Annotated in this window: 95 protein-coding genes, 2 tRNA genes and 1 pseudogene (1 of these 98 running past the window's edge); 56 read left to right on the top strand and 42 right to left on the bottom strand. The window is 72.0% G+C overall.

Annotated features, from left to right (window positions below):
• Nucleotides 1-762 carry the 3' portion of a succinyldiaminopimelate transaminase gene (gene dapC, locus DWB68_RS06725; protein WP_199700399.1) on the top strand. Its footprint begins 342 nt before the window's first position, so the window shows 762 of its 1104 coding nt (coding positions 343-1104); the start codon falls outside the window, past its left edge; it ends in the stop codon at nt 760-762.
• 266 nt (nt 763-1028) lie between these two features.
• Entirely contained in the window at nt 1029-2306 is a 1278-nt protein-coding gene (locus tag DWB68_RS06720) for a citrate synthase (RefSeq protein WP_119424371.1), read from the top strand.
• 137 nt (nt 2307-2443) lie between these two features.
• Here the strand turns inward: DWB68_RS06720 and DWB68_RS06715 are convergent, their stop codons facing one another.
• Both DWB68_RS06715 and dapD read right to left on the bottom strand, forming a co-directional pair.
• Nucleotides 2444-3304: a hypothetical protein gene (locus DWB68_RS06715; protein WP_147391608.1), complete on the bottom strand. Its 861-nt coding sequence runs from the start codon at nt 3302-3304 to the stop codon at nt 2444-2446.
• Between the two features lie 25 nt (nt 3305-3329).
• Nucleotides 3330-4292, bottom strand: a complete 963-nt coding sequence (gene dapD, locus DWB68_RS06710; RefSeq protein WP_119424369.1) for a 2,3,4,5-tetrahydropyridine-2,6-dicarboxylate N-succinyltransferase — start codon at nt 4290-4292, stop codon at nt 3330-3332.
• A 46-nt stretch (nt 4293-4338) separates the two neighbouring features.
• Between dapD and dapE the strand changes: the two genes are divergently transcribed.
• Nucleotides 4339-5439, top strand: coding sequence for a succinyl-diaminopimelate desuccinylase (dapE, locus tag DWB68_RS06705; RefSeq protein WP_119424368.1), 1101 nt, complete (start codon nt 4339-4341; stop codon nt 5437-5439).
• A 129-nt stretch (nt 5440-5568) separates the two neighbouring features.
• On the opposite strand, the gene DWB68_RS06700 is transcribed toward dapE, so the two are convergent.
• From DWB68_RS06700 to DWB68_RS06685, 4 genes are all read right to left on the bottom strand, one after another.
• On the bottom strand, nt 5569-6465 hold the full coding sequence (locus DWB68_RS06700; protein WP_119424367.1) for an amino acid ABC transporter permease: 897 nt from the start codon (nt 6463-6465) through the stop codon (nt 5569-5571).
• A complete protein-coding gene (locus tag DWB68_RS06695; RefSeq protein WP_394162374.1) occupies nt 6462-7142 on the bottom strand; it encodes an amino acid ABC transporter permease in 681 nt (226 codons plus the stop codon). Before DWB68_RS06695 ends, DWB68_RS06700 begins: the two co-directional genes overlap by 4 nt.
• A gap of 76 nt (nt 7143-7218) precedes the next feature.
• Nucleotides 7219-8058, bottom strand: a complete 840-nt coding sequence (locus DWB68_RS06690) for a glutamate ABC transporter substrate-binding protein (protein ID WP_119424366.1) — start codon at nt 8056-8058, stop codon at nt 7219-7221.
• 70 nt (nt 8059-8128) lie between these two features.
• Nucleotides 8129-8899 (bottom strand): amino acid ABC transporter ATP-binding protein, encoded by a 771-nt coding sequence (locus tag DWB68_RS06685; protein WP_119424365.1) that lies wholly within the window; start codon nt 8897-8899, stop codon nt 8129-8131.
• A 145-nt stretch (nt 8900-9044) separates the two neighbouring features.
• On the opposite strand from DWB68_RS06685, the gene DWB68_RS06680 reads away from it, so the two are divergent.
• The 3 genes from DWB68_RS06680 (at nt 9045) to DWB68_RS06670 (ending at nt 10667) form a co-directional block, all read left to right on the top strand.
• Complete coding sequence (locus DWB68_RS06680) at nt 9045-9758, top strand: LOG family protein (RefSeq protein ID WP_119424364.1); 714 nt, start codon at nt 9045-9047, stop codon at nt 9756-9758.
• Complete coding sequence (locus DWB68_RS06675) at nt 9759-10379, top strand: DivIVA domain-containing protein (protein ID WP_119424363.1); 621 nt, start codon at nt 9759-9761, stop codon at nt 10377-10379.
• Nucleotides 10380-10496: 117 nt separating this feature from the next.
• Nucleotides 10497-10667 (top strand): DUF3117 domain-containing protein, encoded by a 171-nt coding sequence (locus tag DWB68_RS06670; RefSeq protein WP_119424362.1) that lies wholly within the window; start codon nt 10497-10499, stop codon nt 10665-10667.
• A gap of 85 nt (nt 10668-10752) precedes the next feature.
• Here the strand turns inward: DWB68_RS06670 and DWB68_RS06665 are convergent, their stop codons facing one another.
• Nucleotides 10753-11388 (bottom strand): O-methyltransferase, encoded by a 636-nt coding sequence (locus DWB68_RS06665; protein ID WP_119424361.1) that lies wholly within the window; start codon nt 11386-11388, stop codon nt 10753-10755.
• 116 nt (nt 11389-11504) lie between these two features.
• Between DWB68_RS06665 and DWB68_RS06660 the strand changes: the two genes are divergently transcribed.
• From DWB68_RS06660 to DWB68_RS06650, 3 genes are all read left to right on the top strand, one after another.
• Nucleotides 11505-12086, top strand: a complete 582-nt coding sequence (locus DWB68_RS06660; RefSeq protein WP_119424360.1) for a sigma-70 family RNA polymerase sigma factor — start codon at nt 11505-11507, stop codon at nt 12084-12086.
• A gap of 3 nt (nt 12087-12089) precedes the next feature.
• Nucleotides 12090-12887, top strand: a complete 798-nt coding sequence (locus DWB68_RS06655) for a zf-HC2 domain-containing protein (RefSeq protein WP_119424359.1) — start codon at nt 12090-12092, stop codon at nt 12885-12887.
• Nucleotides 12888-12966: 79 nt separating this feature from the next.
• The gene (locus tag DWB68_RS06650; protein ID WP_119424358.1) at nt 12967-13386 is read left to right on the top strand and encodes a twin-arginine translocase TatA/TatE family subunit; all 420 of its coding nucleotides are present in this window, start codon (nt 12967-12969) and stop codon (nt 13384-13386) included.
• Between the two features lie 46 nt (nt 13387-13432).
• On the opposite strand, the gene DWB68_RS06645 is transcribed toward DWB68_RS06650, so the two are convergent.
• Genes DWB68_RS06645 through DWB68_RS06635 form a run of 3 tightly spaced genes read right to left on the bottom strand, consistent with a single transcriptional unit; the run spans nt 13433 to nt 16465 of the window.
• Nucleotides 13433-14560, bottom strand: coding sequence for a P-loop NTPase (locus DWB68_RS06645; RefSeq protein ID WP_119424357.1), 1128 nt, complete (start codon nt 14558-14560; stop codon nt 13433-13435).
• On the bottom strand, nt 14557-15171 hold the full coding sequence (locus DWB68_RS06640; RefSeq protein ID WP_119424356.1) for a DUF1003 domain-containing protein: 615 nt from the start codon (nt 15169-15171) through the stop codon (nt 14557-14559). The genes DWB68_RS06645 and DWB68_RS06640 overlap by 4 nt, the downstream gene beginning before the upstream one ends.
• A complete protein-coding gene (locus DWB68_RS06635; protein ID WP_119424355.1) occupies nt 15164-16465 on the bottom strand; it encodes a magnesium transporter MgtE N-terminal domain-containing protein in 1302 nt (433 codons plus the stop codon). The genes DWB68_RS06640 and DWB68_RS06635 overlap by 8 nt, the downstream gene beginning before the upstream one ends.
• Before the next feature lie 99 nt (nt 16466-16564).
• Between DWB68_RS06635 and DWB68_RS06630 the strand changes: the two genes are divergently transcribed.
• Nucleotides 16565-17311, top strand: a complete 747-nt coding sequence (locus DWB68_RS06630; RefSeq protein ID WP_199700398.1) for a general stress protein — start codon at nt 16565-16567, stop codon at nt 17309-17311.
• A complete protein-coding gene (locus DWB68_RS06625; RefSeq protein WP_119424354.1) occupies nt 17308-17736 on the top strand; it encodes a hypothetical protein in 429 nt (142 codons plus the stop codon). The genes DWB68_RS06630 and DWB68_RS06625 overlap by 4 nt, the downstream gene beginning before the upstream one ends.
• A gap of 75 nt (nt 17737-17811) precedes the next feature.
• Here DWB68_RS06625 and DWB68_RS06620 read toward each other — a convergent pair whose 3' ends face one another.
• On the bottom strand, nt 17812-19368 hold the full coding sequence (locus DWB68_RS06620; RefSeq protein ID WP_119424384.1) for an aminopeptidase P family protein: 1557 nt from the start codon (nt 19366-19368) through the stop codon (nt 17812-17814).
• 196 nt (nt 19369-19564) lie between these two features.
• Between DWB68_RS06620 and DWB68_RS06615 the strand changes: the two are divergent.
• A pseudogene (locus DWB68_RS06615) lies at nt 19565-21089 on the top strand (GMC family oxidoreductase).
• Between the two features lie 87 nt (nt 21090-21176).
• Nucleotides 21177-22046, top strand: a complete 870-nt coding sequence (locus DWB68_RS06610) for a PHP domain-containing protein (protein ID WP_119424353.1) — start codon at nt 21177-21179, stop codon at nt 22044-22046.
• Here the strand turns inward: DWB68_RS06610 and DWB68_RS06605 are convergent.
• The 7 genes from DWB68_RS06605 to DWB68_RS06575 all read right to left on the bottom strand — a co-directional run bounded on the left by DWB68_RS06605 (nt 22032) and on the right by DWB68_RS06575 (nt 30235).
• Nucleotides 22032-23270, bottom strand: coding sequence for an MFS transporter (locus DWB68_RS06605; RefSeq protein ID WP_119424352.1), 1239 nt, complete (start codon nt 23268-23270; stop codon nt 22032-22034). The two genes, DWB68_RS06610 and DWB68_RS06605, sit on opposite strands and share 15 nt — an antisense overlap.
• 9 nt (nt 23271-23279) lie before the next feature.
• The gene (locus tag DWB68_RS06600; RefSeq protein WP_119424383.1) at nt 23280-24308 is read right to left on the bottom strand and encodes a site-specific DNA-methyltransferase; all 1029 of its coding nucleotides are present in this window, start codon (nt 24306-24308) and stop codon (nt 23280-23282) included.
• Between the two features lie 5 nt (nt 24309-24313).
• Complete coding sequence (locus DWB68_RS06595) at nt 24314-26137, bottom strand: DEAD/DEAH box helicase (RefSeq protein ID WP_407645661.1); 1824 nt, start codon at nt 26135-26137, stop codon at nt 24314-24316.
• A 44-nt stretch (nt 26138-26181) separates the two neighbouring features.
• Nucleotides 26182-27669 (bottom strand): RNB domain-containing ribonuclease, encoded by a 1488-nt coding sequence (locus DWB68_RS06590; RefSeq protein ID WP_119424350.1) that lies wholly within the window; start codon nt 27667-27669, stop codon nt 26182-26184.
• A gap of 20 nt (nt 27670-27689) precedes the next feature.
• Entirely contained in the window at nt 27690-27914 is a 225-nt protein-coding gene (locus DWB68_RS06585; RefSeq protein ID WP_119424349.1) for a DUF3107 domain-containing protein, read from the bottom strand.
• Between the two features lie 84 nt (nt 27915-27998).
• Entirely contained in the window at nt 27999-28613 is a 615-nt protein-coding gene (locus tag DWB68_RS06580; protein WP_233548648.1) for a TetR/AcrR family transcriptional regulator, read from the bottom strand.
• Between the two features lie 197 nt (nt 28614-28810).
• Complete coding sequence (locus DWB68_RS06575; protein WP_119424381.1) at nt 28811-30235, bottom strand: glutamyl-tRNA reductase; 1425 nt, start codon at nt 30233-30235, stop codon at nt 28811-28813.
• A 227-nt stretch (nt 30236-30462) separates the two neighbouring features.
• On the opposite strand from DWB68_RS06575, the gene hemE reads away from it, so the two are divergent.
• The 8 genes from hemE to hemL all read left to right on the top strand — a co-directional run bounded on the left by hemE (nt 30463) and on the right by hemL (nt 39203).
• Complete coding sequence (gene hemE / locus DWB68_RS06570; protein ID WP_119424348.1) at nt 30463-31563, top strand: uroporphyrinogen decarboxylase; 1101 nt, start codon at nt 30463-30465, stop codon at nt 31561-31563.
• A gap of 2 nt (nt 31564-31565) precedes the next feature.
• Nucleotides 31566-33014: a protoporphyrinogen/coproporphyrinogen oxidase gene (locus DWB68_RS06565; protein WP_233548647.1), complete on the top strand. Its 1449-nt coding sequence runs from the start codon at nt 31566-31568 to the stop codon at nt 33012-33014.
• Nucleotides 33015-33097: 83 nt separating this feature from the next.
• Nucleotides 33098-33820, top strand: coding sequence for a hydrogen peroxide-dependent heme synthase (gene hemQ / locus DWB68_RS06560; RefSeq protein WP_119424347.1), 723 nt, complete (start codon nt 33098-33100; stop codon nt 33818-33820).
• Nucleotides 33817-35025: a ferrochelatase gene (locus tag DWB68_RS06555; protein WP_119424346.1), complete on the top strand. Its 1209-nt coding sequence runs from the start codon at nt 33817-33819 to the stop codon at nt 35023-35025. Before hemQ ends, DWB68_RS06555 begins: the two co-directional genes overlap by 4 nt.
• Nucleotides 35022-36023 carry a hydroxymethylbilane synthase gene (gene hemC, locus DWB68_RS06550; protein ID WP_119424345.1) on the top strand — a complete coding sequence of 334 codons (1002 nt, stop codon included), beginning with the start codon at nt 35022-35024 and terminating at the stop codon, nt 36021-36023. The genes DWB68_RS06555 and hemC overlap by 4 nt, the downstream gene beginning before the upstream one ends.
• Nucleotides 36020-36907, top strand: a complete 888-nt coding sequence (locus tag DWB68_RS06545) for a uroporphyrinogen-III synthase (RefSeq protein ID WP_119424344.1) — start codon at nt 36020-36022, stop codon at nt 36905-36907. The genes hemC and DWB68_RS06545 overlap by 4 nt, the downstream gene beginning before the upstream one ends.
• Nucleotides 36904-37884 carry a porphobilinogen synthase gene (gene hemB / locus DWB68_RS06540; RefSeq protein WP_119424343.1) on the top strand — a complete coding sequence of 327 codons (981 nt, stop codon included), beginning with the start codon at nt 36904-36906 and terminating at the stop codon, nt 37882-37884. Before DWB68_RS06545 ends, hemB begins: the two co-directional genes overlap by 4 nt.
• Before the next feature lie 2 nt (nt 37885-37886).
• Nucleotides 37887-39203, top strand: coding sequence for a glutamate-1-semialdehyde 2,1-aminomutase (gene hemL, locus DWB68_RS06535; protein WP_119424342.1), 1317 nt, complete (start codon nt 37887-37889; stop codon nt 39201-39203).
• Nucleotides 39204-39537: 334 nt separating this feature from the next.
• On the opposite strand, the gene DWB68_RS06530 is transcribed toward hemL, so the two are convergent.
• From DWB68_RS06530 to DWB68_RS06515, 4 genes are all read right to left on the bottom strand, one after another.
• Entirely contained in the window at nt 39538-40392 is an 855-nt protein-coding gene (locus tag DWB68_RS06530; protein WP_119424341.1) for a MetQ/NlpA family ABC transporter substrate-binding protein, read from the bottom strand.
• Nucleotides 40393-40517: 125 nt separating this feature from the next.
• Nucleotides 40518-41240 (bottom strand): methionine ABC transporter permease, encoded by a 723-nt coding sequence (locus DWB68_RS06525; RefSeq protein WP_407645660.1) that lies wholly within the window; start codon nt 41238-41240, stop codon nt 40518-40520.
• The gene (locus DWB68_RS06520) at nt 41237-42241 is read right to left on the bottom strand and encodes a methionine ABC transporter ATP-binding protein (RefSeq protein ID WP_119424340.1); all 1005 of its coding nucleotides are present in this window, start codon (nt 42239-42241) and stop codon (nt 41237-41239) included. Before DWB68_RS06520 ends, DWB68_RS06525 begins: the two co-directional genes overlap by 4 nt.
• Nucleotides 42242-42524: 283 nt before the next feature.
• Complete coding sequence (locus DWB68_RS06515; protein WP_119424339.1) at nt 42525-43280, bottom strand: 3'-5' exonuclease; 756 nt, start codon at nt 43278-43280, stop codon at nt 42525-42527.
• A 63-nt stretch (nt 43281-43343) separates the two neighbouring features.
• Here DWB68_RS06515 and DWB68_RS06510 point away from each other — a divergent pair, with 63 nt between their 5' ends.
• The 6 genes from DWB68_RS06510 (at nt 43344) to DWB68_RS06485 (ending at nt 52441) form a co-directional block, all read left to right on the top strand.
• A complete protein-coding gene (locus DWB68_RS06510; RefSeq protein ID WP_119424338.1) occupies nt 43344-43703 on the top strand; it encodes an MGMT family protein in 360 nt (119 codons plus the stop codon).
• Between the two features lie 66 nt (nt 43704-43769).
• Nucleotides 43770-47033 (top strand): ATP-dependent helicase, encoded by a 3264-nt coding sequence (locus DWB68_RS06505; RefSeq protein WP_119424337.1) that lies wholly within the window; start codon nt 43770-43772, stop codon nt 47031-47033.
• A 53-nt stretch (nt 47034-47086) separates the two neighbouring features.
• Nucleotides 47087-50659, top strand: coding sequence for an ATP-dependent helicase (locus DWB68_RS06500; RefSeq protein WP_119424336.1), 3573 nt, complete (start codon nt 47087-47089; stop codon nt 50657-50659).
• Nucleotides 50660-50664: 5 nt separating this feature from the next.
• Nucleotides 50665-51219 carry a PH domain-containing protein gene (locus DWB68_RS06495; RefSeq protein ID WP_119424335.1) on the top strand — a complete coding sequence of 185 codons (555 nt, stop codon included), beginning with the start codon at nt 50665-50667 and terminating at the stop codon, nt 51217-51219.
• Between the two features lie 125 nt (nt 51220-51344).
• Nucleotides 51345-51902, top strand: coding sequence for a hypothetical protein (locus DWB68_RS06490; protein WP_119424334.1), 558 nt, complete (start codon nt 51345-51347; stop codon nt 51900-51902).
• Nucleotides 51902-52441: a hypothetical protein gene (locus tag DWB68_RS06485; RefSeq protein WP_119424333.1), complete on the top strand. Its 540-nt coding sequence runs from the start codon at nt 51902-51904 to the stop codon at nt 52439-52441. The genes DWB68_RS06490 and DWB68_RS06485 overlap by 1 nt, the downstream gene beginning before the upstream one ends.
• 11 nt (nt 52442-52452) lie before the next feature.
• Here the strand turns inward: DWB68_RS06485 and DWB68_RS06480 are convergent, their stop codons facing one another.
• Nucleotides 52453-53886: a phosphotransferase gene (locus tag DWB68_RS06480; RefSeq protein ID WP_119424332.1), complete on the bottom strand. Its 1434-nt coding sequence runs from the start codon at nt 53884-53886 to the stop codon at nt 52453-52455.
• 179 nt (nt 53887-54065) lie between these two features.
• Between DWB68_RS06480 and nudC the strand changes: the two genes are divergently transcribed.
• Nucleotides 54066-55058: an NAD(+) diphosphatase gene (nudC, locus tag DWB68_RS06475; RefSeq protein WP_119424378.1), complete on the top strand. Its 993-nt coding sequence runs from the start codon at nt 54066-54068 to the stop codon at nt 55056-55058.
• Nucleotides 55055-57157 carry an ATP-dependent DNA helicase UvrD2 gene (locus DWB68_RS06470; protein WP_119424331.1) on the top strand — a complete coding sequence of 701 codons (2103 nt, stop codon included), beginning with the start codon at nt 55055-55057 and terminating at the stop codon, nt 57155-57157. The genes nudC and DWB68_RS06470 overlap by 4 nt, the downstream gene beginning before the upstream one ends.
• A gap of 81 nt (nt 57158-57238) precedes the next feature.
• On the opposite strand, the gene DWB68_RS06465 is transcribed toward DWB68_RS06470, so the two are convergent.
• Nucleotides 57239-58252 (bottom strand): ThiF family adenylyltransferase, encoded by a 1014-nt coding sequence (locus DWB68_RS06465; RefSeq protein WP_119424330.1) that lies wholly within the window; start codon nt 58250-58252, stop codon nt 57239-57241.
• 290 nt (nt 58253-58542) lie between these two features.
• Here DWB68_RS06465 and DWB68_RS06460 point away from each other — a divergent pair, with 290 nt between their 5' ends.
• Nucleotides 58543-59178 carry a M48 metallopeptidase family protein gene (locus tag DWB68_RS06460; protein ID WP_119424329.1) on the top strand — a complete coding sequence of 212 codons (636 nt, stop codon included), beginning with the start codon at nt 58543-58545 and terminating at the stop codon, nt 59176-59178.
• Between the two features lie 144 nt (nt 59179-59322).
• On the opposite strand, the gene DWB68_RS06455 is transcribed toward DWB68_RS06460, so the two are convergent.
• Nucleotides 59323-60696, bottom strand: a complete 1374-nt coding sequence (locus tag DWB68_RS06455) for a zinc-dependent metalloprotease (protein WP_119424328.1) — start codon at nt 60694-60696, stop codon at nt 59323-59325.
• A gap of 197 nt (nt 60697-60893) precedes the next feature.
• Between DWB68_RS06455 and DWB68_RS06450 the strand changes: the two genes are divergently transcribed.
• The 4 genes from DWB68_RS06450 (at nt 60894) to DWB68_RS06435 (ending at nt 65684) form a co-directional block, all read left to right on the top strand.
• Nucleotides 60894-61958 carry a YlbL family protein gene (locus DWB68_RS06450; RefSeq protein ID WP_119424327.1) on the top strand — a complete coding sequence of 355 codons (1065 nt, stop codon included), beginning with the start codon at nt 60894-60896 and terminating at the stop codon, nt 61956-61958.
• A 347-nt stretch (nt 61959-62305) separates the two neighbouring features.
• Nucleotides 62306-65275: a UPF0182 family membrane protein gene (locus tag DWB68_RS06445; protein WP_119424326.1), complete on the top strand. Its 2970-nt coding sequence runs from the start codon at nt 62306-62308 to the stop codon at nt 65273-65275.
• Between the two features lie 105 nt (nt 65276-65380).
• Nucleotides 65381-65454 (top strand) — tRNA-Met (locus DWB68_RS06440).
• A 156-nt stretch (nt 65455-65610) separates the two neighbouring features.
• Nucleotides 65611-65684: transfer RNA gene (locus tag DWB68_RS06435), tRNA-Met, on the top strand.
• A gap of 319 nt (nt 65685-66003) precedes the next feature.
• Here DWB68_RS06435 and DWB68_RS06430 read toward each other — a convergent pair.
• Both DWB68_RS06430 and DWB68_RS06425 read right to left on the bottom strand, forming a co-directional pair.
• On the bottom strand, nt 66004-66738 hold the full coding sequence (locus DWB68_RS06430) for a PspA/IM30 family protein (RefSeq protein ID WP_119424325.1): 735 nt from the start codon (nt 66736-66738) through the stop codon (nt 66004-66006).
• Between the two features lie 50 nt (nt 66739-66788).
• Nucleotides 66789-68834 (bottom strand): TPM domain-containing protein, encoded by a 2046-nt coding sequence (locus DWB68_RS06425; protein ID WP_158588226.1) that lies wholly within the window; start codon nt 68832-68834, stop codon nt 66789-66791.
• Between the two features lie 251 nt (nt 68835-69085).
• Here DWB68_RS06425 and DWB68_RS06420 point away from each other — a divergent pair, with 251 nt between their 5' ends.
• The 4 genes from DWB68_RS06420 to DWB68_RS06405 all read left to right on the top strand — a co-directional run bounded on the left by DWB68_RS06420 (nt 69086) and on the right by DWB68_RS06405 (nt 73432).
• Nucleotides 69086-70759, top strand: a complete 1674-nt coding sequence (locus DWB68_RS06420; RefSeq protein ID WP_119424323.1) for a S1C family serine protease — start codon at nt 69086-69088, stop codon at nt 70757-70759.
• Nucleotides 70760-70853: 94 nt separating this feature from the next.
• A complete protein-coding gene (locus DWB68_RS06415) occupies nt 70854-71669 on the top strand; it encodes an electron transfer flavoprotein subunit beta/FixA family protein (RefSeq protein WP_199700396.1) in 816 nt (271 codons plus the stop codon).
• A 12-nt stretch (nt 71670-71681) separates the two neighbouring features.
• Nucleotides 71682-72620 (top strand): electron transfer flavoprotein subunit alpha/FixB family protein, encoded by a 939-nt coding sequence (locus DWB68_RS06410; protein WP_119424322.1) that lies wholly within the window; start codon nt 71682-71684, stop codon nt 72618-72620.
• Nucleotides 72617-73432 carry a PIG-L deacetylase family protein gene (locus DWB68_RS06405; RefSeq protein WP_119424321.1) on the top strand — a complete coding sequence of 272 codons (816 nt, stop codon included), beginning with the start codon at nt 72617-72619 and terminating at the stop codon, nt 73430-73432. Before DWB68_RS06410 ends, DWB68_RS06405 begins: the two co-directional genes overlap by 4 nt.
• 85 nt (nt 73433-73517) lie before the next feature.
• Here DWB68_RS06405 and DWB68_RS06400 read toward each other — a convergent pair whose 3' ends face one another.
• The 5 genes from DWB68_RS06400 to folP form a co-directional block, all read right to left on the bottom strand.
• Nucleotides 73518-74150 (bottom strand): anti-sigma factor, encoded by a 633-nt coding sequence (locus tag DWB68_RS06400; RefSeq protein ID WP_119424320.1) that lies wholly within the window; start codon nt 74148-74150, stop codon nt 73518-73520.
• A 15-nt stretch (nt 74151-74165) separates the two neighbouring features.
• Nucleotides 74166-74645, bottom strand: a complete 480-nt coding sequence (locus DWB68_RS06395; protein WP_119424319.1) for a tRNA (cytidine(34)-2'-O)-methyltransferase — start codon at nt 74643-74645, stop codon at nt 74166-74168.
• A 40-nt stretch (nt 74646-74685) separates the two neighbouring features.
• Nucleotides 74686-75594, bottom strand: coding sequence for a J domain-containing protein (locus DWB68_RS06390; protein ID WP_147391607.1), 909 nt, complete (start codon nt 75592-75594; stop codon nt 74686-74688).
• Nucleotides 75591-76346, bottom strand: coding sequence for a dihydrofolate reductase family protein (locus DWB68_RS06385; protein WP_158588225.1), 756 nt, complete (start codon nt 76344-76346; stop codon nt 75591-75593). The genes DWB68_RS06390 and DWB68_RS06385 overlap by 4 nt, the downstream gene beginning before the upstream one ends.
• A 66-nt stretch (nt 76347-76412) precedes the next feature.
• On the bottom strand, nt 76413-77321 hold the full coding sequence (gene folP, locus DWB68_RS06380) for a dihydropteroate synthase (protein ID WP_233548651.1): 909 nt from the start codon (nt 77319-77321) through the stop codon (nt 76413-76415).
• Between the two features lie 107 nt (nt 77322-77428).
• Between folP and DWB68_RS06375 the strand changes: the two genes are divergently transcribed.
• The 10 genes from DWB68_RS06375 (at nt 77429) to secA (ending at nt 90615) form a co-directional block, all read left to right on the top strand.
• Nucleotides 77429-78622, top strand: a complete 1194-nt coding sequence (locus DWB68_RS06375; protein WP_119424316.1) for a cysteine desulfurase family protein — start codon at nt 77429-77431, stop codon at nt 78620-78622.
• A 191-nt stretch (nt 78623-78813) separates the two neighbouring features.
• The gene (gene mnmA / locus DWB68_RS06370) at nt 78814-79956 is read left to right on the top strand and encodes a tRNA 2-thiouridine(34) synthase MnmA (RefSeq protein WP_119424315.1); all 1143 of its coding nucleotides are present in this window, start codon (nt 78814-78816) and stop codon (nt 79954-79956) included.
• Nucleotides 79957-80026: 70 nt separating this feature from the next.
• Nucleotides 80027-80404, top strand: a complete 378-nt coding sequence (locus DWB68_RS06365; protein WP_119424314.1) for a chorismate mutase — start codon at nt 80027-80029, stop codon at nt 80402-80404.
• Nucleotides 80401-81411, top strand: coding sequence for a hypothetical protein (locus tag DWB68_RS06360; RefSeq protein ID WP_119424313.1), 1011 nt, complete (start codon nt 80401-80403; stop codon nt 81409-81411). Before DWB68_RS06365 ends, DWB68_RS06360 begins: the two co-directional genes overlap by 4 nt.
• A 130-nt stretch (nt 81412-81541) precedes the next feature.
• Nucleotides 81542-82219 carry an MtrAB system response regulator MtrA gene (gene mtrA, locus DWB68_RS06355; RefSeq protein ID WP_119424312.1) on the top strand — a complete coding sequence of 226 codons (678 nt, stop codon included), beginning with the start codon at nt 81542-81544 and terminating at the stop codon, nt 82217-82219.
• A 5-nt stretch (nt 82220-82224) separates the two neighbouring features.
• The gene (gene mtrB, locus DWB68_RS06350; protein WP_119424311.1) at nt 82225-84234 is read left to right on the top strand and encodes an MtrAB system histidine kinase MtrB; all 2010 of its coding nucleotides are present in this window, start codon (nt 82225-82227) and stop codon (nt 84232-84234) included.
• A complete protein-coding gene (locus DWB68_RS06345) occupies nt 84231-85931 on the top strand; it encodes an LpqB family beta-propeller domain-containing protein (RefSeq protein WP_119424310.1) in 1701 nt (566 codons plus the stop codon). Before mtrB ends, DWB68_RS06345 begins: the two co-directional genes overlap by 4 nt.
• A 117-nt stretch (nt 85932-86048) precedes the next feature.
• Nucleotides 86049-86885 carry a ComF family protein gene (locus DWB68_RS16960; RefSeq protein ID WP_119424309.1) on the top strand — a complete coding sequence of 279 codons (837 nt, stop codon included), beginning with the start codon at nt 86049-86051 and terminating at the stop codon, nt 86883-86885.
• A 102-nt stretch (nt 86886-86987) separates the two neighbouring features.
• Nucleotides 86988-87719, top strand: coding sequence for a ribosome hibernation-promoting factor, HPF/YfiA family (gene hpf / locus DWB68_RS06335; protein ID WP_325048545.1), 732 nt, complete (start codon nt 86988-86990; stop codon nt 87717-87719).
• 217 nt (nt 87720-87936) lie between these two features.
• Nucleotides 87937-90615 carry a preprotein translocase subunit SecA gene (secA, locus tag DWB68_RS06330; RefSeq protein WP_119424308.1) on the top strand — a complete coding sequence of 893 codons (2679 nt, stop codon included), beginning with the start codon at nt 87937-87939 and terminating at the stop codon, nt 90613-90615.
• Between the two features lie 82 nt (nt 90616-90697).
• On the opposite strand, the gene DWB68_RS06325 is transcribed toward secA, so the two are convergent.
• Both DWB68_RS06325 and DWB68_RS06320 read right to left on the bottom strand, forming a co-directional pair.
• Entirely contained in the window at nt 90698-91300 is a 603-nt protein-coding gene (locus DWB68_RS06325; RefSeq protein ID WP_119424307.1) for an Rv3235 family protein, read from the bottom strand.
• A gap of 96 nt (nt 91301-91396) precedes the next feature.
• The gene (locus DWB68_RS06320) at nt 91397-92506 is read right to left on the bottom strand and encodes a LysM domain-containing protein (RefSeq protein ID WP_147391606.1); all 1110 of its coding nucleotides are present in this window, start codon (nt 92504-92506) and stop codon (nt 91397-91399) included.
• A gap of 97 nt (nt 92507-92603) precedes the next feature.
• Between DWB68_RS06320 and DWB68_RS06315 the strand changes: the two genes are divergently transcribed.
• The 5 genes from DWB68_RS06315 to DWB68_RS06295 all read left to right on the top strand — a co-directional run bounded on the left by DWB68_RS06315 (nt 92604) and on the right by DWB68_RS06295 (nt 101589).
• Entirely contained in the window at nt 92604-93170 is a 567-nt protein-coding gene (locus DWB68_RS06315; RefSeq protein WP_119424305.1) for a hypothetical protein, read from the top strand.
• Between the two features lie 101 nt (nt 93171-93271).
• Nucleotides 93272-93928: a CpaB family protein gene (locus tag DWB68_RS06310; protein WP_119424304.1), complete on the top strand. Its 657-nt coding sequence runs from the start codon at nt 93272-93274 to the stop codon at nt 93926-93928.
• Nucleotides 93925-95130: an AAA family ATPase gene (locus DWB68_RS06305; protein WP_119424303.1), complete on the top strand. Its 1206-nt coding sequence runs from the start codon at nt 93925-93927 to the stop codon at nt 95128-95130. The genes DWB68_RS06310 and DWB68_RS06305 overlap by 4 nt, the downstream gene beginning before the upstream one ends.
• Before the next feature lie 126 nt (nt 95131-95256).
• Nucleotides 95257-100077 carry an NAD-glutamate dehydrogenase gene (locus tag DWB68_RS06300; protein WP_119424302.1) on the top strand — a complete coding sequence of 1607 codons (4821 nt, stop codon included), beginning with the start codon at nt 95257-95259 and terminating at the stop codon, nt 100075-100077.
• 48 nt (nt 100078-100125) lie between these two features.
• Nucleotides 100126-101589 carry a sensor histidine kinase gene (locus DWB68_RS06295; protein ID WP_119424301.1) on the top strand — a complete coding sequence of 488 codons (1464 nt, stop codon included), beginning with the start codon at nt 100126-100128 and terminating at the stop codon, nt 101587-101589.
• Nucleotides 101590-101687: 98 nt separating this feature from the next.
• Here DWB68_RS06295 and DWB68_RS06290 read toward each other — a convergent pair whose 3' ends face one another.
• Complete coding sequence (locus tag DWB68_RS06290; protein ID WP_119424300.1) at nt 101688-103025, bottom strand: LysM peptidoglycan-binding domain-containing protein; 1338 nt, start codon at nt 103023-103025, stop codon at nt 101688-101690.
• 181 nt (nt 103026-103206) lie between these two features.
• Between DWB68_RS06290 and DWB68_RS06285 the strand changes: the two genes are divergently transcribed.
• Nucleotides 103207-103569, top strand: coding sequence for an Rv2175c family DNA-binding protein (locus DWB68_RS06285; protein WP_119424299.1), 363 nt, complete (start codon nt 103207-103209; stop codon nt 103567-103569).
• Between the two features lie 106 nt (nt 103570-103675).
• On the opposite strand, the gene DWB68_RS06280 is transcribed toward DWB68_RS06285, so the two are convergent.
• A complete protein-coding gene (locus DWB68_RS06280; protein ID WP_119424298.1) occupies nt 103676-104749 on the bottom strand; it encodes a polyprenyl synthetase family protein in 1074 nt (357 codons plus the stop codon).
• Between the two features lie 231 nt (nt 104750-104980).
• Complete coding sequence (locus DWB68_RS06275) at nt 104981-106450, bottom strand: site-specific integrase (RefSeq protein WP_147391605.1); 1470 nt, start codon at nt 106448-106450, stop codon at nt 104981-104983.
• A 103-nt stretch (nt 106451-106553) separates the two neighbouring features.
• Between DWB68_RS06275 and DWB68_RS06270 the strand changes: the two genes are divergently transcribed.
• Nucleotides 106554-106784, top strand: coding sequence for a helix-turn-helix transcriptional regulator (locus DWB68_RS06270; RefSeq protein WP_158588224.1), 231 nt, complete (start codon nt 106554-106556; stop codon nt 106782-106784).
• Nucleotides 106785-106927: 143 nt separating this feature from the next.
• Here the strand turns inward: DWB68_RS06270 and DWB68_RS06265 are convergent, their stop codons facing one another.
• The 5 genes from DWB68_RS06265 to DWB68_RS06245 all read right to left on the bottom strand — a co-directional run bounded on the left by DWB68_RS06265 (nt 106928) and on the right by DWB68_RS06245 (nt 112176).
• Complete coding sequence (locus DWB68_RS06265) at nt 106928-107161, bottom strand: hypothetical protein (protein ID WP_119424295.1); 234 nt, start codon at nt 107159-107161, stop codon at nt 106928-106930.
• 10 nt (nt 107162-107171) lie between these two features.
• A complete protein-coding gene (locus tag DWB68_RS06260; protein ID WP_119424294.1) occupies nt 107172-107426 on the bottom strand; it encodes a hypothetical protein in 255 nt (84 codons plus the stop codon).
• A gap of 332 nt (nt 107427-107758) precedes the next feature.
• Nucleotides 107759-109978: a hypothetical protein gene (locus DWB68_RS06255; protein ID WP_147391604.1), complete on the bottom strand. Its 2220-nt coding sequence runs from the start codon at nt 109976-109978 to the stop codon at nt 107759-107761.
• A gap of 135 nt (nt 109979-110113) precedes the next feature.
• Complete coding sequence (locus DWB68_RS06250) at nt 110114-111499, bottom strand: hypothetical protein (protein ID WP_119424292.1); 1386 nt, start codon at nt 111497-111499, stop codon at nt 110114-110116.
• A 134-nt stretch (nt 111500-111633) separates the two neighbouring features.
• Entirely contained in the window at nt 111634-112176 is a 543-nt protein-coding gene (locus DWB68_RS06245; RefSeq protein WP_119424291.1) for a hypothetical protein, read from the bottom strand.
• Between the two features lie 312 nt (nt 112177-112488).
• On the opposite strand from DWB68_RS06245, the gene DWB68_RS06240 reads away from it, so the two are divergent.
• Nucleotides 112489-112668, top strand: a complete 180-nt coding sequence (locus tag DWB68_RS06240; RefSeq protein WP_119424290.1) for a hypothetical protein — start codon at nt 112489-112491, stop codon at nt 112666-112668.
• Nucleotides 112669-115343: the final 2675 nt, after the last annotated feature.

Here is a 115343-nt window from a genome sequence, read left to right as displayed (position 1 = left end):
CGCGTGGCCTACCCCACCTACGACATCGGGGCGCAGCTGGCCGGCGCCACGGCCGTAGCGGCCGAGGAGCTCTCCGAGCTGGACCCCGAGACCCGCTCGCGCGTCAAGCTCGTCTGGCTCAATTCCCCCGGCAACCCCACGGGCGCCGTGCTCTCCACCGAACAGCTCAGGGCCCGCGTTGATGCGGCCCGCGAGCTCGGAGCCGTTGTGGCCTCGGACGAGTGCTACGCCGAGCTGGGCTGGGGCGAGTGGGAGGCTGGCGTCCCCTCGGTGCTCGCGCCCGAGGTGAGCGGCGGCGAGCTGAGCAATCTGCTCAGCGTCTACTCGCTCTCCAAGCAGTCGAACCTCGCCGGTTACCGCGCCGCGTTCATCGCCGGCGCGCCCAACCTCATGGGCGAGCTCGTGAACTCCCGCAAGCACGCGGGCATGATCGTGCCCGCCCCCGTCCAGGCGGCCATGATCGCCGCCCTGGGCGATCACGCGCACGTCGCGGCGCAGAAGGACCTGTACCGCGCGCGCCGCGAGGCCCTGCTCCCGGCCCTGCGCGCCGCCGGCTTCACGATCACCCACTCCGAGGCCGGCCTGTACCTGTGGTGCAGCCGGGGCGAGGGCACGTGGGACTCCATCGCCTGGCTCGCCGAGCGCGGCATCGTGGCCGGTCCCGGCGTCTTCTACGGCACCGAGGGCGAGGGGCACGTGCGCGTGGCCCTCACCGCGAGCGACGAGCGCATCGCCGAGGCGGTCCGCCGCCTGGCCGCCTGAGGCGCCCACCCACTCAGCAACACAGCGACGCCGCGTGACCCGAGCACCGTTCGGGAAACGCGGCGTCGTGCTGTGGACGGACCACGCGCCTGCCGCGTCAGCACGCCGAATCCCGGCCCTCCCGATACTGTCGCCGCGCCCGCGGCGGGGCGCGCCGGGCGCGCCCGGGGGAGGGCCCGTTTTCGCCAGGGACCCTGACAAGCGTTAGATTGGCCGGTGAGAACCGGTGTCACCACACCATTCAAACTCCGTGAGGAGAACCATCCATGACTGAAGCGAAGGCCCGCCTCGATTTCGCGGGTTCCAGCCTCGACCTCCCGATCGTGAACTCCGTCGAAGGCAATGACGGCTTTGCGATCGCGCCCCTGCTCAAGACGACCGGGAACGTCACCTACGATCCCGGCTTCATGAACACCGCGGCCACCAAGTCCGCCATCACCTACATCGACGGCGACGCGGGCATCCTGCGCTACCGCGGTTACCCGATCGAGCAGCTGGCGGCGAACTCCACCTTCCTCGAAACCTCCTACCTGCTCATCTACGGCGAGCTCCCGAGCGCCACCGAGCTGGAGGACTTCGATCAGAAAATCCGCCGCCACACCCTGCTGCACGAGGAGCTCAAGGGCTTCTTCGACGGCTTCCCGCGCGACGCGCACCCGATGCCGGTGCTGTCCTCGGCCGTCTCGGCGCTCTCGACCTGGTACCAGGATTCCCTGGACCCGTTTGACCCGGAGCAGGTGGAGCTTTCCACCATTCGCCTCCTGGCCAAGATGCCGGTCATCGCCGCCTACGCGCACAAGAAGTCCCTGGGTCAGGCCCTCCTGTACCCGGACAACTCCATGAACCTCGTGGAGAACTTCCTGCGCCTGGCCTTCGGCATGCCGACCGAGCCCTACGAGCTCGATCCCGACATGGTCAAGGCCCTCGATCTGCTGCTGATCCTGCACGCCGATCACGAGCAGAACGCCTCCACCTCCACGGTGCGCCTGGTCGGCTCCACGGACGCGAACCTCTTCGCCTCCGTCTCGGCCGGCATCAACGCCCTCTTCGGGCCCGCCCACGGCGGCGCCAACGAGGCCGTGCTGAAGATGCTGCGCTCCATCCAGGCCGACGGCGTGTCGCCGGACGCCTTCATGGAGAAGGTGAAGAACAAGGAGGACGGCGTCCGCCTGATGGGCTTCGGCCACCGCGTGTACAAGAACTACGACCCGCGCGCCAAGATCATCAAGCAGACGGCCCACGACATCCTCGCGAAGCAGGGCGCCAACGAGCTGCTCGACATCGCGATGAGCCTGGAGGAGAAGGCGCTCAGCGATGAGTACTTCATCCAGCGCAAGCTCTACCCGAACGTGGACTTCTACACCGGCCTGATCTACAAGGCCATGGGCTTCCCCGAGAAGATGTTCACGGTCCTCTTCGCGATCGGCCGCCTCCCCGGCTGGATCGCCCAGTGGCGCGAAATGATGCTGGATCCCGAGCGCAAGATCGGTCGCCCGCGTCAGCTCTACACGGGCCACGCCTCCCGCGATTACCCGCAGGCCTGATTGGCTGGTGGGCGGGCCTTGCCGGCCCGCCCACCGGCGCCCCAGGCACAGCACGACGCCGCCGTTCCCACCTCAGGGTGGGAACGGCGGCGTTTGCTGTTGCTGGGGTGGGGACGGCGCGCCCGGCGCCGTGCCGCCTAGCCCTGACCCGCCGCTGAGGCGAGCTGGATGGCCACCGTGCCCGCGCCGTCGTGCCCCTCGCCGCGCTCCCAGGCGCCCTTCTCGCGCGTCCACGTGAGGCCGCCGTAGGAGACGGAGACCGTTGAATCCTCCTGGGCGTGGGCCACGGCCCATTGCGCCAAGGCCCAGCCTTGCTCGGTGGAGGACACCCGCGTGCTGACGATGTCGCCCTGCACCTTGGGGGAGAAGGTCGAGGAGCCGTACTCGGACTCCATGCGCTTGGCTACGGCCGCGGCGGAACCGGCCCCCGTGGTGCGGCGCAGCGAGCAGGTGAGCGCCGACGCTGACTGCCCCGTGAGGGCGGAGGCGAAGGCGCGGCCCAGGTCCTCATGGTCGGCGTAGGCCTCGGGGAACGCGCTGCGCTGGACCTTCTGGGCCGCCTGCGTCACGCTCATGCTGCGGTAGTCGAAGGTGACGAGCTCGTCGAAGAAGGCGCCGGCCGCGTAGACGGGGTCCATGACCTGGGCCTGCGTGCCCCAGCCTTGGGAGGGGCGCTGCTGGAACAGGCCGCGGGAATCCGGCCCGGCCGTGTCGCCGTAGTCGAGGTTGCGCAGCTTGGACTCTTGGAAGGCGGTCGCCAGCGCGATGCTCGTGGCCCGCGAGGGAAGCCCGCGTCCCACAGCGACGGCGGAGATGGTGGCGGCGTTGCCCGCCTGCTCGGGATCGAGCGTGTGCTTCACCGAGCCCACGGTGGTGGCGCACTGCACCACCACCAGGGCCTGGCTGTCATGGATGTACCGCTGCACACCCCAGATACCGCCACCGATCACGAGGGCGGACACCGCGAGGGCAAGGGCCGATCGGGCTCCGCGTCGCATACCTGCCAGCGTAGCCTGGCGGGCCTCAGTTGGCGTGGAGGGCGTCGTTCAGCTCCACCGTGCCGGTCGCACGGGGGAGGGCCTCCACGGCGCCCGTGAGCGAGTTACGGCGGAAGAGCAGGTTGGCGACGCCGGAGAGTTCAAGCGCCTTCACGACCTTGTCCCCGAGCTGCACACGCGTACCGGCCGTGACGTACAGGCCGGCCTCCACGACGCAATCGTCGCCGAGCGAGATACCCACGCCGGCGTTGGCGCCCAACAGGACGCGCTCGCCCAGCGTGATGCGCTGCATGCCGCCGCCGGAGAGCGTGCCCATGATGGAGGCGCCGCCGCCCACGTCGGAGCCGTCGCCGACCACCACGGAGGCGGAGATGCGGCCCTCGACCATGGAGGTGCCGAGGGTGCCAGCGTTGAAGTTCACGAAGCCCTCGTGCATCACGGTGGTGCCGGGGGCCAGGTGCGCGCCGAGGCGCACGCGGTCGGCGTCGCCGATGCGCACGCCGGAGGGCACCACGTAATCCACCATGCGCGGGAACTTGTCCACGCCGTAGACGGTCACGGGGCCGCGGGCCTGCAGGAGGGCGCGCGTGAGCTCGAAGTCCTCGACGGCACACGGGCCGGCGGAGGTCCAGACCACGTTGGTCAGCAGGCCGAAGACGCCATCGAGGTTGATGGTGTTCGGCGCGACGAGGCGGTGGGAGAGCAGGTGCAGGCGCAGCCAGGCGTCCTCGGCGGAGGCCGGGGCCTCGTCGAGGTTCGCCTCGACGGAGACGACGCGGCGCGTGGTGCCGCGGGCCTCGTCGGTGGACTCGAGGGCGGTCAGGGAGGCGCGGATCGCCTCGGCTGCCTCGTCCTGGCCCAGGGGCGCGAGCTCGGGGCGCGGGAACCAGGCGTCGAGCAGTGCGCCCGAGGCATGGAAGGTCGCGACGCCGTGCGCGGAGGCCAGGCGGGACGGGGCGGGGGAGTTCGTGGCTGTGGAAGCAGTCATGTCATGCATCCTAGGGCGCGGCGCGCTCCCGGTAGGCTCGCATGACATGAGCACCACGAGCAGCGAAACACTCTCCCTCGACCTGCGGGGCGACGTCGCCCACCTCACGGCGGCACTCATGGACATCGAGTCGGTCTCCGGCATCGAGACCGCGATCGCCGACGCCGTGGAGGCGGCCCTGCGCGCCCTCCCGCACCTGAGCGTGCTGCGCGACGGCGACGCGATCGTGGCCCGCACCTCCCTGGGGCGCGCCCAGCGTGTGGTGCTCGCCGGTCACCTCGACACGGTCCCGCTGCCCACGACCCCCGGCTCGCGCGGCACGGTCCCCTCCAGCTGGGACGGCGAGACGCTCTACGGCCGCGGCGCCACGGACATGAAGGGCGGCGTGGCGGTGCAGCTGGCCCTCGCGGCTGCGCTGACCGAGCCGAACGCCGACGTCACCTATGTCTTTTATGACCACGAGGAGGTGGAGGCCTCGCTCTCGGGCCTGGGCCGCCTCGTGGACCACCACCCCGAGCTGCTGACGGACGCGTCGTTCGCGATCCTCCTCGAGCCCACCAACGGCGCGGTCGAGGGCGGCTGCAACGGCACCATGCGCTTCAAGGTGACGACCACGGGCAGGGCGGCGCACTCGGCGCGCGCCTGGATGGGCGAGAACGCCATCCACAAGGCCGCCCCCATCCTGACCCGGCTCGCCGCCCACGAGCCAGCCACGATCCACGTGGACGGCCTGGACTACCGCGAGTCGCTCAACGCCGTGCGCATTCACGGCGGGGTGGCCGGCAACGTCATCCCCGACCACTGCGAGGTCGAGGTCAACTACCGCTTTGCCCCCTCGCGCAGTATCGAGGAGGCCGACGCCTACGTGCGCGAGCTCCTCGAGGGCTTCGACGTGGAGCGCACCGACGCCGCCGCCGGCGCCCGTCCCGGCCTGGACGTGCCCGCCGCCGCGAGCTTCGTTGCAGCCGTGGGCGCGCGGGCGCTGCCGAAGTACGGCTGGACGGACGTGGCGCGCTTCTCCGCCCTGGGCATCCCCGCCGTCAACTTCGGCCCGGGCGACGCGCTCCTGGCTCACTCCGACAACGAGCACGTCGAGGCCGCCGCGATCCGTGAGTGCCTCGCGGCGCTCACCCGCTGGCTCGCCTGAGCCGGCAGGCGGCCTGACAGCATCCTGTCAGCGGCTCGCTGAGCGAACGACGACGCGGCCCGGCCTTCCGTACGGAAGGCCGGGCCGCGTCGTCGTGCAGGTGAAGATTCCTCACCCTCCGCCACGAGGCTAGAGGGTTTGCGGCGCGCCCATGACCTGCGCGGGAGGCGCCTCGGCGCCGCCGTCGTTGTGGCCGGCGGCCCCCGCCTCGCCACGGCTGGCGAGGTAGCGCGAGAGCCACTTGGCCAGCGCGGAGAGCGCGTAGTTGATGACGATGAAGATGGCTGCGGCGACCACGAGGGCCTGGAACACGTTGCCGTTGCCCGTGCCCACGAGGTTCGCGCTGTAGAGCAGCTCGTTGTAGGTCACGATGGAGCCGAGCGCCGAGTCCTTCAGGATGATGACGAACTGGCCGATGAGCGCCGGAAGCATGGCGGTGAGCGCTTGCGGGACCTCGATCGAACGCAGCGACTGCCCGCGGGTGAGGCCGATCGCGATGCCCGCCTCGCGCTGGCCCTTGGGCAGGCCCTCCACGCCCGAACGCACGAGCTCGGCGATGACCGAGCCGTTGTAGAACGTCAGGCCGAGCACCACGGCAACAAACGGGCTCTGGTCCGGCGGCACGAGCTGGGCGCCGCCGAGGAAGAGCCAGAAGAAGATCATCATGATCAGCACGGGCACCGCGCGGAAGAACTCCACCACGATGGAACTGATGACGCGCACCCACGTCATGTGGGAGAGCCGGCCCAGGCCAAAGACGAAGCCGAAGACGAGCGCCAGGACGATCGAGATGGCCGCCGCCTTGAGCGTGTTCATGAGGCCCGGGAGCAGGTAATCGGACCAGATGCTGCCCTGGGCGAAGACGTTCCATTTCTCCGGCTTGAGCTCCCCGGCATCTCCCAGGCCCTTGAAGAGCAGGTAGAGCACGAAGAGCAGCACGGCCGCGCCGATGACGTTGATGATGAGGATGGTGCGCTTGGTCTTGGGACCGGGCGCATCGAAGAGGACTGATTGCTGAGCGCTCATCGGGCCACCGCCAGCTTCTTGGAGAGGTAGGTGGTCAACAGGCCCACCGGGACCACCACGATCACGAAGAACATGGCGATCGTGAGGAAGATGAGGATGCCCTGGTCGGGGCGGAACTCGATCATGGTCTTCATGAGGCCCGAGACCTCGGCCACCGAACCGGCGGCCACGACCGTCGTGTTCTTGATGAGCGAGATGAGGGTGTTGCCGATCGGGGTGATGGCGCCGCGCAGGGCCTGCGGAAGGATGATGTTCTGCGCCGCGGGGAAGAAGCCGAGGCCGATGGCCCGGGCCGCCTCCGCCTGCCCCTGCGGGACGGTGTTGACGCCGGCGCGGATCGCCTCGCAGAAGAAGGCCGCGTGGTAGATCGCGAGGCCGAAGATGGCGATTTGGAAGAAGTTCAGGTTGAAGTCGCTGCTGAGCTGCCACGTGAACACGCCGTAGAGCACCGCGACGCCGAACGTGATGATGATCGTCAGCGGGGTGTTGCGGATGATGTTGACGTAGGCGGTGCCCACCCAGCGGAAGCTTGGCACGGGCGAGATGCGCATGAGGGCCAGGATGAGGCCCAGGATGAGGGACGCCACGGCGGCGTAGAAGGCCAGCTGGATGTTGCCCCAGAAGGCTGCAAGCATCTGCCCGCCGTACTGCTCCCACAGGGATAGGTAGCCACTCACGGCTCAGTCTCCTTCAGGTCGGGTGTGAGGATGCCGTGGTGGGCGCCCCTGAGGGGCGCCCACCATGTGCCTGACGTCAGGAGCAGGCGTCGGGCTTGGGCGGGTTCGTCTCGGCGTTCGGCGTGTAGCCGGTGCCCTGGGTGTTGGCCTCGAGGGCCTTCTTCCACTCGCCCGAATCGATCATCTTGGTGATGGCCTTGTTGATCGACTCGCACTTGTCGGAGCCCTTGGGCAGGCCAACGCCGTACTTCTCCGTGGAGAACGGCGCGCCGACCACCTTGAACTTGCCGTGGTTCGCCTTCGCCGCGGCGAGGCCGGCCAGGATGATGTCGTCGGTCGTGACGGCGTCGATGCCGCCCTTCTCCAGCAGGCCGAGGCAATTGGCGTAGCCGGACTGTTCCACGAGCTGCACGCCCGGGACGTCCTTCTTGACCTTCTCGGCGGAGGTGGAGCCGGTGACCGAACACAGCTTCTTGCCGGAGAGGGAGTCCTTGCCGGTGATGCTCGAGTCGTCCTTGCGGACCAGGAGGTCCTGGCCGGCCACGAAGTACGGGCCGGCGAAGGAGACGCGCTCCTTGCGGGCGTCGGTGATCGAGTAGGTCGCGAAGATCATGTCGACCTGCTTGTTCGCGAGCATGTTCTCGCGGTTGGCCGAGGGTGAGGAGACGAACTCCACCTTGTCGGCCGGGTATCCGAGCTCGTTGGCGACGTACTTGGCGACGTCGACGTCGAAGCCCGTGTAGTTGGAGCCGTCCTGGAAGCCGAGGCCAGGCTGATCGAACTTGATGCCGATGCGGATCTTGCCCTCACCGGAGCCCGAACCGCCGCCACCGCCGCCGCAGGCGGTGAGGCTGAGGGCCACGGCCGCCGCGGCACCCGCGAGGGCCATCGTCTTGCGCTTGCTGAACAGAGCCATGAGGCTCTCCTTTCGAAGGTGGCTGGTGTCCCGAGGGACGGTCGCCGGAGTGATGTGTCTCGTGGGGGCTTTAGTGGGTGATGAGTTTGGACAGGAAGTCCTTGGCACGATCCGTCTGGGGGTTCGTGAAGAACTCCTCGGGCGTGGACTCCTCCACGATCTGACCGTCGGCCATGAAGATGATGCGATCTGCCGCCTTGCGGGCGAAGCCCATCTCGTGGGTCACGACGATCATCGTCATGCCCTCCCTAGCCAGCGAGATCATGGTGTCGAGCACCTCGTTGATCATCTCGGGGTCGAGGGCGGAGGTCGGCTCGTCGAAGAGCATAACCTTGGGGCGCATGGCCAGGGCCCTGGCGATGGCGACGCGCTGCTGCTGGCCGCCCGAAAGCTGGGCCGGCATCTTGTCCTTCTGGTTGGCCACGCCAACCTTGGCCAGGAGCTCGAGGGCGAGCTTTTCTGCCTCCGGCTTCTTCATGCCGCGGACCTTGAGTGGGCCCAGCGTCACGTTTTCGAGAATCGACTTGTTGGCGAAGAGGTTGAAGGACTGGAACACCATGCCCACCTCGGCGCGCAGCTTGGCGAGCGCCTTGCCCTCCTGGGGCAGGAGCTCGCCATCCACCCTGATCTCGCCCTCGTCGATGGTCTCGAGGCGATTGATGGTGCGGCACATCGTGGACTTGCCCGAGCCGGAGGGCCCGAGCACCACGACCACCTCGCCCTTGCCGACGGCGAGATTGATGTCCTTCAGGACGTGCAAGGGGCCGTAGTGCTTATTGACGCCCTTCACCGATACAACAGTTGCTGAGCCGTCTGCGCGGCCCCCGGGTGCGGTGCTCATGTCTAGGGAGGGTAGTCGGTGTGATTCGCTCCACAAAGAACCTCCGGCTTGTCCCACATAAAGGATGTGTAACGGTAGTGTATTTTTCCGCCAGGCGAAAAACGACTTTCGGCGGCCCCGGCGCGCGTGCCCGTAGGCTGGTCCCATGAGCGAGACGCCGCAGCCCGTGCTGCCCTTCACCACGCCGCAGGCGGTGCGCTTCGACCGCGCGCTGCTTGATTCGCACCGCTCCGACCCGGGCGAGGAGGCGTGGCGGGCCATGCGCATCCAGGGCGAGTTCGTGAACGCCTTCGACGTGCTGGGCAACCTGGGTCCGGCCATCGCCGTCTTCGGCTCCGCCCGCTTGGGGGAGGGGCGTGCCGAGTACGACGCCGGGCGGCAGGTGGGCGAGCAGCTCGCCCGGCGCGGCTTTGCCGTGGTCACGGGCGGCGGCCCCGGCATCATGGAGGCCGCGAACCGCGGCGCGCAGGACGCCGGGGGCGTTTCGGTGGGCCTGGGCATCCAGCTGCCCTTCGAGGACGGCTTCAATCACCACATCGACCTGACGGTTCCCTTCCACTACTTCTTTGCCCGCAAGGTGAACTTCGTGAAGTACACCCAGGGCGCCGTGGTGCTGGCCGGCGGCATCGGCACGCTGGACGAGCTCTTCGAGGTCCTCACGCTGATCCAGACCGGGAAGGTCTCCGATTACCCCGTGGCTCTCGTCGGAGTGGCCTTCTGGACGCCGCTCATCGACTGGCTGCGCGGGACCCTGCTCGCCGCGGGAACTCTCTCCGAGGCGGACGTGATCCGCCCGCTCGTGACGGACGACCCGGCCGAGGCCGTGGCCCACGCGACCGGCGCGGACGGGAGCGAGTAGATGCAGTACCTGATCCTCTTCTTGGCCATCGCCCTGCTGGGTGTGGCGCTCGTGGTGGGCTTCCGGCCCCGTCCAGCGCCCGCGCGCCGCGCCGAGAACGGCGCGTCGATGCTGGGGCTCTACGAGCCCGACCCGGTGCTCCCGCCCGTGTTGCTGCCCGAGCGCCCGCGCGGGGCAGACATCGACGGCCTGCGCCTGAGCCCGGCCCTGCGCGGCTACCGCTGCGAGCAAGTGGACGGTGTGCTCGATGCGCTCGCCGGGGAGATCGAGCGCCTGCACGGTGAGCTCGACGCGCTCACGGCGCCGCGCGAGCCCAGCGCGGCCGTGTCGGCCGAGCTCCTGCACGCCTGGGGCCCGCAGGATGCGGAGGGCGCGGTGGGCGCCGCCGAGCCCGAGGCCGTGGCCGAGGAGCTCGCCGCCGAGGAGCCCTCCGGGTCCGTGGAGCGGGCCGACAGCCTGGAGGTGGAAGCGCCGGTGGAGCCCGTGACGGAGTCGGTCGAGGGGCCGGCATCGGCGGCCGCGGGGGCATCGGAGCCGCCCCCGGGCGACCCCGCAAACGCGCCGAAACGTGACGAAGAAGGCCCTTTCGAGGAACAGTCACAAACTTTTCGCTCCCTGTGATTGGCCCCACGCGCCGGAATCCGGGATAATAACTGATGTAGTTACCCGGTGAGGCCGCACCCGAGCCGGGAGTGACGTGGGCGGAACCGCCGCCCGCATGAGTTGAGGAGCACCGAGATGGCTGCCATGAAACCGCGCACCGGCGACGGCCCCCTGGAGGTCACCAAAGAGGGTCGTAGCCTCATCATGCGCGTGCCGATCGATGGGGGAGGCCGCCTGGTGCTTGAGCTGAACAACGATGAGGCCGCCGCCCTGCGCGATGTGCTTCTCGAGGCCACCGAGGCCTGAGCCTAAGCATCGCGGCACAACGAAGGGCCCGGAACCGCTTGAACGAGCGGTTCCGGGCCCTTGTTGTTGCGTCAGGGGCGCGGGCTCAGGCCCGGCGAACGGCCACGAGCACGCCGGTGCCCGTCGGAAGCATGGCGGTGGCGAAGCGTTCGTCGTCGCGCAGGAGGCGCTGCGCCTGGCGTGCGGAGAGGGTGCTGGGGCGGCGTACGGCCGGCTGCGGCACGGCGTCGTCATCCAGCGCGTCGTTGATGACGATGATCCCTCCCGGGCGCAGGAGGCGCGCTGACTCGGCGACGTCGGCGGCCACGCGCTGGCGCGAGCCGTCCACGAGGACGAGATCGTAGGACTCGTCGGCCAGGCGCGGCAGGACGTCCTGGCTGCGGCCGTTGATGGTGCGCGTGCGGTGCGAGACGAAGCCGGCCTCGGCGAAGGCGATGCGCGCCGCGTCGAGGTGTTCGATGTCGGGTTCCACCGTGGTGAGGATGCCACGGGCATCCATGCCGCGCAGGAGGCAGACGCCGGAGACGCCCACGCCGGAACCGATCTCCACGGCGGTGCGCACGCCGGCGCTCGCCGCGAGCACGGTCAGGAGCGCACCCGTGCCGGCCGAGACGGGCTCGACGCCCAGCTCGTGGCCGCGCTCCCTGGCCCGGGCCAGCACCGCATCCTCGATGGGCAGGGCCTCCGCGTAGGACCAGCTGCTGTGCTTGTGCGCGCTCATGGGGCGTGAAATCGCTTCCGTTGCATCTTAAAGGTGGGGACGCCTCAGTCTAGTGCCCGCCCGTGGTGCGCCTCGCCGAGCCGAGGTTCAGCAACTTCACAGCCTGCCCCAGCACAATGACACGTGTGAAAACAACGTCGCCAGTCCCCGCGTCCGGGGTGCCGTCCCCGGAGGCGCTGGCAGCGGAGCACGGAGCCTCGCTGGCCCGGCTCGCGTATCGCTTGACCGGCAACCGCGCGGACGCGGAGGACCTCGTCCAAGAGACCTACGTGCGGGCCCTGCGCGCGCTCGAACGCTTCACCCCCGGCTCGGTGGACGCGTGGCTGCGGCGCATCGCCACGAACCTCTTCCTCGACTCAGCCAGGCGCCGCGCCAAGCTGCGCTTCGACCCGCTGGCCGAGGACGCCGAGGAGCGTCTCGCCGCGACGGGCGACGGCCCCGAGCGCAGCTTCGAGTTCGCCCACCTCAACGCCGACGTCGCTGCAGCGCTGCTCGAGCTGGCCCCGGACTTCCGGGTCGCCGTGGTGCTGTGCGACCTCGAGGGTTTCTCCTACGAGGAGATCGCCGAGACGCTGGGGCTCAAGCTCGGCACGGTGCGCTCGCGCATCCACCGCGGCCGCACGCAGCTGCGCGCGAGCCTGGCCCACCGCGACCCGCGGCCCCCGGCCCGGGCCCGAACCCTCTTGGCGGGGCGCTGACGCGTGGTCTTTACCTCTCACTTCACCGATCAGCTCGAGGTCGCCGAGTTTGTGGCGGGCGAGCTGCCCGAACGCCGCTCCAAGGCCCTCGAGGCCCATCTTGAACGCTGCCCCGCCTGCCGCGACGCCGCGGCGGATGAGCGCCGCCGCGTGCGCCGCCGCGCCACCATGGCCGCGGCCGGGGGGGAGGTGCTCACCGACACCGGGAGCGTGGCGCTCGTGGGGACGCGGCGGCGGCGCATGGTCTCCAACGCGGTGCCGACGATCGGTGCGCTGCTGACGGTCGTGGCCTTCGTGGCCGTGCTCGTTGCTGCGTGGAACGCCGGCGGCAGCCACGCCCGGGCGGACCTGACGGCCTCGGTGGCCGCCTTCTCGGCGAGCGGCACCCCGCTCTCCGACTACGACATCGCCGAGCTGCGCCGCGCGGGCTGGACGTGCCCCGATCTGCGCCCCAACAGGCTGACCATGACCTCCTCGAGCGGCGCCAAGAGCGGCGACCTCGCCTGGGTGAGCATCACCTACACGGGGGAGCAGGGCGCCGTGGTGCTCACCGAGACCCGCTCGCTCGCGGCCGGGGCGGGGACCCCCGCAGCCAAGCCGGAGCTGGACGCACAGCAGTTCGCCGGGGGCTCGGCCCGCTTCGCGCTGCACTCGGGCCTGGACGCGAAGGCCGCCGCCGCCCTGCAATCGAGCATCTCGGCGCTCGCGGCGGAGTCAGCGAAGGACGCTCAGGCCGAGCCGGCCAGTGGCTGGGACCGGCTCTCGCGCGGCTTCGTCCGGCTCGTGGATCCCACCCGATGAACCGTACCGCTGCGGCGCGTCTCGTCATGCTCGGCACTCGCGCGTCGAGGACGTCCCACAAACGGTAGGCTCTTCTCTCGTGGAACTCTTTGGCATTAACGGCAGCGAGCTGCTCATTCTCGGCCTCATCGCCGTGGTGGTCCTCGGCCCCGAAAAGCTGCCTGAGTATGCCCAAAAACTGGCCCAGCTGATCAAGAGCATCCGCGGCTACGCCGCCGGCGCCAAGGAGCGCCTCCGCGAGGAGGTCGGCGACGAGGTCGCCGACATGGATTGGCGCAAGCTCGATCCGCGCCAGTACGACCCCCGCAAGATCATCCGCGACGCGCTGCTCGACGACGAGGCGCCGGCTTCCGGCCCCGCCTCACCGTCCGCCAGCGGCGGCAGCGCCGCGCTCGCGGCCGCCGCCCCCGCCGCGGCGCTGTCGGCGCTGCCCACCGTGGCGACCCAGACGCAGCTCGCCGAGGGCGAGCTCGCGCCGTTCGACTCCGAGGCCACCTAAACCACACCCCGCCGCTCGGGGCGCGCCCACGAGGCGTCCGCCGTTTCTAGCGCGGGGTGATGCCGAGCGAACGCCCGGCCAGGCCACGCGGACGCACAGCAATGCGGTCCGCCAGCGCGCCGAGCGCCGCCGCAGCCGCCGTGCCGGGGCCCCCCACGACCACCGGCACGCCGTCGTCCCCTCCCTCGCGCAAGGCGGGGTCAAGCGGAAGCTGCGCGAGCAGCGGGACGTCGTGACCGGCCACGGCGCTCAGCCGCGCGGCCACCTCGGCCCCGCCCCCCTCACCGAACGGCGTGAGGCGCGTGCCGTCCGGCAGCTCCATCCAGCTCATGTTTTCCACCACGCCGAGGACGCTCTGACCCGTGGAGAGGGCCATGGAACCGGCGCGTTCTGCCACCTCGGCCGCCGCGTGCTGCGGCGTGGTGACGACGATCTGTTCCGTGCCCGGCAGCAGCTGCGACACGGAGATCGCGACGTCGCCGGTGCCGGGCGGGAGATCGAGCAGGAGCACGTCGAGGTCTCCGAAGTGCACCTCCGTGACGAACTGCTCGAGGGCCCGGTGCAGCATGGGCCCGCGCCACATGACGGGCGCGTTGTCGGCGAGGAACATGCCGATGCTCATGACCTTCACGCCGTGGGCCACGGGCGGGACGATGAGCTCGTCCACGCGCGTGGGGGAGGCGTCCGAGAGGCTCATGAGGCCGGGCACGGAGAAGCCGAGCACATCGGCGTCGATGATGCCCACGCTCAGCCCGCGCGCAGCCAGGGCGGCCGCCAGATTGACGGTCACGGAGCTCTTGCCCACGCCGCCCTTGCCGGAGGCGATCGCGATGACGCGGGTGAGCGAATCGGGCTGCGTGAAGGGCACCACGTGGCGCTTGAGCGAGTCGACGAGGGCGCGGCGCGCCTCCGGACTCATGACCCCCAGCTTCACGTCCACGTCAGTGAGGCCGGGCAGGGCGGCCAGCTCGCGGCGGACGTCGGCCTCGATCGTGTCCTTGAGCGGGCAACCGGCCACCGTGAGGAGCACCCCGATCTCGGCGCGGGAGCCCGTCACCTCGACGCTCTCCAGCATCCCGAGCTCGGTGATGGGGCGGCGCAGCTCCGGGTCCATGACGCGGGCCAGCGCCGCCCGCACCTGATCGGCCTGGGGCGCGGCGGAATCCTGGCTCACCTGCGGTCCTTCTCTTCCCTGTCTCGCTCGTCGCGGCCGGCGCGCTCGAAGCGTTCGCGCTCGCGTTCGCGGCGGCGCTTGGCCTCGGGGTCCTCCACGCCCTCGCGCTCCTCGAGGAGTTCCTCAAGCACGTTGCGCAGCTCGGAGCGCACAAAGTCGCGGGTCGCGACGTCGCGCATGGCCAGGCGCAGGCTCGCGATCTCGCGCGTGAGGTACTCGGTGTCCGTGAGGTTGCGCTCGGCGCGCGAGCGGTCCTCCGTGAGCGAGACGCGGTCGCGGTCGTCCTGCCGGTTCTGCGCGAGCAGCAGCAGGGGCGCGGCGTAGGAGGCCTGCAGCGAGAGCATGAGGGTCAGGGCCGTGAAGCCCATGGCGGCCGAATCGAAGCGCCAGGCCTGCGGGGCTAGGGTGTTCCAGAGCAGCCAGAGCACACAGAAGATGGTCATCCACAGCAGGAACTGCGGGGTGCCCATGAAGCGCGCGAACTTTTCGGTCGCGGAGCCGAAGGCGTCGGGGTTGGGGCTCAGGCGCGGCCAGAAGCGGCCACGGGCGGACAGCGGGGTGTCGAGGCCAGAGGCCTTGGTCTTCACACGGCGGGGATTCTTCTCAGCCACGCTTGACCCCCTTGGAGCGCAGATTGGTGCGGCCCGTCGGGCGCACGACGGCGTCGTCCTCGTGGGAGCGCCAATCGTCCGGGAGCAGGTGGTCGAGGACGTCGTCCACGGTCACGGCGCCCACGAGGCGCCCCTCGTCGTTGACGACGGGCGCCGAGGTGAGGTCGTAGGTCGCGAGCATGCGCGAGACCTCCTGGACGTCGGCGAGATCGGAGAGCGGTTCGAGGTCCTTGTCCACGAGCTTGCCCACGGGCTCGGGCGGGGCCGAGCGCAGCAGCTCCTGTATGTGGACGAGCCCGAGGTAGCGGCCGGTGGGCGTCTCCAAGGGGGGACGGCACACGTAGACGGTCGCGGCGAGGGCCGGGCTGATCTCCTCGCGGCGCACGGAGGCGAGGGCCTCGGCCACGGTGGCCTCGGGCGGGAGGATGACCGGGACCGGCGTCATCATGGAGCCGGCGGTGTTCTCCTCGTACTCCAGCAGGCGGCGCACGTCCTCGGCGTCCTCCGGCTCCATGAGCTGCAGGAGGGATTCCTTCTGCGTCTCCGGGAGCTCGGAGAGCAGGTCGGCCGCGTCGTCCGGGTCCATCTCCTCGAGGACGTCGGCGGCGCGCTCGGTGTCGAGCGACGAGAGGATCGCGACCTGCTCGTCGTCGGGGAGCTCCTGGAGCACCTCGGCGAGGCGGTCGTCCTGCAGCTCGGTGGCGACCTCGAGGCGGCGCTTCTCGTCCATCTCGTGCAGGGCGTCGGCGAAGTCGGCCGGCTTGAGCTCGTCGTGGGACTCGATGAACTGCGCGGCGCCCTGGGGCTCGCTCACGTCGCCGAAGACGATCTCGTTCCACGACACCACCACGGTGTTGCCTCCGCGGCGGCGGAAGGGCCCGCGCCCGGGCGTGCCGCGGCGCACGAAGTACTCGTCAACGGCCCAGTCGCCGTTGGCCTGGCGGATGAGGCCAATGTCCTCGACCACGCCCTGGCCGCTGCCGTCGAGGAAGGTGACCCGGCGGTCGAAGACCTGCGCGGCCACGAGCGTCTCGGCGCCGCGCTGCTGGAAGCGGCGCAGATTCACGAGGCCGGAGGCGATGACCTGCTCGGAACTCATGGACTGCACGCGCGTCATGGGCACGAAGACGCGTTTCTTGCCGAGGACCTCGACCACGATGCCGACGCACATGGCTCGGCGGCCGGGGCCCCTTTCGAGGACCACGGCGTCCCGCAAGCGGCCCAGGCGATCACCGAGGGGATCGAAGACATCCAGGCCGAGCAGTCTGGCGACGAAGATCTTGGAGCTGCTCACGCCCTCCAGCCTACCGGCCCGGGCCTCCGGATTCCGCCGAGGGCGCACGGGCCGCGCCGTGGGCAGACACGGCGTGTCGCGCGCGGCACAATGGGGGCCATGACGTCACCTGCCAGCCAGGCTTCGGCCGCATTTCCCACCATCCCCCGCGGGGAGGTCATCGGGCGCTACGAGAACTACCTCGACGCGCAGAAGGTCGTCGACTACCTCGCCGACCACGACTTCCCGGTGGCAAACGTGTCCATCATCGGCAACGACCTGAAGCTTGTGGAGCGCGTGCGCGGCAAGCTCAGCTACCCCCGCGTTGCCGGCCAGGGAGCCGCCCAGGGCGCCATGCTCGGCGTGTTCTTCGGGCTCCTGCTCATGCTCTTCTCGGAGCCGGGTCAGGGTTCCGTGGTGCCGCTCTTCGCGGCGGTGCTGCTCGGCGCGTTCCTCTTCATGATCATGGGCGTGGTCAGCTACGCCCTGCAGCGCGGCAAGCGCGACTTCTCCTCGACCCGCCAGGTGCTGCCCAGCACGTGGGACGTGGTCGTGGAGCACGCCGTGGCGGCGCAGGCGCGCCAGCTCGCCTCCCAGCTGCCCATGAACCCGTCGCAGGCCGGCGCGCGCTCGGCGTGGGGCCAGGCCCCGATCGCCCCGCAGGCTCCCGCCCAGGCGGAGCCCCCGGCCGCGCCGGGCCAGCCCGGGCAGCCGACCTCCGCGGTCACCGGCTACGGCGATCTGGACGACGGGCGCCCGCGCTACGGCGTGCGCATCGAGCAGCCGGGCCAGGCCCAGCCGGCGGCGGCGCCCGAGGCGCAGGACCCGCAGTCGGCCCCGGAGCACGGCGAGGGGGAGGCCAAGTGAGCGCCGACCGCCTCGAGGACGTCGCGCGCCTCGCCGCCGCTGCCTCGCGCCAGCTCGCCGCGGGCGGCGAGGTGCCGGACGCCGTTGCTGCGCTGCACCACGCCCGTTCCTTCGTCGAACTCGCGGACGAGGACGGCCTCGTCGATTCCGTCGAGTCCCTCGCCGAGCAGGAGGACGGCGACGCGGCCGTCGCGGACGTCGTCGACGCCTTCCGCGCGCTCGGCCTGGGGGCCGCGGCGGACCAGCTCTCGGCCGCCTACAACTGGTCGGAGGACGGCTACCCCGTCGATGCGGACGCCGGGATCAAGGCCACTGACGTGCGTGCCGCCCTCGACACGCGCTTCGAGGAGACGGTGGACGCCGAGCGGCTCGAGGAGCTGCTCGCCGAGCGCCTCGACGAGGCCCCGGAGGCCTACGGCCTCTGAGGCCCACCCACAGCACGACGGCGGCCGGTCACCATGGAGACAAGGTGACCGGCCGCCGTCGTGCTGTGTGGGCGTTCAGCCGTTGATGCGGGCCATCCAGGCCTCGACCTCGGCGACCGTGCGCGGGACGTCCGCGCTGAGGCGCTCGGCGCCGGTCTCGGTGACGAGGATGTCGTCCTCGATGCGCACGCCGATGCCGCGGTACTCGGCCGGGACGGCCAGGTCCTCGGCCTTGAAGTAGAGGCCGGGCTCGATCGTGAAGACCATGCCGGGCTCCAGGACGCCGTCCTGGTAGAGGGCCTGGCGGGCCTGGGCGCAATCGTGGACGTCGAGGCCAAGGTGGTGGCTCGTGCCGTGCGGCATCCAGCGGCGGTGCTGCTGGCCGGCGGGGGAGATGGCCTCCTCGACCGAGACGGGCAGCAGGCCCCACGCGTGCAGGCGCTCGGCCAGCACCTTGAGAGCCGTCTCGTGGACGGTGCGGAAGGTGATGCCGGGCTTGACGATGTCGAAGGCGGCGTCGGCGGCGTCGAGGACGGCCTGGTAGACGCGGGCCTGGACCTCGGAGAAGGCGCCGTTGACCGGCACGGTACGCGTGATGTCGGCCGTGTAGAGCGAGTCCGCCTCCACGCCGGCGTCGACGAGCAGCAGCTCGCCGTCGTTGACCTGGCCGTCGTTGCGGATCCAGTGCAGCACCGTGGCGTGGTTGCCCGAGGCGGCGATGGTCTCGTAGCCGAGGTCGTTGCCCTCCTCGCGGGCGCGGGCGAAGAAGGCGCCCTCGATGACGCGCTCGCCGCGCTTGTGCTGCACGGCGCGCGGGAGGGCGCGGACGACGTCGTCGAAGCCGTTGGCGGTGGCCGCCACGGCGGCGCGCATCTGCTCGATCTCCCAGGCGTCCTTGACGAGGCGCAGCTCGGAGAGGGCCTCGGTCAGCTCGCCGTCGGCGGCGTCCGTGGCCTCGAGGTCGGTGATGCCCGTGTTGATGCGGGAGGTGTCGACGACGGCGTCGACGGTCTGATCGACCTCGCGCACGAGGCGGATGGAGATGCCGTTGAACGCGGCGTGGCCGGCGTTCTCCGTGATGGCGTCCTCGAGGGCGAGGTCCATGTGCGCCGTGGGCAGGCCCGTCAGCGCCGCGAGGGACTCGAGGGTGTGGCGCTCGCCGATCCAGAACTCGCCGGTGCGGGCGTTGGAGTAGAACTCCTCCGAGTCGCGCCCGGCCATGGGACGGAAGTAGAGCGTGGGCAGGTGCCCGGAGCCGAGCTCGCCCTGGCCGGCCTCGACGGGCTCCATGACCAGCACGGCCTCGGGCTCGAGGTCCAGGCCGAGGCCCGTCATGTGGGCGAAGCCGGAGTGCGGGCGGAAGCGGTAGTCGGTGTCGTTGGAGCGCACCTTGAGCGGGCCGGCGGGGATGACGAGGCGCTCGCCCGGGAAACGGGCGGAGAGCTTGGCACGGCGGGCGGCGGCGAAGTCGGCCGAGGCCATGCGGGTGGTGCCCTCGTCCTGGCTCGGGGCCCAGTTGGCGGCCATGAAGGCCTTGAAGGCGGCCGAATCGGGGCGCATCGAGCGGTTGTTGACGCGGTCCTCGAGGGGCTGGTCGCCCTCGGGGGTGGACATGTCGGGGTTCTGGGTCATCACGTCCTCCATGCTCCCACCGCTCCTCGCCCGCGTCCAAGCGCGGGCTGTGCACTCTGCCCGGCCGCGGCGGCGCGCGTGGCGCAAATGGTCGGTTCGGATGGCGGAAAGTGGACGGCGCGCCGTTGCCCCGGTGGGGCAGGGTGGGAGTGTGAGGCGCGACACCCGCGCGCCACCAACGCGTGAAGGAGTACCCGTGAAGGACAACGACGTCGACGTCATCGTGATCGGCGCAGGCTCGGCCGGCAACGTCATCGCCCGCCGCCTGCTGGACGCCGGGAAGATCGTGGCCGTGCTCGAGGCCGGCGGCCTGCCCGAGAACCCGATCATCGCCGACGTCGCCGCGGCCGGTGGCCTGTGGCGCGGCCCCGAGGACTGGGACTACGTCACGGAGCCGCAGGAGGGCCTGCGCGGCCGTGCCCTGCGCCTGCCTCGCGGCAAGGTCGTGGGCGGCTCGCACGCGCTCAACGCCACCATCTGGGTGCGCGGCCACCGCGCCGACTACGACGCGTGGGCCTACCGCGGCTGCCCTGGCTGGGGCTGGGACGAGGTGCTTCCCCGTCTTCAAGGCGATCGAGGACTTCGATGGCGGCGCCTCCGAGCTGCGCGGGGCGGGCGGCCTGCTCGACGTCCGCGAGAACTTCGGCCGCGACGAGGTCCAGGACTCCATCCTCGAGGCGTGCCGCCAGTGGGGCCTGCCGGAGGACGCCGACTACAACTCGGGTGAGCCGGACGGCGTCTCCAAGATGCAGCTCAACGTCCGCGATGCCAAGCGCTTCAACACCTGGAACGCCTACCTCGAGCCCGTCGCCGGCTCCGCCGCGCTGCGCCTCATCACGGGCGCCCGGGTCTCCCGCCTGATCCTCGAGGGCACCACGGTGCGCGGCGTCGAGTACCTCGACGCCGAGGGCGCCACGCAGCGCCTGCTCGCCGAGGAGACCGTGCTGTGCGCGGGCGCCCTCGGCTCGCCCGAGGTGCTGCTGCGCTCCGGCGTGGGACCGGCCGAGGAACTGCGCGCCGTGGGCGTGGAGCCCGTCCTCGATGCACCGGGCGTGGGCAAGAACCTGCACGATCACTTCCTCGTGCCGGTCATCTACTCCACCGAGCGCGCCGTTCCCGCGCCGGGCGTCGGCGCCGCCGAGACGCACCACTTCTGGCGCTCGCGCCCCGATCTGGCGGTCCCGGACACCCAGCCGCTGCACTTCTCCCTGCCCATGTACTTCCTGGATGACATGGAGGGCCCGGACAACGGCTTCAGCCTCGTGGCCGGCATCGTGCGCCCCGCGGGCCGCGGCTCGCTCACGCTGGCCGGCCCCGAGCTGGCCGACGGCGTGAAGGTGGACGTGGCAGCGCTCGCCGACGAGGCCGACGTCGACTCCATGATCGCCTCGGTGCGCCAGTGCCGCGAGATCGGCCGCCAGGCCGCCCTCGCCGAGGGCTGGGGCGCCCGCGAGGTCTACCCGGGCGAGCAGCTCGGCGACAGCGACGAGGAGCTCGAGGGCTACGTCCGCGACCGCACCGTCACGTACCACCACCAGGTGGGCACCTGCCGCATGGGCCTGGACGACACCGCGGTGGTGGATCCGCGCACCCTGCGCGTGCGCGGCCTCGAGGGCGTGCGCGTCGCCGACGCGTCGATCATGCCCGACATCACCACGGGCAACACCAACGCGCCCACGGTCATGATCGCCGAGCGCGCAGCCGCCATGATGCTGGCCTGATCCTGCCGCCCGGAGCGGCGACTCGCTGACGGGGCGGCCCGGCGTGGAATCACGCCGGGCCGCCCCGAGCCATTAGCCTTAGCGTTCATGCGCATCGACCTGCACACGCACTCCTGGGTCTCCGACGGGACGCAGGCCCCGGCCGAGCTCGTGGCCGACGCCGCCGCGGCCGGCCTCGACGTCGTGGCGCTGACGGACCACGATCAGAGCGCCGGCTGGGACGAGGCCCGCGAGGCGGCCGCCCTGCACGGCGTGGGATGGCTCGGCGGCATCGAGGTCACGTGCCGCGTGCCGACCTCGGGGATCAGCGTCCACATGCTCGCCTACGGCGTGAGCCGCGCGGACGTGGAGCTCGCCGCGGCGCTCGCCGGGCTGCGCGATTCACGCGATCACCGCGCCCAGGCCATGGTCGACCGGCTCGCGGAGGACTTTCCCATCGACTGGGAGTCGGTCCAGGCGCAGACCCAGGACGGCTCCACGATCGGCCGCCCGCACATCGCCGATGCGCTCGTGGCGGCCGGCGTGGTGAAGGACCGCACCGAGGCCTTTGCCCACATCCTGTCGCCGCGCGGCCCCTACTACGTGGGCCAGCCCGCGTTGGATCCCGTGGACGCCGTGCGGCTGATCCACGGCGCAGGGGGAGCCGCCGTCATGGCCCACCCCGTCGCCGGCGCGCGCGGGCGCGTCATCGGCAAGGCGGACATGCTCGCCGTCGTCGAGGCCGGCCTGGACGGCGTGGAGGTCTATCACCGCGACAACTCGGAGGAGGGGCGCGGCCAGCTGCTCTCCCTCGCCGCCGAACGCGGCCTCATCGTCACCGGGTCCTCCGACTACCACGGTGCAGGCAAGCCGAACCGCCTCGGGGAGAATACGACCGAGCCGCTCGCCCTGCTGCGCCTCCTCGAGCGGACCGACGCCCCCGAGTACGTGGGCTTCGAGGCCTCAGACCTCTCCTGAACCGGCCTTCGCCGCCGGGCCGTTCAGGCGCAGGGTGAAGGAGAGCGCGCAGCCGATGAGGCACAGCGCCACGGGCAGCAGCAGCGCGTCGTTGAGGCCGACGAGCCCGGCCAACCCGCCCACGATGGCGGGCCCCGCGAGCATGCCGACGTAGCCGGCGCCCACGATCCGGGCCAGGACCACGGCCCCGCGCGGCCCGGGAACCAGCGAGCCGGCCGCCGTGAAGAGCTGCGGAACGATGCCGGAGAGGCCGATGCCGTACAGGCCCCAGCCCACCACGGCCCAGCCGAAGCTCGGGAGGAACACCACGCCGAGCAGGCCCACCGCGGCGATGAGGGAGCCGTAGCGCACCACGGCGCCGGCGCCGAAGCGCCCGGCCACGCGGTCGGCGCAGAGTCGGCCGATCGTCATGGCCGTGGAGAAGGTGCCGTAGGCGGCTGCGGCGAGGGACTCGCTCGTGCCGAAGTGCTCCACGGCGTGGCGCGAGCTCCAGTCGTTCACGGTGCCCTCGGCGAGGAAGAACGCGAAGGCGAGCAGACCAAGGATGAGGCCGAGGCGCAGCACGTGCGAGCGGGCCGGAGCCGGGGCCACGGCCGCCGGCGCGGCGTCCGCGCCCTGGGCGGCGGCGACGGCGGCATGCGAGGGCATGAGGACCGGGAGCGCGCCGAGGGCCACGACGGCGCACACGGCGCCCATGATGCTCATGGAAGCGACGGAGGGCATCTGCAGCGCCAGGAGCGCGCCGCCGAGCAGCGCCCCGAGGGCGCCGCCCACCGAGAAGAAGGCGTGGAAGGCGCTCATGATGGGGCGGCCGTAGGCCTGCTCCACGCGGACTGCCTGCTCGTTCATGGCCAGGTCAAGCGCGCCGTTGCCGACGCCGAAGAGCATGAGGCCGGCGGCCAGCCACAGCGGGTCGGGGGCCAGGGAGACCGCCACGATCCCGAGGAACATGACCACGGTGCCCCAGGCCTGCACGGGCTTGGAGCCCCAACGCGCGGCGAGCGAGCCACCGGCCTGCATCGCCAGCAGGGCGCCCACGCCGAGCACCAGGAGCAGCACCCCGAGTCCGGCCTCGTTCAGGCCGGTGTTGTTCATGAGCCGGGGGATGTGCACCACCCACGTCGCGACGGCAAAGCCGCACGCGAGGAAGCTCGCGAAGACGCCGAGGCGGGCGCGCCGCAGGGCGGCGCTGGGGCGGGGCAGGGTGTCGGTGGTGGCACTCACCGCCTCAGCCTAGCGAGGCTCGCCGTCCCCGGCCCGTTCATCCCAGCGCAGGTCGATGAAGCGCGCCGCCGGCAGGCGCCTGCGCATGACGTCCACGGCGTCGGCGTGCGCGTCGACGCACACGAAGCGCCGCCCCAGCTCGGCCGCGGCGGCGCCCGTGGTCCCGGACCCGGCGAAGAGGTCGAGCACCCAATCGCCCTCGCGCGAGGACGCGGCGATGATCCGCTTGAGGATCCCGAGCGGCTTCTGCGTGGGGTAGCCCGTCTTCTCCTTGCCCGTGGGCGAGACGATGGTGTGCCACCAGACGTCGGTGGGCAGCTTTCCGCGCACCGCCTTCTCCTTCGTCACGAGCCCGGGGGCCATGTACGGCTCGCGCTGCACCTCGGAGGAATCGAAGTGATAGCGCATCGGATCCTTGACGTACATCAGGATGGTGTCGTGCTTGGCGGGCCAGCGGCGCTTGGGCCGGGCCCCATAGTCGTAGGCCCAGATGATCTCGTTGACGAAGCGCTCGCGGCCCACGAGCGCGTCCATGGCCACCTTGGCGTAGTGCGCCTCGCGGTAGTCGAGGTGGAGGTAGAGCGTGCCGTCCTCGGCGAGCAGGCGCCAGGCCTCCTCGAGGCGCGGGAACAGGAAGCCCCAGAAGTCCTCGAAGCGGTCGTTGTAGCGCGCCAGCTCGGTGCGCACGGAGGCGTAGCTCGCGCCGCGGAAGCCGCTGCGCACGCCCTCGCCCACGCGGGACTGATGCGCCTCAGCGCCCGACGGCGTGGGGGAGGGCTGGGTGCCCCGGCCCGCCGGGGCGGGTGCCGCCCCGGCGGCGCCGGAAGGCGAGGCGCCCTCGGGAGCCGGCTCCGCTGCGTCGTCGGGCAGGCGGGAGCCAACAAAGCGCTCACGGCGCTGCACCCGGCCGGTGTTGAACGGGGGATCGAGATAGACAATCGTGAACGCCCCGCTCGGCAGAGCGGCGGTGGCGGCCAGGTTATCCCCGGCCACCACCGCCGACTCACCGTCGAGGCTGAACCACGCGTCGCGGTTCAGCTGGCTCACTCGGAGGCCGCTGCGCCGCCCTGCTGGCCCTCGCCGCCCTGCCCGCCGCGGCGGGTGCGACGGCGACGGCGCGGGGCGCCGGTGCCCTCGGAGCGGGAGCCCTCGGCGCGCGGGGCGCGCTCGCCGTCGGCCTTGGGCTTGGAGCCCTCGTGGCCCGGGCGATCGGCGTGACCCTTGCCGCGCTCGCGGCGCTCGGAGCCCTCGCCGCGGCCGCCGCGGGACTGGCCGCCGCGCCCGCCGCGCTCGCCGCGCTCGCCGCCGCGGGAGCCCTGGCCGCCGCGGCCGCCGCGCTCACCGCGGTCGGAACCGTGGCGCTTGCCGGTCTCGCCCAGGTCCTCGAGCTTCTCGGCGGAGAGACCCTCGAGCACGCGCTTGTCGCGCGGCAGGCGGCCCTTGGTGCCCTTGGGGATGTCCAGATCGGTGAAGAGGTGCGGGGACGAGGAGTAGGTCTCCAGCGGCTCCGGCACGTCCAGGCCCAGGGCCTTGTTGATGAGGCCCCAGCGCGGGACGTCCTCCCAGTCAACAAAGGTGATGGCGGTGCCCTTGTTGCCGGCGCGGCCCGTGCGGCCCACGCGGTGCAGGTAGGTCTTCTCGTCGTCCGGGCACTGCAGGTTGATGACGTGGGTGACGTCGTCCACATCGATGCCGCGCGCGGCGACGTCGGTCGCGACGAGCACGTCCACCTTGTTGCTGCGGAAGGCGCGCAGGGCCTGCTCACGGGCGCCCTGGCCCAGATCGCCGTGCAGCGCGCCGGCCGCGAAGCCGCGGTCGGTGAGCTCCTCGGACAGGCGGGCGGCCTGGCGCTTGGTGCGCGTGAAGATGATCGAACGGCCGCGGCCCTCGGCCTGGAGGATGCCGGCGATGACCTCGTCCTTGTCCAGGTGGTGCGCGCGGTAGATCACCTGACGGATGTCCTTCTTGGTGATCGAATCGTCGTCCGGATCCGCGGCGCGGATGTGGGTCGGCTGGCTCATGTAGCGGCGGGCCATGGCGATGACCGGGCCGGGCATGGTGGCGGAGAACAGCATGGTCTGGCGGACCTCGGGCACGGCGGAGAGCAGGCGCTCCACGTCGGGCAGGAAGCCAAGATCCAGCATCTCGTCGGCCTCGTCCAGGACGACGGTCCGCACATGCTTGAGGTCCAGGTGGTGCTGGCGCATGAGGTCGATGAGGCGGCCGGGCGTGCCGACGACCACCTCGACGCCGGCCTCGAGCTGCTCGATCTGCGGCTCGTAGGCGCGGCCGCCGTAGATGGTCGCGATGCGGGCGCCGAGGCGCTTGGCCGGGGCGGCGAGATCCTCGGCGACCTGCACCGCGAGCTCGCGGGTCGGGGCGACGATGAGGGCCTGCGGGGCGCCCGGTTTGGCGAGCTTCTCGAACTCCGGCGAACCCGGCACGGCCACACGCTGCAGCGCGGGGATGCCGAAGCCGAGGGTCTTGCCCGTGCCGGTCTTGGCCTGACCGATGATGTCGTGGCCCCCGAGGGCCACGGGAAGCGTCATCGCCTGGATGGGGAAGGGGTGGGTGATGCCCTTGTCGGCCAGCGCCTCAACGATGGCCGGAACCACCTTGAAGTCGGCAAAGGTGGGCTGCGGGGCGTCGGCTGCGACGTCCTGGGTGGATTCGCTCACGGTGGGCGGTTCCTTTTCTGGTTGGCGCCGGCCGGGCGTCCCGTTGAGGGCCGTGTGGCTCCTCCGGGGCGCGAAGCGGGCGCGAGGCACGGAGCCGATCGCGGTGTGGCAGTGGGCGGGTAAGTCCCCGCCCGAGCGACGCGTCAACGCCGCAGAAGGACAAGAAAAGGGGTGCGACCGAGCATCCATTCACTGGTGTAGGGAAGTGTACCCGGGCGCCCCCGCGTGGCCGCTTAGGCGGGATCGACGACGCACAGGCGAATCGTGGCCGAGGCGATGTCGGCGCTCACGAGTTCGAGTGTGACGAGCGAGCCCGACTCGGCGACGCCCTCCGCGCGGGCCTCGACGGGCGGATCCAACAACGTGACCTTGACGCTGCCGGTGGAACGGGGGCCAGCGGCCGGCGCGCCCTGGGGGGCTTGCGCCGCCGAGGGGGCGGGCGAGGGCAGGCGCCCCTCGGTCACGACGGCCTCGAAGCGTTCGCCCTCGCGGCCCTGGAGCAGGAAGGCCTCGACGATGTCCAGGCTGCGCCGCTCGGCGGAGTTGACGGCGGAACCGGCGGCCTTCATGGCCTCGGGGAGGGTGGGCAGCGCCTCGCGCACCCACGCCGGGATGGGGGCAGCATTCACGTGGGCGTGGCACAGGACGAGGCCGAAGCGGTCGACGAGCCGGCGCAGCGGAGCGGTGACGTGCGCGTACGGGGCGGCCACGGCCGCCTGCTGCGGCTGGGCCGGGGCAGCGCCGTCGAACGCCGTGTAGCCGGCGCCGCGGAAGAGGCCGCCCGCCGCGTGCATGATCGCGAGCTGGCGCGGATCGGAGACGTCGAGGGTGCGCAGGTAGGCGCCGTAGCCCTGGCCCTGCTCCCAGGGGTGGCCCAGGAGGGCCGTGACCTGGCGGAAGCGTCGCTCGGCCTCCGGGTCCGGCGCCGGCATGGTGCGCAGGAGACCGACGCCGGCCTCCAACATCACCGCGGCGGCCGTGATGCCCGTGAGCAGGGAGACCTGGGCGTTGTCCTCCTCGATGGGCAGGGGGACGCGGGAGCGCAGGCGGTAGCCGCCGCCCTCGGCTGGGACGATCTCCTGCTCGGGCAGACTCAGATTGGCGCCGCCGCGGCGCGCCTCGTCGGCGCGGCGGGCCTCACCGAAGGCGTGCAGGCGCAGCATGAGCGCATCGCCCGCCTCGAGCCGGCGCTGGGCTTCCGGGTAGCTGAGCTGCTCTCGGCTGCGCACTCGCGCGTGGCGCAGGGAAGCCAGGGTGGAGGCACCGTCCGCCGCGACGAGCAGTTCCCACACATAGGCGCCGCGCTCCTGGCCCTCCAGGAGCGAGCCGGCGCCCTCGGAGATGACCTCGGGGTGCAGGGGGATGCGGCCCTGGGGGAGGTAGGCGGTCTCGCCGCGGCGGCGGGTCTCGGCGTCGAGCTCGGTGCCGACCGGGACAAAACCGGGCACATCGGCGATCGCGTAGTGCACGCGCCAGCCGGTTCCCTCGTCCTCGATCCACAGGGCCTGGTCCAGATCGGTGGAGCCCTCGGGGTCGATCGTGACGAAGGGGATGCCGAGCAGATCCAGCTCGGGCAGCGCGTAGGCGCTCACGGCCGCCTCCGCCTCGGCCACGGCGGCCGGGGGATAGGCGGCGGAAAGGCCGGAGGCCGCCGCCGCGGTCTCGAGGGAATCCCTGAGGGCGGTGGCGACCTCCGAGAGCCGCAGATAAGCGTGGCGCATGGTGCGGCTCCTTGAATCGATCAGCCCTGGGCGAACCCGACGGGGCGCTGCGCCGGGGCGCCGAACTCCACGTAGGCGATGCCGGCGCCGGCCACGAGAACCTTGCGGCCCTTGGCATCGGTCAGGCTCAGCAGGCTGGAGTCCGTGATCGCTGCGGCAATGGCCGCCTCGACGGCCTCCGCGCTCTCCTCGGTCTCGATGGCGACCTCGCGGGCGACGTCCTTCATGCCGATGCGCACGTCCATGACAACTCCTGTGCTCGTGGGGCGGCCGTCCCGCTCTCCGGGCGCCGCCGCGTGAAAAGTCTTCCAGCCCACCCTATGACAGGCTCAGGCGATGTCCTTGGGGAACTGGCCGATTCCGCGCCAAGCCAAACGCGCCACGAGCTCCACGGCCGTCTCGAGCGGCACCTCCGGCGCGGCGGCCCAGCGCATGGCGCCGGTCTGCGCGGCGCCGGCCAGTGCGTGGCCGAGCAGCTCGGCGGCGGAGGCTGGCAGGCCGGCCTGGGCCTCGATGATGGTGCCGATGGCACGGCCCACTGCCTCCTCGAAGGTGTGGAGGCGGGCCGAGACGTCGGCGTCGTTGCCGAGGTCGGAGGCGAAGATGAGGCGATGCGCACCGGAGTCCTGGGCCACGTACTCGAAGAACACCCGCACCGTCGCGTTGACGCGCTCGCGGTTGTCCTCGGTCTTGGAGACGGCCGTGACGAGGCGGCCCTCGAGGGCCGAGAGCTCCGAGTCGAGCAGCGCGAGGTAGAGCTCCCGCTTGCCGGGGAAGTGCTGGTACAGCACGGGCTTGGAGACCTGGGCTGCCTCCGCGATCGCGTCCATGGCCGTGCCGTGGTACCCCCGCTCGGAGAACACGGCGTGCGCCGCCTCCAGCAGCTGGGCGCGGCGCTCCGCCTTGGGCAGGCGCAACTGGCGGGGGGAGGAAGTGGTGCTCACGGTAGCCTTCCGCTCAAGTCAGAGAAGCATCGATGCTGTTGCGCCATGCTACGCCGGGGTAGCCCCGCTCCCCGGATTCGTGACGGTGTGCCGGAGCCGGGAAACGGCGAGGGCGTGGGCGCCGCCGAGGCGCCCACGCCCTCGCGTGCAGTGAAGCGGTGGGGTCGGGACCACGATGCCCGACGCCGCGGGGTGGGCTAGGAGGCCTCGGCGGGAGGGTGCGGGGCCGGGCACTCGACGTCGGCCAGCGCCTCGGCGGAGGCGGCGGGGGAGACGGGGGAGACGGGCTCGGGCCGGGCCGCGGCGAGGGCAGCCGCCTCGGGGCTCGCGGCGGCGCGGGCCTGCGCGGCGGTGTTGCCGCGGCGCGTGGCGGCCGTGGGTACCTCGATGCCGTAGAGCGCGCTGAGGGCGTCGGTGTACTCGTCGATGCGGCCCTCCTCCGCCATCTCGCGGGCGCGGACGGTGGGGATGTGCAGCATCTGCTTGACCATGCGGCGCATGGCGAACTCGACCTCTTCGCCGGCGGCGGTGCAGCCGTGCTGGGCCCGCACCTTCTCCACCTCGGACTCGAGGACGGCCTGGGTGTGGCGGCGCAGGGCCACGATGGCGGCGTCCGCCGTGCGCTGGCGGCGCTCGCGCTCGAAGGCCTCGGTGGCCTCGGAGACGATGTGGCTCGCCTTGCGCACCGAATCCAGCTGCTCGCCCGGGGCGGCCATGCGGACCGACTCGAGGGTCAGGAGGGAGACGTGCTCGAGCGAGTCGAGCTCGGGGTCGAAGTCGCGGGTCAGCGCGAGGTCGATGGCCACGAGCGGGCGGGAACCGCGCTGCAGCTCCTCGAGGTCGGAGGCCATGATGCGGTGGGCGCCGCCCGAGCAACCGATGATGACGTCGGCGCGCACGAGCCACTCCGCGAGGGACTCCTCGCTGAGGGCCTCGCCGCTGCGGGCCGCGACAAACTCCTCGGCACGGCCCGAGGCGGAGTAGACGCCCACGGCGCGGGCGCCGCGCTCCTGGAGCAGCTTGAGGGTGGCGCCCGCGTAGGCGCCGGTGCCGAAGAGCACCACGGTCCGATCGGCCCACGAGCCGGGCTCGACGTCCTCGGCGAGGTCGAGCGCCACGGAGACAATGGACTTGCCGCGCGAGCCGAGGGTGGTCGAGGACTGCACCTGCTTGGCCGTGCGCGAGGCGCTCTGGAAGAGCTTGGTGAGGTTGCCGGTCACGGTCCCGGAGGCCTGCGCCTCGATGAGCGCGCGCTTGACCTGGCCGGCGATCTCGCGCTCGCCGACGACGGCGGAGTCGAGGCCGGCGCCCACGGAGAAGAGGTGGCGCGCCACCTCGGCGCCCGTGCGGGTCGTGAGGGCGGAGGAGACGAGGTCTCGCTGCACGCCGGAGTGGTTGGCGACCGTGTCGACCACCGCCGCGCGGGCCGCGTCGACCGCGTCGGCGTCCTCCGCCTCGGCGTAGATCTCGAAGCGGTTGCAGGTGGCGAGCACCACGGTGCCCTTGAGCGCGGGGAACTGCGCCACGGCGGTGGGGTCGAAGGCGGAGGCCGCCGCGGAAAGCCGCGCGACGGTCTCCAGATCGAGCTCCGCATGGGAGGCAATGAGGGACATCAGGACCACAATCGACACAGTGTAGTCGGCTCCGGGGCCGCCCGCCGGTGAGGTCAGCCTCACTTGGGGCCGCGCCGCGAACCCTCGCATCGTCTCCGCGTGGAGACCTGTTGCCCCGCATCCGCGTCCTGGCGCGGATGCGCCGCGGCCCCCTCTTCTACGGGTGGTAGAAAAAATGCTGTCGCCGCGCCGCGCCCATTTCGTCAAGGGGTGTCCCGCGCGGCAGAATGGCAAGCATGACGCTTCGTGGATCCCACCCCCTCGTGTCCGGAACCACCGCCAACGCGCCGCTGATCGCCGCCATGACCGGCCGTACGCCCTCGCGGCGTCCCGTGTGGTTCATGCGCCAGGCCGGTCGCTCCCTCCCGGAGTACCGCGAGCTGCGTGCCGGAACGGACATGATCGCCTCCTGCCTGGATCCGGCCATGGCCAGCGAGATCACGCTGCAACCCGTGCGCCGCCACGATGTGGACGCCGGCATCTTCTTCTCCGACATCGTGGTCCCGCTGCAGCTGGCCGGCCTCGACGTCACCATCAAGCCCGGCGTCGGCCCCGTCTTCGGCGAGCCCATCAACACGCCCGAGCAGGTCGCGGCGCTGCCGCGCCTCGACGCCGCCGCGCTCAATCCCATCCGCGAGGCGGTGCGCCTCACGGTCGCCGAGCTCGGCTCCACGCCGCTCATCGGCTTCGCCGGTGCGCCCTTCACGCTGGCCGCGTACATGGTGGAGGGCAAGCCGAGCCGGGATCACCTGGGCCCCCGCCGCCTCATGCACGCCGATCCCGAGACCTGGGCCGGGCTCGCCGACTGGGCCGCCGACATCTCCGGCGCGTTCCTCAAGGCCCAGATCGAGGCGGGCGCCTCCGCCGGTCAGCTCTTCGACTCGTGGGGCGGCTCGCTCTCCCCGGCCGACTACCGCCGCTACGTGCTGCCGTCCTCGACCCGGGCCCTGGCCCCCGTCAAGGAGCTGGGTGTTCCCCTCGTGCACTTCGGCGTGGGCACGGGCGAGCTGCTCGCCGACATGAACCGCGCCGGCAACACCGTCATGGGCGTCGACTACCGCGTGCCCCTCGACGAGGCCGAGGCCCGCCTGGGCGGCGGCGTGCCGCTGCAGGGCAACATCGACCCGGCCCTGCTCGGCGCCGGTTGGGACGCCCTGCGCGAGCACACGATCGACGTGCTGGCCCGCGGTGCTGCGGCCCCCGGCCACGTCGTCAACCTGGGCCACGGCGTGCCGCCGGACGCCGACCCCGAGGTGCTCACGCGCCTCGTCGAGTTCATTCACTCGGTGCCCGTGGGCGCCGATCCCCGTTCGTTCTCAGCGTTGAAGGAGGCCTGAGCGTGTCCCGCCTGACCGATCGCCTCCAGTCCCTGGCCGCCTCCCGCAAGGCGACCGTCCCCTCCCAGGCCCCGGCCGCCGTCGTGCTGGGGGCCGGCGTGGCCGGCCTCGTCGCGGCGCGCGAGCTCGCGCTGCTCGGCTACGAGGTGAGCGTCCTGGAGGCGGGCGAGCCGGGCGGGCGCGTCAGCGCACACGTCGTGGACGGGCTGAGCCTCGACGCCGGTGCAGAGTCCTTCGCGACCCGCAACGACGCCGTGGCCCGCCTGGCCGGCGAGCTCGGCCTGGAGATCGTCTACCCTGCGCCGTCCCCGGCGTGGCTGCACGCCGGCCCCGGCCGCGACGTGCCCCTGCCGCGCAGCGGCGTGGTGGGCATCCCCGGCGACCCGCGCGAGGCCGACGCCATCGCGGCGCTCTCCGCCGAGGGCGCAGCCCGCGCCGTACTTGACCTCGAGACCCCGGTGCAGCCCGAGCTGCTCGAGGGCCCCGTCTCGCTCGGCGAGCTCGTCCGCGTGCGCCTGGGCCAGGAGGTCCTCGAGACCCTCGTGACCCCCGTGGTCTCCGGCGTGCACTCCGCCGATCCCGAGGCGCTCGACGCCGACGCGATCGCCCCCGGCCTGCGCGCCGCCCTCGAGCGCGAGGGCTCGCTCAGCGCCGCCGCAGCCTCTCTGCGCGCCGCGGCCCCCGCCGGTTCGGCCGTGGCCGGCCTGCGCGGCGGCATGAACACCCTCGTGACCGCCCTCGTGGCCGACCTCCAGGCCCGCGGCGTGCACCTCATCACGGGCGCCGAGGTGGAGCACGTGGAGCGCGAGGAGAACGGCGCGTGGCATGTGAGCGTCGGCTCGGACGTGCTCGACGCCGAGCGCCTCGTCGTCGCGACCGACGGCCCGCGCGCCGTCGAGCTGCTCTCCGGGGCCGTGCCGGGCCTCGCCGCCCTGCGCCCCGAGGAGGGCGCTGGCGTGAGCCTCGTGACCCTCGTGGTGGACCTTCCGGACCTCGACGTCGCCCCGCGCGGCACGGGCGTGCTGGTCGCCCCCGGTGCCCCCGATGTCGTCGCCAAGGCCCTGACGCACGCGACCGCCAAGTGGCCCTGGCTCGCGGAGCTGGCCGGCCCCGGCCGTCACGTGCTGCGCCTGTCGTACGGCCGCCTGACCGACGAGGCGGCCCGCGTGGCCGACGCCGACGACGAGACGCTGCTCAAGCAGGGCCTCGCCGACGCCGCCACCCTGCTCGGGGTGCAGCTGGGCGGGGCGGACGTCCTCGGCTGGGACGTGGTGCGCCACCACGGTGCGCTGCCGATGGCCACGCTGGGCCACCGCGATCGCCTGCAGGCCATCTCCGGCCTGCTGGCACCCGTGCCCGAGCTCGACGTCGTGGGGGCCTGGCGCTACGGCACCGGCCTCGCCGCCGTCGTCTCCTCCACCCGCCAGGCCCTGGGCCTCAGCGCCCGCTAGACCACCTGCCCCGGTGCACCCGGGAGCAGCCAAGCCCGCGCGGCCCGCCCCGGCCGCGCGGCAGGAAGAAAGGTAAGGACTCGATGTCCGAGACCGGATACCGCCCGGAGAACTCCTCACCCGTGCTGGCCGAACGCTCCCGCGAGGGCGAGCACACGCTGCACTTCACCGTATGGGCAGTGCTGGCGCGCACCGAGGTGCGCGAGCACAGCGAGGCCGACGCGAGCGCCTTCGAGGCCGCCGCCGGCGAGCTGGCCGACGGCGTCACCCTGCGCGGCGTCTACGACGTCTCCGGCATGCGCGAGGACGCCGACCTCATGCTGTGGCTGCACGGCTCCTCCTTCGAGTCCCTGCAGGCGGCCCTGCGCACCCTGCGCCGCACCGAGCTGCTGGCCGGCACGGACCTGGCCTTCTCCTTCTTCGGCGTGCACCGCGAGGCCGAGTTCTCCAAGGACCACTCGCCGGCGTTCGCGCGCGGCACCGAGGCAGGGGAGTGGCTCACGGTCTACCCCTTCGTGCGTTCCTACGACTGGTACATGCTTGACGCCAAGGAGCGCGGCAAGATGCTGCGCGATCACGGGATCCTCGGCCGCGACTTCCCGACCGTCCAGGCCAACACCGTCGCCTCCTTCGCCCTGGGCGATTGGGAGTGGATCATCGCCCTCGAGGCGCCCGAGGTCATCGACCTCGTGGACATGATGCGCCACCTGCGCTACACCGAGGCGCGCAATCACGTGCGCGAAGAGGTTCCGTTCTACACCGGGCGCCGCATCAGCGCCCTCGAGGCCGTGGAGGTCCTGGCATGAGCGAGTTCACTTTCGATCCCCGTGAGGGCTACGACGAGAACGGGCGCATGGAGCCCAAGGCGTACGACGCCCTGATCCTTTCCTCCTTCGGTGGCCCCGAGGGCCAGGAGGACGTGATCCCGTTCCTGCGCAACGTCACGGCCGGCCGCGGCATCCCGGACGAGCGCCTCGAGGAGGTCGCGACCCACTACCGCGCCAACGGCGGCATCAGCCCCATCAACGCGCAGAACCGCGAGCTCAAGGCAGCCATCGAGGCGGAGCTCGCCACGCGCGGCATCGAGCTTCCCGTCCTGTGGGCCAACCGCAACTGGGATCCCTACGTGGCCGAGGTGCTCGAGGAGGCCTACGAGGCCGGCCATCGCCGCCTCCTGGTGCTCGCGACCTCCGCCTACTCCGGCTACTCCTCGTGCCGCCAGTACCGCGAGGACTACGGTGTGGCCCTGCGCGAGACGGGCCTCGAGGGCAAGCTCGAGGTGGACAAGATCCGCCAGTACTTCGACACCCCCGGCTTCGTGGAGCCCTTCGTCGGCGACCTGGCGACGGGCCTGGCCGACGTCCGCGCCCAGCTTGCCGCCCGCGGCGAGGAGGGTGCCCCGATCCACATCGTGTTCACGACGCACTCCATCCCGCAGACCGACGCCGACGCCGCGGGCCCGCGCGATCTGGCGGCGTCCATCGACACGGACGTGTACTCGTACCAGCACCTGGCCGTGGCCCGCGAGATCCTCTCCCGCGTGCCCTCCGCCGAGGGCGTCGACTGGTCGCTCGTCTTCCAGTCCCGCTCCGGCGCCGCGCACGTGCCGTGGCTCGAGCCCGACATCAACGATGCGATCGAGGAGTACGCGGCCGCCGGCACACGCGGCGTCGTGATCGTCCCGATCGGCTTCGTCTCCGATCACATGGAGGTCGTCTGGGACCTGGACACCGAGGCCAAGGAGACCTCCGAGGGCCTGGGTCTCGCGTTCCACCGCGTTCCGACCCACGGCACGCACCAGGCCTTCGTCTCCGGCGTGGTGGACCTCGTCGAGGAGCGCCTCGCGGGCCCCGACGGCAAGGCCCTGCGCGAGGGGCGCGAGTCCTGCGTCCCGGGCGGCCCCTGGTACGACGTCTGCCGCCCGAACTGCTGCGTCAAGCAGATGCGCGACGGCACGTTCAAGCCGACCATCGCGGCGGTCGACTCCGAGGTGGGGGTCCCGCAGGCGTGAGCGGTTTCCGCATCGGCACCCGCGGCAGCGCCTTGGCCACGACCCAAACGGGTCACGTGGCCGAGGCGCTGCGGCGCGCCGGGGCCGGTGAGGCCCAGACGATCATCGTGAAGACCGAGGGGGACGTCGTCACCGGGTCCCTCGCCTCGCTCGGCGGCACCGGCGTCTTCGCCGCCGCGTTGCGCCAGCGCGTCCTGGACGGCGAGGTGGACGTCGCCGTCCACTCGCTCAAGGACCTTCCGGTGCTGCAGCCGGAGGGGCTGTCCATCGCCGCCATCCCGGCGCGCGTCGACGTTCGCGACGTCCTCGTGGCCCGGGACGGGCTCACGCTCGACACCCTGCCCACGGGCTCCGTGGTGGGCACCGGCTCGCCGCGGCGCGCGGCGCAGCTCCTGGCCGCCCGCCCCGACCTGAAGGTCAAGGACATCCGCGGCAACGTCCCCACGCGCCTGCGTCGGGTCAAGGGCCTGGAACTGGAGCACGACGACAGCGCCTCGGTGGGCCGCGAGCACGCCGGCGATCTCGACGCCGTCGTCCTGGCCGGCGCCGGCCTGGACCGGCTGGGGCTCGAGCGCTTCATCACGGAGCGCATCGACCCCATGGTCATGCTTCCCGCCCCCGGGCAGGGGGCGCTGGCCGTGGAGGTCGCCACGGGCACGTTCGCGCGCGACGACGAGTTCACGCGGGCCCTGGCCTCGCTGGACGACGACGCGACGCGCCTGGCCGTGACGGCCGAGCGCGCGCTGCTCAACCGGCTCGAGGGCGGCTGCGCCGCCCCGCTCGGCGCGCTCGGCCTGCCCGGCCGGGCCGGTTTCCTGCGCCTCGACGCCGTGGCCGTGAGCCCGGACGGCTCCCGCATGCTGCGCCGTTCCCTGGGCGGCGAGGTGCTCTTCGAGGCCGACGCCGTGGCCCTCGGTCACGCGCTGGCCGACGAGCTGCTCGGCCTGGGCGCGGCCGGCCTCATGGGCACCGGCCCCGCCGAGGGCGGCGCCAAGTGAGCACGGCGATGGGCGGGCCGCGCGTGGCCGTGCTGCGCAGCGAGGACAGGGCGGCGCCGTTGGCGCACGCCCTGGTCGAAGCCGGCGCGGTGCCGGTCCTGTGCCCGCTCATCGCCAACGAGCTTCCGGCTGACCCGGAACAGCGCGTGTTCCTCGCGGAGCAGCTCGCGGCCCTCGCGGAGGGCCACTTCGCGTGGGTCGCCTTCACCTCCGTGAGCACTGTGCGGGCCCTCGTCGCCATCGCTGGCGAGGCGGGGGAGGGGCAGGACACCGCGCTCAAGGTGTCCGCCGTGACCAAGGTGGCGGCCGTCGGCAAGGCCACGGCGCGGGCCCTCGAAGCCGCCGGCGTCACCGTTGATCTGCTCCCGCACGCTGAGCATTCTGCCCGCGGCCTGCTGGCCGAGTGGCCCGTGCCCGAGGACACGGCCTTCGCCGCCGTCCTGTTGCCCGCCGCCGATCTCGCGGCCCCCACGCTGCGCGACGGCCTGCTGGAACGGGGCTGGCGCCCCGTTGACCTCATGGCGTACCGCACCGTCGACGCCCCGGGGGACCCGGAGCTCTTGCTCAGCGTGCCGGTGCCCGGCCAGCCGGCCGTGGCCGCGCCGTCGGGCCTTGAACGCCTCAGCCCCGCCGAGCTGGCGGCCGCCCTCGCGGCCGGCACGCTCGACGCCGCGATCCTGACCTCCCCCTCCACCGCCCGGCGCGTGGCCGTCCTCCTGGACGGGCGCGAGAGCGCCACGGGCTTCATCGCCATCGGCCCGCGCACGGCCAAGGAGGCGCTGGCCCACGGCCTGCGCGTCGACGCCGTCGCCAAGACCACCGATCCCGCCGGCCTGGCCGGCGCCCTTGCGGCCCGAGAGGCCGCCGAAAGGAAGCAGCCGTGAGTTTCCCGACCCACCGCCCGCGCCGCCTGCGGCGCACCCCCGCCATCCGCTCCCTCGTCGCCGAGACGAGCATGGCCCCGCGCCAGCTCATCCTCCCGGCGTTTGTCCGCGAGGGCGCCACGGCCAACATCCCGATCTCCTCGATGCCGGGCGTCGTCCAGCACACGCTGGATTCGCTCAAGGCCGAGGCCGCCCGCGCCGCGGAGTTGGGACTCGGCGGCATCATGCTCTTCGGCGTGCCTGCGCAGCGCGACGCCGTGGGCTCCGGTGCCGTTGACCCCCACGGCATCCTCAACCGCGCCATCGCCGAGGTGAAGGCCGAAGTGGGCGACGCCCTGCTCGTCATGGGCGACGTCTGCCTCGACGAGTTCACGGATCACGGCCACTGCGGCGTGCTCGCCGCCGACGGCTCGGTGGACAACGACGCGACCCTGGAGATCTACGGCCGGATGGCCGTGGCGCAGGCCGAGGCCGGTGCCGATGTGCTCGGCCCCTCCGGCATGATGGACGGCCAGGTCGCCGTGATCCGTCAGGCCCTGGACGAGGCTGGCCACCAGGACACGCTCATCATGGCCTACGCCGCCAAGTACGCCTCGGCGTTCTACGGCCCGTTCCGCGAGGCCGTCGACTCCCAGCTCAAGGGCGATCGCCGCACCTACCAGATGGACCCGGCCAACCGCCGCGAGGCCCTGCTCGAGGTGGAGCTCGACCTGGAGGAGGGCGCCGACATCGTCATGGTCAAGCCCGCCATGGCCTACATGGACATCCTGGCCGATGTCGCCGCCATGAGCCCCGTGCCCGTGGCCGCCTACCAGATCTCCGGCGAGTACTCGATGATCGAGGCCGCCGCCGCGAACGGCTGGATCGACCGCCGTGCCGCCATCGAAGAATCCGTCCTGGGTCTGCGCCGCGCCGGCGCCGACCAGGTGCTCACCTACTGGGCCGCCGAGCTCGCCCAGTGGCTCAAGGAAGGCTGATCATGACCACCAACGCCCAGGAATTCGCCTCGGCCCAGGCCATCATGCCCGGCGGCGTGAACTCTCCCGTGCGCGCCTTCGGCTCCGTGGGCGGCGTGCCGCCGTTCCTCGTGGACGCCCACGGCGCCCACGTCACCGACGTCGAGGGCAAGCAGTACGTCGACCTCGTCATGTCCTGGGGCCCCGCGCTCCTGGGCCACTCGCACCCCGCCGTCATCGAGGCCGTGCACCGCGCCGTGGACCACGGTCTCTCCTTCGGCGCCTCGACGGCGGACGAGTCCAAGCTCGCCCGCCTCATCGCGAACCGCATGGGCGGCGTGGAGCGCGTGCGCATGGTGTCCACCGGCACCGAGGCCACCATGACGGCCATCCGCCTGGCCCGCGGCTACACGGGCCGCGACCTCGTCATCAAGTTTGCAGGCAACTACCACGGCCACGTCGACGCGCTGCTGGCCGCCGCCGGTTCCGGCCTGGCCACGCTGGCCCTGCCCGGCTCGGCCGGTGTGCCCGCCGCCGTGACGGCCGAGACGCTCGTGCTGCCGTACAACAACCGCGAGGCGCTCGTCGCCGCGTTTGCCGAGTTCGGCCCGCGCATCGCCGCGGTCATCGCCGAGTCGGCGCCGTGCAACATGGGCGTCGTGGCCCCGGAGGACGGCTTCAACGCCTACCTGCGCGAGATCACGGCCCAGCACGGCTCGCTCCTGATCATCGACGAGGTGCTCACGGGCTTCCGCGCCTCCGACGCCGGCTACTGGGGCCTCACGGGCCGCGTGGAGGGCTGGGTCCCCGATCTCTTCACCTTCGGCAAGGTCATCGGCGGCGGCATGCCCGCCGCTGCCATCGGCGGCCGCCAGGAGGTCATGGAGCACCTGGCCCCGCTGGGCCCGGTCTACCAGGCCGGCACGCTCTCCGGTAACCCCGTGGCCACGGCCGCCGGCATCGCCACGCTGGAGCACGCGAGCTCCGAGGTCTACGCGCACATCGACGCCCGCTCTTTGCAGCTGCAGGACGAGCTCACGGCGGCCTTCAATGCCGCCGGCGTCGACCACTCCATCCAGGTGGCGGGCAACCTCTTCTCGGTGGCCTTCGGCACCTCGGATGCCGGCGTGCACAACTACGCCGACGCCCAGGCCCAGGAGGGCTGGCGCTACGCGCCGTTCTTCCACTCGATGCTCGAGTCCGGCGTCTACCTGCCGCCCTCCGTCTTCGAGGCGTGGTTCCTCTCCGCGGCCCACGACGACGCGGCCATGGACCGCATCGTCTCGGCGCTCCCGGCCGCCGCGGCGGCGGCAGCGGCTGCCGAGGCCCCGCAGGACTGAACCGGCGGGCCGCACGGCCCACGGAACGCGGCACGACTGCGGGTGGCCACCACCCGCCGTCGTGCCGCATTTTCTGTGCCCTCCCGCCCTTCTGCGCCCCGCCGACCCCGCCGACCCCCCCGCCGACCCCGACGACCCCCCGCCGACCCCGCCGACCCCGCCCGATCGGAGTGCGAAATGTCGTGTTTTCGCCCGAAAAGGCGACATTTCGCACTCCGATCGGGGGGAGGCTCGGTGAGAGTGTCCGACGGCACGTGGGCGCGCAAAAGGGCCGGTTCCCCCAGCGGGGGAACCGGCCCTTTGCCTTGATACCGCTCGAGTCGAGCGGAGGGGATCAGAACGCCGGGATGACGTTCTTATCAGGCCAGGTCTTCTCGATGTAGGCCTTGACCTCGGCGGAGTGCAGGAGCTCGTCGAGCTTCTTGATCGCCGGGGTCTCCTCGCCCTCGCGCCACACCAGGAAGTTGGCGTAGGGGTTGTTCTCGGCGGACTCGACGGCGATTGGCTTCAGGTCGATCTTGGCGCTGAGCACGAAGTTGCCGTTGACGATGGCGGCGGCGACCTTAGGATCCTTGATCTGCTGCACGACGACCTCGGGGTTCATCTCGTTGAAGACGAACTTCTTGGGGTTCTTCTCGGCGTTGGCGTCGCCGGAGATCGCCAGGGCGGTGTCGGTGTCAGTGATGTTGTTCAGCACGCCGGCGTCCTGCAGCACCTTCAGCGAACGCACCTGGTTGGAGGCGTCGTTCGTGATGGCGATGGTGGAGCCCTCCGGGAGGTCCGCGGCGGAGGTGTACTTGTCCGAGTACGCCGAGATGGGCTCCAGGTGGATGCCGGCGCCGTGGGCGAACTTGTAGCCCTTCTCCTCGGACTGAGCCTTCAGGTACGGCTCGTGCTGGAAGTAGTTGGCGTCGACCGACTTGTCCTGCAGGGAGGTGTTCGGCGTGATGTAGTCATCCATCTCGACGATGTCGAGGGTGATGCCCGAATCCTTGGTCAGGTTGTCCTGAACGAACTGGAGGATCTGCGCGTGCGGGATGGGCGAGGCGGCGACCTTGACTGTGACCGGCTTGGTCGGATCCAGGGCAGAGCCGGAGGAGGACGCGGCGGGGGTACCGCCACCACCGCAGGCGGACAGGGCGAGGGCGGCCACGGCCGCGATGGCCGCGAACGAGAACTTCTTGCGCACGGTGAGTGCTCCTTGAGTGACGGGCCGGGATCGGGGGAACCGATGCTCCGGCGGTGGTGCAGCTGGCGGCTACCTGCTGCGGCCCCGGCTTGCGGCCGGGAAAACGAGGGGCCGGGCCGTGGGGCCTAGCGGTGGTCGACGAGCCGCGTGAGGCGGTCGCCGATGAACTGGATGAGCTGAACCAGCACGATCATGATCACGAGGACGACGAGCATGATGCCGACCTCGAAGCGCTGGTAGCCGTAGTTGTAGGCGAGGCGACCCAGGCCGCCGCCGCCGATGAGTCCGGCCATGGCCGAGTAGCCAACCAGCGTCACGACGGTGGTGGTGATGGCCGCGACGAGCGCGGGGCGGGCCTCGGGGAGGGCCACCTTGCTCACGAGCTGCCAGCGCGAGGAGCCCATGACCGCCGCGGCGTCCAGCTTGCCTCGATCCACCTCGCGCAGCGCCGCCTCAACGAGGCGGGCGAAGAACGGGACGGTGCCGATCGTGAGCGAGACGCTCGCGGCCATGGGGCCGAGCGAGGTACCGACGATGAGGCGCGTGAAGGGGATCAACGCCAGCATGAGGATCGCGTACGGAATCGAGCGCGTGATGTTCACGATGATCCAGGACAGGACCACGTTGACCACGCCGTCCAGCCACTTGGGCAGGATGCCGCCGCGGGCGCCGGCCCACAGCAGCACGCCGAGGGCCAGGCCGATGATGACGGTGGCCACGCCCGCCACGAAGACCATGGTCAGGGTCTCGCCGAGCGCGGTCCAGATGACCCCCCAGATGGCCGGCTGGGTCAGGGGTTCCCACATATCGCCGGCGGTGGGGACGAGGGCCGAGATAACGGCGCTCATGCGGCCACCTCCGAGACGACGGGATCGCTCACCTGAGCGCCCTGGGAAACCAACGTTGACTTGACGGCGGCGACGTCGGCGCCGGCCGGGAGGGCCACGCGCAGGCGGGACACGCGGCCGCCGGCCAGCGTCTCGATGCTGCCGGCCAGGACGGCGACGTCAGAGCCGACGATGCGCGAGGCCTCGGCAACAAACGGGCGATCGACGGCCTCGCCGACGGCGAGGATGTCGAGGGCGGTCTCGCCGGCGCGCAGGGGCGTGAGGGCGAGCGCCGGAAGCGGCACGAGCTGCCGCGTGAGCTGGCCGTTGGCCGCCACGACGTTCTCGACGGAGCCGGTCTCCACGATGGTGCCGGACTGCAGGAGGGATACCGAGTCGCAGAGCGTCTTGACGACGCTCATCTCGTGCGTGATGACGAGGACGGTCAGGCCCAGGCGATCGCGGACGTCGCGGATCAGCTGGAGGACCTCGGCCGTCGAGTTCGGGTCGAGCGCGGAGGTCGGCTCGTCGCAGAGCAGGACCTTGGGGTCGGCGGCGAGGGCGCGGGCGATGCCGACGCGCTGCTTCTGGCCGCCGGAGAGCTGGGCCGGGTAGGCGGACTCGGTGCCCTTGAGCCCCACGAGCTCGAGGAGCTCGGCGGCGCGGGCGCGCCGCTCCGCGCGCTTCACGCCGGCGATCTCCAGCGGGTAGGCCACGTTGTCGAGGGCAGTGCGGGCGTCGAAGAGATTGGCGTGCTGGAACACGAGGCCGATGCTGCGGCGGGCGTTCTGCAGTTCGGCTCCGCTCAGGCCCGCCACATCGGCGCCGTCGATGGTCACGGTTCCCGAGCTGGGCGTCTCCAGCAACGTCAGGCAGCGAACGAGGGTCGACTTTCCTGCGCCGGACTGGCCGACGATGCCGTGAATCTCGGCGTCGGCGACGGAGAGCGAGACGTCGTCCAGGGCGCGCACATTGCGCCCGGCGGAGACGAACTCCTTGCTCAGATGGGAAACGGTGATCACGGGTGGGCAATCCTTCGGGTGGGGTCGGTGAACCGGCCCCCATTGAACCATTGCCGAAGAATATCGACCGAATCGTCACCTTGATCGACGATCATGCACCTACCGCCGGGTAATTACCTGAATCGGTGGGGTGATCGGCGGAAAAGCACGGCCCTTGCCGAAGGATTGCGAAGTACTTGTTGCGCGGCAACGTCCCCCGAGCCGCCCGGGCGGCCATGAGGAACGTCACACGGCGTCACAGCGCCGGCGCCTCGGCCAGCGCCGATCGGCGCCCGGGCGTGGCTCAGTCCTCGCGGGGGCCGAACGCAGCACGCGGCCAGGCGGCGTCCACCGTGGCCGCCGGATCCTTGCGGCGCAGGTAGTCCTGGAAGTTCTCGGCCCACGCGCGCTGCCAATTCACCTGCGCGCCGTGCAGGGCCAGCGGGTCCACCTGGACCTCGCGGGGATAGCGGCGGGCGATCGCGTCGGCGACGCCGATGGTCGCGAGGGCGTCGGCGGCGGAGGTGTGGGCGTCCACGAGCGAGACGCCGTAGTGCTCGCACATCACGCCGAGGGTGCGCTTGCCGCGGCGGTACTTGTCCACCGCGCGGTCGATCACGAGGGGATCGATGACGGGGGAGGGCTCCAGGCTCGGCACCCCGTAGCGGCGCGACTCCTCCTCCAGGACCGTGAAGTCGTAGGGGGCGTTGAAGACCATGACGGGCATGGTCTGGAGCAGGGCGCGCAGCAGCTCCGCGATTTCCGCGGTGGCCTGCGCCGGGTCCTGGCCCTCGGCCTGGGCCTTGGCCGTGGAGATGCCGTGCACCGCCGTGGCCTCCTCGGGGATGGGCACGCCGGGGTTCACGAGCCACTCGTGATGCTGGAGCATCTCGTCACGGCCGTTGACGATCACCACGGACGCGGTCACGATGCGGGCGGTGCGCGGGTCCTTGCCCGTGGTTTCCAGGTCGAAGGCGGCGCGCGGCAGTTCGTGCCACGGGGTGCCCTCCGTCCCGGCGAAGAGGAAGGCGTCCTGGGAGGGGGATTCGTGCTCGGCCATTCCCCCACGTTATCGCAGGGCGCCGACACCCGGGCCTGGCCGGGCGGCGCTAGCGTGGGGGGCATGCCTGCCTTTCCCGACCCCGAGAGCATCGACGAGGCCGTGTACCGCGTCCTCGAGGCCGTGCCGGCCGGAAGGGTGACCTCCTACGGTGCCGTCGCCGAGCTGCTGGGCCTGAGCACGCCGCGGCGCCCCGCGGCGGCGATGCGCCGCGCGCCGGACGGATTGCCCTGGTGGCGCCTGATCCGCGCCGACGGGACGCTGCCTCCCACCCTGCTGGCCCGCGCCAGGGAGCACCGGGAGCGGGAGGGGACACCGCACGGGACGCTCGGCGCGCAGCCAAGCGCGCGCTGGGAGCCCACCCCGGAGGAGGTCGACGCGATCCTCGCCCGCCTCGACGAGCTGCGCGAGCCCTCCGCCTGAGCGCACCGAGCGCGCACCGAGGGTGTCGCGGGTCGAAGCGTCGGCTCGGGGTGATGAGATAGGGCGGTGAAGACTTCCGACGCCCCCGCGCCCCACCGCCTTCCCGAGGCGCTGAGCGCCCCCGGTCACGGCCCGCACGTCGTCATCGGTGGGCCAGGCACGGGCAAGACCACCCTCGCGGGTGAGCTCGTCATGTCGCGTCTGCGCGGCGGGGCCCCGGCCGAGTCCATCCTCGTCCTGGTCCCGAGCCGCACGGCGGCCGAACGGCTGCGCGACGAGCTCGCGCTGCGCTCCGGCGTCACCTTCTCCGAGCCGGTGGTGCGCACCTACTCCGCCTACGCCTTCGACCTCATCCGCCGCGCGCGCGAGGCCGGCCTGCTGCCCCTCGTGACCCGCCCGCCGCGCCTGCTCTCCGGGCCCGAACAGGACGCCCTCATCGGCGAGCTGCTGCGCGGCCACGCCCAGGACGGCGGCGGACCGGCCTGGCCCGCCGAGCTCGGCGAGGCCGTGGGGACGCGCGGCTTCCGCCGCGAGGTGCGCGAGTTCCTCGACCGCGCCGCGGAGCACGGCGTCGACGCCCACGAGGTCCAGCGCCTCGCCGCCGCGTGCAACGTGCCCGAGTGGGACGCGGCCGCCGCCTTCGTGCACGAATACGCGCAGGTCTCGGCCCTCGCGAGCGCCGAGGCCTTCGAACCGGCCGAGCTCGTCGCCCTCGCCCTGCGCCTGCTCACGGAGCATCCGAGCCTCGCCGCCGCCGAGGATGAGCGGCTTGGCCTCCTGATCGTCGACGATCTGCAGGAGGCCACGCCCTCGCAGCACCGCCTGGTCCACCGCCTGGCGCGCGGCCGCGACGCGGTGCTCCTGGCCTCCCCGGACACCGTGGTCCAGGGCTTCCGCGGCGCCCGCCCCGACCTCGTGCGCCAGGCACCGGAGGCGATCGGCACCGACGGCCCGGCGCCGGTGCTGGAGCTCACGGCCCAGCACCGCCTGCCGGCGCCGATCGCCGCGACCGCGCGCCGTCTCGCCCTGCGCCTTCCCTCGCCCTGGGGCGAGGTGGGCCGGCGCTGGGACGCACAGCCCGACGTCGTGCCCTCCTGCCAGCCGGAGGGCGACACCCGGCCCGACGCCGGGGAGACCCCGGCCGGGGTCGACGTGCGGCTCGTCGCCGCGCCCGTCCACGCCCGCCGCCTCGTCTCGCGTCACGTGCTCGAGGCCCACCTGAGCCACGGCGTGCCGTACGACGACATCGCCGTCATCGTGCGCTCCGGCTCGCAGGTCCAGGAGACGGCGCGCGCGCTGGGCCTCGACGGCATCTCCACCGAGGTGCCGCCCGTCGAGACGGCGCTGCGCGACGAATCGGCCGTGGCGCCGCTGCTGTCCATGCTCGAGCGGGCGGCCGGCGCGCCGGGTCCCCGCGAGCGCGGGCGTCTGGCCGCGCTGGCCGACGCCGCGGCCGTCGAGTCGATGCTCATGGGCCCCTACGGGCGCGCCACGAGCCTGGACGTGCGCTCCCTGCGCCAGCTGCTGCTCGCCCACGAGCGGGCGGCCGGCGGGGAACGTAGCTCCACCGACCTCATCGCGGCGCTCCTGGACGGGGACCCGGCCGGGCGCGAGGGTGAACGCGCCGACGAACTCGCGAGCCTCGGCCCCGTGGCCCTGCCCGCCTACCGCCTCGTGCTCATGCTCGACGCCGCGCGCGCCCACCTCGCCTCCGATCACACGGCGGCCACGGCCGTGTGGGCCGTGTGGGAGGCCGCCGGCGCCTCGGATCGCTGGCGCAAGCAGGCGCTCGAGGAGCGCGGCCTGCGCTCGGACCGCGCGCACCGCGACCTCGACGCGGTCCTCGCGCTCTTCCAGGCCGCCGAGCGCTTCGGGGACCAGTTCCCCGGCGCCGGCGTGGCCCGCTTCATCGAGCACGTGCGCAGCCAGGACCTGCCCATGGACTCCCTGGCCAGGACCGGCGCCGCGGGAGGCCGCGTGCGCGTGCTCACGCCGGCGGCCGCTGCGGGCCTCGAGTTCGACACCGTCATCATCGCCGGGCTGCAGGAGGGGCAGTGGCCCACCACGGGCCTGCGCGGCCAGCTGTTGCGCTCCGACGACCTCGTCACGGTCCTCGAACACGGGCCGGACGCCCTGCGCGGCGCGAGCGTGGGGGAGAAGCTGCGCGCGGTCCGCGACGACGAGCTGCGCCAGTTCCTCACGGCGATCACGCGCGCCACGCGCGCCGTGCATCTCGTGGCGGTCCAAGACGAGGAGTCGACGCCCTCGAGCTTCCTCGAGCTCGTGCGCGCGCCGCACGCGCCGGAGCCGGTGGTCTCCGCCGTGCCGCGCCCGCGCACGCTCAGCACGCTGACCGCCCTGCTGCGCCGGACGGTGGAGGAGGTGCCAAGCGAGGAACTGGCGGCCGACGCCGCGGGGGTGCTTGCCCTGCTCTCGCTCGCCGACCCCGCGGTGCGCGGCGCCGACCCGGCCTCCTGGTGGGGCCTGGCCCCGCTCTCCTCGACCGACCCGGTGGTGCCGGACGGCGGGCAGGTGCGCGTCTCTCCCTCCAAGGTGGACGCCGTGCTCTCCTCGCCCCTGAACTGGTTCGTCTCCGCCGCCAACGGCCTCCCTCCCGCCGACCTGGCGCGCAGCCTCGGCACCCTGGTGCACGGCATCGCCGAGCGGCTGCCCGCCGCGGGGGAGGAGGAGCTCATGGCCTCCCTCGAACGCCACTGGCACGAGCTGGAGCTGCCGGAGAACTGGGAGGGAAACCGGGAGCACGAGCGGGCCGCGCGCATGATGACGCGGCTTGCGCAGTACTACGCGCTCGTCGCCGAGAAGGATCGCGTGGCCGTGGGGCTCGAGCAGGGCTTCTCGGTGCCGCTCGCACCGCGCGAGGAGGGCGGCCACCCCGTCAAGCTCACGGGCTCCATCGACCGCGTGGAGGTCGGTGAGGACGGCCGCCCCGTCATCATCGACCTCAAGACCGGCAGGTCGCTGCCCACCAAGGCGGAGGCCGAGCGCCACCCGCAGCTGGGCACCTACCAGGCCGCCATCCGCGCCGGGGCGCTCGCCGAGTTTGCGCAGGGTGAGCCGCGGCTGACCCAGCCCACGGAGCCGGCCGGTGCGGCGCTCGTGGCGATCGGCAAGGAGACCGTGAAGGTCTCGATCCTGGAACAGGCAAGCGTGACGGCCGAGGACGATTGGGCCACCGGCCTGGTTCACGACGCCGCGGCCCTCATGGCCCGGCCCGACTTCGCCGCGCTGCACGAGGGCACCAACTTCAGGTGCTCGCTGCCCGGGGTGTGCCCGATCTGCGCCGAGGGACGGCAGGTGACCGAGCCGTGAGCCCGCGCGACTCCTCCCGCCCCTCCCCGACCCCGTCAGAAGCAGGTGCCCCCATGAGCCAGTCCCCCTCCGCCGCGGACATCGACGTCCGCGACCCGGCCCAGCTCTCGGCGGCCCTTCGCAATCACCCGCCCACGCAGCAGCAGCGCGCCGTCATCGTCTCGCCGCTCGAGCCGCTGCTCGTCGTGGCCGGCGCGGGTTCCGGCAAGACGGCGACCATGGCCGACCGCGTGGTGTGGCTCGTGGCCAACGGCCTCGCCCGCCCCGAGGAGATCCTCGGCGTGACCTTCACGCGCAAGGCCGCCGGCGAGCTCGCGGCGCGCCTGCGCAACCACCTGGCCGCGCTGCGCGGCACGGGCCTGGGGGCGCTCGCGGGGGAGGATGCGGGGGACCTGGGCATGGATCCCTCCGTCTCCACCTACCACTCCTTTGCCCACACCCTCGTGGCCGAGCACGGCATGCGCCTGGGGCTCGAGCCGGACGCGCCGCTGTGGGGGCCGGCCCAGTGCTGGCAGCTCGCCACGCGCGTGGTGGACGCCTACGACGGCCCGCACGAGGATCTCGGCGCGCGTTCCACGCTCATCGACGCGGTGCTCAACTACGCGGGCCAGGCCGCCGAGCACCTCGTGGACCCGGCCGACACGATCGAGTGGCTGCAGGAGCGCGCCGACCGCATCGAGGAGCTGCCCTTCGGGGCCACGGCCCGCAGCAAGAATCCCATCGACCTCATCGGGACGCTGCGAGCCCGCGCGATCGTGGCCCGGCTGGCCGGGGACTACGCACAGGCGAAGGCCAAGCGCGGCGTCATGGACTACGGCGATCTTGTGGCCTTCGCGGCCCGGCTCGCCGAGCGTCCCGAGGTGGCCGCCGCCTACCGCTCGCGCTACAAGGTGGTGCTGCTCGACGAGTTCCAGGACACCTCGCACGCGCAGATCGAGCTCTTTGCTCGGCTCTTCGCCGACGGCCGCCACGCCGTCACCGCCGTGGGCGACCCCAACCAGTCGATCTACGGCTTCCGCGGCGCGAGCGCCGGGCAGCTGGCGGCCTTCCGCGATCGCTTCACGCTGAGCCTTCCCGGAGGCGAGACCCGGCCGGCCGGCCACCTGGAGCTGACCACTGCCTGGCGCAACGACGTCGCGCTCCTGGCCGCCGCCAACGCCGTCTCGGCGCCCATCAGCGGGCGCCTGCCCGGGCTGGAGGGCCGCGGGGCCGCGGCCCCGGAACCCGCGGCGGAGGTGCCCGACGACGCGGCGCAGCCGCAGGCGCGCGAGCTCGCCCCGCGCGTCGTCACCCTGCCGCGGCCGGCCCGCCTGGGCGTGCCCGAGCTGACGCCCCGCCCGGACGCGACGCCGGGGCGGCTCGTGCTGGCCCGGCTCGAGAGCACGGAGGAGGAGGCCGAGGCGCTCGCCGAGTTCTTGCTGGTGGAACGCGAGGCCTTCCGCGCCGCCGACCGCCACGGGGCGTGGCCGAGCGTCGCCGTGCTGACGCGCAAGCGCGCGAGCATGGAGCCCATCGCCCAGGCCCTGCGCGAGCGCGGCATCCCCGTGGAGATCGTGGGCCTGGGTGGCCTGCTCGCCACGCCCGAGGTCCAGGACGTCGTGGCCACGCTGCGGGCCCTCTCCGATCCCGGGCGCTCGGACGCGCTCCTGCGGCTGCTCGCCGGCGCGCGCTGGCGCATCGGCCCCGCCGATCTCATGGTGCTCTCCGACTTCGCCGAGTTCAGGGCCAGGCGCCGCGCCTGGGCGGCGGCGCACCTCGTCGCCGCCGACTTCGACACACCCGACGGCGCGCGCCCCGAGGACCGCGGCCACGCCGACGGCCCCGAGGTGATCGAGAAGCCGAGCCTCATCGAGGCGCTCGAGAACCTGCCCTCGCGCTCGTGGACGTCCTCGGCCGGGCGCACGCTCGGGGAGGCCGCCCACGCGCGCCTGTCCGCCCTGCGCGACGAGCTGCGCCGCCTGCGCCTGCTCACGGGCGAGGAGCTGCCGCTGCTCGTGAGCGAGATCGTGCGCACGCTTGGCCTCGACGTGGAGCTCGCGGCCAAGCCCGGCCTCGAGCCGCAGGCCGCGCGCCGCCACCTCGACGCCTTCGCGGACGTCGTGGCGCACTTCGACGGCGGCGACGACGCCCCGGACATCACCACCTTCTTGGAGTGGTTGGAGGCCGCGAGCGAGAAGGAGGGAGGCCTGCCCACCGTGCCGGAGCCGGCCACGGACGGCACGGTCCAGATCCTCACGGTGCACGCCTCCAAGGGCCTCGAATGGGACATCGTGGCCGTGCCGGCCATGAACACTGGCACCTTCCCCAGCTCGCGCGTGACCCGCTGGACCTCCGGCTCCACCGAGCTGCCCTGGCCCTTCCGCGGCGACCGGCACGAGCTGCCGCAGTTCACCGCGCTCGAGGATCCCTCCGCCGTGGCCGAGCATCAGGCCGAGCTGCGGGACCTCGAGGAGGGAAAGAAGGACGCCAAGACCAAGGAGGTCATCGAGGGCTACCGCCACGAGGTGGCCCGCCACGCCGAGCGCGAGGAACGCCGGCTCGCCTACGTTGCGCTGACCCGCGGGCGCGGCCTGCTGTGGTGCTCGTCGACGCGCTTCAACGGCACGAACAAGGAGCCAGTGGCGCCGTCGGTCTTCTTCGAGGACCTCCTGCCCCTACTCGAGTCGCAGGACGGCGAGCCGCTCGCCGTCCGCGGGCCCTGGACCGAGACGGAGGAGTCGCCGGACACGAACCCAGCGGCGGGCGAGGCGCTGCGCGGCGAGTGGCCCTACGACCCGCTCGCCGGGCCCATCATCACGCGTGGGGAACGCGAGCCGGAGGCCCCGGCCTTCAGCCGTCGTGCGGCCATGGAGGCCGCCGCCGCCGACGTCGCCGAGCTGCGCGCGCAGCTGCTGGCCGGCGCCGGCATCCCGCAGCCTCGGTCCGCGGACGGTGAGGAGTGGGACCGCGAGGCGCGGGCCCTCCTGGCCGAGCGTGCAGACGCCGCGAAGCCCGTGGCGCTGCTCCCGCCCGCCCACGTGCGCGCCTCGCTCTTCGTCGAGGCGGCGGATAACCACGAAGCGGTGGAACAGGACCTGCGCCGCCCCGTGCCGCACCGCCCGGGGGTCGCCGCGCGTCAGGGCACCGTCTTCCACGCCTGGGTCGAGGAGCACTACGGCCGCGTGGGCATGTTCGACCTGGACGACGAGGAGTTCTTCGCCGACGTCGCCGCCGTGGACGGTCCGGTGCTCGATGGGCTGCGCGAGAAGTTCCTCGCCTCCGAGTGGGCCCAGCGCCAGCCGGTCTTCGTGGAGGCTCCAGTGGAGACGCGCATCGGCCCCGTCAGCGTGCGCGGCCGCATCGACGCCGTCTTCCGCACGGCGGACGGTCGCTGGGACCTCGTGGACTGGAAGACCGGCCGCGTCCCGAACCCCACCGAGCTGCCCAAGAAGGCCCTGCAGCTGGCCGTGTACCGGCTCGCCTGGTCGCGGCTGAAGAACATCCCGCTCGAGTCCATCGACGCGGCGTTCTACTACGTAGCGGACGGGCGCACCGTGCGCCCCGAGCGGCTCGACGATGCCGAGGCGCTCGAGGCGATCATCTCCGGCCTGTTCGATGCCGCGCAGGCGCCCGGCGGCGGGTCCTAGGGCACATGGCTCGCTTCGAGGGCGACCACGAGCGCATTGACGTGCCGCCGGGCCTGCGGCGGCGCGTGGTGCTCGTGAGCGTCCTCGTCGCCGCCCTGAGCTGCGCCTCCGTGCTCATGGCCGCCGGGGTGCTGCCGGAGAACGCCCTCGATTGGCCCCCGTGTCGCGCGGCCTGCGAGACCACGTCCGAGGACGAGGGAAGCGCGGCGGAGGAGTTCGACGCCACGGGGTTCGCGATCGTCTCGGCGGTGTTCGTCGCCGTGGGGCTCGCCTCGCTTGCCCTCGGATTCCGCTTCCAGCGCTGCGGCGTCGACGTGTCCGAGAGCCGGGTCCGGGTCCGCGCCGTCCTGCGTGACCGTACCATCCCCAGGGAGGCGGTCGAGGGCATCCACACCGCCAGCGCGTGGTGGCCCACGCTGTGGTGGACGGATGCGGCCGGGGGCCAGCACTCGATGCTGCTGGCCGCCTTCGCCCAATCGCGGGACACCCCACCCGGCCTGGCCGATGCCATCGACGCTCGGCTGGACCGGCTCGCCGTGCTGCTCGGCGACCTGGGCTAGCGGCGAGCCGGGGCGCGAACGGCCGGCCCGGCGGGCTCCCGCGCGGGCCGGGGAGTCCCCGCCTACACTGGGCCAACCGAAGTGATCGGCGGGCCGGGCCCGCACCGTGCACCAGGGGGGAACGCATGGACGGCTACAGCGTGGGGGACCGCGGCGCGACCGTGAGGATCGGCGTACCGAAGGGCGCCAGGGTGCTGCTCTGGATCGTCATCGGGCTGCTCGGCGGCGTGGGGGCGCTGCTGTTCCTCTTCGGCGCCGTCTCGCAGGCCAGGGGGACGGGGGATCAGATCTCCTCCGGAGGGGCGCCGGCCATGATGGGCGTCGGCGGCGTGTTCCTGCTGCTCGTCCTCTTCATCTACTTCGCGCTCCTGCGCCAGAGCATCAAGGTCACGCAGCACGAGGTGATCGTGCGTGGACAGCTCGGCTCGTTGCGCGTGGCGCGCGCCGACGTGGTGGGCGTGGCCGCGTCGCCGGGCGAACCGGCCTACCTCGTGTGGCGCGATCGCCGCGATCCCACGGGCCGCACGGTCCTCACCAAGCAGCTGGGGCTCGCGAGCGCCGATCCGAGCTCGGCCGGCGCCTTCGTGGCCAGAGCCGAGCGGGCGCAACAGAAGCTCATCTCGGTGCTCGGCTACTGCGAACTCCCGCGCTCCGAGTGGCGTCATCGGGAACCGCGGGCCTGATGGAGTCCGCCGCGGCGCAGCGCGTGAGGCTGCGCCCCCATCTCATGTTCCGCGTGCTCCAGGCCGTGCTGCCCTGCGCGCTCGGCGTGCTTCTCGTCCGCTCTGGCGCGCTGGTGTGGGTCGTCCGCGTCCCGGCGTGGCTCGGCGGCGGGGACCCCTTGCCTGGATGGGCGCCCGGCACGCTGAGCGCCGAGCTGCCGTGGGGCGAGAAGCTCACGGCCACCGTCGCCTGCGTGGCCGGCGGCGCGGCGTTGCTGTGGCTTGCGTGGCGGATGCTCACGCGGCGCGTCGACATCACCCCGCGGGCGGTCGAGGTGCGCGGCCTCGCGCGCACGGTGCGCGTGGATCGGCGGGTCATCGCCGGTCTGCAGGAGAGCGGCTGGCAACCCCCGGTCCTGCTCGTCGAAACGGCGCCGGGCAGCGGGGAGTTCGGGGGCCTCGAGCTGGCGGCCTTCCGCCGCCGCTGGCGCCCGCTCGGGTGGTTCAACGCCGACCACGAGCGGAAGCTCTCGCAGCTGGATGCGGCGCTTCGGCGCTGAGGCGAGCGGGGCTAGGAGCGCTTGGTGTGGTCCTCTGGCCGCACCACGGCGATCGCCTCCGTCGGCGGTTCCGCCACGTCGGCGTCGGTGATGACGGCACCGGCGGCATCGTCGTCGGCTTGGCCCTCGCCGGGCTCCTCCGAGTCGCTCGCCGCGGCGGCACCGTCGGCGCTGCGCTCCTCGGCGGCCGGGGCGTTCTTCGGGGCCGCGTCCGCCTCGTCCACGTCGGCAGGCTGTGCGTCGTCCTCGGAGCGCTGCTCCTCGGGGGCCTGCGCATCGCCGGCTCCGGACGGTTCGTCTTCTGAATCGATGACCTCGGGCGCCGTCGCCTCGTTTGCGGAATCTTCGGCCAAAGGCTCCTCGGGCTCCGGCGCCGAGGCCGCAGCCTCGGCGGCCTCCGGCTCCGCCCCGCGCTCACCGGACCCGGCGGCGGAAGGCGCCCCCGCGTCGTCGAGCACCTGGACCTTGGCGACGGGCGCCGCAGCGGCCGGGCGCTCCGGAGCGGCCTCGACGAGGCCGATGGGCTTGTCGCCGAGCTCGCGGAGGTTCGCGTCCAGCTCGTTGAGCAGCGCGACCGCCTCGTCGATGCGCGCCTGGTCCCCGCGCGTGACGGCGCGGGCGAGCCAGCGGGCCAGCGCGAACTCGGCGGCCAGCGTCGCGCGCGTCATGAGGTGCGGATCGGCCTTGTCTCCGCGCCAGGAGCTGTAGGCCTCCACGATGCGGTCGATGACGCGCTGGTCCTCGAGCGCGAGGAGCCAGGCCAGGTCTTCGGCGGGGTCGCCGACGTGCAGATCCGACCAACCGGTCACGGCCACGAGCCGGCCCTCGTGCACGAAGAGCTGCTCCTCGTGCAGATCGCCGTGGACGGCGCAGGCGTTGAAACGCCAGAGCGAGACGTCCTCCATGGCCGCCTCCCAGCGGCGCAGGAGACGGGCCGGGACGAGGCCGCTCGCCGCGACCTGGTCCAACTCGGAGAGCCGGGCGCGCCGGTGCTCCTCGGCGTTCTCGCCGGACAGTCCGGCGCGCTCGAGCGTCTCGCGATCCATGGCGTGGATCGCGGCGATCGCGCGGCCCACCTGGGCGCCCAGGTCGTCGGGGTGCGCGGCGAGCTCGTCGAGACCCAGCACGTGTCCATCGAGGTGGTGATAGACGAAGGTCTTCAGCTCCCCGCGGCGCACCGTACCGGCCACGGAGGGCACGGAGAAGGGGAGGGTGGCGCGGATGGCCGGCGAGAGTCCGCCGAGGGCGCGCAGCTCGGTCTCGAGCCGGACGCTGGCCTCGAGGTGGCGGGGGCTGCGCACGCGCCAGCGCCCGCCCTGCGTGTCGATGACGAGCGCGGATGAGAAGTCCTCGCGGTCGTCCGGCAGCCAGCCCACGCTGGTGGCGCTGAGCCCGGGGACGGCGGCGGTGGCGACGGCGGCGAGGTCGAGAGGGGAGCGCTTCACGTGCCCACCGTACGTGCTTGTGCGGGCCCGCGGACCGGGAAACCCCGGCGCGTCGCGCTTTGAGTGTGCGGCGGGCGTCGTGTGAGCCTCCCCTCACAGGCCCCGAAGAGGGCGCAGTTGCGCCCCCGCGGCGCGTCCCGATGGAGGCCGCGTCGCCCCGGCGGACTACCGTGGAGACCATGACGTTTGCCTCCTCTCCCGCGCCCGGATCCCTCGGCCCGCTCTTCCTGACCGGAGGGGCCGTGGACAGGGGAGACGAGGACCGCCGCTCCCAGGGTTGGCTTGACGCTGCCCTCGAGGCGCCCGCCACGCGCGCGCTCCTGCTGGCGGGCGGGCGCACCCCCGTCCTCGGCGCGACCCTCGCCGCGCCGCTGGCCTCGGAGGTCCGGGAGGAGCTGGCCGCCGCCGGCACGCTCGTCTGGCTCGGACGGCTCGACGGCGTGGATTGGGTGACCGCGGCCGTCACCGAGGAGGCCCTCGCCCCCGTGGCGGCGGCGCGCGGCGCCGCGCTCGCCGGCCTGCGTGAGGTCGGCGCCGAGCTGCCGCTCGGCGAGGCGGCGCTCCTGACCCAGGCGAGCGCCGTCGTGCACTGGCACCGCGTCACGCGCTTCTGCGCGCGCTGCGGCGCCCCCACCGAGGCCATCGACGCCGGTTGGGTGCTGCGCTGCACCGCCGAGGGGACCGAGCACTTCCCGCGCACCGACCCGGCCGTCATCGTCCTCGTGACGGACGACGAGGACCGCGTCCTGCTCGGCGCGAACGCCGCCTGGGGCGGCGATCGCTACTCGCTCTTCGCCGGCTTCGTGGAGCCGGGCGAATCCCTCGAGGAGGCGGCCGCGCGCGAGGTGCAGGAGGAGGCGGGGGTGCGCCTCGACGCCCCCGTGTACGCCGGCTCCCAGCCCTGGCCCTTCCCCGCCTCCCTCATGCTTGGCTTCACCGCCCGGGCGCTCGGCACCGACTCCACGCCGGACGGCGAGGAGATCGTCTCCACACGCTGGTTTACGCGCGCCGAGCTGGCGGCGGAGGTGGAGTCCGGCCGCATCGGCATCCCCGGCGGGATCTCCATCGCCGGCGCGCTGCTGGGCCGCTGGTTCGGCGGCGAGCTGCCCCAGCCGCCCGCCGCCCCGGCCGTGGACCCCAACGGCGGCAACGGCGCGGGGGAGGGCAAGTGAGCGCGGAGACCGAGCGCATCCTCGCCGGGCTCGACGCCGAGCAGCTCGAGGTCGCGAGCACCCTCCACGGGCCGCTGTGCGTCATCGCCGGCGCCGGAACGGGCAAGACCCGCGCCATCACGCACCGCATAGCCCACGGCGTGGCCGCCGGTGAATACGTGCCCCAGCAGGTGCTCGCCGTGACGTTCACGGCCCGCGCCGCCGCGGAGATGCGCACGCGCCTGCGCGGCCTGGGCGCCGCCGGCGTGCAGGCCCACACCTTCCACGCCGCCGCCTTGCGGCAGCTGCAGTACTTCTGGCCGCAATCCGTGGGCGGACTGCTGCCCTCGCTCGTGGACCACAAGGCGCCGCTCGTGGCCGAGGCGGCCCGCCGCCTGCGCCTGCCCGCCGACCGCGCCACCGTCCGCGACCTCGCCGGCGAGATCGAGTGGGCCAAGGTCTCCATGCTCACGCCGGAGAGCTATGCGGCCCCGTCCATTCGCCGCGACGCCGTGGGCGAGCTCGATCACCAGGCGCTCGCCCGCGTCTATCAGGCCTACGAGGACGTCAAGAACGACCGCGGCCTCATCGACTTCGAGGACGTGCTCCTGCTGACGGTGGGCATCCTCGAGGACGACGAACGCGTGGCGGCGCAGGTGCGCTCGCAGTACCGGCACTTCACGGTGGACGAGTACCAGGACGTCTCGCCCCTGCAGCAGCGGCTGCTGGATCTCTGGGTGGGTGGCCGCGGGGAGGTCTGCGTGGTCGGCGATCCCAGCCAGACCATCTACTCCTTCACGGGCGCCACCCCGCGCCATCTGCTCGAATTCACGCGCACCCACCCGGGCGCCCGCGAGGTCCACCTCGTGCGCGACTACCGCTCCACCCCTCAGGTGGTGCACCTGGCCAACCGGCTGCTTTCCTCGCGCCATCCCGAGCGCGGCCTCGAGCAGCGCGGCGCGCTCTGGGCCAAGCCCCTCGAACTCATCGCCCAGCGCGAGGCCGGCCCGGAGCCCGAGTACCACGAGTTGCCGGACGACGAGGCGGAGGCGGCGTTCATCGCGCAGCGCATCGCCCAGCTCGCCAAGGAGGGCACGCGCCTGCGCGACATCGCGGTGCTCTACCGCACCAACGGGCAGTCCGAGGCGATCGAGCGCGCCCTGTCCACCGCCGGGATCGGCTACCAGCTGCGCGGCGCCGAGCGCTTCTTCCAGCGCCGGGAGGTGCGCGAGGGCCTGGCCCAGATCCGCTCCTCGGCGCGCAACGCCCCGCTCGAACACGCGACCACGCTCACGCGCGATCTGCTCGGTTCGCTTGGCTGGCAGCCCAACGCCCCCACAGCGGCCGGTGCCGTGCGCGAGCGCTGGGAATCCCTCGCGGCGCTGGTGGCGCTCGCCGACGAACTGGATGCCGCCCGGGGCGAGGGGGAGTACCTCACCATGGAGGCCTTCGCCGGCGAACTCGAGGCGCGCGCGGCGACCGCTCATGCCCCCGTGGTCGAGGGCGTCACGATGGCCTCGCTGCACTCCTCGAAGGGCCTGGAATGGGAGGTCGTCTTCCTGGCAGGGCTCAGCGAGGGCCTCATGCCCATCTCCTTCGCGCAGACCCAGGCCGACGTGGACGAGGAACGCCGGCTCTTCTATGTAGGCGTGACCCGTGCCCAGCGCCGCATCATCCTGAGCTGGTCGCTCTCGCGGACCACGGGCGGGCGGGGGCGCCGCCGCCGCACGCGCTTCCTGCAGGGCCTCGCCCCCGCCGGCCGGGGCGAGGAACGCCTCGAGGCGGGCGCGCGGCGCGGCAAGCGCGCGGCGGGCCCGGTGCGCTGCCGCGTCTGCGGCGCCACCCTGGAGACGCCGAGCGAGCGCAAGCTCCGCCGCTGCTCCACGTGCCCGTCCAGCTACGACGAGGGCGTGTTTGAGGCGCTGCGCGAGTGGCGTTCCGGCGCCGCGAAGGAGGCGGGCCTGCCGGCGTTTGTCATCTTCACCGACGCGACGCTCATGGCGCTCGCCGAGGAGATGCCGCGCACGCCGCAGGAGTTCCTGGCGATTCCGGGCATCGGCCGTTCCAAGCTCGAGCGCTTCGGGGAGGACCTGCTCTCCGTTCTCGCCGGGTTGCGCTAGGAAGCGGTCTGAGGGGCGCACCGCCCGCGGTGTCGGTGGCGAGCCCAGCGCGGGGTCGGCCTTCCGCGGTACCAGCTCCGACTAGGCGGCAAGGCGGTGCCCGCACGTGGCCGGCAGGGGCTCGAAGTGCACGGCCGCCGAGCCCAGGGTGCAGACGTAGCGCCCCTCGACGAGGCTCGGCAGGTTGACGTCGTCCAGGACCATGACGACGCTCTGGGCTGCCAGCGCGGCGGCGAGCAGCGCCGAGGTGGTCTCGGGTGCCTCCTCCGGCTGCGGGCTGGTCTTGGGAGAGCCGTCGGCCGCGGCGGACGGCTCCTCGGCGAGGGGCCAGGCCTCCCACCTGCACGCGGCGCAGCCCGGCGCCTCGGGCAGGTGCAGCGGCCCCACCGAGAAGCCGGACTCGTGGAACACGATCGGCAGGGCGGCCACGCCGGCGGCGCTGAGCCGGGCGACGTCGCGCGCCGCGAGCCCGTCCCGGCATACGAGCACGGCCAGGTCGATGCCGCGCACGGCGTCGTGGAGCGCCACGGGCGCCAGCACATGGGTGTGGGGGTAGAGCCTCCCCACGTGGCGGGCGAGCGCCGCCGAGCGGGGAAGCCCGAGTTCTGTCAGGCGCAGGGGAGTGCCGCCCAGGTCCCCGGGTTCCAGCTTGCCGCGGTCCCTCACGCTGAGCCGCCCGACGCCGGCCGCCGCCAGTTCCAGCGCGAGGGACAGCCCGCAGCGGTCGAGGCCGGAGATCCAGACGTGGGCCCGGTGCCGGCGCTCGAGCACCCTGCCCACGCCCGGGCCGTAGGCGGAGGCCCAGGCGTGGGCGTCGCTGCGCAGGCGGTCGCCGGCCAGCCCCGGCACGGCGCGGGCCGCGGCGCCCTCCTCCGCGTCCTCCATGAGGGCCGGGGCGAGGCGCCCGACGAGCGCCCGGAGCTCCTCCGGCGCACCGGCGAGGGCGGCGTCGGAGAGACCCTCCCGCGCGAGCCGTTCGAGCCAGCGCCTTAGTGGCGGCGCCACGTCGGCGAGCACGAGGGCCTCGGGGCCGGAACCGACGCGGACGGTGTGCTCGTCGGGCCAGCTCACGCGCCAGCTGGGATTGATCCGCATGCTTCCTCCTGGGGCTGGGCCGCGAGCGGCCTGGCTGGCGGCACCCCTGCGGCGCCGGGAGGCACACCCTGCCACGGCCGGGCCCCGGCCCGCCCGGGTTATCCACAGCGGCGGCGGAGCGGCCCGGCCGCCCGGCGCCCGCCGTTTCCCTCACCGCGGCGAACGCTCCACCGCGGGGGCTGCGCGGTGCGCGGCAGGGAGCCTCGGGGCGGTAGCGTCGTGGGGGAAGAACGGGCGGGATCGCCGGCCGCTCACGCCGGGCACCGGCGGTCGAAGGAGGGAGCGTCACCATGGCGCAGCGCGAACGCGAGTTCACCAGGCAGGACGGCCTGCGGGTCAAGGTGGTGCGCTCCACGCGCCGCACGCGCACCGTCTCCGCGGCGTGGCGGGACGGCACGGCCGTGGTCTCCATCCCGGCGCGCCTGAGCGCTGCCGAGGAGGAGGAATGGGTCGCCACCATGCTGGAGCGCATGCTCAAGCGCAAGACCCGCGTTCCGCGCAGCGACGGCGAGCTCCTTGAACGGGCCAGGGCGCTGAGCGAGCGCTACCTCGAGGGCCGCGCCGCGCCCAGCTCCGTGCGCTGGGTCGGCAACCAGCAGCGCCGCTGGGCCTCGGCCACGGCCGTGGACGGCAGCATCCGGGTCTCGGAGCGCCTGCGGGACATGCCGGCCTGGGTCCAGGACGCCGTGCTCGTGCACGAGCTCGCGCACCTCATCGCCGACGACGGGCACGGCCCGTACTTCAAGTCGCTCGAGGCCTGCTACCCGCGCCACGCCGAGGCGCACGCCTTCCTGCACGGGGTCGAGTGGGCCACCGCCAGGGCCGGAGGCCCGAGCGGAGCGCCGCCTCCGGCCGCGGAGCCGGACGAGGACTGGATGCGGGACTGGCAGCCGGACGAGGACGACGGGGACTGGGGCCGCTACTGAGCCGGCGGCGTCCGGCGGCATCCGGGAGGCAGCCGAACGCGAGCCCCACGCGCCTCGCGGCGGGTCCGCCATCGACGCGGCGCGGGCCGCGAACCGTGCTTCAAGCATGGTTCGCGGCCCGCGGTGGTGCTGCGGTGCGGGGCTCTACGCCCGCGGGGTGTCGCCGTCGCCAGGCGTCGGCTCGTCCGGGCCCTCGCCCTCCGGCTTCTCGCCCTCCGGCGTGCCGTCCAGCCAGGCCGAGAGCGCGGCATCGAACTCGTCGTCGCTCGCGCCGATCAGGGCGCGGCGATCGAAGAAGCCGTCGGGATCGTCGAGATCCTCGGCCGTGGGCACGAGCCCCAGCTCGGCCCACAGGGCATCGCGTTCGCTCGCTCCGCGCTCGGCGGCGATCTTCTCCCACAGCGCCGCGGCCTCGCGGGCGCGGCGCGGGCGCAGCTCGAGGCCCACGAGCCCGGCAAAGGCCTGCTCGGCCGGGCCACCCGTGGCGCGGCGGCGGCGCAGCATCTCGCGCAGGGCCGGAGCCGAGGGCAGATTGGTCGAGGCGGCGGTGACGACGGCATCGACCCAGCCCTCGATGAGCGCCAGGGTGGTCTCGAGGCGATCCAGGGCAGCGCGCTGGCGGGGCGTGGTGCTCGGGGCCACGAGGCCGCCGCTCATGAGCTCCTGCAGCGCCGCGGGATCGGTGGGATCCACGCCCTGCAGGCGCTCCTGGATGGCGCTCGTGTCGATGTTGATGCCGGAGGCAAAGTCCTTGACGAGGCCGAGCACGTGCTCCTGGAGCCACGGGGCACCGTGGAAGAGGCGCAGGTGGGCCGACTCGCGCAGCGCGAGGTAGAGGACCACCTCCTGGCGCGGGAGATCGAGCTGGTCGATGAAGGCGTCGACGTTCTGGGAGACGAGCGCAAACGTCTTGCCGGCCAGCGGCAGGCCCGCATCGGTGCCGCTGAGCACCTCGGAGGCGAGCGAGCCCACGGCGCCGCCCAGCTGGGCGCCAAACAGCGTCCCGCCGAGCGAGGAGAGCATGCCGCCGGCCTGCCCCATGAAGCCGGCCAGTTCCGGCGGGATCTGGCTCGCGAGGGAGCCGGAGACGGCCTCGGCCGCCGAGGCGGCGACGGGCTCGGCCAGGCTCTGCCACTGGGGGAGGCTGGCCTCGACCCACTGCGAGCGGCGCAGGGCGCGCGGCTGGCCGTTGGCGTCGGGGAAGTCGGTGGCGGCGTCGAGCCAGAGCTGGGCCAGCTGGGCCGACTCGAACACGTCGCTGGCCTGGGCCTGCGTCACGGTGCTCTCCTCGGCGACGGCGCGCTGCGCGGTCTCCTTGGCGAGGGTCCAGTTCACTGGACCCGTCCCGCCGGCGGCCATGGCGCCGAAGAAGGATTGCAGCTGCGAGAACATCGCCTGCATCGAGGAGGCGTCCGGCATGCCGCCGCCGCCCTGGTTCATGAACTGCCCGAACATGCGGGAGAGCGGATCCTGGGGCTGGTCGTCGTCGGGGTCTGGACGGTGATCGTTCTCGGCCATGGCACCACGGTACTCGCGCGGCCCCGCGCGGTGCCCGCGGTTCGCTCACGGCACAGCAGAGCCTCAGTCACCGCCGGTAGAGTGCTCGGGGACGCCGGAGCACTCTCAGCACGCCGCCCGGGCCGCGCCCAGCGGCACGCCAGCGTCGCTCCCCACCCGGCCGCCCGCCGTCGTGCCTTCAGAAGCAGGAGAACTCCGTGTCCGTCACCCCCGCCCGCCCGGGCAGTCCGGCCCATCGCTGGATGCGCCGCAGCACAACGGTGGCATCCGTGCTGTCGCTGGCGGCGCTGGTCGGCTTCTCGTCCTTCGTGCTCGAGGCGCCCGGGCCGGTCGTGGACACCCTGGGGGAGTGGCAGGGCAAGCAGATCGTGCAGATCTCGGGGACCAAGACGTACCCGTCCGAGAGCCGCCTCGACCTGACGACCGTGTCGGCGCAGGGCCGGCCAGGCGGCAGCGTGAGCGCCCTGGAGACGATCGCTGCCTGGCTAGACCCGGTGCGGGACATCGTGCCGCGCGAGTACCAGTACCCCGCCGGGACCACGGCCGAGGAGCAGTCGGCGGAGTCGGCAGTGCAGATGACCGGCTCGCAGCAGCTGGCCACCCTCGCGGCGCTCAACGAGCTGGAGATCGAGTACTCCACGAGCACCGTCATCGCGGGCCTCGCGAACGACACCAACGCCAAGAACCTCAAGGACAACGACACTGTCCTGACCTTCAACGGCGCCACGATCACCGATCCGGCGTCCCTGCAGAAGGCCGTGCGCGCGAGCAGCGGGGCCACGGCCACGGCCACGATCCTCCGCGACGGCAAGGAGCAGGAGGTGCAGCTGGCCGTCGGCACGGGGCAGGACGGCAAGCCCTCGCTCGGCGTCGTGATCTCCGCCGACTTCAAGCTGCCCTTCACGATCGACTTCGCGATCGAGAACATCGGCGGCCCCAGCGCCGGCACCATGCTGGCGCTCGGCATCATCGACGAACTCACGCCAGGCAGCCTCGCCGGCGACCGGCACGTGGCCGGCACGGGCACGATCGACACCCAGGGCAACGTCGGCGCGATCGGCGGCATCGCCCAGAAGGTCGTGGGCGCCCGCGACGCCGGCGCCACGGTCTTCCTGGCGCCCTCCGACAACTGCGCCGAGCTCGCGGGCCGCGTGCCGCACGGGCTCGACGTGTACTCCGTCTCGACGCTCAAGGAGGCCCGCGGGGTGCTGCAGCAGCTCGCCGACGGTGCCGACACCTCCGGCCTCAAGCGCTGCGGCTAGCCGCGTCCCGGCCCTGCGGGCCCCGCGCGCGGGCCCGTAGAGGTCCCGGAAGCCGGGCGCTGTCGGCGACGTGCCCGACGGCGCGTGGGCACCTTCCAGCCCGTCCCCCAGCCCGCCGCGCGCGGGCGGTGAGGTGCGCCCTGAGCTGAGTATCCCGCCGTCGTGCGTGGCAAGGGCCACTTTCCTGGCAGAATGGAAACTCGCACCTTGGTGCTTCCTAGCGCCGGGGTGTAGCTGTTGCACGTCAACGACTGACAGGATCCTGCGTGAGTACCGGACCGAGTTTCCCCTTCCCTACCTCAGGCCACGGCGGAGGTGGATCCGCTGACTCCGAGGCGCCTCGCCGGATGGGTCCGCTGGTCCCCGCGATCATCGGCCTCGTGGTTCTCGTGGGTGCCTTTGTGCTCTTTGCCCACTTCTACACCGACGTCCTCTGGTTCGATCAGCTCGGTTTCTCGGGCGTGTTCTGGACCGAGACCCTCACCAAGGTGATCCTGTTCGTCATCGGCCTGCTGCTCATGGGCGCGGCCGTGTGGGTGCAGCTCTTCCTCGTCTGGCGCAATCGCCCCGTCTACGCCCCGTCCGAGCGCGCCGATGACCCCATGGCGCGCTTCGAGCACCAGGTGCAGTCGGCCCGCCGCCTCGCCATGATCGCCGTGCCGCTCGTGATCGGCGCGTTTGCCGCCATCACCCTCAGCACCGGCTGGCAGACCGTGCAGCTCTTCCTGCACCGCGAGCCCTTCGGCGAGACCGATCCGCAGTTCGGCCTCGACGTGGGCTTCTTCGTGACGACGCTGCCGTTCCTGAAGCTCGCTATCGGCTTCGTCTCCTCCGTGGTGCTCTTCAGCGGCCTCGCGGGCATCGTGGCGCACTACCTCTTCGGCGGGATCCGCCTGCAGGACCGCGGCGGCCTGCACATCACGCGCGCCGCGACCTGGCAGGTCGCCGTCTCCGTTGCCCTGTTCCTCGTGGTCCAGGGCGTGAGCTTCTGGATGGCCCAGTACGACACCGTGCTGAACCAGTCCGGCCGCGTGCCGGGCGCCCTCTACACGGACGTCCACGCCGTGATCCCCACGCGCACCATCCTGGCGATTGCCGCGATCGCCGTGGCCGTGCTCTTCATCGTCGGTGCAGCCATGGGCCGCTGGCGCCTGCCGCTCATCGGTGCGGCCATGATCGTGGTGGTCGGCATCGTGGCCGGCATGATCTACCCCGCCGCCATTCAGCAGCTGCAGGTGCAGCCCTCGCAAAAGTCCATGGAGCGCCAGTACATCCAGCGCAACATCGACATGACGCGCTCCGCCTACGGCCTGGACCAGGTCAAGGTGGAGGACTACGACGCCAAGACCTCCCCGGAGAAGGACGCGCTGGCCAAGGACGCCGCGACGACCACCAACATCCGCCTGCTCGATCCCTCGATCGTCTCCCCGGCGTTCTCGCAGATCCAGCAGCAGCGCGGTTACTACACCTTCCCCGACACCCTCGCGGTGGACCGCTACACCGTGGACGGGAAGACCCAGGACACCGTCATCGCGGCGCGCGAGCTGAACAAGGACGCCAAGGAGCCGAACTCCTCGTGGGTGAACAAGCACATCACCTACACGCACGGCTACGGCGTGGTGGCCGCCTACGGCAACCGCGTCACGAGCTCCGGCGACCCGGACTTCATGCTCGGCAATATCCCCTCCAAGGGCGTCCTCGCCGATGACTCCAAGTACGAGCCGCGCATCTACTTCGGCCAGAACTCGCCCGAGTTCTCCGTGGTGGGCGGCCCCGAGGGCTGGGAGCCGCGCGAGCTGGATCGCCCCGCCTCATCCAACGGCGGCGAGGACGTGCGCAACACCTTCTCCGGCGACGGAGGCCCCTCGGTCGGCACCTTCTTCAACCGCCTCGCCTACGCAGTGAAGTTCAGCTCGATGGACCTCATGCTCTCCGACGCCGTCAACGAGAAATCGCAGGTCCTCTACGACCGCGACCCGCAGGCGCGCGTGCGCGCCGTGGCGCCGTACCTGACGGTGGACTCCGCCGCCTACCCGGCGATCGTGGACGGCCGCGTGAAGTGGATCGTCGACGCCTACACGACCTCGAACCAGTACCCGTACTCGAAGTCCCAGAGCTTCGGCGATGCCGTGCGTGACTCGCAGACGAACGGTTCGGCCGCCGTGCAGGACCAGTTCTCCAACCAGGTGAACTACATCCGCAACTCCGTCAAGGCCACGGTTGACGCCTACGACGGCAAGGTGGAGCTGTACTCCTGGGAGCCCGAGGAGCCGCTGCTGAAGGCCTGGCAGAAGGTCTTCCCGAACACCGTGAAGCCGATCTCCGAGATGAGCGCCGAGCTCATGGAGCACGTGCGTTACCCCGAGGACCTCTTCAAGGTCCAGCGCGAGCTGCTCGGCCAGTACCACGTGACGAACGCCGACTCCTTCTACGACGGCAACGACGCCTGGCAGGTTCCGAACGACCCGACGGCGACCGCCTCGGCGGCCGTGAGCCCCAAGCAGCCGCCGTACTACATGTCGCTCAAGCTGCCCAACGCCAGCAACGACTCCTTCTCGCTGACCTCCTCGTACATCCCGCAGCAGTCGGGCTCGAGCAATCAGCGCAACCTGATGTACGGATTCCTTGCGGCCGACGGCGATGCCGGCACCACGGCGGGTGAAAAGGGCAAGAGCTACGGCCAGCTGACCCTGCTCAAGCTGCCCACGCAGAACCCCGTGCCGGGCCCGGGCCAGGCGCAGCAGAACTTCAACTCGAACCAGAACGTCTCGACCACGCTGAACCTGCTGGGCACCTCCGGCGGATCGGCGCAGGTCATCAAGGGCAATCTGCTCAACCTGCCCGTGGGCGGCGGCATCCTCTACGTGCAGCCCGTCTACGTGAAGTCGACCGGTGAGACGAGCTACCCGTCCCTGCGCAAGGTGCTGGTTTCCTACGGCAACCAGGTGGGCTTCGCCGACACGCTGAGCGAGGCGCTCGACCAGGTCTTCAAGGGCAGCTCCGGCGCCCAGACCGGCGAGGGTGGAACCGGCCCGAGCGAGGGCGGCACCACGACGCCGAACCAGACGGAGCAGGAGAAGCTCACCGCCGCGCTGAAGCAGGCAAAGGACGCCATCGCGGAGGGCCAGGAGGCCCTCAAGAACGGCGACTTCGCCAAGTACGGCACGGCCCAGTCCAAGCTGCAGAAGGCGCTGGAGGCGGCCACCGAGGCCGACGACGCCATCAAGGCGGCCTCGGGTGAGGCCAAGCCGTCCGCCGAGGCCTCGGCCCCGGCCAGCGACGGCGCGGCCACGCCGAGCCCGTCCGCGAGCAACTAAGGCCGTTCGGCGCCCCGTGCGGGTGCCGTGATCGGGGTGAGGTGGCGACGCCACCTCACCCCGATTTGGTCTGCGGCTCACCTCGCGGTAAGCTTGAGTCATCGCCGCGGGGTGGAGCAGTTCGGTAGCTCGCCGGGCTCATAACCCGGAGGTCACAGGTTCAAATCCTGTCCCCGCAACGAAAGCAAGGCCCCTCTTCTCGAAGAGGGGCCTTCGCCATGTCCCGGCGATCAGCGCCTCGTCTCGAGGTCGGCCCGCGAATCCTCCGTGTGAGGAAGGGCACTTCCTCGCGATTGGATCTTTCTAAGGCGTGTGGGTTAAAGTTGATTTATCGCCGCGGGGTGGAGCAGTTCGGTAGCTCGCCGGGCTCATAACCCGGAGGTCACAGGTTCAAATCCTGTCCCCGCAACGAAAGCAAGGCCCTCGTCTTCTCGAAGACGAGGGCCTTTGCCATGCCCGGTGAACGTTGAGCGGCCCGCCGTGCCGGCCACGCGTCGTCGGGCAGTGTGGGAAGCGGGTTGAGAACCGGTCCGATTTCTTGCCCTCCCGTGTGCCGCGTCCGGACCTACTGGTCAGTAAGCGGACATGAGGGGGCAGCGGGAGGCCACACAGGTGGCCGAGCCGCGCCACACGCCCCACACGTGGCCCGGGAACGGCGAGGGGCGCCGGCCCGCGCTGTGCGCGAACCGACGCCCCGTGAGCGTTCCCCCGACCGCGGGGGAGTGGGCTCAGTTGCTGAGCTGACCCTGCGCGCCACCGGCCTTGAGGGCGGCGAGGCGGGCCTCGATCTCGGTCTGCTCGCCCAGGTCCTGCAGCTGGTCGAACTGGGAGTCGAGGCTCGAGGCCGCGAGCTCCTGCTGGCCGCGCACGCGGGCCTCCTCGCGGCGGACCTTCTCCTCGAAGCGGGAGACCTCGGAGGTCGGGTCCATGATGTCGATGCTCTTGACGGCGTCGTTGACGGCGGCCTGGGCCTGGGCCGTCTTCTGGCGCGCCACGAGCTCGTTGCGCTTGTTCTGCAGCTCGGTGAGCTTGCCCTTCATCTGCGTGAGGCCCGACTTGAGCTTCTCCACGACCTCCTCCTGGGAGGCGATGGTCGGCTCGGCCTGCTTGGCCTCGTTCTCCGAGGAGAGCTGGCGCTGCAGGGCCACCTTGGCCAGGTTGTCGAACTTGTCGGCGTCCAGGGCCTTGCCGGCGGTGCGGAACTCGTCGGCCTTCTGGGAGGCGGCAAGGGCCTTCTGGCCCCACTCCTGGGCGGCGCGGACGTCCTCGGCGTGGTCATCCTGCAGCATGCGCAGGTTGCCGATCGTCTGGGCGATCGCGGTCTCCGCCTCGGCGATGTTGTTGGTGTAGTCGCGGACCATCTGGTCCAGCATCTTCTTGGGGTCCTCGGCCGAGTCCAGCAGGGCGTTGATGTTGGCCTTGGCCAGCTGGGCGATGCGACCGAAAATGGACTGCTTGCTCACGTTGTGTGCCTTTCCGTTGTTCCTGCGTCTGAAAACTGAAGCGAAAGAGATCAGAACTCTCCACCGCCGCCGTCGAAGCCGCCGAAGCCGCCTCCACCGCCAAAGTCCCCGCCGCCGCCGAAACCGCCGAAGCCGCCGTCGCCGAAGAAACCGCCGTCGCCACCACCGGAGTGATGGTGACCGCCGGAGGTCAAGATGCTGCCGAGGATGCCGCCGAGCACGGCACCACCCACGCCGTTCATGCCGCCGAAGCCGCCGCCCATGCCGCCACGCTGACCGTAGCCACCCATGCCGCCGTACTGGAAGCCCTGGACGTCCTGCTCGGCGTCCTGCGCCGCCGAGTCGGCGAGCTGCTCGGCGCGCTGGGCCGAGGCGAGCGCGCGCTGGGGATCCTGCCCGGCCGACGCGATCGCGTCGTCGAGCAGGCGTCGTGCCTCGGCGAGGCGCGTGCGGGCCTGGGCCCCCACGACGCCGCGGCGGGACTTCACGAAGTCCTCCGTGCCCTCGATCTTGGCCGAGGCGCTGCGGATGGCGCTCTGCAGGGCCTGGGCGGCGCGCTGGGCCTGCTCGGCCTGGTCGCGGACCTGGGCCAGGGGCTCGTCGAGCCCGGCGCGGGCCTGCTCCACGGAGGCGAGGAGGGCCACGGGATCCGGGCGGCCCGTGGAGAGCTGCTCGCGGACCTGGTTGAGGGCCGCCTCGAGGGCGGCGGTGCGCCCGGCGAGGCCGAGCTGATTGCCGTTCGCGAGGGCGGCCTTGGCCTGGGCGAGGTCCTGGGCGCCGGCGCGCACCGACTCGGTGAGCTGGGCCTTCGCCTCGGAGAGCCGCTGGCGCGTGGACTCCACGGCGCCGACGAGGTCCTCGGCCTGGGCCTTGGCCTGCTGGGCGGCGCGCACCTGCACGGCCGCCTCGGAGTTGCGCCCGGCCTGGGCCGCCGTCAGGGCGCCGGAGGCGGAGGACTCGACAAAGTTGAGGCGCTCCGTGGCCTGCTGCACGTTGTCCTGCACCTGGCGCACGGCGGAGTCCGCGTACTCGGCGGCGAGGCCGGCGAGACCGCCGCGGGCCGACTCGAGGCGACCGCTCAGGGCCGGAAGCGAGGAGCGAAGCTCCTCGGCGAGGGCAGGGGCCTGGGCCTCGAGGCGGCGCAGATCGTCGAACTCCTGGCTGTGGGCGTTGAGCTCGTCGTTGACGGCGTTGCAGTGCGCGATGATCTGGCTGAGCCACTCGTACTGCTGCTGCGGGGTGTCAGGGATGTCGTCGTCCAGCTGCTGCTGGAGCTTGAAGGACTCGGCGAGCTGGCCCTTGGCCTTGTCGAGGTCCTCGCGGAACGTCGCCACGGCCGAATCACCGTAGGAGGCAAGCGCGAAGTTCATCTCCTGCTCCGAGGTGCGGATTGCGTCGTCGGCCTTGATGAGCAGAGGACCCGCTTGCTGGCGCAGGGAGGCGATCTCCTCGGCGCTCGGGACGCGACCCTGGGGGCCGCCGACCTGGCCCTGGCCGCCGCCACCGGCGAGGGCCTTCTTGCGCCGGGCCCTCACGAAGAGGAAGACGCCGAGACCAACGATGACAAGAATGATGAGGGGGGTCATGAGTGAGAAACCCGATCCGGAGGAGTTGGAGGTGGAGCCGCCGTAGGACGTGATGGTCGCCTGCACGGCGCCCGCCCAGTCCTGGTCCTTCAACTTGGCCACCACGGCGGTGTCGGCCTTCGAATCGAACTTGGTCAGCGTTGACCCGCTGCCGGCCCCGACGAAGTACTTGCGGGGGCTCGACTTGGTGGCGACGGCGAGGACGACGACCTTGTTCGAGGTCCACCCGTTCTTCTTCACGAGGGCCGTGGCCCAGTCCCGACCCGTGGTGGGGTTCGTGAACTCGTCGACGAAGGCCACGTAAAGCCGCGCGCCCGTCTTTTCTTGGAAGGCATCAACGTCTTTTTGGAGGTCGGCCTTCTCGGAACCGAGAGCCCCGACCTGATCCACGATCTGCGATCCACTGAAGGTCACGGGATCGGTGGCGAACGCGGGCGACGCGGCGCCCAGGCTCAGCCCCACGGCGGCCGCAAAGGCCAGCACGGTGCGTCGAAGTCGGTGTGTGGGCACGTGTCCTCCGTTCGGGACCCGCAACACGGGGGGCGTGTTGACGGTGTCCGCCTTGCCATGATCCTAGGAAAGCAGGTGGACAAACGTCCACCACGACATGTTTGCCGAACGCGAAATGTGAATGAAGGGTGGCGGAGGCGCGGTGGGCGGCGGGGACGTTGGATAGGCTCAGGACACGACGGCACGCCCGCGCGCTGTGGGGGACGGCCCGTTCGGGGTCGGCCACGCCGGGCTGCATCGGAGAGGACATCATGAGCCAGTACCCAGGGCACGACGGCGCACCGGGCCAGGATCCGCGCCAAGATCAGTTCCCGTCGGCCCCGCCGGCGGCGGAGGAGGCGCCCACCCAGGCGATCGATCCGATCCCCTCGCCCACGCTGCCGCTGCCCGGCTTGCCCCTGTCGCGCGAGGCTGCTCACGCCGAGCGGCGGGCCCCTGAGGCCCCGGCCGGCGCGGACGCCGCGCCCGCCTACGGCCTGCCATCGGCGGCGGCCCATGCCGCCCAGGGCTACCCCGCGCCGTCGAGCTCCGCTCCGGCTTCCCCCGGACCGCATGCGAACGGGCCGTCCGCCGCCGAGCCCGCGGCCCCCACCGCGCCGGAGTGGGGCCAGGCGGCGCCGGCCGACGCCGCGGCCTACGAGCAGGCGGCCGGTCACCACAATCCCTATGCCGCGTACGCGCAGCAGCCCGCCGCGGCGCCGCAGCAGGGCAACGGTGCCTACCCCGGAGCATGGGCGCGCCCCCAGGCCGCTCCGCAGCGGCAGCCGGCCACCCGGCGCGGTTGGGGGACCGCGCTCATCGCCGGTGCAGCGGCCGGCGCCCTCGTGGGCGGCCTCGTGGGCTGGGGGGCCGCGGCCCTGGCGAAGCCGCAGAGCGTGAGCTCGGGCGGAGGGGTCGTGATCCAAAACCCCGAGTCGGCCACGAGCGTCACGGCAGCGGCCGCCAAGGCGCTGCCCTCGGTCGTGACGATCTCCGTCACGCGCGGTTCCACGGGCGGTTCCGGTTCGGGCATCGTGGTGGACCAAGAGGGCCACATCCTGACGAACCAGCACGTCGCCACCCTCGCCGGCGCCACGGCCCAGGGCACCATCGACGTCATGACCTCGGACGGGCGGGTGCTCCCCGCCAAGCTCGTGGGGCAGGATCCGCTCTACGACCTCGCCGTGCTGAAGGTGGACGGCGCCGGCCTGACCCCGGCCGGCTGGGCCGACCTCGGCAAGCTCAACGTGGGCGACGTCGCCGTGGCCATCGGTGCGCCGATGGGTCTGCCCAACTCCGTCTCGGACGGCGTGGTCTCGAACCTGGACCGCTCCATCCCCGTCTCCTCGTCCGCCGTGGACGAGTCGGAGAGCACCGACGAGGGCGACGATCGCTTCTCCCTCCCGGATCAGAACGGTTCCTCCTCGTCCAAGGGGCAGGTCTCGCTCAACGTCATCCAGACGGACGCGGCCATCAATCACGGCAATTCGGGCGGCGCGCTCGTCAACGCGGCCGGCGAGCTGATCGGCGTCAACGTGGCCATCTACTCGCCCACCGAGCAGGGCGGCAGCATCGGCCTCGGCTTTGCCATCCGCGGCGATATCGCCCAGCGCGTCGCGAACGAGCTCATCAAGAACGGCAAGGCCTCCCACGGCAAGCTCGGTGTCTCGATCCGCTCCTCGCAGGTGGACGACAACGGCTCCAACACGGGCTTCACGAACGGTGCGACCGTCGCCGACGCCCCCTCGGACTCTGCGGCCGGTCGCGCCGGAATGCGCGCGGGTGACGTCATCATCAAGGTGGGGGATCGCCCCACCACCGACGCCACCGACGTCACCGCCACGGTGCGTTCCTACGCCGCCGGAACCGAGGTGCCCATCACGGTGCGCCGCGGCAGCGGCGAGGAGGTCGTCAAGGTCACCCTGGACGAGGCGAGCACCCAGTAACCGCCCTGCCCAACGCGGATATCATGGGGAAACCGTGTGTGAGGGCGCCCGTGCCTGTGCCGGCGCCGAAATCGACGGAAGTGGAAAGGAAACGATGAGTAAGTCATCGGGAGCACCCCTGAAGGTGCTCGTCCTGGTGAAGTACGTGCCGGACGCCCAGTTCCCGCGGCACTTTGGCCCGGACAACCGCCTCGTGCGGGAGGAATCCATCCTCTCCGAGCTGGATGAGTACGCGGTGGAGACCGCCCTCGAGATCAGCGAGGCGCACGGGGGCGAGAAGGTTTCCCCCGTCACCGTGCTGACGATCGGGCGGCCGGAGGCCTCCGCCGCCGTGAAGAAGGCGTTGCAGATGGGCGCCGCGAGCGGCGTCCACGTGAGCGACGACGCGATCGCCGGCTCGGACGCGCTGGCCACCTCGCGCGTTCTCGAGGCTGCGGTGCGTCGCCTCGCCCCCGACGTCGTGGTCACGGGCATGAGCTCGACCGACGCCGAGACGGGCGTGCTCCCCTCGATGCTGGCCGCCCGCCTGGGCTGGCCGCAGCTGACCCTCGCCTCGGGCGATGTCTCGGTCTCGGAGGACGCCACGACGCTCAGCGCACGCCGCGACGAGGATGCCGAGGTGCTGCAGCTGCGCGCCACGCTTCCCGCGGTGCTCTCGGTGACCGATCAGGCCAACGAGCCGCGCTACCCCAACTTTAAGTCCATCCTCGGCGCCCGCAAGAGGCCGGTGCAGACCCTGAGCCTGGCCGAGCTCGGCCTCGATGCCGCGCTCGTGGGAGCGGCGGGCTCCGGCGTGAGCGTCCTCGAGGCGGGCGACGCCCCGGCGCGCGCCGCTGGCCGCGTCATCGTGGACGACGGGCAGGCCGGCGTGGCTCTCGTCGATTTCCTGGCCGAGCGAAACCTCATCTAAGGCGGGCACAGCATGAGCACCATTGTTTACTTCGACGCCCTCGGCGAGGCCCCCGGCGCGGCCCAGCGCGAGCTGATCGCCGCCGGCCTCGGCCTCGGCGACGCCACCGTCGTCCTCGGCACCGCTCCGTCCGCCGCCGCCGTGTCGGCGCTCGGGGCGCTCGGCGTCGCGCGGGTCCTCGCCCCCGCGAGCGATGCCTCGACGTCGCTCGCGCTCGCCCAGGCCGACGCGCTCCTGGCCGCCGTGCGCGAGCTCGGCCCGCGCGCCGTCCTCTCCACGGCCACGCCGCGTGAGACCGAGGTCCTGGCCCGCGCCGCCGCGCTCTCGGAGTCCGGGATCATCACGGGCGCCACGGCGCTCGGCGAGGACCTGCGCGTTACGAAGTCGGTCCTGGCCGGCTCCGGTCGTTCGCAGGCCCAGGCCACGACGCCCACGGTCTTCATCACCCTGAAGTCCGGCGCCCAGGCCCCCGCCGCGGCGCCGGCCCCCGCCGAGGCGCAGCTCTCGAGCATCGAGGTGCCCGCGCGCTCCGGCGCCGTCATCACCTCGCGCACGCAACGCGCCCGCGGCGGCCGCCCCGAGGTGGCCGACGCGAGCGTCGTCGTCTCCGGCGGTCGCGGCACGGACGGCGACTTCGCCGCCGTCGAGACCCTGGCCGACGCCCTCGGTGCCGCCGTGGGTGCCTCCCGCGTGGCGGCCGACGCCGGGTGGGTGGGGCACGAGCTGCAGGTGGGCCAGACGGGCAAGACCGTCTCGCCGCAGCTCTATGTCGCTGCCGGCATCTCGGGCGCCGTCCAGCACCTGGCCGGCATGCGCACCTCGGGCACCATCGTGGCCGTCAACACGGACGAGGACGCCCCGATCTTCGAGATCGCCGATCTCGGCATCGTCGGACGCCTCGAGGACGTGCTGCCGCAGGCCGCCGCGGAGATCGAGCGTCGCCGGGCATGAACGAGCAGAACACCGCGGCCGCCCGTCCCCTGGACCGGCGGCCGCCCCTGCTTAAGGCCCTGCTGGCCGCGGACGTCCCGGACGCCGTGGACACGGTCGTGGCCTTCGGCGCGCACCCGGACGACATCGACTTCGGGGCCTCCGGCACGCTCGCCCGCTGGGCGGCCGCCGGGGTCGCCGTGCACTTCGTGGTCATGACCAAGGGCGACGCTGGCGGTTTCGACCCCGCAGAGCGCTTGGGTCTGGAGGACACCCGCCGGGCTGAGCAGGAGGCCGCGGCGCGCGCCGTCGGCGCGCTCTCGGTGCGCGTCTGGGAGGAGGCCGACGGCCACCTGGCGCCGAGCGATCGGCTCCAGCGCGACGTCGTGCGGGTCCTGCGCGAGCTGGGTCCCCAGCTCGTCCTGGCCCCGCACCCGGAGCGGGACTACGAGCGCTATCAGCGCTCCCATCCCGATCACCTGGCCTGCGGCGAGATCGTCGCGCGCGCCGTCTACCCGGCGCTCGAGAACCCCTTCGCCTACCCCGAGCTGGAGGAGGAGGGGCTGCACGCGTACCGCCTGCGGCACCTCTGGTTCTACGGGGCCCCGGCGGCCCGCGAGAACCGGTTCGTCGACGTGAGTGAGCAGCTGCCCACCAAGCTCACCGCCCTGCGCTCGCACCTGAGCCAGCACCCCGACGTCGCGGCCATGGAGTCCTTCGTGACGCGCCAGCTGCGCGCGCAGGGGGAGCGCGGCGGCCTGGGCCCCGACGTGGCGGCCGAGGCCTTCCACGCCACCGAGGTCAACACGGCGCAGACGATCGCCGGCTTCTAGCCGGTCCGCGGCCCACGCCACAGCAACAAGAGGGGGAGGGAACCGTCATCGGTTCCCTCCCCCTCTCGCGTGTCTGGGCCGGCGGCTATTCCACGGACGTGGTGTCGCCCTCGGTGATCTGCGTCGGCGCCGTCCCGTTTTCCTCCTCGGCACCCTCCTGCGCGGGCTCGCCCTGCAGGACGAACTCGGCCAGATCGTCGGCACCGGGGGACTGCTCCCCGCCGGCGGCCACCTGGGTCACGTGCACGGCGACGACGTCCTTGAGCCCGGAGAAGCCGAACCAGGTGTCCTGGGGATCGCGTCCCATGAGCCCGGCGATGTCCATGGTCTGGCCGAGCGAGTTGGTGGTCACCGCCACCTGGTACTCCATGTTGCTGGGGGCGGCAGGCAGGCCCTCCAGCTGCACGGCGTAGGCGTCCTTGGAGACGGAGTAGACGAGGTGGACGCGGCCGGAGGGAGCGTCCACGCTCAACGCCGTGGCGTCCTTGGCCTCGCGGACCTCCTTGGCCAGGGCCGTGTTGGCGCGGCTCGCTGCCGGATCGGCGGTCAACGAGGTGATGCCCACGATCGCGAGGACCAGCACCACGATGCCGGCGAGCACAAAGAGCCAGCGGGCCGGCCCGCGGCGCAGGCGGCTCGTCTCCTCGTCGGCGACGTCGTCGAGCAGGTCAAGGCCGTGCAGCCCGTCGTTGCCCTCTGCGGGGGAAGGGATGCTCATCTTGCTTCCTTTTCTCTACGCGCTGTGCGGCGCGGAAGCACCGGCGAAGTCCAGCTGGCGCCAGGCCTCGTACAGGGCGATCGAGGCCGAGTTGGCCAGGTTGAGGGAGCGGCGCGAGGGCCGCATGGGCAGGTAGACGAGTTCGTCGATGCGCGGGTGGGCGCGCTCGGCCTCGTTCAGCCCCGTGGACTCCTTGCCGAAGAGCAGGATGTCGTCCTCGCGGTAGCTGATCTCGGTGTGGCCCACGGTGCCGTCCGGTTCGAAGGCCAGGACGCGCCCGGGGCCCAGGGCCTCGAAGCACGCGTCGAGCGAGGGGTGCACGGTGACGACGGCCAGGTCGTGGTAGTCGAGGCCGGCGCGGCGCAGCTTGGTGTCGGAGAGATCGAAGCCGAGGGGCTCCACCAGATGCAGCTCCGCGCCCGTGACGGCGGCAAGGCGGATCGCATTGCCGGTATTGCCGGGAATTTCGGGGGTATGAAAGACGATGCGGAACACACGTTCAGTCTAGCGATGGTCACGGCTTGGTCACGACACCTCAGCGGTGAGTCGCCAAGGCCAGGACGCGGGCGAGCACGCCGAGGTCGACGGCGTCGTGCTGATTCCCCCCGGCCAGGAACGTCGTGACGCGCTCGGCGGCGCGGACCAGGTTGGCCGGGCCGTCGGGCGCGTGGACCGGTCCCACGCGGTCGACCACGGGGCGGAAGCCGTCGGGCGGGGCGGTCACGAGCAGCACGAGGCCCTCGGCTCGGGTTCCGCCCGCTGCGCGTTCGAGCGCGCCGGCGGCACCCGTGACGTTGGGCAGCGTGGCGACCTTGCCGCCCACGCGCAGGGTGCGCCCGTCCCAGGCGTGCGCCGTGTCGGGCGTGGGCATCACGTCGACGACGACGGCGCGGCCGCCGGCCAGGAGCACGGCGTCGTGGCGCCCGGCGCCTGGCAGGTCCACGCCAAGCACGGCCCGCGTGGCAGGCAGCTCGCGGGAGACGAGGCGCAGCAGTTCGCGCAGGGCGGCGGTGCGGGCATCGCGCGTGCGATCGAGTAGCCCGCGCTTGGGCACGGCGCCGTGCAACGGCACCGAGGCCTGGGCGGCGGAGCCCGGGCCCTCGCCGATGACTCGCACCGGCTTGGGCGCGCGCTTGGCGCCCGCGCCGTTGCGGGGAGCGGACGACGGCGCGGCGGCGCCTCGGGTGCCCGCCTCGCCGGCCGGGGCCGGGGCCCCGGCGACGTGGCGCCCCGTGGAGCGCAGTGAGTCGTAGGCTCGGCGCCGCGCGTCGTCGGCGAGCACGGCGTAGGCCACGGTGATGCGCTCGTAGCTCAGGCGGTCTCCGCCCAGGTCGGGATGATGCTCGCGCGAGAGCTTGCGGAAGGCGCGCCTGATCCGGGCCGCCTCGGCGCCGGGGTCCACCCCGAGCACCACGTAGTAGTCCTCCTCCATGCCCCGGCTCACGCGCGACTCGCCCCCGGGCGGTAGTCGGCGAGGAGGGTCGAGTCCTGCTCGTAGAGGCGGTGCAGGCTCATCCAGGCGGGGGCCGCGGCGTCGCCGCTCGAGTCGATCCCGGCCGCGGGGCGGCCGGGGGCGAGCAGCGGCGAGAGCGTGAGGCAGAGCGAGTCGACGGCGCCGGCGGCGAGGTAGTCGCGCAGCACGCGCGGGCCTCCCTCGTGGTGCAGGTGGCGCAGCCCGCGGGCGAGCAACGCGGCGCTCACGGCGTCCGGTTCGAGCGAGGCGAGTGCCTGGACCTCGGCCACGGCGCGCAGGGCCGCCACGCGCTCGGCCGGGGCGTCGGCGCCGACGAGGAGCAGGAGGGGGCCGGGGGAGGAGGAGAAGACGGGGGCCTCGGGGGAGAGGGAGGCCCTGGCGCTCAGGATCACGGTGACCGGGCGCTCGGCGAGCCCGTGCTGTGTGCGCCACGCCCGCAGCTCCGGCGGGAGCAGCTCGCCCTCGTAGCCCTCGGCGCGCACGGTCCCGGAGCCCACCACGATCGCGTCGCTCACGGCGCGCAGGCGGGGGAAGAGGCGGCGGTCGGCCGACGTGCCCAAGCCGGCGGATGCGCCGTCGAGCACCCCCACCCCGTCGAGGGAGGTGACCATGTTGAAGCGCACGAAGACGCCGTCGCCGGCCGGCGCGGCGGCGTCGGCCAGCAGCTCCTCGTCGCTCAGCTCGGCGGCCGGGGACGGGTGCGTCGGGAGAAGTCTGCGCATGGCAACCAAGGGTAGATCAGCGCCGGGCCCGGCCCGAAGCCGCATCGCCGAGAGCGGATCCGCGGCTCAGGGCAGGTTGATCTCGCCCTGGTTGTGCAGCAGGTAGGCCGGCTCGCGCCAGCCCTGGATCGCCTCGATCATCCGCGCGGCGCTCACGGACTCCGCCACGTGGTGCATGCGCAGGATGCGCGCTCCGCCCTCGGCACACACGGTCGCGGCGGCGAGCGAACCGGCGAGGCGCTGGGCCTTGGGCAGTTCGAGCACCTCGCCGATGAAGTCCTTGTTGGAGACGGCGGCCAGGAGGGGCAGGCCGAGGGCTGCGAGCTCGGGGAGCCGCCGGGTGAGCTCGAGCGAGTGCAGCGTGTTCTTGTTGAGGTCGTGCCCGGGGTCGATGATGAGCCGCTCCTCGGGGACGCCGGCCGCGAGCGCGCGCTCGATGCGCTCCTCCAGGAAGGCCCTCACCTCGTGAACCACGTCGTCGTAGTGCGGTCGAGGGTAGACCGTGCGCGGGGCGGCGAGGGAGTGGGTGAGGACGAGGTGGGCTCCGCGCTCGGCCACGAGCGGGGCCAGCTCGGGGTCGGAGAGGCCCGTGGTGTCGTTGACGACGGTGGCGCCCGCCGCGAGCGCGGCCTCGGCGACCCGGTGATCGAAGGTGTCGACGGAGACGATGGCCCTGCCCCCGGCCGATCGCAGCCCCGCCACGACCGGGGCGACGCGTTCGGCCTCCTCCTGCCACGGAAGCGGTGGGCCAGGCGCAAAGGGCACCCCGCCGATGTCGACCCACTCGGCGCCGGCCGCCTCGGCAGCCAGTGCCGCCCCGACCGCCTTATCGAGGGCGAAGGTCGCCCCGGCGTCGAAGAAGGAATCGGGGGTCCGGTTGATGATCGCCATGACCACGATGCGCCGCGAGAAGTCGATGGTGTGTTCGCCGAGCGTGCGCACAGCTTGACGCAACGGGGGGAGGTACACGGTGATCCACGCTCCTCGGGGAGGACTTGCTGACAGGCAACCGCCGGGCCGGACGGCGCCGAGGCCACCATCTTCACCCACAGGTGCCGCGGCCGCGCCGATAGACTGGGGGCGTGTCCCAGAGCCCCGTCTACCTCGACCACGCAGCCACCACCCCCCTGTCACCGGCGGCGCGGGAGGCGATGATCGAACACCTCGGCCTCGTGGGCAACCCCAGCTCCCTGCACGGGCCCGGACGCACCGCGCACCGCCTCGTCGAGGAGGCCCGCGAGGGCCTCGCCGCGGCGATCGGGGTCCACCCCTCGGAGATCCTCTTCACCTCCGGCGGGACCGAATCGGACAACCTCGCGCTCAAGGGCACCTTCTGGGCCCGCACCGCGCGCGATCCGCAGGCCCGCGGCATCCTGCTCACGGGGGCCGAGCACCACGCCGTCCTCGACACGGCCCAGTGGCTCGTTGACCACGAGGGTGCCACGTTGCACCTTGCCGACCTCACGCCGGACGGGCTGCTCGAGCGCGCCTCGTGGGAGCGCGCGCTCGCCGAGCACGGGCCGACCCTGGCGCTCTCCACGCTCATGTGGGCCAACAACGAGGTGGGCGTGGTGCAGCCCGTGCCGTGGGCCGCCGCGGCCTCCGCCGAGGCGGGCGTCCCGCTGCACTCCGACGCCGTCCAGGCCCTGGGCCACGTACGGATCGACCTGACCACGCCCGGCCTGAGCTCGGCTGCCATCAGCGCCCACAAGCTCGGCGGACCCGTGGGCATCGGCGCGCTGATCCTGCGCCGCGACCAGCAGCCCGTTCCCCTGCAGCACGGCGGCGGCCACGAGCGCTCCCTGCGCTCGGGGACGCTCAACGTGGTGGGAGCGCTCGCCTTCGCGGCGGCGGCCCGCGCCGCCGTCGAGGCCCTGGCGGCCGAACGCGAGCGCCTCGCGGCCCTGCGGGAGCGCCTCGTGGGCGGCGTGCTCGCGGGGGTGGAGGGGGCCCGCCTGAGCGGCCCAGGCGATCCGGCCGCCCTCCTGCCCGGCACCGTCCACTTCACCTTCCCCGGAGCGGAGGGCGACACCATCCTCTTCATGCTGGACATGGCCGGCATCGCCTCCAGCACGGGTAGCGCGTGCACGGCCGGCGTCGCTGGGCCCTCCCACGTGCTCATGGCCATGGGGGCCAGCGAGGCGGACGCGCGCTGCGTGCAGCGCTTCAGCCTCGGGGCAACGACCACGGCGGACGACGTCGAGCGGCTCCTCGCGGCCCTCCCTGCGGCCGTCGCCGCCGCGCGGGCGGCGGGACCCGCCGCGGGGCGGCGCTAGGCGACGCCGCGCCGGCGTGCCGGACGCCGCTCGGCGACGCCACGCCGTCGTGCCGGGTGTGATCCGCGCCCGGTCCGGGCGCCCGGGTTTCCCCTGACGGACAAAAGCGCGCACCATTAAGGGTGCGCCGTGCGCGGCGCGGGCGATTCCAGCCCAAGCGAAGCAGCAGATCAAAGGACGGCACCCAAGCCATGAAGATCCTGGCGGCCATGAGCGGCGGCGTTGACTCGGCGGTGGCGGCAGCCCGCGCCGTAGAGGCCGGTCACGAGGTGGTCGGCGTGCACCTCGCGCTCTCGCGCATGCCCGGCACGCTGCGCACCGGAAGCCGCGGCTGCTGCACCATCGAGGACTCCAACGACGCCTTCCGCGCGTGCGACACCCTCGGCATCCCCTTCTACGTGTGGGACTTCTCCGATCGCTTCAAGGCCGATGTGGTCGATAACTTCGTCGAGGAGTACGAGGCGGGCCGCACGCCCAACCCGTGCCTGCGCTGCAACGAGAAGATCAAGTTCGAGGCGCTGCTGGACCGCGCCATCGCGCTCGGCTTCGACGCCGTCGTGACGGGGCACTACGCCTCCGTCCTGCGCGACGCCGACGGGCGCGTGGAGCTGCACCGCGCCGCCGACGACGCCAAGGACCAGTCCTACGTCCTCGGCGTGCTGCGCGAGGATCAGCTGGAGCACTGCTGGTTCCCGCTCGCCGACACCCCGAGCAAGGCGCTCGTGCGCGCCGAGGCCGAGGAGCGCGGGCTCGGCGTGGCCGCCAAGCCCGACTCGCACGACATCTGCTTCATCCCCGACGGCGACACGCGCGGTTGGCTCGCCGAGCGCATCGAGCTCACGCCGGGGCGCATCGTGGACCAGGACGGCACCGACCTCGGCGAGCACCAGGGAGCCCACGCCTTCACGGTGGGCCAGCGCAAGGGCCTCTCGATCGGGCACCCGGCGCCAGACGGCAAGCCGCGCTACGTCCTCCAGGTGCGCCCCAAGGAGAACCGCGTGGTCGTGGGGCCGGGCGAGCTACTCGAGGTCGACCGCCTCGTGGGCATCCGCCCCTCGCACGCCGGCGCTCCGCACCCGGCCGTGGCTACGGGGGAGTGGATCGAGGCGCTGGTGCAGGTGCGCGCCCACGCGGAGCCCGTTCCGGCGCGCGTGCGCTGGTCCGAGCGGGACGGGGCGCCGGCCGTGGAGGCCGAGCTGGCCGGCTCCCTGCGCGGCGTGGCGCCCGGCCAATCCATGGTGCTCTACGTCGGCACCCGCGTGCTGGGCCAGGCCACCATCGCGAGCGCCCATTCCTCCGCCTGGAACCCCGAGGCGCTCGACGCCGCCGTGTGAGGCGGGGCCAGAGGGCGCTGGCGCGTCACGTGGAGCCGCCGGGCGGCCTCCCCGCCCTAAACTGAGGCGCATGAGCGAGACGACGCAGCACCACGACTCCGAGTACGACCCCGCCGCCAGCTCCCTGCAGGGACAGGTGGACCCAGAGCTCATGCAGGAACTGCTGCACATCCGCTCCAGCATCGACAACATCGACGCGGCGCTGCTGAACATGCTCGCCGAGCGCTTCAAGTGCACCCAGCGCGTGGGCTGGCTCAAGGCCCGCCACCAGCTTCCCGCCTCGGATCCGGGGCGCGAGACCGCCCAGATCGCGCGCCTGCACCGCCTCGCCGAGGAGGCGCACCTGGATCCGGTCTTCGCCGAGAAGTTCCTGAACTTCATCATCGACGAGGTCATCCGCCACCACGAGGCGATCTCCGAGACCCACGCAGCAGAGTCCAACCGATGAACGAGGCCGGGGCCCAGCGCCCCGTCCGCGCCACGCTGGCGGCGCGCACCGACGGCCGCGACGCCGAGGAGGCCACGCGGATCCTGCGCGGCGAGCTCGGGGCGCCGCATCCCGTCCCCCTGCCGCAGCTTCCCGAGCTCAGCCCGGGCACGGAGGCGCTCGGCCGCACCATCACGCACCTGGCGGGCCTCAACGTGGGCCTCACGCCGCAGGGCTTCCGGCTCACGGCCGCGCGCGTGGGGGACTCAGCCGAGGTGCGGCGCCTGAGCGCCGCCCACTCCTCGCTCGTCTCCCTGACCGCCGATGTGCTGGCGGGCGAACCGGCCGGTCCCACCGTCATCGCCGTGGCCGGGCCGGCCACGCTGGCCGCCGCCTTGGCCCTGCCGAGCGGCGAGCCGGTGCTCTCCGACCTCGGCGCCCTGCGCGATGTCATGCAGGCCTGGGCCCAGGGCCTCGCCGAACTGGCCGCCGCGACGGCCTCCTCCCTGCCCGGCGCGCAACCAGTGCTCGACGTGCGCGAGCCACGGCTCGACGACGTCCTGGCCGGACGCGTGCGCTCCTCCTCCGGGTTCCGGCTGCTCAGGGCCCCCGAGCGGGCCGACGTCGCCGCGGCCTGGGAAGCGCTCGCCGAGGCCACCCCCACGTGGCTTCCCGTCCACCCCCTGCTCACGCCGAGTGCGGCCGCCACCGCGTTGCGCCTGCCGGCGCCCGGCGAGCACCCGGGGGAGTGGGAGAGGATCGCCGCGTTCGTGGAGGCGGGGCGCGACGTCGTGCTGCAGGTTCCGCCCGCCGCCGTAGGGACGCGCGTCTCCGCCCGGGCCGCGACGCTCGCCACACCGTGGCGCCGGATCGGCCTGCCCGCCGCCTCCCTGAGCGCCCTCACCGTGAGCGACACACCCGGCGCACTCCTGGCCCCCGAGCCGCTGCGCGCGGCGGCCATCGCCTCGCGCGACCTGGCCGACGCCCTCGACGTGGTGCGGCACGACGACCTGGAGGCGTTGTTGTGATGTCGTGACCGTCCGGCCCGCTTCCCGCCCGGGGAAGCGCGCGCGCTCTCGCCTAGGATGGCGAAGGACGGGCCCCGTCGCTCAAGCGGGGCGAGCCTCACACGCCCGGCAGGGCAGGACGGATACGCTCATGAAGGGCAGGATTCTCGTCGTCGATGACGACGAAGCGCTGGCGGAGATGATCGGCATCGTGCTGCGCAACGACGAATACGAGCCGAGCTTCTGCCATGACGGCGCGCAGGCGCTCGAGGCCTTCCGGCGCACCCGCCCCGAGCTGGTGCTGCTCGACCTCATGCTCCCCGGCCTGGACGGCATCGAGATCTGCCGCCTCATCCGCGCCGAGTCCGATGTTCCGGTCATCATGCTGACGGCCAAGTCGGACACCGCCGATGTGGTGCGTGGCCTTGAGGCCGGCGCGGACGACTACGTGCCCAAGCCCTTCAAGCCGGCCGAGCTTGTGGCCCGCGTCCGCGCCCGCCTGCGCGGGGGCGAGCGTCAGGTCCCCGAGGTCCTCACCATGGCCGACCTCACGATCGACATCGCCGGCCACTCGGTGCGCCGCGGGGATGAGCGCATCTCGCTCACGCCCCTCGAGTTCGACCTGCTGGTCGCGCTCGCCCGCAAGCCCTGGCAGGTCTTCACCCGAGAGATGCTCCTGGAGCAGGTCTGGGGCTACCGTCACGCCGCGGACACGCGCCTCGTCAACGTGCACGTGCAGCGCCTGCGCTCCAAGGTGGAGAAGGACCCGGAGAATCCCGAGGTCGTCCTGACGGTGCGCGGCGTCGGCTACAAGGCGGGCCAGGCCTAAGCCACGTGAGTGCCGCCTCCTCCGGCGCCCTCGAGCGCTACGTCCCGCCCGTCGCCGCGCCCCCGCGCGCCTACAAGCGCCCCTGGTGGGATCCGCGGCGGTGGTTCGGGTGGGCCGTGCAGAGGTGGCGGCGCTCCATGCAGCTGCGCACCGTGGCCATCACGGTGGTGCTGTGTGCGCTCGCGGAGATCATCACTGGAGCGTTGCTCTCGGCCCGCATCGCGGACGGGCTCTTCAAGGAGCGCGTCTCGCAGGTCAAGGAGGAGGCAGCCGCGTCCCTGCGCGGCGCGCAGACGACCTTCGACGCCGGCATGGGCGGCAACATCTCGGCGACCCGAACGCTCGTGGGCGATCAGCTCAAGGCCATGCGCGGCGACGGCTCCGGCATGCAGCCCGACACGGTGCTGCGCGTCATGGACGGGGAGGGACGCCAGTGGGTGCCCAACTCCGCGAGCAGCGAAGCGGCGGACGCGGCGCTGACCCCCGCGCTGCGCGAGGCGGTGGCGACGGGCAACGACGTCCACTGGCAGTCCGTGACGCTGCGCATCGACGGGCGCAACGAGCCGGGCCTCGCCTTCGGTTACCGCGTCGAGCTGCCGCCCCAACGCAACTACGGGCTGTACCTCGTCTACAACCTGAGCCAGGTGCAGAACTCCCTCAACCTCATCCACGGCGTGCTGCTGCTGGGCGGTTCCCTCTTGCTCGTGGTCATCGGCGCCATCGCTTGGTACGTCTCCCGCCGGGCCCTGCAACCCGTCGCCGAGGCGGCTGCCACGGCGGAGCAGCTGGCCCGCGGTGCCCTGGACGAGCGCATGCATGTGGAGGGCCAAGACGAGGTGGCCCGCCTGGGCCGCTCCTTCAACCGCATGGCCGATTCCCTGGCGGCGCAGATTGTGCAGCTGGAGACGCTTTCGCAGATGCAGCAGCGCTTCGTCTCCGACGTCTCCCACGAGCTGCGCACCCCGCTCACCACGGTACGCATGGCGGCCGAGGTGCTCCACGACGCCCGCGACGACTTCGACCCCATCAACCGGCGTTCGGCCGAGTTGCTTTACGACCAGGTGGAGCGCTTCCAGACCCTGCTCAACGACCTCCTGGAGATCTCCCGCTTCGACGCGGGCGCCGCCGTGCTCGACGCTGGCGAGTGGGACCTCATCCCCGTGGTGAAGCGCGCCATCGAGACGGCGATCCCGCACGCGCAGGCCGCCGGCAGCATCCTCGAGCTCATCGCGCCAGACACCCCCGTGGTGGTGGAGATGGACCCGCGCCGCGTGGAACGCGTGGTGCGCAACCTCGTGATGAACGCCGTGGAGCACGGCGAGGGCCGACCCATCGAGGTGCGCGTGGCCGGTGACGACGCCGCGGCAGCGGTGGCCGTGCGCGATCACGGCATCGGCCTGTCCCCGTTGGACGTCGCGCGAGTCTTCGACCGGTTCTGGCGCAAGGACGCCGCGCGCGCCCGCACGACGGGCGGCTCCGGCCTGGGCCTGTCCATTTCGATGCAGGACGCCCGCCTGCATGGAGGCTGGCTGCAGGCCTGGGGCGAGCCCGGCGAGGGCTCGATCTTCCGGCTCACGCTGCCCCGTGAGGTGGGTCAGCGGCTCACCGCCTCTCCGCTGCCGCTGGCCGACCCGGTGCCCGGCACCGCGGCCGAGGCCGAGGCGGTGGACGCCGACGACACCGAGTGGTTCCCGCGCGTGGCCGAGGTCTTCCAAGAGGCCGAGGTCGTGGGCGAGAGCCAGGCCGAGGAGGCGGACGAGACGGGGCCCGTGCCAGGCACGCTGCCCCCGGGGTTGGCTGGGGCCTCGGCCCCCACGGGCGCCATGCCGATCGTCTCGGCGGAGGCCGCAGCGCACGAGCGCGAGGCGGAGTACGACGCCGCTCACGCGGATCCAGCGCGGGCCGCCGGTGCCCCGGCCCCCGAGCCCGCCCCCAGCACCGGGCCGGGCGCGGCGCAGCCGCGCCACAGCGCCCACGATCCCGCCCCCGAACCCGGCCACCAGGAGAAGGCATGAACGCGCTCAGGCGACGCCGCCCGCTCGCCGCCCTGCTCGCCGTCGTGCTCCTGTGGGTGCTCGCCGGTTGTTCCTCGATCCCGCTGACGGGACCCGTCGGCACGATCGCGCAGCCCACGGTGGCCGATGACGAGGAGTCCTCCCTCATCAGGGCCTACGGGCCGGGCCCCGGCGACGACGCGGCCTCCATCGTGAGCGGCTTCCTCGCCGCCGGGGCAGACTCGAACGACGACTACGAGGTGGCCCGCAAGTTCCTCACCCCGGATCTGGCGCTCTCGTGGAACCCCACGGCCGGCTCGCTCATCGTGGACCAGCTGCCCACCCCCACGCCCGTGTCCGGTGACACGGCGTGGCGCACCTCGGTCAAGGTCGTGCGCACCATCGACGAGCACGGCGTGCGCCTCGACGCCGATAGCGAGCAGAGCCGCTCCTTGAACTTCACGCTCAAAAGGGTCAATGGCGAGTGGAGAATCGCCGCCGCGCCCGACGGGATCATGGTGCGCCAGGCGGACTTCGACAAGGTCTTCACCCCCATCACGCTCGTCTTCTACGCCGACGCGGCGGCGACTGTTGCGGTCCCCGATCCGCGCTGGATCGCGCGCCGCAAGGGCCTGCCCACGGCCGTGGTGGCCGCCCTCATGGCCGGCCCGGCCGACTACTTGCGCGGCGTCGTGACCTCCGCCTTCCCCGACGGCTCGGCGCTCTCCATCACCTCGGTGCCCGTGGACGATGGCACCGCCAGCGTCGATCTCCCGGCCGAGCTGGCCGGGCGGCTCAGCGATCAGGAACGCCGCCTCATGGCCCAGCAGCTGCGCCTGAGCCTGCAGAACGTGGGGCAGGTTCAGCGGGTGCAACTCACCGTGGACCACAACGCGCTCGACCTCGGGACCGAGGAGCAACAGCCCCCGGATCCGGTCGAAGCCCAGGTGGACGCGAGCCTCGTCGGCCTGCACGACGGCAAGCTCGTGACGTCAGAGAGCGGGCAGTTCACGGGGGTCCCCGGTGCCCGCGATCTGCCGGCCAAGCTGGACGCGCCCGCGCTGGCGCTCTCCGGCAACGGCGCGGCGGTGCTGAACGCCGAGCACACCCAGCTGCTCGGCGTCGGCGAGGGCGGCAAGGTCACGCGGCTGGTCACCGGGAGCCATCTCGTGCCGCCCAGCTTCGATGCGCGCTCCTGGGTCTGGACCGCCAGGAGCGGCGCCGGAAACCTCATCGCCGCCCGTTCCTCGGGCGGCAAGGCGGCCGTGCTCGAGACCGAGTGGCTCAAGGGCATCACGGTGCGCAGCGTCCGGGTCTCGATCGACGGGACGCGCCTGGCGATCGTCGGGGAGGAAAACAACGCAGCCGTGGTGCTGGTCACGGGCATCGTGCGCGACGGCGGCGGGCAGCCTTCCGGGCTCACCTCGCCGCTGCGGCTCAAGAGCAGCGTGCACCCCACGGACGTGGAGTGGGCCTCGGATGCGACGCTCGTGGTCTATCGGCCCTCCGCCACCGACATGCTGGCCGTGGAGACCCTCGGCCTCGACGGCACCTCGAGCGGCTGGACGCAGAAGCTGCGCGGCGTCACGCACCTCGCCGTGCCCATCGGAGGCGAGCAGCCCGTCCTCGCGCAGACGGCCGACGGCCTCTACGAGCGCAAGAGCGGCACGTGGGAGCAGCTGGACCTCGGCCTGACGTCCCCGTCGTACCGGGGCTGAGCCGGGTCCGGCCGGCGCGTCCAGCGCCTTCCCTCACCACGACGGCGCGGCGGAGCGTCCTCCACAGACCTCGCCTCGCGCGGGGCGGGCCCACAGCGAGCGCGGCACGCTGGATGCATGAATTCTGGAGGCGCCCGTCGGCTGGCCGCCGCGGCCGATCGGGGGTGGTACTCCGGCGCCGGTTCGTGGCTGCGCTCGGCGCTCCGGGAGACGGCGCGCTTGCTCTTTCCCGCGCAGTGCGCCGTGTGTTCAAGGCCCGGGGAGCCGCTCTGCGCGCCGTGCCTGGGGCTGGCCCTCGCGGCGGTGCTGCGTCCCCACGAGGTGGACGATCTCGCCGAGCTGGACGTCCTGGCGCCGACGGCTCGGGCTCCCGTCGTCTCGGCCGGCTCCTACGGTGGGCAGCTTGCCGCGGCGCTGCTCGAGGCCAAGCGCCCGCATGGCCGCGCCATCCTGCGCCGGCTCGGCCCGGCCTTGGCGCGCTCCCTGCGGCACGCGGCGGACGAGGTCGGTCAGGAGGCGCGGGGGCTGCGGGCGTGGGTCGTGCCGGTCCCGGCGAGCGGGCCCTCCCTGCGCCGCCGAGGCTTCTGGCCCGTCGGCGAGCTGCTGCGGGCCGCGGGGCCGCCGCCGGGGTTCGAACGCCGGGACGCGCTGGCGTGGGTCCCGCCGCTGCGGCGCCCGGGCGCCCTCGGCCGCTGGCGCACGCTCCTCGGCGGCCCCGGCAGCCAGAAGACGCGGGGGAGGCGGGCCCGCTCGCAGGCCGTGCGGGGAAGCGTGCGCGTGGCCGGTGGCGGCACTCTCCGGGGCGTCGGCGTACTCCTCGTGGACGACGTCATGACCTCGGGGGCCACGCTCGCCGAGTGCGCCAGGGTGCTGCGCGCGGCGGGCGGAACAGTACTCGGCGCGGCGGTCGTGGCCCACGTTCACGCGCCCTCGAGTGATTGCGCCAATGGCTGAACGACCAATTGAAAATTGGCTCTTCTGCCCCGGGCGGCGGCGGGCTACGGTGAGTCATGGGCATTCCCACGAGAGGGACCCATCGTCCGAAGGGCGCGGGTCGTGAGTGATTCCGCACCCGCCGGACGCGCCATCGTCAAGGACGAGGAGGACGTCATGGATCTGAACGTCAGCGGTCGCAACGTCACCATCACGGAGCGTTTTCAGGACTACACCGCGGATCGACTCGCAAAGGTCGAGGCCATCGCACCCAAGGTGCAGCGGGTGGAGGTCAAGGTGTCCAGGGATGCGCACGCTCGAACCGCTTCTTCTCAGGTCACGGTCGAGGTCACGGTGCTCGGCAGCGGTCCCGCCATTCGCGCGGAGGCCAGGGCGGCGGACAAGTTTTCCGCCTTCGATCTGACGTTTGCCAAGCTCCTCGAACGGCTCCGCAGGGCCAGGGACCGCCAGAAGGTGCATCACGGTCGGCACATCCCCCAGAAGGTGCATGACGCGACCGGCGCCCTGCCGGTGGCCGGGTCGGCAGCGACGCTCGCCGAGCAGGTGCTCGAGGAGCAGCGCGAGCGGGACGCGGCCGGTGTTCTCGAGACGCCGGTGGAGATTCGCACCAAGTCCTTTCCCGCCCTGTCGATGAGCGTCGACGACGCGGTGGACAACATGGAGCTCGTTGGCCACCCGTTCTACCTCTTCATCGACGAAGCCACGTCCCGGCCCTCCGTGGTCTACCGCCGCAAGGGCTGGTCCTACGGCATCATTCAGCTCAACGACGCCGGGCCGGGTGACACCCCGGCCGTGAGCGGTTACCGCGGGGCAGAGCCCGCGCCGGCCGAGTAGGAACCGGGCCGTCTGGCCCGGCCGAGCAAGGCACAGGAAAAGCAAAGGCGGGGCCGGAGCGGAGCGCTCCGGCCCCGCCCGCGCGTCAAGCGCGAACGAGGTTCGTTTGCGCCACGGGCGAGAGAGGTCGCGCCGTGTGCTTGCGGGGCCGCGCCTGCACGTAGACTGCTGGACGGGTCGAGCGGCCCATGTACGTTTCAGACGGGAGAGAAGCCACGTGGCCAATCTGTTCGAACGCATCCTTCGCGCCGGCGACAAGAAGACGCTGAAGCGGCTCAAGGGGCTCTATGAGGACATCAATGCCCTCAGTGCCGAGATCGAGGGCCTCAGCGATGAGGAACTGCGCTCGATGACCGACGAGTTCAAGGAGCGTCTCGCCGAGGGCGAGGATCTCGACTCGCTGTTGCCCGAGGCCTTTGCCGTGGTCCGCGAGGCGGCCCACCGCACGCTGGGCATGCGCCACTTCGATGTGCAGCTCATGGGCGGCGCCGCCCTGCATTTCGGCAACATCGCCGAGATGAAGACCGGTGAGGGTAAGACGCTCGTGGCCACGGCCCCGGCCTATCTCAACGCGCTCACGGGCAACGGCGTCCACGTCATTACGACGAACGACTTCCTTGCCTCGTACCAGGCCGACCTCATGGGCCGCGTGTACCGCTTCCTGGGTATGAGCACCGGTTGCATCGTGTCCAACCAGGACCCCGCCGTGCGTCGCGAACAGTACGCTGCAGACATCACCTACGGCACGAACAACGAGTTCGGCTTCGACTACCTGCGCGACAACATGGCCTGGAGCAAGGACGAGCTCGTCCAGCGCGGACACGCCTTCGCCATCGTCGATGAGGTCGACTCGATCCTCATCGACGAGGCCCGCACGCCGCTCATCATCTCGGGCCCCGCCTCGGGTGACGTCAACCGCTGGTACGTCGAGTTCTCCCAGCTCGTGCGCCGCATGCAGCTTGACGTCGACTACGAGGTCGACGAAAAGAAGCGCACCGTGGGCGTCCTCGAACCGGGCATCGAGAAGGTCGAGGACTACCTCGGCATCGACAATCTCTACGAGTCCGCCAACACGCCGCTGATCGGCTTCCTGAACAACGCCGTGAAGGCCAAGGAGCTCTTCAAGCGCGACAAGGACTACGTCGTCATCGACGGCGAGGTCATGATCGTTGACGAGCACACGGGCCGTTCGCTGCCCGGCCGCCGCTACAACGAGGGCATGCACCAGGCCATCGAGGCCAAGGAGGGCGTGGAGATCAAGGCGGAGAACCAGACGCTCGCCACGGTCACCCTGCAGAACTACTTCCGCATGTACGACAAGCTGGCCGGCATGACGGGTACCGCCATGACCGAAGCCGCCGAGTTCATGGGCACCTACAAGCTCGGTGTCGTGGAGATCCCCACGAACCGCCCCATGCAGCGCGTGGACAAGTCGGACTTCATCTACAAGAACGAGGTCGCCAAGTTCGACGCCGTCGTTGACGACATCGTGGAGCGCCACGAGTCGGGTCAGCCGGTGCTCGTGGGCACCACGAGCGTGGAGAAGTCCGAGTACCTCTCGCAGAAGCTCGCCAAGCGCGGGGTGCGACACGAGGTCCTCAACGCCAAGCAGCACGAGCGCGAGGCCTCCGTGGTCGCGCAGGCCGGCCGCAAAGGCGCCGTCACCGTGGCCACCAACATGGCCGGTCGTGGCACCGACATCATGCTCGGCGGCAACGCCGAGTTCACGGCCGTCGCCGAGATGAAGAAGCGCGGCCTGGCCGCCGATTCGGACGAGTATCAGGACGCCTGGGACGAGGTCTTCGCCGCGGCTAAGGAGGCCACCGAGGCCGAGGCCGAGGAGGTCCGCGAGCTGGGTGGTCTGTACGTGCTCGGCACGGAGCGCCACGAGTCCCGCCGCATTGACAACCAGCTGCGCGGCCGCTCCGGCCGTCAGGGTGACCCGGGCGAGTCCCGCTTCTACCTGTCGATGACGGACGAGCTCATGCGCCGCTTCAACGCCGGCATGGCCCAGCGCATCATGAACGCCCCAAACATGCCCGATGATGTCCCGCTGGAGTCCAAGATCGTCTCGAAGGCGATCGAGTCCTCGCAGGCCCGCGTCGAGTCGGTCAACGCCGAGCAGCGCAAGAACGTCCTCAAGTACGACGACGTCATGAACCGCCAGCGTGAGGCGATCTACTCCGATCGCCGCCACATTCTCGAGGGTGAGGATCTGCAGCAGAAGATCCGTCACTTCATCGAGGACGCGGTGGGTGCCATGGTCGACGAGACCACGGCCGAGGGCGGCGGCGACTCGTGGGACCTGAAGACCCTGTGGACCAATCTGCGTGGCCTGTACCCGATTTCGATCACGGCGGCGGAGATCACCGGCGAGGTCGGCGGCGCAGGCCACCTGACCGCCGATGTGCTCAAGAACGAGATCGTCTCCGACGCCCTCGTGGCCTACGAGCGTCGCGAGGAGCAGCTTGGCTCCTCCACGCTGCGCGACCTCGAGCGCCGCGTGGTGCTCTCGGTGGTGGGTCGCAAGTGGCAGGAACACCTCTACGAGATGGACTATCTCAAGGAGGGCATCGGTCTGCGCGCCATGGCTCAGCGCGACCCGCTGGTCGAGTACCAGCGCGAGGGCTACGCCATGTTCGAGACGATGATGGAGAGCATCCGCGAGGAGTCCGTCACGCTCATCTTCCATGCGGATGTGGAGCCCGGGGCGGACGCCGCGAACGCCCAGGCCCCCGGCCTGGAGACGCCCGAGGCGCCGTCCACGCTGGCCTACTCCGCCCCCGACGAGGACGGGGAGGTCGTCACGAGCGTCAAGCGCGGTGCCAAGGGCGCCGAGCCAGCGTCCAACGGTGCCAAGAAGAAGGCCAAGGCGAAGGCGCGCAAGAAGCGCTGAGTCTGGCTCGACCCGCCGCGCGGGGAACAACGCGAGTGGCGCGGGTCACGGGCGTCATGCCCCGTGACCCGCGCCGCCGGCGTTAACCGATCTCGATCTCCACGCAGCGCCACCTTCCGCGCAGGAGCTCGAGGCGGAAGCACAGGGCCCGCACCCGTTCCGCCGAGGCGAGCGAGGCGGTGCACTCGCGGACCCGCTCGCCGATCGCCTGGACGTGGCAGGAGAGCACCCGTAGGACGCCCGGATCCGGGGCGGAGCGCGCCATGGCGCGCGCCTCCCGCTCCCAGCGCACGCGCCGCTCGACCTTGCGGTAACACTCGAGGTCGAGATGGTGACCGAGCTGCTGCACCGTGCGCTGGCCCCGCAGGGCCTCGGCGACGGCCAGGGCGACGACGCGCGCCGCCTCCGCCGCGCCGATCTCCGCGGGCGCCCCGGCCTGGTCGGCGCCCGCTGACGGATCGACACCGGGCGCGGCCGCCCGCTCCCTGGGCACGAAGGCCAAGGGGGCCGGCACGCCGTCCGTCGCCGCCTGGCGCTCGGGATCGCGATGCACGGGGGCGGACGGGCAGCGCAGGGCCCGCCGCGGTACGGCCCACGCCGGCAGGCTGGCCGGGCGTGGAGACCCGGCACCGTGATGGGGTGCTGTGGAAGCGGCGAGCTGGCTCGCCGCCGGGAGCTGCTGCATGGCGCGTCTCCTTCGCTGGTGCTTCGGTGGTGGCAGGGCGGGCGGGGCGGGCAGGGACCTCAGGGTGACGGCGGGCGCCGTGCAAGGACGGCGGGACTACTGCGGGACAAAGAGTCGGGTGCCCACGAGGAGCAGATCCGGGTCAGCGCCGATCACCTCGGCGTTGAGTCGGTACCAGCGCGGCCACTCGGCGGCGATGTCCCCGGCGTCGGCCGCGGGGCCCAGGTGACGGGCCGCGAGGGACCACAGGGAGTCGCCCTCCCGCACGATCACCACGTCCGTGTCCGCGGTGCGGGCGCCGCCCCAGGCCCGGCCGAGATCCGGGGCCTCGGGCGCGGGGAGGAAGCCGCCGGAGGACCGGCCAGGCGCGGACGGCGAGGGATCGGCGAGGGGGTGCACGCCCGTACCCGGCCCCGCGGCGTCGGACGGTGCCGGTGCGTCCCGCTCGGGGGCGTCAGGCCCGGCCTGCTGCGTCGACGCGCCGGTGCTGGTGTGAGACGGGGCGGCTGGCCACCCGGCCCCTGGCGCGCTGCTCGTGGGGCCAGCGGGGTCCGCCGGCACGGCGCTGTCTCTGCCGGACGCGGGTGCGTCGCTCGCGCCGGGACGGGACGCGCCGGTGGGGCCGGGGGAGCCGTGATCGCCGGTGTCGCGGGGCGTCGCCGGGCCGTCGCCCGGCACGGGGGCCGTGACGTCGGCGGGCGCGCTGGCCGGCCCGGTGACGGGCGCGGGGTTCGACGCGGGCGCCACGGATGCCGTCGGTGCGGCGACGTCGCTGGGGTCGTCGTCGGACGACTCGCCGGCCCCGGCGGACGTGGTTGGCCAGGCCGGCGACGGCGTCCGCTGCGCAGGGGAAGCGGGGGTCACAGACGCAGGCGCCCCGGCGGAGGGGGGAACGTGTACGTGGGCCGAGGCGAGCGGCGCGGCGAGCACCCCGAGCACGGCGGACAGGCCGAGCACCCGCAGGCCCCTGCTGGCCAGGGTGGCGGCGCGGCCGGCCTGGCCGGCGCCGCGACTCAGGAGGAGACACGCGGCGGTGACGAGGCTCAGTAGCCAGCACAGGAGGCCGTAGCCGCTTGCGCACCACGCCAGCAGGGCGCAGACCTGGCCGGGCAGCCCGTCGGGCCGGGAAGCGAGCGTGAACCACCACGGGGCCGCGGCGGCCAGCGCCAGCCGGCAGAGCCACAGGAGCCAGGGTCTGGGGTCCATGGTTCTCATCTCCCCTTTGATGGTGTTTGATGTCATTAACTATGGATCATGAAGTGTGGACGCGTGTTGTCGTGCTGTCAAGGCCTACGATGCCGGCATGCGATTCGACGACCTCTTCGCCGACCTCGAGGCACAGGCCTCCGCCCAGGCGCAGCGCGAGCTGTGGGACGAGGCGCAGGAGCTGAGCCGCGCCGAGCGCGGCCGGCTGGACCTCGGAGACCGCCTGCGGGCCGGCCGCCAGTGGCGGTTGCGACTGGCGGGCGGCCACGGATGCGCCGGGAGGCTGCTGCGCGTCGAGGCGGATTGCCTGGTGCTGGACCAGGGCGGTGAACAGTGGTGTCTGCAGCTGGCCGTCGTTCGCTCCGCGCTGGAGGAGGGCCCGGCTTCCCAGGAGGGCGCAGGCGTCGGCATCGCGCCGGCGACGGGCGCCGCGGCGCAGCTCGAACGGGGCGGTCAGTCGTTGCGCGCCATGCTGCGCCGGGCCTCGCGGCACCGTCCGCCCGTGAAGGCCCTCGTGGATGACGGGAGCGTGTATTCGGCGCGGCTGATGCAGGTGGGGCAAGACCATGCCGAGTTGCGCGGGGACGAGGGAACCCTCGTCCTCGGGCTGGCCGGGGTGAGCGCCTGGGTGCTCGAGCCCCTCTCGGGCGCGCTCGGCGGCTGAGGCTATCCACAGCCGCCGGATGACCCCTTGCGCCTCGGCGCGGCGTGAGGGAGGCTCGGCGGACGTCGCGCGGCGAGGGGCTCGCGCGCTAGGGGGGACTCATGGAGGCAGGGCAGCAGCCGACGCGTCGGCGCTTTTCGCGCGCAGGGGTGAAGGACCCGCGCTTCGTCATCGGCGTGGTTCTCGTCCTGGCCTCGGTCCTTGGCGTCGTCGCGCTCGTCCAGAGCTTCGACAAGACACAGGCCGTGTACGCGGCAGCCCGGGACCTCGGGGCCGGGTCCGAGCTCACGCGCGAGGACCTCGTGGTGCTCAACGTGCGGCTCGGCGACAGCGCCGGCGCCTACCTGAGCGCCGCAAGCGAACCGCCCGCCGGCACGCGGGTGCTCGCCGCCGTGCGGCAGGGCGAACTGCTTCCCCTGCGGGCGTTGGGCCCCGCGGGGGACGAACGGCGACCCATGCGCCTCGACCTGGATGGCGGGGCCCCGGCCGGCGTGTGGGTGGGCTCTCACGTCGACGTCTTCGTCACGGAGGTCAAGGACGGGGCGACGGCGGCCCCGCGGGTTGCGCTGCGCTCGCTCGAGGTCACGGCGATCTCCACGAGCGAGGCGGGCCTCGCCGGAAACAGCCGGACCGTCCTGGAGGTGCTCGTCCCGCCGGCGGAGGTGGCAACACTCGTGGCGGCCCGCGGCGCGGAGCGCGTGGACGTCGTGGCCGGGTCGCCTCCCCAGCTGGGCCAGGCGAGCGGGGTGGCGCCGTGAGCACGGTGGTGGTCATGGGTGACGACCGCGGACTCGTCGGGCGGCTCGAGGCCAGCGCGGCGCTCACGGTGGTCCGTCACGTGCCCGATGCGGCCGAGCTGTTGGCCGTGATCGGCTCGGGCCTGGCCACCGTTGCCGTCTTCGCCGGCGATGCCGCCTCGATCGATGCTGCCCTCGTCGAGTCTCTCCACCGGGCAGGCGGCCGCGGCGTCGCGCTCGTCGCCGGCGAGGCTGACCGGTTGCGCCTGGAACGCTGGGGACTGAGCGTTCTCACGTGGGACGCGGAGCCCGCCGCGATCGAGGCCGCCGTCGCTGCACTCTGGGCGGGGGAGTGGGGGCGCCTCGGCGTGCAACCGCCCGCGCCCCACTCGCCCCCGGGTGCGCCAGGCCTCCCGATCGCGCCGCAGCGGGGACGGATCACCACCGTCTGGGGCACGGGCGGTGCGCCCGGGCGCTCGACGGTGGCCCTCAACCTCGCCGTCGAGGAGGCCCTGCGCGGCCAGCGCACCGTGCTGGTCGACGCCGACACCCACGGCGCGAGCCTCGCGACGGCCCTCGGCCTGCTGGACGAAAGCGCCGGGATCGTGCGCCTGTGCCGCCAGGTGGATCAAGGCGGCTTCGACCCGGGCGCGGACGGTGAATCCTTCGCCCGCGTGCGGGCCGGCGGTGCCGGCCTGCGCTTCACGTCGGGCCTTCCGCGTCCCGAGCGGTGGGCGGAGGTCTCCGGCCCCTCGCTGGGGCGGGCGCTCGCCGCGCTCGCCTCCGTGTGCGACCAGGTCATCGTCGACGTCGCGGCCCCCGTCACGCGCGACGACGAACTGCTCCTCGATTCCTTCGCGCCGCAGCGCAACGACGCCACGCTCACCGCGATCGGCGCCGCCGACCGGCTCCTGGCCGTGGGCCAGGCTGACCCCGTCTCGCTCCCGCGGCTCGTCCGCCTGTGCGAGGAAGCGGCGACCCTGCCCGCGGGCCCGCCGCCCGTCGTCGTGCTCAATCGGGTGCGTTCCTCCGTGTCGGGAACGCACCCTGAACGGGGCATCCGCCGGGCCTGGGAGCGCTTCGGCCCCAAGGCCTTTTCGCCCAGCCATTTCCTGCCCTCGGAGCCGGCGGCGGCCGACGCCGCCCTCCTGCGCGGAAGGGCGCTCGCCGAGGCGGCGCCACGTTCGCCCCTGCGCCGCGCGATCGCCGCCCTGGCGGGCTGAGGCTCGCGCGTCGCTCGGCGGGAAACGCCCGGCTGCGCTCCCCGTGTCCGTGGGCCGCAACACGGGCTATGGTGGGACACGTCTCGCCGCAATGACGCGGCTACACCCCATTTCTCGGAGGGCGTTGTGAACGACTCGGGCCTCGGCCAGTCGCATCCCGTTCAAGCGATTGAGGTCACTGACGACCTCGTCGGCACCTACTATCGGCACCTCGCCCCGGAGGACCGGGCCGAGCGCGACGAGGCGGAGCTACGCCGCCGGGTGCACTCGCATGTGGCACTGGGGGCCACCCGCCCGGCGGGCACAGCCCGCGTTGGCGCGCACGCGGACGGCGACTACACCGTGGTGCAGATCGTCACCGACGACATGCCCTTCCTCGTTGACTCCGTCACGAACGCCGTGCTGCGCCATTCCAAGGAGCTCACGCTCGTGGTGCACCCCACGTTCATCGCGCACCGCGCGCTCGCCGACGGTGAGCTGCTCGCGCTGAACCCCGTGCCGTCCACGCGCGCCGTTGCGAGCGGCGACACCGCCGCCCTGCCCAAGCTCGACGTCGCCGCCGCGCCCGCGGGCGGCACGGCCGTCATCGAGTCCTGGATCAGCGTGGAGATCTCTGGCTCCCTCGACGCCGACGCCGCCGCGGCCCTGCTGGCCGACGTCGCCGCCGTGCTCGAGGACGTCCGCGTGGCCGTCAACGACTGGCCCGAGATGCGCGAGCGCGCCCGCGGCCTGGCCGAGGAGATCCGCTCCGGCTCCATGCCGGCCGAGGCGAGCGACGCCTCCGAGGCCGCCGAGCTGCTCAGCTGGCTCGACGACGGCAACTTCACCTTCCTCGGCTACCGCGAGTACGCCCTGGAGTCCCCGGACGGCGTGGACGCCCTCCGCCCGGTCGCCGGCACGGGCCTCGGCCTGCTGCGCCGCGCCGGCGAGGAGTCCCGTCCGCTGACCGGCCTGGGCCTCGCCCGCGCCCGCGAGAAGCGTGCCCTGGTGCTCACCACGGCCAACCGCCGCTCCACGGTGCACCGCAACACCTACCTCGACTACGTCGGCGTGAAGTCCTTCGCCGCCGACGGTTCCGTGACGGGCGAACGCCGCTTCATCGGCCTCTTCGCCTCCTCCGCCCTCATGGCGCCCGTGCGTTCAGTGCCCGTGGTGCGCACCAAGGTGGAGCGCGTCCTCGGCGATTCGGGCTTCGCGCCGAACTCGCACGCCGGCAAGGACCTCCTGACGATCCTGGAGACCTACCCGCGCACCGAGCTCTTCCAGGCGGACGAGGAGACCATCGCCGCCACGGCGGACGGGATCATGCACCTGCAGGAGCGCCGTCGCACGCGCGTGTTCCTGCGACAGGACTACTACGGCCGCTTTGTCACGGCCCTCGTGTTCATCCCGCGCGACCGTTACACGACCCCTGTGCGCCTGCGCGTGGAGGAGGAGCTCGGCTCCGCGTTCAACGCCGTGTCGATGGACTACGAGCTGCGGATGAGCGAGTCGGCGCTCGTGCGCCTCGCCTACCGCATTCGCCTCTCCGGCGAGGGGACGGTCGCCAACGTCGACCAGGCCGAGCTCGAGGCACGCCTCGGCCGCGCCGTGCGCTCGTGGTCCGAGGGCGTCTCGGAGACGTTTGCCGCCCGCCTCGATCCGGCCGTTGCCCGCACCGAGTCGGCCCGCTGGGCCGAGGCCTTCCCCGCTGACTACCGCGTGGGTTATGAGGTCGAAGACGCCCTGACCGATGCCGAGCGTTTCGACGCCCTCGGCGCCAGCGAGGGCATCGGCCTGTACCTCGAGCCGGAGCGCGGCACGGGGGAGACCCGCCTGAAGCTCTACCTCGAGCAGGCCCAGCCGCTCTCCTCGATCCTGCCGGTGCTGCACGCGCTCGGCATCGACGTCCGCGACGAGCGCCCGTACGCCGTGCGCCCGTCCGATGGCGGCGAGTTCTTCCTCTACGACCTCGGCGTGCGCCTGCCCGAGGGCGAGACCGAGGCGAGCGCCGAGCTGCAGCAGCTGCTCGCCGACGCCTACCGCGCCGTGGCCCACGGCCGCGCCGAGTCCGACGCCCTGCAGAGCCTCGTGACCGGCCTCGGCTTCTCCTGGCGCCAGGTCGCCATGCTGCGCGCCTACTCGCGCTACCTGCGCCAGCTCGGGGTGCCCACCTCGCCGGCGTTCTGGGCCCAGACCCTCCTGCGGTACCCCGCGGTGGCGTGCGCCCTCGTTGGCCTCTTCGAGGACAGCTTCGATCCCTCCCTGCCCGACGAGGGCCGGGCCGCCGCCGTGGCGGAGCGCCACGCGGCGCTCGAGGCCGGGCTCGAGGAGGTCGGCACGCTCGACGCCGACCGACTCATCCGCCGCGTCACGGGGCTCATCGACGCCACGCTGCGCACCAACTACTACCAGGGCCACGATCGCCTCGCGTTCAAGCTCGCGACGCGCACCATCGAGGACGCGCCGCTGCCCCGCCCGGCCTTCGAGATCTGGGTCTACTCGCCCGAGGTCGAGGGCGTGCACCTGCGCTTCGGCGAGGTGGCCCGCGGCGGCCTGCGCTGGTCCGATCGCGGCGAGGACTTCCGCACCGAGATCCTGGGCCTCGTGAAGGCCCAGACGGTCAAGAACGCCGTCATCGTCCCCACGGGCGCCAAGGGCGGCTTCTTCGCCAAGCAGCTGCCCGATCCGGCCGTGGACCGCGGCGCCTGGATGGAGGCGGGCAAGGCCGCGTACTCGGAGTTCATTCGCTCCCTCCTGGACGTGACCGACAACCTCGCCACGGAGGCCGACGGCAGCGAGTCCGTGGTGCCCCCGCTCGACGTCGTGCGTCGAGACGCGGACGACACCTACCTCGTGGTGGCGGCCGACAAGGGCACCGCGTCCTTCTCCGACCTCGCCAACTCGCTCGCCGCCGAGCGGAACTTCTGGCTCGGCGACGCCTTCGCCTCCGGCGGCTCGGTCGGCTACGACCACAAGGCCATGGGCATCACCGCGCGCGGCGCCTGGGAGTCGGTCAAGCGCCACTTCTTCGAGCTGGGCGTCGACGTCCAGACCGAGGACTTCACGATGGTCGGCATCGGCGACATGTCGGGCGACGTGTTCGGCAACGGCCTGCTGCGCTCGCGCCACACGCGGCTCGTGGCGGCGTTCGATCACCGCCACGTCTTCGTCGACCCGACCCCGAACGCCGAGGCCTCCTTCGACGAGCGCCAGCGCCTCTTCGAGCTGCCGCGCTCCAGCTGGGCCGACTACAACCCGGAGCTGATCAGCGAGGGCGGCGGCGTGTTCGGCCGCGACGCCAAGTCGGTGCCGATCAGCGCGCAGATGCGCGAGGCCCTCGGCCTGCCCGAGTCGGTGCAACAGCTCTCCCCGCCGGAGCTCATCCAGGCCGTCCTGAAGGCCCCGGTCGATCTGCTCTACAACGGCGGCGTGGGCACTTACATCAAGGCCACCGACGAGACGGCCGCGGAGGTGGGCGATCGTGCCAACGACGCGATCCGCATCGACGGCGCGCAGCTGCGCGTCAAGGTGATCGGCGAGGGCGGCAACCTGGGCATGACCCAGCGCGGCCGCATCGAGGCCGCCCTGGGCGGCGTCATCGTCAACACCGACGCCATCGACAACTCGGCCGGCGTCGACTGCTCCGACCACGAGGTGAACATCAAGATCCTGGTGGATCGCCTCGTGCGCGACGGCGCCTTGGCCGCGGCCGACCGCGCCGACATGCTGCACTCCATGACCGACGACGTCGCCGAGCTCGTGCTCAAGGACAACTTCGATCAGAACGTGCTGCTGCTCAATGAGAAGCAGGATCCGGGGCAGTGGGGAGCCTCCCAGGAGCGCCTCATGGGCTTCCTCGAGACCCACGCCGACCTGGATCGAGAGCTCGAGTTCCTCCCGAGCACCGAGGCCTTCGCGAAGCGCCTCGCGGATGGCGGCAGGCTCACCACGCCGGAGCTCGCGGTGATCGTGGCCTACGCCAAGATCCAGCTCGCCACGGCGCTCACGGCCTCCGATCTGCCGGACGATCCCTCGCTCGCGCCGGTCCTGGCCGACTACTTCCCTCGCCAGCTGCGCGAGCGTTTCGGCGAGGCCCTGCAGGCCCACCCGCTGCGCCGCGAGATCATCGCGACCGTGCTGGCCAACGACGCCGTGAACCTCGGCGGCGCCTCGTACGTCTTCCGCGCCATGGAGGAGACGGGCGCGTCCGAGGCCGACGTGGTGCGGGCCTTCCTGGCCCTGCGCACCATCTACCGCATGGACGCCTACGTCGACGAGGTCAACGCGCTGCCCGCGTCCTTCGGGACCGAGCACTGGACGCGCCTGCACGGCGATCTGCGCCGCCTGCTCGATCGCACCACGCGCTGGTTCATCGAGCATGATCAGGTCTCCGGCGGCGTGGCCGCTTCGGTGGAGCGCTTCCAGGAGCCGGTGGGCCAGCTCGAGGCGCGCCTGCCCGAGCTGCTCTCCGGCGTGGACGCAGCCCGCGTTCAGCAGTGGAAGGAGACGGCCCTCGAGTGGGGGACCGGCGAGGATCTCGCCGCCCGCTGGTCGCGCCAGTTCGAGTCCTTCGCCCTGCTGGACATCGTCTCGATCGCCCACCGCACGCAGCGCCCGGCCGAGGAGGTGGCGGGGGTGTACTTCGCGGCCTACGCGGGCTTCGGCGTCGACTCGCTGCTGGATCGGATCACCGAACTGCCGCGCACCGACCGCTGGAAGACGCTGGCCCGTGCCGCCCTGCGCGACGATCTCTACGCCACCGTGGCCGACCTGACCGCCGTGGTGCTGGAGGACGAGCCGGAGGTCGGCGATCCGACCGAGCGGCTCGCCGCCTGGCAGGAGCACAATGCCGATCGCCTGGAGCGCACCCAGCGTTCCTTCGCCGAGGTGTTGGGGGCCGGGGGCAACGACATGGCATCGTTGTCCGTGGCGCTGCGTCTGTTGCGCTCGATCGTGCGCCGCTAATACCGGCTGCGCCGTCGCCCACCAGTACCGCGAGGAGCGCTTCGTCCCATGGGCCTGTTTGATGCCGTTAGAGAATCGGCGCAACTGAGCAACGAGGATGAGGAGTGGCTCCACCTGCTGGTGGGCGACTGGCAGCTGGTCTCCGACCTGGCCTTCGCCGACATCGTCTTGTGGGCCACCGGCTCCTCCGGCGCGCTGACGGCACTTTCCCATGTGCGTCCCTCCACGACGCACACGGTGTTCCACACCGATTTCGTGGGGCAGCGCATGCGCCGCGGGTTGCGCGCGCTGGCCCAGGAGGCCATCGACTCGGGCGCCCCGGTGCGGGCGCCCGAGCATCACTTCACGCCGGAGCACGCCCTGCGCGTGGAGGCGGTCCCGGTCGTGCGCGACGGGAGGACGCTCGGCGTGCTGACCATCCACGCCGACGTGGCGCGCGCCCGCACCTCCTCGCGGCTCGAACAGACCTACCGTTCAAGCGCGCACGATCTGCTCGTCATGGTCTCGCGCGGGTTGTGGCCCGACTTTGCGACGCCCACGGGTGGCCGCCGCGGCGCCCCGCGCGTGGGCGACGGGCTCGTGCGCCTGGATCGCGGCGGCGTCGTCGAATACGCGAGCCCCAATGGCGTCTCGGCCTTCCGCCGCCTCGGCGGCGTCGATTCGCTGGACGGGCGCCGGCTCACCGATGTCGTGGAGGCGGCCGCGACGAGCACCAAGGTCGTGGACGAATCCCTGCCGCTCGTGCTCTCAGGGCGCATGCCGTGGCGCGCCGAGATCGAGGCGGGCGGCGTGGGGCTCAACGTCCGCGCCATTCCGCTGCGCACGGAGGAGGGCCGCTACGGCGCGCTGGTCCTGGCCCGCGACGTCACCGAGCTGCGCCGGCGCGAGAAGGAGCTCGTCTCCAAGGACGCCACGATCCGCGAGATCCACCACCGCGTGAAGAACAACCTGCAGACCGTCGCGGCGCTGCTGCGCATGCAGTCGCGCCGCATGCAATCGGAGGAGGGCAAGCGCGGGCTCGAGGAGGCCATGCGCCGCGTGGGCGTCATCGCCCAGGTGCACGACGCGCTGAGCCACGGCCTGAGCCAGAACGTGCCCTTCGACGAGCTGGTCGATCGCCAGATCCGGATGGCCGCCGAGCTGGCCTCGCCCGGCACCACCGTGCTCACGCGGCGCGTGGGAAGCTTTGGCGATCTGCCGAGCGACCTCGCGACGCCCTTCTCGCTCGTGCTCAACGAACTGGTCTCGAACGCCGTGGAGCACGGCCTGGCCGAGCGCGACGGCTCGGTCGTGGTGCGCGCCGAGCGCCTCACGCAGGAGGGCGGTGAGCGCCTCCTCGTGGACGTGGAGGACGACGGCGTGGGGCTGGGTGGCGTGACCCCGAGCGGCGGCCTGGGCACCCAGATCGTGAAAACCCTCGTCTCCGCCGAGTTGGGCGGGTCGATGTGGTGGGAGGACCGGGCCGAGGGCGGCACGCGGGTGCGCATGGACCTGCCCCTGCCCAAGGACTAAGCGCCTCGACAACGCCGAAGGGAGGGCCACCCCACAGGGGTGGCCCTCCCTTCGGCGTTGCCCGTCCGGGCCGGCGCCGCCGCCAGGCTCGGCTGCGGCTAGGCCGACATGGCCGCCTTGACCTTGTTGACGTAGTCGAGCACATCGTTCTTCAGCCCGCGCTTGACCACGCCGGAGGGGCCCGCGTAGTACGCGCCGATGCCCTCGTCGAAGGAGCGGGCGGTGGACTGCAGGTACTTGATGTACTCCACGCCGGCGATCACGTTGTCGTAGGGGTCGAGCAGGTCGAGCTTGCGGCCCACGCGCTGCGAGATCCATTCCCCGGTGCTCGGCAGCATCTGCATGACGCCGAGGGCGTTGGCGGGGGAGACCGCGCGGGCGTCGAAGCCGGACTCGACGCTCGCGTGCCCCACGGCCAGCGCCGGGTCGACGCCGCGGCGCTTGGCCTCGGCGATGACAATCTGGCGCATCTGGGCGCGGCTCGGCACCGAGCGGGCGTTGAGCGTCGCCTTGTTCGCGTTGGCCGAGCGGTTGGTCGCATCCGAGTACGTGTACTGCAGGAACGTCTTGGGGATGGACCCGGTGGAGCTCGCGCCCGAGGTGCCGCTCGTGGCCGTGGCCGGGAGCTTCAGGGTGCGCCCCACGTAGATGATCGAGGAGCGGTTCAGGCCGTTGGCGGCGAGCAGCTCGTTGAGCGAGACCGAGTACTTCGCGGCGATCCCGGAGAGCGTGTCGCCGGCCTTGATGGTGTGGCTCGCGGCGGCCTTGACGGCGCTCGTCCCGGTGGAGGCGGACACGCCCGGCTTCTTGGCGGAGCTCGTGGAGCTCGCGGAGCCCGACGTGGAGGTCGACGCGGACGCCGTGGCGCCGAGCTTGAGCTTCTGGCCCGGGTAGATGATCGCGGAGGCCTTGAGCCCGTTGAGCTTGAGCAGGTTCGGGAGCGTGAGGCCGTAACGGTGGGCGATGCCCGAGAGGGTGTCCCCGGCCTTGATGGTGTGGCTCGCGGCCTTGGCGCTGGACGCGGTGACCTTGCTGGTTCCCGCAGAGGCCTTGGTGGAGCTGGACGTGGCGCTCGTGGCGCGCAGGACGAGGCGATCCCCCGGGTGGATGACGTCGGAGGCCTTGAGCCCGTTGAGCTTCAGGAGCTGCGCGAGCGAGACCTCGTTGCGGGTCGCGATGGCCCACAGGCTGTCGCCGCGCTTAACCGTGACCGTGTTGCTCGCGCTCTTCTTGGCGGCGCTGGCCTGCAGGGAAGCGGCGATCCGGGCCTTGGAGGCGGCGATGTTCTTGGCGGTCGGGGCCATGCCGGCCGGGCCCGGTGCGGCCTGCGCCGGGGCGGCGGCCACGGAGATGCCGGCCAGCGTGATGACGGGCAGCGTCGCCGTGACGATCGCGCCGTGCAGGGGCGATCGGCGGCGGGGAGGGTTCAGAGGCATGACGGGGCTTCCTCACGGACGGACGGGCCACGTTGGGCGACGACGGATGTGTCGCTTGTGACTGATGTGACTCGTGATGCATTTGTGACTCGTGTGAATCTACACGATCACGGCGCGGGGCAAAACCGCGCGGGCACGACGCGCGGAGGCGGGGCGGCCGCGGGTGTGGGAAACTGGAGGCGTGAGCAACAACGAGGAACTTGACGCCCTGGTCGGCGAGTGGCTGACCGTCCCTGATCTGATGGAGGCCCTCGGGGTCGAGCTGCGGGAGGTGCACCGCCTGCTGGATCAGCGCCAGATCGTGGCGGTCAAGCGCGGCGACAACAAGGCGAAGTCGGTCCCGGCCGCCTTCCTGCAGGACGGGAAGATCGTCGACTCGCTGACCGGCACCATCACGGTGCTCTCCGACGCCGGCTACTCGGATGCCGAGATGATCGACTGGCTCTTCACCGCGGACGAGACCCTGCCCGGCACGCCCATGCAGGCGCTGCGCGAGGGCCGCAAGACCGAGATCCGCCGCCGCGCCCAGGCCCTGGCCTGGTAGAGGCGATCGGCGCCTGAGGCGCCGCTCGAGCAACGCAAGAGGGGCTGGTGCCCGACGTCGCGACGTCGGGCACCAGCCCCTCTTGCGTTGGGAGCCTGAACGGGCCTCAGGCCCGGCGCTTGACCGCCGCCAGGCCGGCGGCACGCAGTCCCTCGCGCGCGGCGTCGGGGATCGCGAGCGCCTCGAGCGCCTCGAAGGCGGTGCGCGTGAGCTGGTCGATGATGCCCTCGTGTTCGGCGCGGGCGCCGGAGGTGATCATGGCCTCGCGGGCTGCGTGCACCCCCGCCTCGTCCAGGCGCGGATCACCGAGGACGTCGAGGAGGGCCATCCGGCCCGCGGCGTCGGCGCGGCGCAGCGTCAGCGCCACGAGGACGGTGCGCTTGCCCTCGCGCAGGTCGTCGCCGGCGGGCTTGCCCGTGGTCTCGGGGTCGCCGAACACGCCGAGCTCGTCGTCGCGCAACTGGAAGGCCTCGCCGAGGGGGAGGGCGAAGGCGGAGAGCCCGCGCAGGAGCTCCTCGCTGGCCCCGGCCTGGGCGGCGCCGAGGAGCACGGGGTTCTCGACCGAGTACTTGGCGCTCTTGAAACGCACCACGGTGCGGGCCGCCTCGACGGCGCGCTCGGGGTCGCGGGCGCCACCGATCTGCTCCTCCAACACGTCGAGGTACTGCCCGGCCATGACCTGCAGGCGCATGGCGTCGAAGATCTGGCGCGTGCGCGGCAGCGGGGCCGACGCCGCGAAGGCCTGCTCGCTGAGCGAGAGGGCCAGGTCTCCCGCCAAGACGGCGGACGCGATCCCGAAGTCGGCGGGATCCAGGTCCCAGCCGCCCGCGCGGTGCGTGGCCTCGAAGCGGCGGTGCACGCTGGGGGCGCCGCGGCGCGTGTCCGAGTGGTCGATGATGTCGTCGTGGATGAGGGCTGCGGCCTGGAAGAGCTCCAGCCCGGCGCCGAGGCCCACGATCGAGTCCTCGCTCACCTCGCCTCCCGCGGCCTGGGCGCCCCAGAAGGCGAAGAGCGGGCGCAGGCGCTTGCCCCCGCGCGTGAGATCGGCGATGGAGACGAGCAGCTCCGCGGCATCGGGGGAGATGGCGCGCACCGTGGCCAGCTGCTCGTCGAGGAAGCCCGTGAGCCTCGCATCGAGGGCACGGGTGAAGTCGGGCTGCTGGGCGGGGGAGAACGTCACCCCACCATCGTATCGTCGGCCGCGCGCGGCGCCGGGGGTGGGCGTCGGGGGTGCTCACTACGATGGGTGGGTGCAACCCGCCCCCGGGCGTCCCCGCGTCATCGCGCACGTGGACATGGACGCTTTGCACGTCTCAACCGCTATCTGCCCCGGAATTATGGTGATTTTTAAGCCTTCGGATTCGTCGAGTCGGTAAGGACTCGGTAGGCTGCGCGGACGAGAGAGCACAAATCAGGCCTCGGGCTCGTACCGCTCATACATCGCCTCGAGTCGCTGGGCCTGCCACTCCGCGACCACCTGAGTGTCGATGATCGGTGCCAGTGCATCAAGCGACGGGTCGATGTAGTGACGCTGGGCGGTGCCAGTGCCGGCCCCGTGCCGAAGCTGCGCTCGAGCAGCCTCAACCCCGCCGGCGGCGTAGGCGGCGGTCGCCGCCGTCTTGCGCAACATCTTCAGTGAGAGCTTTGCGGGGAGCTGCACCTGTGAGAGTGGGTCATCGCTCGGCAGCTCCATGCCCAGAATTCCGGAGGACCGGGTGTTGTACGCGGACCCGCGCACGTACCGCCCCTGCAGAGGTGCAGCGAGGTTCCTGGGGTCGAGAAAATCATGCCTGCGCCGATTGAACGGGTGAAAAAGGAAGTTCGACCTTGAGTGCTTGCTCTCGTCCAGGTAACGCGCGAGCACCTCGGACGCCTCAACGGTGAGAACATACGGCTGGCCCGAGGAGTGCGTCTTGTTGAAGGGTGAGTATGTCGGGATGGCCGGCTCGCCCTCGACGGCAACCCGGCCCGCGGAGACCACGATCAGGCGCAGGGGTTCTTGGGACGCCACTCGAATATCGGCGCGCTGCATTCCGAGAATCTCGCCCGGGCGCGCGCCGGTCAGAGCAGCCACCCTGATCAGCGCAGGCCACAGCCAGCGATATTTTGCCGGGGCCATCTTCGACTCTCGCTCGGCCCAGGCATCCGTCTTCGCCGTCAGGGCCGCCAGCTGGAGAGAGTCGAGAGCGACTGGCGCCCTCTTGCGGGTGGCCCCCTTCCCGAGGACTGCGCCGGCATCCGTCGGGGGGACGCCCCACTCGCCGCTCAGGCGAACTCCGGTGTCGCGGGCCTGCCGCTCCAGTGCAAGGAGAACGGCGCGCGCGGTGTCCGCTGCCCCGGCGCCGCCGACCTTGTGCCTGGCCCGGACCTTGATAGGAGAGCCTGGAGCGGGCACTCCCTGCAGAATGCGGTCGAGAACGTCGCGCAGATCTTTTTGGCGGAGGTCGCCGACAGGCACGTGCCCGATGAACGGCGACAGCCAGTTTTTCCAGGCCCGCGTGTAATGGTCGCGAGTGCCCTGGCCCAGGAGCTGGCCCCGGCGTTCGAGGTACGCCGTCCACACATCGGCCACGGTCGCCGCCTGCCCCGACTCCCATGTCCCAACGACCGTGCGTCGCAGGCCGGCGGCTTCGCGGGCTGCGTCCTCGGCTGCGCGCAGGGCTGCCCTCTCGGTGTCCGCGGACCGAGTGACGACACGAGGCCGCGTCGACTCGGCCCCATCCGAAAGCGCACGGTAGGAACAGCTTGCGGTAAACCGCAGGGCCGTGCGGCCGGACGGGGTGGTGCGCTCGGCCTTTTTGATGATCTTGGGCTCGCCGACTCCGCCTGGGCGGATGCGGTCGGCACGGTGAACTCGTGCGCGGGGATCTGGGGTCGACATGGGGGGCCTCCTGGTGCGGGAGCCTCCACTCTACATCGAGCACGTGGAAATAATTTCGGTAGGATCTGTGCCGCACGTCGATTGTCCTGTGCTCTATCTCAGCATGACCAGCTGCACCAGGACCATCAAGACCGTCGCTGACGACCGCGATCTCCAGCTCCTTACCCTCACGGACGTCGCCCGGCTCGTTGGCCGTAGCCGCAGCTGGCTCTACCGTGCGATCGAGTGGGAGCCCATCGCCACGACCTACGCCGGCCCTGGCCGCACGCTCTACCGCCGCCGCGACGTTGAGGCTTGGCTCGACACCCTCACCGAGAAGAGCGCCCGCTGGTGAACACCCCTGCAACACTTTCAGCGCGGGTGCTCTATCTAGGTGATGGTGCGGGAACACCACCACCGCGGCCGGACTGGACCGGCTGCGCAAAACGAAGGCCCCGTCTGCGAGGACGGGGCCTTCGTTTCTTGTCCGCCAATCGGCTAGTCGCTCTCAGCCCATCGGGCCGAGGCACGGATGGTGTCCACCTCGGCAGCGCTAAGCTCGCCTGTCAGCTCCGCGGCAGCCACGACATCCCACGTGCCCGGGATGCTGCCGTCGTGCGGCCAGGGGCGGGAGAGGGTGCGGGTAAACATCGAGGCGGAGAGTTGCCGGATCATCTCCGCGCGAGAGATCGTGCCGTCTCGGCCGCGGCTGAGGATCTCGGTCGGGTCCATGACGGCCAGCCTAGTCCTCGGCAAGATCGAGCTGCACCGCCCACACCTGCGCTGCCAGCGCCCAGGGCTCGTGCACGGGGATTCGCGCTCGGACCCGGCCGCTGTCCTCCATGGCCACGACGACAACACCGCTGCCGGCCGGCCCCGAAAGAATCTCGATGAGCTCGTCGGGGATGCCGATGACGGCCGCCACCAGCGGCAGCTCCGTGTCCTCGACCCGGTCGACGCCCAGCCAGTCCACCGCCACACGGAGGAACCACTTCACGCCACGGCCCTGGGGAGGGAGAGCGCGACGATGGATCCGAACCGGGCCTCGCCGGCATCGCCAACGACCTCGAGCCATAGGCAGAGAACCGCTCGCAGGTGCTGCGCGCGCCATGGGAGCAGCGCTCCGGGTGGCCGCGAGCCACGGGCCTGGCGTGGCCGGGCGAGAACCGGGCGCGGCGCGGGGGCAGCGGCGGGGACGTTCATCGTGGTGCTCCGATCTGGAGGGGGCTGACACCCAGGATCATGCGCAGAACGCGTGGCGAGTGCCTCACCCAGATAGATCCCCCCGCCGCTGCCGGGGCGGGGCCGAAGCCCCGCCCCGGTTGCGGGCTAGAATTCCCAGCCGGAGGCGCTCGCGTCCAACACCGGTGCGGGGTGTGCCGCGGGCACTGCTGCCGGTGCGGGTGCCGGAGTCGGGGCAACCACAGGACCTGGCGCTGTGATCTCTGGCTTCCTGTTCGCCGTCCCACGCGCGGCGGACTTGACGCCTGGCGCCGCAGCGAACCGGGGGAAGGCACCCGGGCTCAGTAGCCAGTCCAGGGAGCGGGTCGAGTAGGCACCGGCCAAGAGCTTGCCGGAGATCAACATGTCTCCACTGGTGGTCTGGTGGTACGACCGCCCGAATGTCACCTCATCGCCGAAGCGCGTCTTCATTGCCTTGGAGAACTCGGCGAGCCCGACTGTGCGCGTACTGGGGGCGACGGAGTGCCTCCACATGGAGTAGAGCTGGTGCCAGGCACCCATCGTCAGTCGCAGGCCGTGCCCGTCCTCGTCCGTGCCGGCGACCATGGCCTCGAAGAACGGCGCACACTCCGACTGGTCGACCACGCCGCCGGCCTCGGCGACAGCGTTCTTCATCCACTCCTGGTAGGCGTAGCGGCCGCGGGGGGTGCGGTCGGAGCCCTTGATCTGGTCGTGGCGCCAGGCCATCTGGAATCCGTCGATCAGCCAGCTCAAGAGAGCATCCTTGTCGTCCTGCGAGAAGCTCGCGATCGCGTCGTCGTCCACCTCGTCGGCAGGCACCGGCACCGGCCATGACGAGGGCAGGAGGCGGTCCTCGATGCCCTTGTCGATGCCGGCGATCGCTAACGTGTCGTTGACGCTCACGAAAAAGGACGCCTTGATCTTGAGGGCGACTGGCTTTTTGCCAAAGACGCCGCGCGCCCTCACGACCGGCGCCGACTGAACCAAGAGCTTCAGCGTCGAAGCGGAGACCTTTTTCTTGATTCCCGAGCTGTTGTAATGATTATCCGCCTCGTCGACGAGGACCAACCGCTTTGAGCCGAGGTCGAGGACTCCGGGCAAGGGCTTGTTGGAGTCCGACAGGTCCGTGTGGAGGACGCCCGGGCTGACGAGCCCGGCGTACGAGGTGTCGGAACCGCTGCCGCCGAGGGCCTCGCAGGCAAGCTGCACCAGCGTTGTCTTGCCGGCGCCGGCGGCGCCTGTCAGGATGCCAAGGGAACGAGAGGGCTTGCCCGAGATGGAGTATCCGAGGGCGCGCTGGTAGAAGTCTTCGATCTCGTCGGCATGGCGCTTCTCTGCCGCCTCAATCTCGGCCTGGGTGGCGGTGGAGGGGAGTGAGGCGCGTCCGATCGCAGCACCCTGGCGGCGCAGGTGGCGAATCGCGCGCTCGAAGCCTGGCGCCGGCTTGCGCTCCTCGGGTCTGAGGTAAACCCCGGAGGTAATGCACGTGATCAGGCCGTCGGCCTCGGTGATCTCGCGGATCTTCAGCGTCCTCAGGTCCAGCAGCCCGTTCGGCGTGTTGAGGGCATAGGGGTCGGTGTCGCGCTCGCTGAACGCGGCCTCACCAAAAACCTCCGAACGCGCGCCGTTCACGACGCGCGTCCAGGCGTAGGCCTGGTTCGAGATCATGTCGTCGAGCGATTCGCGCGGCGCGGCGATCCTTGCCCGCACCTTGTCGATCGCGGCCTGAGCCTCGTAGCGCAGGTCCTCATCCGCGCTGGGGTCCTCCAGGACGCGGCGGTGGGCGGCCAGCGAGCGAACGACGGCGGGGTCGTGGGTCATGAGGTAGTCGACCTCGTCAAGGGCTGCGCGAGCCGTGGCGCCGACCATCTGCTGAACGCGACCGGACTGATCCGGCACCCACACTCCATCGCGCAGGATATAGAGGACGACCTCGCCAGCGGTGAGGACGCGGGCGATGGTGCCGCCCCAGTGAGCGCGGAAGCGTGGAGCGAGGTGGCTTAGGTTGCGGATCGGCTGCTGAGCGCAGACTGAGATCGTGCCCGGGTTTGCGATTTGCAGGAGGCGGTCCAGGCCCAGCGGATCCTCCTCCCTGGCGAACGCCGCGGCGGCGTACCTCAGGTCTTCGTCGGACGGGGTCATCTCGTCGAGCGAGGGGATGACCATCGGCGCCGGTGCGGCCTGGGTGGTCTCGTTGGCCAGCAGGACGTCGTCGAAGTTGACGGGCTGGGCGGGCTGAGTGTTCTTGGGGGTGTTGGCAGAGCAGGTCATTGGTGTTCCTTTGTGCGTAGCGATGATGCGCTTCGAGTCGGGCCGGGGCTGCGCTACCCCGCTCGTGAAGGTCAAGCTCCCCTTCGCCAGAGACCATGCGGAGACGGAGGGCTCTGAACCTGGGAAATACCTGGGAATCAGCTGTGAACCATTTTTCGGCCCCTTTCGTGTTGTTGGGATCCCCGCGCGGCAGGGAGTTTCAGTGCTCGCTCAGTGGATGACGCCGGTGACGTCCGTGTGCTGCTGCTGGATGACCTCGAGTCGCCGCTCGGGCTCCATCGCGGCCAACACCCGGGCCTTGGCTGCGATGGACGGGAGGTCCTCCAGCTGCCAGAGGCCGGCGATGATGTCGTGCGTCCTGATGGACTTCGCATCACCCGTGCAGAGCAGGGTGGCGGCCTGGTCCGAGAGGACGCGTGCGACGTGCTCGGGTACCCAAGGGGAGAACCTCGGCTTCCTCTTGCCGGCGGCCTTCGCCTCGGCGATGCGCTGCTCCTGGTCACGCTGGCGAGCCATGCTGGCCTCGGACACGGTGCACAGCAGGTGCCCGTCCTGGCTGGGGACGAGCCGGTCGTGGGCGACCGACCACCGCGATTCGATGCCCTCGCTCCAGACGCTCTCCATGCCGAGGGCCTCCAGAAGCTCCGGCAGTGGGACGAGGCGGTCGAGTGCGTAGACCGCGGCCCACTCGGACGAGCTCGCACTGGCGGCCATGGACGACAGGCGCGCGCCGAGCGCTCCGTCGACGATCCGTGCCTTCGGTGCGGCGGCCTTCGGCTGCTCCAGGTGGGGTCGTGCCAGGCGGATGAGGGCCGCCATGCTCAGCTCGGATTCGCGCGAGGCGTGGACCGTGCGCACGAGCGTGTCCGCGTAACCCCTGGCCACCGCGCCGTTGTGCTGGCTGCCGGGCAGGCGCGGTTCGCGGGCAGGTCCGGAGATGACGCCGCTATCCAGGAGGAATGGGGTGCCGCTCGTTGCGATGCCGGCCTTCGCCCAGTGCTGCATCATGTAGGCCTCGAGGCCGCGGATGTACCGCATCGCCGAACCTCGGCGATTGAGGCGGCGCTCGCCCGTGGCCTCGTCGACGGTGTGGATGGAGATGGGCTGCTCGAGGCGGACGTACGCGACGTAGCCGTGGGCGGTGGACGCGATCAGAGTCATGGGGATCTCGCACGTGCGCAGGAGTTCGAGGGCTTCGTCGCGGGTGGGGTAGTGACGCTGTCCGTCCAGGGTCTTCTCGCCGACAGCGCAGTCGACGTCGATCGTGAGGACGGCGAGGGAGGCAACCTCGGCGCTGGTCCCGACGGCCCGGGGACGGGTGATCAAGGGGTTCACCTTGCACTGGTATTTGCGCGCGTCGTCGCGAAGCGTGGACTCCAGGGCCTTGCGGACGGCCGTGCGATCGCTGATCCGCGGGGCGGCCGCGCACTTCGGGGCGTAAGTGTCGCCGACCTTCTCGCTACCGCGCTTGGGGTCCGAGACGGTGAGGACCCAGCGCTCGTCGCCTGCGTAGTGCCCGGCGTCGATGAGCGGGCCGTAGACGGTCTCGAAGAAGGCCATCGCCATGTCGACGTCGGTGGGGGTGTTCGTGTTCATGTCAGTTCCTTGGGTGTGCTCTTCGGGCCGCTGGTTTCGGGGTAGCGACCCTGTGCTCTGGACCATGCGCAGAGCTCCTGATGTGTTAGAGGGCCCCAGAGTCGTCATTCCTCTGGTGCGGGGTGGGGTGGCGCTCAGCGCTGCCACATACGAGTGGCCTTGCGGCTCTCGGCCTCGGCCCACTCCAGGGCCGGCAGCAGGACGCTCACGACCCACGGGGCGGACACTCGGGTGATGGTGTCCTCGCGGACGGAGGCCGGCCAGGTTGACGTGTCGAGGACCATCTCGAGGGCCCGGACAACGCTTGCCGCGGTGGCAGAGCTGCGGTGGCGGAAGGAGACGAGCATTGCCAGCTGGATTTGCGCCTGCTCTTGCACGGCTTCGACCTCAGGCGTGGAGAGCAGCTCGTGCAGGGAGGCGGGCGCGGACTTCGGATCTTCAATCCAGGCCACGAGGTGCTGGGTAGGGACAAGTCCGGCGCGGGCGCCTTCCTCAATGGCGTCGCGGAGGCGATCATCGTCAACGCCAACAATGGTCACGAGGACGCGTGCGATCTCTGCGACGGTCATGTGGCCGCCGGCGGACTGGGCCACGACCGGCCACAGGTGGAGGGCGACGTCGTGGAAGCGCAGGTTCTGCTCGGTGGCTGCCTGTGCAATAAGAGTGGAGAGAGTCATTGGTGTTCCTTTGTGCGATGCGATTTCGGGGTGTGAGAAGGCCCTCAAGCCCGCTCGACCGAGACCATGCGCAGCATCGGGACGGCGTGATGCCCAAAGGGCTTGTTTTGGGGGAACTTCGGCCACGGAATCAGTTGCGTACACATGCCGATAGTGCGGATTCCTTGGTTGGTGTGAGTCGCAAGTGCGGACTTAGTTGACTTTTGACCAATTTGCTCCGGAATCGGCGATCCGCCTCGAGTGGCCGAGCTGGCGCCACTACGCATGGTCCTCATCGAAGGGGCGACGGCCGCCCCAGACGGAGGTCAAGGGATGTACAAGAAGTGCGCGGACGCGACGTGGGACGATCAGTGGAGCGGCGAGGAGCCACTGGACGAGGAGCTCTGGGCGATCGTCTACAGCGGGGCCGACTCCCCCGGCGAGGAGGCCCTCATGGACGACGACTGGCTGGCCACGGCCGCGGCGCCGTTCGAGTATGAGGACGACGAGTAGATGCAGAAGGGCCCCGCCAGCGAATGTTGGCGGGGCCCTTCTATGCAAGGGAGTCAGGCTGCGCGGGCGATGAGTCGCGCCCGGTCTTTCTCCCAGCGCTCACGCGCAGAGCTCGAGGCGTGCCTCGACCACCACTCGCCGGTGCGGAGCCGGCGGTGCATTCGCCCGAGGCGTTCGTGCAAGATCCAGTCGGCTGCGATGTCAGAGTGCTCCGCGCGAGCACGCCGTGCGGCAGCAGCGATGCCGGTTCGCTCGCGCTCCCAGCGGGCAGAGTCGCCGGTGAGCATCTCCAGGCACCTCTCCGACCATCCGGCTAGCTCAGCTGCCGACCACCACGCGCCACACTGGGTGCAGGTGCCCAGGCCGGCGCGGCGTGGGCGTGAGCTGCACGAGGCCCTGCATGCCTGGCCGTCCCCAGCGTCGCAGCTGCAGGCCTCGGCGGGCGCCACCCCGGCGTCAGCCCACACCACGACTGCGCACCCCACAGAGAGGCACTCAGCCCCATCTGCACAGGAATCTCGGTGTAGTCGACGGCACTCGGGGCACGGCCAGTCCAGAGTCTCCATGTCCATCAGGCACGCGAGCATGAGCATCTCGCCGACCCGCTCCTGGAACGCGGCTGCCGCGCGCGAGATGACGTCAGTGCGCCCGGACGAGAGGGCGGCCAGGCCGAGGTAGGCCGTTGCCTCAAGCAACCCCACGTACGAAGGGGCACCCTCGGTGTTCAGCCAGGCGCGGTAGCCGCTCAGAAGCGACAGCTCCTCCATGGGCACGGGATTGCCTGCGGCGGCGGAGCTGCCTCCTGTGCGCGACGCTCCGGGGTCCACCTCCAGACTGTCCGACTGTGCCTGCCTATGGATTGCGCGCAGGAGGCTCGTGCGCTCGTCGGCGTAGAGCGATCGACGACGCGTTCGAGGGCGGTCGACCACGAGTGCTGTCAGCATCGCCCGCAGCACGGGCTCAGGCTCGCCTCCGAGGGCGATGGCGCGTGGGCGTCGGGCGCAGTCGAGGGTGGGCGTCTCAAGGTCAGATTCCGTGAGGCTGGTGGCGTAGAGCAAGGTGCGACTCCGGGGCAGTGACGTGCGTGGGGACGTCACCCACCATGCGCAGAGGGGCCGAATCAGCCGCATTCAGCTGCTACCTCGCGAGTGCCCCTGAGGTAGCAGCTGCTACCTGTGAGGTAGCACTTGGACGCACTACTGCTACCTCATTGCTACCTTGCTACCTCGTGCTACCTCTCGAAAGACTCCGTGGTAGCAGCCAAAATCCGCGCCAGCACTGGGATCCAGGGCCAACTGCTACCTTGCTACCTCTACTTCTAACTTTTTCTCAGAGAGAGAGAAAGGTACTGGCATCGGTCCAAAATGGTCCCTTGAGGCCAAAATGCCAGTCAAAAAACACTCCCTCCTAGTGTGACGGGATTTGGGGGTAGCAGAGGTAGCAACGTAGCAGTTGGCCCTCCTCGCCCCCTTGGAACCCCCACTCCACCCCGTGATGTCTAGGGCCAGGCGCGGCCAGCCCAACTCCACGCCTCCGGCGGCCGACCTCTGGGGGTGGCGCAGGTGTAGCTCGCCCGCTCCGCGGTTCGAGCCCAATCTCGGGGGCCGAGCTCGGAGGGGTAGGGGATGGGCGATTTTCGATTTGGGGGGTTGGAGTCTGTCGGCGCTGGCTGCCGACGTTTTGGCCTTCGGCCTTCAGCTTCGACTGCGTCTCGCTGCGCGGCCTGCGGCCGACACTGGCAGCTGGCGCCGGACTCCGCCCAAGGGACTGGGGTTGGTGCTTTTATGGCTGTGGTGCGTGTGTCGCGGCTGGTGGCGGGCCCATCCTGCGCTGGGTGCGGCAGTGACCGGGTTTCGGTTCGCCGAGGTGATCTTCGCTCCTGGCAGTCTGCCGCGTCGCCGGGGGAATGGCTGCGCCAGATCCCCCTTCGCTGCGCTCAAGGCCGGGGGATGGCGCGGGCGCCATTCCCTGCGGGACGCGTGGCCTGCTGCGGGCTCGACACACTCGGCTCTGGCTGGGCTGGGATCCCCTCCTCGCTCGGTTGGCGGAGCGGTTGACGTCTAGGCCGGCGAAGAAGGTGTGTGGCTGGCGGTTTGACTGCGTGTTGGAAGCGTTCGCGGCGTGGGTGTGCTGACGGTGGCGGCTCGTGGTGTTCGTGGCTGGGTGGTGGTGCCGGCTGGTGGCTGTGAGGGCGGGCGGTGGCGGCGTGGAGTTTCTGGCGTGAGTGGTGTTCGTGCCTGGTGGTTGTGACGTCTCGTGGCCGCGGGCGGGTATGTGGGGGGTGGTGGCTCTAGCGTTGGGCGGTGGAGTTGCCGTGGGCTGGGTGTGGTGGTGGCCCAGCGTCGCACGGTGCCGGAGCGGTCTTCGGTGAGAGGCCGTGGGCCGGTCTGCGCTGCCGTGTCGCGGGGGAATCCTGCGCCTCGGGGCTCGTGCCTCGCCCTGCCGAGGCGCTGACGGATTCCCGGGGCGACACGTGGCTGCGCCGGCTGGGATCTTCTATGCGGGGGCGGCGACGCCAGGCGGAGGTCACATCGTTCTGACTGGGCTGCCGGCAGAGGCTTGGGGCGCGCTTGTGGCCGGGCTGCCGCGGTGGGGCGCAGTTGAGTCCCGCATAGTGGTGTAGCGCGCGGTGGTCCGGCTCGTCGTTGCTGACGTAGACGCGGTCACCGTGTGAT

It is taken from the genome of Galactobacter valiniphilus, from assembly GCF_003575975.1.
GTDB classification, from domain to species: Bacteria; Actinomycetota; Actinomycetes; order Actinomycetales; family Micrococcaceae; genus Galactobacter; species Galactobacter valiniphilus.
Note: the sequence above shows the minus strand (reverse complement) of the source record. Positions and strands in the feature narration are given on the sequence as shown.

What these genes read in the sequence shown, in the direction of transcription:
- DWB68_RS06720 (WP_119424371.1), top strand. Translation starts at nt 1,029, where the DNA reads ATGACTGAAGCGAAGGCCCGCCTCGATTTCGCGGGTTCCAGCCTCGAC.
- DWB68_RS06715 (WP_147391608.1), bottom strand. Translation starts at nt 3,304, where the DNA reads ATGCGACGCGGAGCCCGATCGGCCCTTGCCCTCGCGGTGTCCGCCCTC.
- dapD (WP_119424369.1), bottom strand. Translation starts at nt 4,292, where the DNA reads ATGACTGCTTCCACAGCCACGAACTCCCCCGCCCCGTCCCGCCTGGCC.
- dapE (WP_119424368.1), top strand. Translation starts at nt 4,339, where the DNA reads ATGAGCACCACGAGCAGCGAAACACTCTCCCTCGACCTGCGGGGCGAC.
- DWB68_RS06700 (WP_119424367.1), bottom strand. Translation starts at nt 6,465, where the DNA reads ATGAGCGCTCAGCAATCAGTCCTCTTCGATGCGCCCGGTCCCAAGACC.
- DWB68_RS06690 (WP_119424366.1), bottom strand. Translation starts at nt 8,058, where the DNA reads ATGGCTCTGTTCAGCAAGCGCAAGACGATGGCCCTCGCGGGTGCCGCG.
- DWB68_RS06685 (WP_119424365.1), bottom strand. Translation starts at nt 8,899, where the DNA reads ATGAGCACCGCACCCGGGGGCCGCGCAGACGGCTCAGCAACTGTTGTA.
- DWB68_RS06680 (WP_119424364.1), top strand. Translation starts at nt 9,045, where the DNA reads ATGAGCGAGACGCCGCAGCCCGTGCTGCCCTTCACCACGCCGCAGGCG.
- DWB68_RS06675 (WP_119424363.1), top strand. Translation starts at nt 9,759, where the DNA reads ATGCAGTACCTGATCCTCTTCTTGGCCATCGCCCTGCTGGGTGTGGCG.
- DWB68_RS06670 (WP_119424362.1), top strand. Translation starts at nt 10,497, where the DNA reads ATGGCTGCCATGAAACCGCGCACCGGCGACGGCCCCCTGGAGGTCACC.
- DWB68_RS06665 (WP_119424361.1), bottom strand. Translation starts at nt 11,388, where the DNA reads ATGAGCGCGCACAAGCACAGCAGCTGGTCCTACGCGGAGGCCCTGCCC.
- DWB68_RS06660 (WP_119424360.1), top strand. Translation starts at nt 11,505, where the DNA reads ATGACACGTGTGAAAACAACGTCGCCAGTCCCCGCGTCCGGGGTGCCG.
- DWB68_RS06630 (WP_199700398.1), top strand. Translation starts at nt 16,565, where the DNA reads ATGACGTCACCTGCCAGCCAGGCTTCGGCCGCATTTCCCACCATCCCC.
- DWB68_RS06620 (WP_119424384.1), bottom strand. Translation starts at nt 19,368, where the DNA reads ATGACCCAGAACCCCGACATGTCCACCCCCGAGGGCGACCAGCCCCTC.
- DWB68_RS06610 (WP_119424353.1), top strand. Translation starts at nt 21,177, where the DNA reads ATGCGCATCGACCTGCACACGCACTCCTGGGTCTCCGACGGGACGCAG.
- DWB68_RS06595 (WP_407645661.1), bottom strand. Translation starts at nt 26,137, where the DNA reads ATGGATGCTCGGTCGCACCCCTTTTCTTGTCCTTCTGCGGCGTTGACG.
- DWB68_RS06590 (WP_119424350.1), bottom strand. Translation starts at nt 27,669, where the DNA reads ATGCGCCACGCTTATCTGCGGCTCTCGGAGGTCGCCACCGCCCTCAGG.
- DWB68_RS06585 (WP_119424349.1), bottom strand. Translation starts at nt 27,914, where the DNA reads ATGGACGTGCGCATCGGCATGAAGGACGTCGCCCGCGAGGTCGCCATC.
- hemE (WP_119424348.1), top strand. Translation starts at nt 30,463, where the DNA reads ATGACGCTTCGTGGATCCCACCCCCTCGTGTCCGGAACCACCGCCAAC.
- hemQ (WP_119424347.1), top strand. Translation starts at nt 33,098, where the DNA reads ATGTCCGAGACCGGATACCGCCCGGAGAACTCCTCACCCGTGCTGGCC.
- DWB68_RS06555 (WP_119424346.1), top strand. Translation starts at nt 33,817, where the DNA reads ATGAGCGAGTTCACTTTCGATCCCCGTGAGGGCTACGACGAGAACGGG.
- hemL (WP_119424342.1), top strand. Translation starts at nt 37,887, where the DNA reads ATGACCACCAACGCCCAGGAATTCGCCTCGGCCCAGGCCATCATGCCC.
- DWB68_RS06525 (WP_407645660.1), bottom strand. Translation starts at nt 41,240, where the DNA reads ATGAGCGCCGTTATCTCGGCCCTCGTCCCCACCGCCGGCGATATGTGG.
- DWB68_RS06515 (WP_119424339.1), bottom strand. Translation starts at nt 43,280, where the DNA reads ATGGCCGAGCACGAATCCCCCTCCCAGGACGCCTTCCTCTTCGCCGGG.
- DWB68_RS06510 (WP_119424338.1), top strand. Translation starts at nt 43,344, where the DNA reads ATGCCTGCCTTTCCCGACCCCGAGAGCATCGACGAGGCCGTGTACCGC.
- DWB68_RS06500 (WP_119424336.1), top strand. Translation starts at nt 47,087, where the DNA reads ATGAGCCAGTCCCCCTCCGCCGCGGACATCGACGTCCGCGACCCGGCC.
- DWB68_RS06495 (WP_119424335.1), top strand. Translation starts at nt 50,665, where the DNA reads ATGGCTCGCTTCGAGGGCGACCACGAGCGCATTGACGTGCCGCCGGGC.
- DWB68_RS06490 (WP_119424334.1), top strand. Translation starts at nt 51,345, where the DNA reads ATGGACGGCTACAGCGTGGGGGACCGCGGCGCGACCGTGAGGATCGGC.
- DWB68_RS06485 (WP_119424333.1), top strand. Translation starts at nt 51,902, where the DNA reads ATGGAGTCCGCCGCGGCGCAGCGCGTGAGGCTGCGCCCCCATCTCATG.
- nudC (WP_119424378.1), top strand. Translation starts at nt 54,066, where the DNA reads ATGACGTTTGCCTCCTCTCCCGCGCCCGGATCCCTCGGCCCGCTCTTC.
- DWB68_RS06465 (WP_119424330.1), bottom strand. Translation starts at nt 58,252, where the DNA reads ATGCGGATCAATCCCAGCTGGCGCGTGAGCTGGCCCGACGAGCACACC.
- DWB68_RS06460 (WP_119424329.1), top strand. Translation starts at nt 58,543, where the DNA reads ATGGCGCAGCGCGAACGCGAGTTCACCAGGCAGGACGGCCTGCGGGTC.
- DWB68_RS06455 (WP_119424328.1), bottom strand. Translation starts at nt 60,696, where the DNA reads ATGGCCGAGAACGATCACCGTCCAGACCCCGACGACGACCAGCCCCAG.
- DWB68_RS06445 (WP_119424326.1), top strand. Translation starts at nt 62,306, where the DNA reads ATGGGTCCGCTGGTCCCCGCGATCATCGGCCTCGTGGTTCTCGTGGGT.
- DWB68_RS06420 (WP_119424323.1), top strand. Translation starts at nt 69,086, where the DNA reads ATGAGCCAGTACCCAGGGCACGACGGCGCACCGGGCCAGGATCCGCGC.
- DWB68_RS06415 (WP_199700396.1), top strand. Translation starts at nt 70,854, where the DNA reads ATGAGTAAGTCATCGGGAGCACCCCTGAAGGTGCTCGTCCTGGTGAAG.
- DWB68_RS06410 (WP_119424322.1), top strand. Translation starts at nt 71,682, where the DNA reads ATGAGCACCATTGTTTACTTCGACGCCCTCGGCGAGGCCCCCGGCGCG.
- DWB68_RS06405 (WP_119424321.1), top strand. Translation starts at nt 72,617, where the DNA reads ATGAACGAGCAGAACACCGCGGCCGCCCGTCCCCTGGACCGGCGGCCG.
- DWB68_RS06400 (WP_119424320.1), bottom strand. Translation starts at nt 74,150, where the DNA reads ATGAGCATCCCTTCCCCCGCAGAGGGCAACGACGGGCTGCACGGCCTT.
- DWB68_RS06385 (WP_158588225.1), bottom strand. Translation starts at nt 76,346, where the DNA reads ATGCGCAGACTTCTCCCGACGCACCCGTCCCCGGCCGCCGAGCTGAGC.
- mnmA (WP_119424315.1), top strand. Translation starts at nt 78,814, where the DNA reads ATGAAGATCCTGGCGGCCATGAGCGGCGGCGTTGACTCGGCGGTGGCG.
- DWB68_RS06365 (WP_119424314.1), top strand. Translation starts at nt 80,027, where the DNA reads ATGAGCGAGACGACGCAGCACCACGACTCCGAGTACGACCCCGCCGCC.
- DWB68_RS06360 (WP_119424313.1), top strand. Translation starts at nt 80,401, where the DNA reads ATGAACGAGGCCGGGGCCCAGCGCCCCGTCCGCGCCACGCTGGCGGCG.
- mtrA (WP_119424312.1), top strand. Translation starts at nt 81,542, where the DNA reads ATGAAGGGCAGGATTCTCGTCGTCGATGACGACGAAGCGCTGGCGGAG.
- DWB68_RS06345 (WP_119424310.1), top strand. Translation starts at nt 84,231, where the DNA reads ATGAACGCGCTCAGGCGACGCCGCCCGCTCGCCGCCCTGCTCGCCGTC.
- DWB68_RS16960 (WP_119424309.1), top strand. Translation starts at nt 86,049, where the DNA reads ATGAATTCTGGAGGCGCCCGTCGGCTGGCCGCCGCGGCCGATCGGGGG.
- DWB68_RS06325 (WP_119424307.1), bottom strand. Translation starts at nt 91,300, where the DNA reads ATGCAGCAGCTCCCGGCGGCGAGCCAGCTCGCCGCTTCCACAGCACCC.
- DWB68_RS06320 (WP_147391606.1), bottom strand. Translation starts at nt 92,506, where the DNA reads ATGGACCCCAGACCCTGGCTCCTGTGGCTCTGCCGGCTGGCGCTGGCC.
- DWB68_RS06315 (WP_119424305.1), top strand. Translation starts at nt 92,604, where the DNA reads ATGCGATTCGACGACCTCTTCGCCGACCTCGAGGCACAGGCCTCCGCC.
- DWB68_RS06310 (WP_119424304.1), top strand. Translation starts at nt 93,272, where the DNA reads ATGGAGGCAGGGCAGCAGCCGACGCGTCGGCGCTTTTCGCGCGCAGGG.
- DWB68_RS06295 (WP_119424301.1), top strand. Translation starts at nt 100,126, where the DNA reads ATGGGCCTGTTTGATGCCGTTAGAGAATCGGCGCAACTGAGCAACGAG.
- DWB68_RS06290 (WP_119424300.1), bottom strand. Translation starts at nt 103,025, where the DNA reads ATGCCTCTGAACCCTCCCCGCCGCCGATCGCCCCTGCACGGCGCGATC.
- DWB68_RS06275 (WP_147391605.1), bottom strand. Translation starts at nt 106,450, where the DNA reads ATGTCGACCCCAGATCCCCGCGCACGAGTTCACCGTGCCGACCGCATC.
- DWB68_RS06270 (WP_158588224.1), top strand. Translation starts at nt 106,554, where the DNA reads ATGACCAGCTGCACCAGGACCATCAAGACCGTCGCTGACGACCGCGAT.
- DWB68_RS06265 (WP_119424295.1), bottom strand. Translation starts at nt 107,161, where the DNA reads ATGGACCCGACCGAGATCCTCAGCCGCGGCCGAGACGGCACGATCTCT.
- DWB68_RS06250 (WP_119424292.1), bottom strand. Translation starts at nt 111,499, where the DNA reads ATGAACACGAACACCCCCACCGACGTCGACATGGCGATGGCCTTCTTC.
- DWB68_RS06245 (WP_119424291.1), bottom strand. Translation starts at nt 112,176, where the DNA reads ATGACTCTCTCCACTCTTATTGCACAGGCAGCCACCGAGCAGAACCTG.
- DWB68_RS06240 (WP_119424290.1), top strand. Translation starts at nt 112,489, where the DNA reads ATGTACAAGAAGTGCGCGGACGCGACGTGGGACGATCAGTGGAGCGGC.